The 112,822-nt window shown below is 65.4% G+C and carries 105 protein-coding genes and 1 tRNA gene; 50 read left to right on the top strand and 56 right to left on the bottom strand.

Annotated features, from left to right (window positions below; all coding sequences use genetic code 11):
• Positions 1-12: 12 nt before the first annotated feature.
• The 4 genes from QOL62_RS01880 to QOL62_RS01865 all read right to left on the bottom strand — a co-directional run bounded on the left by QOL62_RS01880 (position 13) and on the right by QOL62_RS01865 (position 6,106).
• Complete coding sequence (locus tag QOL62_RS01880; protein WP_283404968.1) at positions 13-2,505, bottom strand: PAS domain-containing protein; 2,493 nt, start codon at positions 2,503-2,505, stop codon at positions 13-15.
• Between the two features lie 174 nt (positions 2,506-2,679).
• Positions 2,680-3,936: a DUF3526 domain-containing protein gene (locus QOL62_RS01875; protein WP_283404967.1), complete on the bottom strand. Its 1,257-nt coding sequence runs from the start codon at positions 3,934-3,936 to the stop codon at positions 2,680-2,682.
• On the bottom strand, positions 3,933-5,372 hold the full coding sequence (locus QOL62_RS01870) for an ABC transporter permease (protein WP_283404966.1): 1,440 nt from the start codon (positions 5,370-5,372) through the stop codon (positions 3,933-3,935). The genes QOL62_RS01875 and QOL62_RS01870 overlap by 4 nt, the downstream gene beginning before the upstream one ends.
• The gene (locus QOL62_RS01865) at positions 5,369-6,106 is read right to left on the bottom strand and encodes an ABC transporter ATP-binding protein (protein WP_283404965.1); all 738 of its coding nucleotides are present in this window, start codon (positions 6,104-6,106) and stop codon (positions 5,369-5,371) included. Before QOL62_RS01865 ends, QOL62_RS01870 begins: the two co-directional genes overlap by 4 nt.
• Positions 6,107-6,278: 172 nt before the next feature.
• On the opposite strand from QOL62_RS01865, the gene QOL62_RS01860 reads away from it, so the two are divergent.
• Entirely contained in the window at positions 6,279-8,438 is a 2,160-nt protein-coding gene (locus QOL62_RS01860) for a TonB-dependent siderophore receptor (protein WP_283404964.1), read from the top strand.
• A gap of 18 nt (positions 8,439-8,456) precedes the next feature.
• Positions 8,457-10,250 (top strand): M14 family metallopeptidase, encoded by a 1,794-nt coding sequence (locus QOL62_RS01855; RefSeq protein WP_283404963.1) that lies wholly within the window; start codon positions 8,457-8,459, stop codon positions 10,248-10,250.
• 153 nt (positions 10,251-10,403) lie between these two features.
• On the opposite strand, the gene QOL62_RS01850 is transcribed toward QOL62_RS01855, so the two are convergent.
• The 3 genes from QOL62_RS01850 to QOL62_RS01840 form a co-directional block, all read right to left on the bottom strand.
• Complete coding sequence (locus QOL62_RS01850; protein WP_283404962.1) at positions 10,404-11,213, bottom strand: LysR family transcriptional regulator; 810 nt, start codon at positions 11,211-11,213, stop codon at positions 10,404-10,406.
• Between the two features lie 49 nt (positions 11,214-11,262).
• Complete coding sequence (gene apaG, locus QOL62_RS01845; RefSeq protein WP_283404961.1) at positions 11,263-11,661, bottom strand: Co2+/Mg2+ efflux protein ApaG; 399 nt, start codon at positions 11,659-11,661, stop codon at positions 11,263-11,265.
• 77 nt (positions 11,662-11,738) lie between these two features.
• The gene (locus tag QOL62_RS01840) at positions 11,739-12,947 is read right to left on the bottom strand and encodes a trans-sulfuration enzyme family protein (protein ID WP_283404960.1); all 1,209 of its coding nucleotides are present in this window, start codon (positions 12,945-12,947) and stop codon (positions 11,739-11,741) included.
• A gap of 84 nt (positions 12,948-13,031) precedes the next feature.
• Here QOL62_RS01840 and QOL62_RS01835 point away from each other — a divergent pair, with 84 nt between their 5' ends.
• Complete coding sequence (locus QOL62_RS01835; RefSeq protein ID WP_283404959.1) at positions 13,032-14,312, top strand: phospholipid carrier-dependent glycosyltransferase; 1,281 nt, start codon at positions 13,032-13,034, stop codon at positions 14,310-14,312.
• Positions 14,313-14,331: 19 nt separating this feature from the next.
• Here QOL62_RS01835 and QOL62_RS01830 read toward each other — a convergent pair whose 3' ends face one another.
• The 7 genes from QOL62_RS01830 to QOL62_RS01800 form a co-directional block, all read right to left on the bottom strand.
• Complete coding sequence (locus QOL62_RS01830) at positions 14,332-14,916, bottom strand: DUF2238 domain-containing protein (RefSeq protein WP_465263651.1); 585 nt, start codon at positions 14,914-14,916, stop codon at positions 14,332-14,334.
• Between the two features lie 23 nt (positions 14,917-14,939).
• The gene (locus QOL62_RS01825) at positions 14,940-16,136 is read right to left on the bottom strand and encodes a glycosyltransferase (RefSeq protein ID WP_103728485.1); all 1,197 of its coding nucleotides are present in this window, start codon (positions 16,134-16,136) and stop codon (positions 14,940-14,942) included.
• A 58-nt stretch (positions 16,137-16,194) separates the two neighbouring features.
• Positions 16,195-17,238, bottom strand: coding sequence for a 3-isopropylmalate dehydrogenase (leuB, locus tag QOL62_RS01820; RefSeq protein ID WP_283404958.1), 1,044 nt, complete (start codon positions 17,236-17,238; stop codon positions 16,195-16,197).
• 11 nt (positions 17,239-17,249) lie between these two features.
• A complete protein-coding gene (recO, locus tag QOL62_RS01815; protein ID WP_103728483.1) occupies positions 17,250-17,855 on the bottom strand; it encodes a DNA repair protein RecO in 606 nt (201 codons plus the stop codon).
• A gap of 94 nt (positions 17,856-17,949) precedes the next feature.
• Positions 17,950-18,204 carry an accessory factor UbiK family protein gene (locus QOL62_RS01810; RefSeq protein WP_103728482.1) on the bottom strand — a complete coding sequence of 85 codons (255 nt, stop codon included), beginning with the start codon at positions 18,202-18,204 and terminating at the stop codon, positions 17,950-17,952.
• A 54-nt stretch (positions 18,205-18,258) separates the two neighbouring features.
• Positions 18,259-18,813, bottom strand: a complete 555-nt coding sequence (locus tag QOL62_RS01805) for a TspO/MBR family protein (protein ID WP_283404957.1) — start codon at positions 18,811-18,813, stop codon at positions 18,259-18,261.
• A 102-nt stretch (positions 18,814-18,915) separates the two neighbouring features.
• Complete coding sequence (locus QOL62_RS01800) at positions 18,916-19,704, bottom strand: TlyA family RNA methyltransferase (RefSeq protein WP_283404956.1); 789 nt, start codon at positions 19,702-19,704, stop codon at positions 18,916-18,918.
• A gap of 49 nt (positions 19,705-19,753) precedes the next feature.
• On the opposite strand from QOL62_RS01800, the gene QOL62_RS01795 reads away from it, so the two are divergent.
• The 6 genes from QOL62_RS01795 to QOL62_RS01775 all read left to right on the top strand — a co-directional run bounded on the left by QOL62_RS01795 (position 19,754) and on the right by QOL62_RS01775 (position 24,910).
• Positions 19,754-20,335, top strand: a complete 582-nt coding sequence (locus QOL62_RS01795) for a hypothetical protein (protein WP_283404955.1) — start codon at positions 19,754-19,756, stop codon at positions 20,333-20,335.
• Between the two features lie 583 nt (positions 20,336-20,918).
• Complete coding sequence (locus QOL62_RS01790) at positions 20,919-22,019, top strand: branched-chain amino acid aminotransferase (RefSeq protein ID WP_283404954.1); 1,101 nt, start codon at positions 20,919-20,921, stop codon at positions 22,017-22,019.
• Between the two features lie 186 nt (positions 22,020-22,205).
• Entirely contained in the window at positions 22,206-23,051 is an 846-nt protein-coding gene (gene yghU / locus QOL62_RS01785; RefSeq protein ID WP_103728478.1) for a glutathione-dependent disulfide-bond oxidoreductase, read from the top strand.
• A 98-nt stretch (positions 23,052-23,149) separates the two neighbouring features.
• Positions 23,150-23,224, top strand: a tRNA-Gln gene (locus QOL62_RS01780).
• 166 nt (positions 23,225-23,390) lie between these two features.
• The gene (locus QOL62_RS19880; RefSeq protein WP_379511616.1) at positions 23,391-23,975 is read left to right on the top strand and encodes a DUF6932 family protein; all 585 of its coding nucleotides are present in this window, start codon (positions 23,391-23,393) and stop codon (positions 23,973-23,975) included.
• Complete coding sequence (locus QOL62_RS01775; RefSeq protein WP_283404953.1) at positions 23,969-24,910, top strand: hypothetical protein; 942 nt, start codon at positions 23,969-23,971, stop codon at positions 24,908-24,910. Before QOL62_RS19880 ends, QOL62_RS01775 begins: the two co-directional genes overlap by 7 nt.
• Before the next feature lie 29 nt (positions 24,911-24,939).
• On the opposite strand, the gene QOL62_RS01770 is transcribed toward QOL62_RS01775, so the two are convergent.
• Positions 24,940-25,518: a recombinase family protein gene (locus QOL62_RS01770; RefSeq protein ID WP_283404952.1), complete on the bottom strand. Its 579-nt coding sequence runs from the start codon at positions 25,516-25,518 to the stop codon at positions 24,940-24,942.
• Positions 25,519-25,788: 270 nt separating this feature from the next.
• Here QOL62_RS01770 and QOL62_RS01765 point away from each other — a divergent pair, with 270 nt between their 5' ends.
• On the top strand, positions 25,789-26,097 hold the full coding sequence (locus tag QOL62_RS01765; RefSeq protein ID WP_283404951.1) for a hypothetical protein: 309 nt from the start codon (positions 25,789-25,791) through the stop codon (positions 26,095-26,097).
• A gap of 56 nt (positions 26,098-26,153) precedes the next feature.
• Here the strand turns inward: QOL62_RS01765 and QOL62_RS01760 are convergent, their stop codons facing one another.
• From QOL62_RS01760 to QOL62_RS01725, 8 genes are all read right to left on the bottom strand, one after another.
• Positions 26,154-28,187 carry a M23 family metallopeptidase gene (locus tag QOL62_RS01760; protein ID WP_283404950.1) on the bottom strand — a complete coding sequence of 678 codons (2,034 nt, stop codon included), beginning with the start codon at positions 28,185-28,187 and terminating at the stop codon, positions 26,154-26,156.
• Positions 28,188-28,587: 400 nt separating this feature from the next.
• The gene (locus QOL62_RS01755) at positions 28,588-29,079 is read right to left on the bottom strand and encodes a virion core protein, T7 gp14 family (RefSeq protein ID WP_430438267.1); all 492 of its coding nucleotides are present in this window, start codon (positions 29,077-29,079) and stop codon (positions 28,588-28,590) included.
• A gap of 139 nt (positions 29,080-29,218) precedes the next feature.
• Complete coding sequence (locus tag QOL62_RS01750) at positions 29,219-29,731, bottom strand: hypothetical protein (RefSeq protein WP_283404948.1); 513 nt, start codon at positions 29,729-29,731, stop codon at positions 29,219-29,221.
• Between the two features lie 290 nt (positions 29,732-30,021).
• Positions 30,022-30,369, bottom strand: a complete 348-nt coding sequence (locus tag QOL62_RS01745; RefSeq protein WP_283404947.1) for a hypothetical protein — start codon at positions 30,367-30,369, stop codon at positions 30,022-30,024.
• Positions 30,370-30,558: 189 nt separating this feature from the next.
• Entirely contained in the window at positions 30,559-30,963 is a 405-nt protein-coding gene (locus tag QOL62_RS01740) for a helix-turn-helix domain-containing protein (RefSeq protein WP_283404946.1), read from the bottom strand.
• A 99-nt stretch (positions 30,964-31,062) separates the two neighbouring features.
• Positions 31,063-32,496 (bottom strand): tyrosine-type recombinase/integrase, encoded by a 1,434-nt coding sequence (locus QOL62_RS01735; RefSeq protein ID WP_283404945.1) that lies wholly within the window; start codon positions 32,494-32,496, stop codon positions 31,063-31,065.
• 221 nt (positions 32,497-32,717) lie between these two features.
• Entirely contained in the window at positions 32,718-33,737 is a 1,020-nt protein-coding gene (locus QOL62_RS01730) for a Gfo/Idh/MocA family protein (protein WP_283404944.1), read from the bottom strand.
• A gap of 13 nt (positions 33,738-33,750) precedes the next feature.
• Positions 33,751-34,710 carry an MDR/zinc-dependent alcohol dehydrogenase-like family protein gene (locus tag QOL62_RS01725; protein ID WP_283404943.1) on the bottom strand — a complete coding sequence of 320 codons (960 nt, stop codon included), beginning with the start codon at positions 34,708-34,710 and terminating at the stop codon, positions 33,751-33,753.
• 48 nt (positions 34,711-34,758) lie between these two features.
• Here QOL62_RS01725 and QOL62_RS01720 point away from each other — a divergent pair, with 48 nt between their 5' ends.
• Positions 34,759-35,286 (top strand): DUF1003 domain-containing protein, encoded by a 528-nt coding sequence (locus QOL62_RS01720; protein WP_283404942.1) that lies wholly within the window; start codon positions 34,759-34,761, stop codon positions 35,284-35,286.
• Positions 35,287-35,306: 20 nt separating this feature from the next.
• Here QOL62_RS01720 and QOL62_RS01715 read toward each other — a convergent pair whose 3' ends face one another.
• Genes QOL62_RS01715 through QOL62_RS01705 form a run of 3 tightly spaced genes read right to left on the bottom strand, consistent with a single transcriptional unit; the run spans position 35,307 to position 38,241 of the window.
• The gene (locus QOL62_RS01715; protein WP_103728475.1) at positions 35,307-36,419 is read right to left on the bottom strand and encodes an inositol-3-phosphate synthase; all 1,113 of its coding nucleotides are present in this window, start codon (positions 36,417-36,419) and stop codon (positions 35,307-35,309) included.
• Positions 36,419-37,429 carry a glycoside hydrolase 5 family protein gene (locus QOL62_RS01710; RefSeq protein WP_283404941.1) on the bottom strand — a complete coding sequence of 337 codons (1,011 nt, stop codon included), beginning with the start codon at positions 37,427-37,429 and terminating at the stop codon, positions 36,419-36,421. The genes QOL62_RS01715 and QOL62_RS01710 overlap by 1 nt, the downstream gene beginning before the upstream one ends.
• Positions 37,426-38,241, bottom strand: coding sequence for a TIGR04290 family methyltransferase (locus QOL62_RS01705; protein WP_283404940.1), 816 nt, complete (start codon positions 38,239-38,241; stop codon positions 37,426-37,428). Before QOL62_RS01705 ends, QOL62_RS01710 begins: the two co-directional genes overlap by 4 nt.
• 222 nt (positions 38,242-38,463) lie before the next feature.
• On the opposite strand from QOL62_RS01705, the gene QOL62_RS01700 reads away from it, so the two are divergent.
• Positions 38,464-39,360 (top strand): glycosyltransferase family protein, encoded by an 897-nt coding sequence (locus tag QOL62_RS01700; protein ID WP_283404939.1) that lies wholly within the window; start codon positions 38,464-38,466, stop codon positions 39,358-39,360.
• Positions 39,357-39,800 (top strand): DUF6165 family protein, encoded by a 444-nt coding sequence (locus QOL62_RS01695; RefSeq protein ID WP_283404938.1) that lies wholly within the window; start codon positions 39,357-39,359, stop codon positions 39,798-39,800. The genes QOL62_RS01700 and QOL62_RS01695 overlap by 4 nt, the downstream gene beginning before the upstream one ends.
• Here the strand turns inward: QOL62_RS01695 and QOL62_RS01690 are convergent.
• Positions 39,772-40,359, bottom strand: a complete 588-nt coding sequence (locus QOL62_RS01690) for a histidine phosphatase family protein (RefSeq protein WP_283404937.1) — start codon at positions 40,357-40,359, stop codon at positions 39,772-39,774. The two genes, QOL62_RS01695 and QOL62_RS01690, sit on opposite strands and share 29 nt — an antisense overlap.
• Before the next feature lie 184 nt (positions 40,360-40,543).
• Between QOL62_RS01690 and QOL62_RS01685 the strand changes: the two genes are divergently transcribed.
• From QOL62_RS01685 to QOL62_RS01650, 7 genes are all read left to right on the top strand, one after another.
• Complete coding sequence (locus QOL62_RS01685; protein ID WP_103728470.1) at positions 40,544-41,659, top strand: NAD-dependent epimerase/dehydratase family protein; 1,116 nt, start codon at positions 40,544-40,546, stop codon at positions 41,657-41,659.
• Complete coding sequence (locus QOL62_RS01680) at positions 41,656-42,744, top strand: NAD-dependent epimerase/dehydratase family protein (protein ID WP_283404936.1); 1,089 nt, start codon at positions 41,656-41,658, stop codon at positions 42,742-42,744. Before QOL62_RS01685 ends, QOL62_RS01680 begins: the two co-directional genes overlap by 4 nt.
• Entirely contained in the window at positions 42,741-43,859 is a 1,119-nt protein-coding gene (locus tag QOL62_RS01675) for a glycosyltransferase family 4 protein (protein WP_283404935.1), read from the top strand. Before QOL62_RS01680 ends, QOL62_RS01675 begins: the two co-directional genes overlap by 4 nt.
• Entirely contained in the window at positions 43,856-44,977 is a 1,122-nt protein-coding gene (locus QOL62_RS01670) for a CgeB family protein (protein ID WP_283404934.1), read from the top strand. The genes QOL62_RS01675 and QOL62_RS01670 overlap by 4 nt, the downstream gene beginning before the upstream one ends.
• A complete protein-coding gene (locus tag QOL62_RS01665) occupies positions 44,974-46,059 on the top strand; it encodes a CgeB family protein (protein WP_283404933.1) in 1,086 nt (361 codons plus the stop codon). Before QOL62_RS01670 ends, QOL62_RS01665 begins: the two co-directional genes overlap by 4 nt.
• Complete coding sequence (locus QOL62_RS19825) at positions 46,056-48,155, top strand: bifunctional glycosyltransferase/UDP-glucuronate decarboxylase (protein ID WP_346770649.1); 2,100 nt, start codon at positions 46,056-46,058, stop codon at positions 48,153-48,155. Before QOL62_RS01665 ends, QOL62_RS19825 begins: the two co-directional genes overlap by 4 nt.
• A 211-nt stretch (positions 48,156-48,366) precedes the next feature.
• The gene (locus QOL62_RS01650) at positions 48,367-49,161 is read left to right on the top strand and encodes an SDR family oxidoreductase (protein WP_103728465.1); all 795 of its coding nucleotides are present in this window, start codon (positions 48,367-48,369) and stop codon (positions 49,159-49,161) included.
• Between the two features lie 89 nt (positions 49,162-49,250).
• Here the strand turns inward: QOL62_RS01650 and egtD are convergent, their stop codons facing one another.
• The 4 genes from egtD to QOL62_RS01630 form a co-directional block, all read right to left on the bottom strand.
• Positions 49,251-50,237 (bottom strand): L-histidine N(alpha)-methyltransferase, encoded by a 987-nt coding sequence (egtD, locus tag QOL62_RS01645; protein WP_283404932.1) that lies wholly within the window; start codon positions 50,235-50,237, stop codon positions 49,251-49,253.
• A gap of 3 nt (positions 50,238-50,240) precedes the next feature.
• Positions 50,241-51,473, bottom strand: coding sequence for an ergothioneine biosynthesis protein EgtB (gene egtB, locus QOL62_RS01640; protein WP_283404931.1), 1,233 nt, complete (start codon positions 51,471-51,473; stop codon positions 50,241-50,243).
• 56 nt (positions 51,474-51,529) lie between these two features.
• Entirely contained in the window at positions 51,530-52,903 is a 1,374-nt protein-coding gene (locus QOL62_RS01635; RefSeq protein ID WP_283404930.1) for a class II 3-deoxy-7-phosphoheptulonate synthase, read from the bottom strand.
• Positions 52,904-53,081: 178 nt separating this feature from the next.
• Positions 53,082-56,021 carry a M16 family metallopeptidase gene (locus QOL62_RS01630; RefSeq protein ID WP_283404929.1) on the bottom strand — a complete coding sequence of 980 codons (2,940 nt, stop codon included), beginning with the start codon at positions 56,019-56,021 and terminating at the stop codon, positions 53,082-53,084.
• A 167-nt stretch (positions 56,022-56,188) separates the two neighbouring features.
• Here QOL62_RS01630 and QOL62_RS01625 point away from each other — a divergent pair, with 167 nt between their 5' ends.
• From QOL62_RS01625 to QOL62_RS01600, 6 genes are all read left to right on the top strand, one after another.
• Positions 56,189-56,764, top strand: coding sequence for a NifU family protein (locus QOL62_RS01625; RefSeq protein ID WP_103728460.1), 576 nt, complete (start codon positions 56,189-56,191; stop codon positions 56,762-56,764).
• Between the two features lie 36 nt (positions 56,765-56,800).
• Positions 56,801-57,466 (top strand): tRNA (adenosine(37)-N6)-threonylcarbamoyltransferase complex dimerization subunit type 1 TsaB, encoded by a 666-nt coding sequence (gene tsaB / locus QOL62_RS01620; RefSeq protein ID WP_283404928.1) that lies wholly within the window; start codon positions 56,801-56,803, stop codon positions 57,464-57,466.
• A complete protein-coding gene (locus tag QOL62_RS01615) occupies positions 57,463-57,921 on the top strand; it encodes a GNAT family N-acetyltransferase (protein ID WP_283404927.1) in 459 nt (152 codons plus the stop codon). Before tsaB ends, QOL62_RS01615 begins: the two co-directional genes overlap by 4 nt.
• A gap of 166 nt (positions 57,922-58,087) precedes the next feature.
• On the top strand, positions 58,088-58,534 hold the full coding sequence (locus QOL62_RS01610) for a Ros/MucR family transcriptional regulator (RefSeq protein ID WP_103728457.1): 447 nt from the start codon (positions 58,088-58,090) through the stop codon (positions 58,532-58,534).
• 196 nt (positions 58,535-58,730) lie between these two features.
• Positions 58,731-59,174 (top strand): Fur family transcriptional regulator, encoded by a 444-nt coding sequence (locus tag QOL62_RS01605; protein ID WP_103728456.1) that lies wholly within the window; start codon positions 58,731-58,733, stop codon positions 59,172-59,174.
• Positions 59,175-59,181: 7 nt separating this feature from the next.
• The gene (locus QOL62_RS01600; RefSeq protein WP_283404926.1) at positions 59,182-59,970 is read left to right on the top strand and encodes a lysophospholipid acyltransferase family protein; all 789 of its coding nucleotides are present in this window, start codon (positions 59,182-59,184) and stop codon (positions 59,968-59,970) included.
• Between the two features lie 56 nt (positions 59,971-60,026).
• Here QOL62_RS01600 and QOL62_RS01595 read toward each other — a convergent pair whose 3' ends face one another.
• Positions 60,027-60,704 carry a hypothetical protein gene (locus QOL62_RS01595; protein WP_103728454.1) on the bottom strand — a complete coding sequence of 226 codons (678 nt, stop codon included), beginning with the start codon at positions 60,702-60,704 and terminating at the stop codon, positions 60,027-60,029.
• 68 nt (positions 60,705-60,772) lie between these two features.
• Between QOL62_RS01595 and ispH the strand changes: the two genes are divergently transcribed.
• Genes ispH through QOL62_RS01575 form a run of 4 tightly spaced genes read left to right on the top strand, consistent with a single transcriptional unit; the run spans position 60,773 to position 64,352 of the window.
• Positions 60,773-61,747 (top strand): 4-hydroxy-3-methylbut-2-enyl diphosphate reductase, encoded by a 975-nt coding sequence (ispH, locus tag QOL62_RS01590; protein WP_283404925.1) that lies wholly within the window; start codon positions 60,773-60,775, stop codon positions 61,745-61,747.
• Positions 61,748-61,751: 4 nt separating this feature from the next.
• Entirely contained in the window at positions 61,752-62,753 is a 1,002-nt protein-coding gene (thrB, locus tag QOL62_RS01585; RefSeq protein WP_283404924.1) for a homoserine kinase, read from the top strand.
• Positions 62,750-63,184, top strand: coding sequence for a ribonuclease HI (rnhA, locus tag QOL62_RS01580; protein WP_103728451.1), 435 nt, complete (start codon positions 62,750-62,752; stop codon positions 63,182-63,184). The genes thrB and rnhA overlap by 4 nt, the downstream gene beginning before the upstream one ends.
• 49 nt (positions 63,185-63,233) lie before the next feature.
• Positions 63,234-64,352 carry an FUSC family protein gene (locus QOL62_RS01575; RefSeq protein ID WP_233203796.1) on the top strand — a complete coding sequence of 373 codons (1,119 nt, stop codon included), beginning with the start codon at positions 63,234-63,236 and terminating at the stop codon, positions 64,350-64,352.
• Positions 64,353-64,361: 9 nt separating this feature from the next.
• On the opposite strand, the gene QOL62_RS01570 is transcribed toward QOL62_RS01575, so the two are convergent.
• Together QOL62_RS01570 and QOL62_RS01565 are read right to left on the bottom strand one after the other, a co-directional pair.
• Positions 64,362-65,453: an NAD(P)/FAD-dependent oxidoreductase gene (locus QOL62_RS01570; protein WP_283404923.1), complete on the bottom strand. Its 1,092-nt coding sequence runs from the start codon at positions 65,451-65,453 to the stop codon at positions 64,362-64,364.
• A 5-nt stretch (positions 65,454-65,458) separates the two neighbouring features.
• Positions 65,459-66,436 carry an alpha/beta fold hydrolase gene (locus QOL62_RS01565; protein ID WP_283404922.1) on the bottom strand — a complete coding sequence of 326 codons (978 nt, stop codon included), beginning with the start codon at positions 66,434-66,436 and terminating at the stop codon, positions 65,459-65,461.
• Between the two features lie 79 nt (positions 66,437-66,515).
• On the opposite strand from QOL62_RS01565, the gene QOL62_RS01560 reads away from it, so the two are divergent.
• The 7 genes from QOL62_RS01560 to QOL62_RS01530 all read left to right on the top strand — a co-directional run bounded on the left by QOL62_RS01560 (position 66,516) and on the right by QOL62_RS01530 (position 73,965).
• Complete coding sequence (locus tag QOL62_RS01560; RefSeq protein ID WP_283404921.1) at positions 66,516-67,226, top strand: A24 family peptidase; 711 nt, start codon at positions 66,516-66,518, stop codon at positions 67,224-67,226.
• Positions 67,227-67,359: 133 nt separating this feature from the next.
• Entirely contained in the window at positions 67,360-68,388 is a 1,029-nt protein-coding gene (gene cpaB, locus QOL62_RS01555; protein WP_283404920.1) for a Flp pilus assembly protein CpaB, read from the top strand.
• A gap of 44 nt (positions 68,389-68,432) precedes the next feature.
• Entirely contained in the window at positions 68,433-70,013 is a 1,581-nt protein-coding gene (locus tag QOL62_RS01550; protein ID WP_103728630.1) for a type II and III secretion system protein family protein, read from the top strand.
• A gap of 18 nt (positions 70,014-70,031) precedes the next feature.
• Positions 70,032-70,682, top strand: coding sequence for a CpaD family pilus assembly protein (locus QOL62_RS01545; RefSeq protein ID WP_283404919.1), 651 nt, complete (start codon positions 70,032-70,034; stop codon positions 70,680-70,682).
• 4 nt (positions 70,683-70,686) lie between these two features.
• Positions 70,687-71,952, top strand: a complete 1,266-nt coding sequence (locus QOL62_RS01540) for a pilus assembly protein CpaE (protein WP_283404918.1) — start codon at positions 70,687-70,689, stop codon at positions 71,950-71,952.
• A 15-nt stretch (positions 71,953-71,967) separates the two neighbouring features.
• Positions 71,968-72,939, top strand: coding sequence for a type II secretion system F family protein (locus QOL62_RS01535; RefSeq protein WP_103728445.1), 972 nt, complete (start codon positions 71,968-71,970; stop codon positions 72,937-72,939).
• 9 nt (positions 72,940-72,948) lie between these two features.
• The gene (locus tag QOL62_RS01530) at positions 72,949-73,965 is read left to right on the top strand and encodes a type II secretion system F family protein (protein ID WP_283404917.1); all 1,017 of its coding nucleotides are present in this window, start codon (positions 72,949-72,951) and stop codon (positions 73,963-73,965) included.
• Positions 73,966-73,978: 13 nt separating this feature from the next.
• Here the strand turns inward: QOL62_RS01530 and QOL62_RS01525 are convergent, their stop codons facing one another.
• From QOL62_RS01525 to QOL62_RS01510, 4 genes are all read right to left on the bottom strand, one after another.
• Complete coding sequence (locus tag QOL62_RS01525) at positions 73,979-74,599, bottom strand: DJ-1/PfpI family protein (RefSeq protein ID WP_283404916.1); 621 nt, start codon at positions 74,597-74,599, stop codon at positions 73,979-73,981.
• Positions 74,600-74,699: 100 nt separating this feature from the next.
• Positions 74,700-74,963, bottom strand: a complete 264-nt coding sequence (locus QOL62_RS01520; protein ID WP_283404915.1) for a hypothetical protein — start codon at positions 74,961-74,963, stop codon at positions 74,700-74,702.
• Complete coding sequence (locus QOL62_RS01515) at positions 74,963-75,610, bottom strand: TetR family transcriptional regulator (RefSeq protein ID WP_103728442.1); 648 nt, start codon at positions 75,608-75,610, stop codon at positions 74,963-74,965. Before QOL62_RS01515 ends, QOL62_RS01520 begins: the two co-directional genes overlap by 1 nt.
• Positions 75,611-75,616: 6 nt before the next feature.
• Positions 75,617-76,402 (bottom strand): SDR family oxidoreductase, encoded by a 786-nt coding sequence (locus tag QOL62_RS01510; protein ID WP_103728627.1) that lies wholly within the window; start codon positions 76,400-76,402, stop codon positions 75,617-75,619.
• Positions 76,403-76,896: 494 nt separating this feature from the next.
• Here QOL62_RS01510 and QOL62_RS01505 point away from each other — a divergent pair, with 494 nt between their 5' ends.
• Both QOL62_RS01505 and QOL62_RS01500 read left to right on the top strand, forming a co-directional pair.
• A complete protein-coding gene (locus QOL62_RS01505; RefSeq protein ID WP_283404914.1) occupies positions 76,897-80,109 on the top strand; it encodes a TonB-dependent receptor domain-containing protein in 3,213 nt (1,070 codons plus the stop codon).
• An 87-nt stretch (positions 80,110-80,196) separates the two neighbouring features.
• Positions 80,197-81,174 carry a 2OG-Fe(II) oxygenase gene (locus QOL62_RS01500; protein WP_283404913.1) on the top strand — a complete coding sequence of 326 codons (978 nt, stop codon included), beginning with the start codon at positions 80,197-80,199 and terminating at the stop codon, positions 81,172-81,174.
• Positions 81,175-81,239: 65 nt separating this feature from the next.
• Here QOL62_RS01500 and clpB read toward each other — a convergent pair whose 3' ends face one another.
• Complete coding sequence (gene clpB / locus QOL62_RS01495; RefSeq protein WP_283404912.1) at positions 81,240-83,819, bottom strand: ATP-dependent chaperone ClpB; 2,580 nt, start codon at positions 83,817-83,819, stop codon at positions 81,240-81,242.
• A 268-nt stretch (positions 83,820-84,087) separates the two neighbouring features.
• Between clpB and QOL62_RS01490 the strand changes: the two genes are divergently transcribed.
• The 3 genes from QOL62_RS01490 (at position 84,088) to QOL62_RS01480 (ending at position 87,848) form a co-directional block, all read left to right on the top strand.
• A complete protein-coding gene (locus QOL62_RS01490; protein WP_283404911.1) occupies positions 84,088-84,543 on the top strand; it encodes a nuclear transport factor 2 family protein in 456 nt (151 codons plus the stop codon).
• 82 nt (positions 84,544-84,625) lie between these two features.
• Positions 84,626-87,532, top strand: coding sequence for a M16 family metallopeptidase (locus QOL62_RS01485; RefSeq protein ID WP_283404910.1), 2,907 nt, complete (start codon positions 84,626-84,628; stop codon positions 87,530-87,532).
• Between the two features lie 10 nt (positions 87,533-87,542).
• Entirely contained in the window at positions 87,543-87,848 is a 306-nt protein-coding gene (locus tag QOL62_RS01480; protein WP_283404909.1) for a hypothetical protein, read from the top strand.
• 308 nt (positions 87,849-88,156) lie between these two features.
• Here the strand turns inward: QOL62_RS01480 and gatB are convergent, their stop codons facing one another.
• The 6 genes from gatB to rpsU form a co-directional block, all read right to left on the bottom strand.
• Complete coding sequence (gene gatB / locus QOL62_RS01475) at positions 88,157-89,653, bottom strand: Asp-tRNA(Asn)/Glu-tRNA(Gln) amidotransferase subunit GatB (protein WP_283404908.1); 1,497 nt, start codon at positions 89,651-89,653, stop codon at positions 88,157-88,159.
• A 1-nt stretch (position 89,654) separates the two neighbouring features.
• Positions 89,655-91,139 carry an Asp-tRNA(Asn)/Glu-tRNA(Gln) amidotransferase subunit GatA gene (gatA, locus tag QOL62_RS01470; RefSeq protein WP_283404907.1) on the bottom strand — a complete coding sequence of 495 codons (1,485 nt, stop codon included), beginning with the start codon at positions 91,137-91,139 and terminating at the stop codon, positions 89,655-89,657.
• On the bottom strand, positions 91,139-91,441 hold the full coding sequence (gene gatC, locus QOL62_RS01465; protein ID WP_103728434.1) for an Asp-tRNA(Asn)/Glu-tRNA(Gln) amidotransferase subunit GatC: 303 nt from the start codon (positions 91,439-91,441) through the stop codon (positions 91,139-91,141). Before gatC ends, gatA begins: the two co-directional genes overlap by 1 nt.
• A 169-nt stretch (positions 91,442-91,610) precedes the next feature.
• The gene (locus tag QOL62_RS01460) at positions 91,611-92,078 is read right to left on the bottom strand and encodes an FKBP-type peptidyl-prolyl cis-trans isomerase (RefSeq protein ID WP_283405112.1); all 468 of its coding nucleotides are present in this window, start codon (positions 92,076-92,078) and stop codon (positions 91,611-91,613) included.
• Positions 92,079-92,089: 11 nt separating this feature from the next.
• The gene (locus QOL62_RS01455) at positions 92,090-92,626 is read right to left on the bottom strand and encodes an FKBP-type peptidyl-prolyl cis-trans isomerase (RefSeq protein WP_283404906.1); all 537 of its coding nucleotides are present in this window, start codon (positions 92,624-92,626) and stop codon (positions 92,090-92,092) included.
• 159 nt (positions 92,627-92,785) lie between these two features.
• Entirely contained in the window at positions 92,786-92,992 is a 207-nt protein-coding gene (rpsU, locus tag QOL62_RS01450; protein ID WP_008832565.1) for a 30S ribosomal protein S21, read from the bottom strand.
• 224 nt (positions 92,993-93,216) lie between these two features.
• Between rpsU and QOL62_RS01445 the strand changes: the two genes are divergently transcribed.
• Genes QOL62_RS01445 through QOL62_RS01425 form a run of 5 tightly spaced genes read left to right on the top strand, consistent with a single transcriptional unit; the run spans position 93,217 to position 96,446 of the window.
• Positions 93,217-93,624 carry a fluoride efflux transporter FluC gene (locus QOL62_RS01445; protein WP_283404905.1) on the top strand — a complete coding sequence of 136 codons (408 nt, stop codon included), beginning with the start codon at positions 93,217-93,219 and terminating at the stop codon, positions 93,622-93,624.
• Positions 93,621-94,895: an RluA family pseudouridine synthase gene (locus QOL62_RS01440; RefSeq protein WP_283404904.1), complete on the top strand. Its 1,275-nt coding sequence runs from the start codon at positions 93,621-93,623 to the stop codon at positions 94,893-94,895. The genes QOL62_RS01445 and QOL62_RS01440 overlap by 4 nt, the downstream gene beginning before the upstream one ends.
• Positions 94,892-95,542: an HAD-IA family hydrolase gene (locus tag QOL62_RS01435; RefSeq protein WP_283404903.1), complete on the top strand. Its 651-nt coding sequence runs from the start codon at positions 94,892-94,894 to the stop codon at positions 95,540-95,542. The genes QOL62_RS01440 and QOL62_RS01435 overlap by 4 nt, the downstream gene beginning before the upstream one ends.
• The gene (locus QOL62_RS01430) at positions 95,539-95,754 is read left to right on the top strand and encodes a hypothetical protein (protein WP_103728428.1); all 216 of its coding nucleotides are present in this window, start codon (positions 95,539-95,541) and stop codon (positions 95,752-95,754) included. Before QOL62_RS01435 ends, QOL62_RS01430 begins: the two co-directional genes overlap by 4 nt.
• On the top strand, positions 95,751-96,446 hold the full coding sequence (locus QOL62_RS01425; protein WP_283404902.1) for an ATP12 family chaperone protein: 696 nt from the start codon (positions 95,751-95,753) through the stop codon (positions 96,444-96,446). The genes QOL62_RS01430 and QOL62_RS01425 overlap by 4 nt, the downstream gene beginning before the upstream one ends.
• Before the next feature lie 42 nt (positions 96,447-96,488).
• Here QOL62_RS01425 and QOL62_RS01420 read toward each other — a convergent pair whose 3' ends face one another.
• The 5 genes from QOL62_RS01420 to QOL62_RS01400 form a co-directional block, all read right to left on the bottom strand.
• Positions 96,489-97,037 (bottom strand): outer membrane protein, encoded by a 549-nt coding sequence (locus tag QOL62_RS01420; protein WP_283404901.1) that lies wholly within the window; start codon positions 97,035-97,037, stop codon positions 96,489-96,491.
• A 276-nt stretch (positions 97,038-97,313) separates the two neighbouring features.
• Positions 97,314-97,934 (bottom strand): ABC-type transport auxiliary lipoprotein family protein, encoded by a 621-nt coding sequence (locus tag QOL62_RS01415; protein WP_283404900.1) that lies wholly within the window; start codon positions 97,932-97,934, stop codon positions 97,314-97,316.
• Positions 97,931-98,869 (bottom strand): MlaD family protein, encoded by a 939-nt coding sequence (locus QOL62_RS01410; protein ID WP_103728425.1) that lies wholly within the window; start codon positions 98,867-98,869, stop codon positions 97,931-97,933. Before QOL62_RS01410 ends, QOL62_RS01415 begins: the two co-directional genes overlap by 4 nt.
• 9 nt (positions 98,870-98,878) lie before the next feature.
• Complete coding sequence (locus QOL62_RS01405; protein ID WP_283405111.1) at positions 98,879-99,802, bottom strand: ABC transporter ATP-binding protein; 924 nt, start codon at positions 99,800-99,802, stop codon at positions 98,879-98,881.
• Between the two features lie 16 nt (positions 99,803-99,818).
• Positions 99,819-100,934 (bottom strand): ABC transporter permease, encoded by a 1,116-nt coding sequence (locus QOL62_RS01400; protein WP_283404899.1) that lies wholly within the window; start codon positions 100,932-100,934, stop codon positions 99,819-99,821.
• Between the two features lie 150 nt (positions 100,935-101,084).
• Here QOL62_RS01400 and QOL62_RS01395 point away from each other — a divergent pair, with 150 nt between their 5' ends.
• The 3 genes from QOL62_RS01395 to QOL62_RS01385 all read left to right on the top strand — a co-directional run bounded on the left by QOL62_RS01395 (position 101,085) and on the right by QOL62_RS01385 (position 106,165).
• Complete coding sequence (locus QOL62_RS01395) at positions 101,085-103,745, top strand: valine--tRNA ligase (protein WP_283404898.1); 2,661 nt, start codon at positions 101,085-101,087, stop codon at positions 103,743-103,745.
• Between the two features lie 237 nt (positions 103,746-103,982).
• Entirely contained in the window at positions 103,983-104,729 is a 747-nt protein-coding gene (locus tag QOL62_RS01390; RefSeq protein WP_283404897.1) for a 7-carboxy-7-deazaguanine synthase QueE, read from the top strand.
• Positions 104,726-106,165 carry an MATE family efflux transporter gene (locus tag QOL62_RS01385; protein WP_283404896.1) on the top strand — a complete coding sequence of 480 codons (1,440 nt, stop codon included), beginning with the start codon at positions 104,726-104,728 and terminating at the stop codon, positions 106,163-106,165. Before QOL62_RS01390 ends, QOL62_RS01385 begins: the two co-directional genes overlap by 4 nt.
• A gap of 1 nt (position 106,166) precedes the next feature.
• On the opposite strand, the gene QOL62_RS01380 is transcribed toward QOL62_RS01385, so the two are convergent.
• From QOL62_RS01380 to QOL62_RS01355, 6 genes are all read right to left on the bottom strand, one after another.
• Positions 106,167-107,825, bottom strand: a complete 1,659-nt coding sequence (locus tag QOL62_RS01380; RefSeq protein ID WP_283404895.1) for an ATP-binding protein — start codon at positions 107,823-107,825, stop codon at positions 106,167-106,169.
• Positions 107,826-107,901: 76 nt separating this feature from the next.
• Entirely contained in the window at positions 107,902-108,654 is a 753-nt protein-coding gene (locus tag QOL62_RS01375; protein WP_103728419.1) for a TIGR02186 family protein, read from the bottom strand.
• Entirely contained in the window at positions 108,651-109,565 is a 915-nt protein-coding gene (locus tag QOL62_RS01370) for a sulfite exporter TauE/SafE family protein (protein ID WP_103728418.1), read from the bottom strand. The genes QOL62_RS01375 and QOL62_RS01370 overlap by 4 nt, the downstream gene beginning before the upstream one ends.
• Positions 109,566-109,612: 47 nt before the next feature.
• Positions 109,613-110,665 (bottom strand): hypothetical protein, encoded by a 1,053-nt coding sequence (locus QOL62_RS01365; RefSeq protein WP_283404894.1) that lies wholly within the window; start codon positions 110,663-110,665, stop codon positions 109,613-109,615.
• A gap of 32 nt (positions 110,666-110,697) precedes the next feature.
• Complete coding sequence (locus QOL62_RS01360; protein WP_283404893.1) at positions 110,698-112,092, bottom strand: glycosyl transferase family protein; 1,395 nt, start codon at positions 112,090-112,092, stop codon at positions 110,698-110,700.
• A gap of 183 nt (positions 112,093-112,275) precedes the next feature.
• Complete coding sequence (locus QOL62_RS01355) at positions 112,276-112,707, bottom strand: VOC family protein (protein ID WP_283404892.1); 432 nt, start codon at positions 112,705-112,707, stop codon at positions 112,276-112,278.
• Between the last annotated feature and the right edge of the window lie 115 nt (positions 112,708-112,822).

Here is a 112,822-nt window from a genome sequence, read left to right as displayed (position 1 = left end):
GAACGCTTCTGGTCAGGTCTCCAGAACCGACCTGATCTTCGTGGCCAGCTGTTCGATGGTGAACGGCTTTCCGATCAGTTCCACCCCGGGATCAATCACGCCGTTATGCACGACGGCGTTGCGGGTATACCCCGAGGTGTAGAGTATCTTGAGGTCCGGCCGCCGGCGGAGCGCTTCCTCGGCGAGCTTGCGACCGTTCATGTCGGGCATGACGATATCGGTGAAGAGCAGCGTGATTTCGGGATGGGAATCGACCAGCCTGAGAGCCGCGACCGCGCCTTCGGCTTCCAGCACGTGATAGCCCAGCTCATTCAGCGCATCGACGCTGAACCGGCGCACGGCCGCCTCGTCCTCTACAACCAGGATCACCTCCTGTTCCTCCCCCATGGGGAGAAGGCGGGCCGTGATCCCCTCAGCCGCGACATCCTCACCGATGAAGCGCGGAAGATAGATCTTCACGGTCGTGCCCACTCCAGGTTCGGAGTAGATCTTGACGTGACCGCCGGACTGCTTGACGAATCCGTAGACCTGGCTCAGCCCAAGCCCCGTCCCCCTGCCGACCTCCTTGGTCGTGAAGAAGGGGTCGAAGGCCTTGGCAATCACGTCTGCCGGCATGCCGGACCCGGTGTCGGACACCGCTATCAGCACATACTGACCGGCCGGAACCCCGAAGTTGGCGGCCGAATACCGATCGTCGAAAAAGGCGTTCTGGCTCTCAATCGTCAGTCGCCCACCCTCCGGCATTGCGTCTCGCGCATTGACAGCCAGGTTGAGGACCACGTTCTCCAGCTGATTGCGGTCCGCATGCGTGCGCCACAGACCTGCGGCGAGCACGGTTTCGAGGCGAATATCCGTTCCCAGTGAGTGCGCCAGAAGCTCCGACATGCCGGGAACCAGCGTATTGATGTCGAGCACTTCGGGGTTGAGCGGCTGCTGGCGGGAAAAGGCGAGGAGCCGCTGGGTCAGCGAAGTGGCGCGGCTGGCGCCTTCGAGAGCGGCATCGACATACCGCCTCGCCCGCGCATCGTCTGCTCCCAGGCGTCGGTTCAGCAGATCCAGCGACCCGACGATGACGGCCAGCATGTTATTGAAGTCATGCGCGATGCCGCCTGTCAGCTGCCCCACGGCTTCCATCTTCTGCGATTGGCGCAAAACCTCCTCGACCTGCTCACGCTCCGCGATGGCCTGAGCCACCCGCCGCTCGAGATGATGGTTGAGCTCCAGCAACTGCGCTTCGGAGCGCTTGCGCTCCGTCACGTCGATGGCGGTTCCGATGACTCTGAGGCACTGGCCGTCCTCGCTGAAAATTCCCCTCCCCTTGGCGGCCACCCAGCGGACCACACCGTCTTCCTTGCCGACGGTACGGTATTCGACATCGTACACGGCTCGGCGTTCGGGGTCGGCTGCAGCCGCGTAGCCCTGCGAGGTGGCTTCTAGATCATCGGCATGGATGCCGCTGTAGTAGTCGGCCATGGTCACCGGCACCTCGGGCGATATCCCGAACATTGCCTTGACGATCGGCGGCCAGATCAGGGCATCGTGGATCACATCGACGTCCCAGAAGCCGATCTCGGCCGCTTCCGTCGCCAGGCGCAGCCTCTCCTCGTTCATCGTGAGTTCGGCACGCGCGCGCTGACGCTCGGTCAGGTCCAGCATGGCGCCGATCATGCGTATGGCGTTGCCGGTGGCGTCGCGAATTATATGACCGCGGTCGAGGATGGTCGCGTATTGGCCACTGGCCCGGGCAAAGCGATATTCATCCGACCAGCTGTCTGCACGACCGTCAATGGCCGCCTGGATGCTGTCGTGAACACGATCCCTGTCGGCGGGATGTATATGCTCGATCCACCATTCGCCCGTGGGCTCTACTCCGGAGAGCTTGTGGCCGTGCACGGTTTCAAGCGCTTCGTTCCAGGTCACATGATTGGTGGCGAAGTGCCAGTCCCAGATGGCGTCGTTGGTAGCCCGGCTGACCAGATGGTAACGCTCTTCGATCGCCGCCAGCGCGTTCTCCGCTTCCGTTCGCTGCTGGACCTCCTTGCGCAGGGTCGTCTGCGCCGTTGTTTCCGTCACGGTGTCGAGCATGCCGACCACCTCGCCGCCCTCATCCCGTATCGGGCTGTAGCAGAAGGTGAAGTAGGTTTGCTCCAGATAACCACGCCGGTCGATGATGAGCGGGAAATCCTCGATGTAGGTCGCCTTACCCGCGAAGGCGTCCTCCACGATGGGCGAGATAGAGGCCCATGCCTCGCTCCACACGTCGCTGAAGGAACGCCCTAGAGCCTCCGGCTTCTCACCGAGGATTTCCAAGAATGCGTCGTTGGGAATTGTAATGAGCGACGGCCCCCAGACGATGCATTGGGGAAAACGGGAGGCGAGGATCAGATTGGCAGCCGTTTTCAGCGCCGCCGGCCAGTTTTCAGGATCCCCGATGGGGTTTCCTGTCCAGTCGAACCGCCGAATTGCCTCGGCCTGTACCCCGCCACCTTCCAGAAAACTCATCATGGTGCCTTGATAGCGAGATTGTCGGCGCTGACCAGCCAGCCCTTCCCCGCTGTCACATCCCTAACACTGTTTTGCCGCCACGCCTGAGTCAAAAGCCACTCGGATGTGCCGAAACGGGATTTTCAGCGAGGCGTAGAGCCGGACGCCGCGCGGCCCCCGTGCCTGCCCGATCCGTTAGGGCGCCGCGTCGAAGCGTGGGGCCCGCTCGAAATCCGCCTTTCCAAACGGCCGATCGCGGAACAGGTATCCGTAGTAGAACTCCCGCAGGCGGCGATGGAAGTGGCGGATAGCGTCGCGATAGGCGAGTTGAGCGGTAAGGTCCGTCCGCGCCATGCGCGTCAACAGCGCCTGTACGCCGACCGAAGGCAGCACCCAGCCCAGGGTTCGAGCGGCCTCGTCCCGGGTTTCAAGACCGTGCCGATAGGCGCGCACCTGCTTGGCGACACTCTCGTCGCCCACCTGATGGAAGGCGAAGTACCACTTGTAATGGAAAGCCGTTTCGAGCGGCGGCGAATCGGCCCATTGCGGATGACCGGCATAGAACCGGCGCATGGTCTCCGCTCGCGGGATATCCCATGCGCGATTGACCGCCTCCCGCTGGGCAAGGGCGATCTCCGCTCCCTGGTTGACCGGGATGGCGCGGTTGATGGCCACGTGCCCAAGCGTCGGCAGCACGAGCACGAGCACGAGCCAAAGCCCTGCCAGGGTCGCCGCGTTGGCGACGCTGCTCCAGCGTAGCCGCCCGACGAGCGCGCAGAGGCCAACCCAGAACAGCAGGTATGCAAGGACCAGCAGCAGGACGATGAGGATCGCGCCCGGTGAAACGCCCGACATCGCCGCGGCTAGCGCGAATGGCAACACGATCGCGGCCGACAGCAAGCCGAGGCGCAGCATGGTGCGGCGTCTCCACAAGGCCGCGCCTCCATAGGGGAGTGCCGCCAGGGTTCGCCAGCGACCGGCCTCCCGTTCGCCCGAAACCAGATCGTGGCACAGGGCGATGACGAAGAGCGGGGCAAGGAACACCAGCACGAAGGCGAAATCGAACCGGCCGGGCAGAGCCAGCTCGGGGTTGAAGGTGTCGCCATCGTAGATCTGCGCTTCGAGCCCCAGCGCCCGGACGCGCAGGATGTACGGAGAGACGTCCCGCATGCCCAGGGCCGCGAAGGCAAGCGGCGACGGCGCGTTCCAGGTCGGGTGGAAGCTGTAGTAGGCGGCGCTGCCCGCGTCCTTCTCCCTGTCGACCCAGGCTGCGATGGCGCCGATGTCTTCGGCCTGCGCGGCCGGGATGGCGGCGATGGCAGCATGCTGGCGCGACACTTCGGCCATGCCTGCCCCCAGCGCCGCAACGGTCAGCACCGCCAGCAGGGCGAGCGCGATCATGGCGAGACGCTGGCGCAGCAGCAGCCGGGCTTCATGCATCCAGAGTGTCATTGGCGCTCTCCTAGGCGGCGGGTGGCGATGGCGAGAGAGGCCCCCGCGAAAACGAGCCAGCCGAGGATGACGGCAAGTCCCGGAAGCGAGCGGGCGGCGAGCGTCGCGCCGTCGGGTGCGCGATAAGCGAAGTCCGGCATTTCCTCCCAGTGACCGGCGGCGACACGCTTGCGGCGGTCAGCGCCTGCATCGCGGGCGGTATCGTCGGCATACGTGACGCCATCGGCCTGCAGGCGGTTGAGCCGCTGGACAAGATCATAGCGGTAGGCTTCTGCCTGTTCGAGGAAGCCGCGATGAGCCGCGAAATCCGTTCCCGCCGCCGCCATCGAGAGGGAGCGCAAGGCGATGGCCGGGCTGATCACTCCCACCGCACCGACGATCCCGTTCTGAGCCCCCTGCGCCGCGTAACTTTCGCCGCTGTAGCGGTCGAACAGCGCGGAGGTGACTTTCTCACCCTCCACGGCGAGCAGACCCTTGTAGTTGACCGGCAGGTCTTCCACCCGCGTGACGCCGTAGCGCTGCAACACCGAGCGCTTGAAGGCAGCGAAGTGCGGATCATCCGGATTGTGGGAATCGCCCATCTCTCGCAAGTCGCGTGCGATGGCTACTTCGGTCTGGAGCCGGTTCTGCAGGGGCACCGCAGCACTGGCGATATCGGTTGCGACGCGCGGCAGAAGGACGACGCTCACCGCCCAGATCGCCACAAGCGCGAGCAGCGCGTCGCGGCTGCGCCCGACCAGTGTGGAGACGAGCACGATGACGGTGACCCACAGCAGCAGCCATGCGCCATATCCGAGGACGATCGCCACTGTCGGCAGGATCGCCGCGCCCGAGGTGGCCGCCAGCGCGGCCAGTCCCAGGATCGCGGGCAGTGCCACCAGCAAGGCGACAGCGCCGAGTGCGCGCAGCTTGCCGCGCACGATCGCACCGCGCGTCGCGCCCTGCATCATCAGCACACGCAGGGTGCCCCGCTCCGTTTCCCGCGCGATAGCGCCATAGCCGAGAAAGATCAGCAGCAGCGGCGCCACGGCCTGCAGCACGAAGGCGGGGGTCAACTGCCCGAAGCGGACCAACAGCGAACTCTGGTTTACGTCGCCGAAATTGGCTGTGTTCTGCCGATGGCCTTCAAGGAACATCGAATTGCCGGTGAAAGCGTCGACACCGGGGTCGAACGCCGCGAGCGCGCTCAGAGGGCGGAAGATGAAGGTGCCGTAATGCACCACGCGGTGCGGATGCCGGTCTGGCTGCGCGTCGAAGGCCCGTTCGGCCTCGTGCTGCTGGCGCGCGCGCAGATCCTCGATCCCCTTCTGGTGCGCCCAGGAACTCGCCACCGCGACCAGGGTCAGCAGCACCAGCAGCAGGCAAGCGATCACGGCGACACGGTTGCGGCGCATCAGCCGCAACTCGTCGCGCGCTATGAGCGAGGTCGGATTCATGCCGCCAGCCTCTGCGTGGCGACCGCAAAGCGGGCGTGGAGCGCACGCACGTCAAAGCGATCGGGGCCATGCGCCACCACGTCCTCGACGATGCGCCCGCTCTCGAGGAAACAGATCCTATCGGCGATGTCGGCCGCGCTGAGCAGATCGTGCGTCACCATCAGAACCGCGGTGCCCCGTTCGCGCACGGAGAGGACAAGCGCGTTGAAATCGGCCGTGGCGCGCGGATCAAGGCCGGAGGTCGGCTCATCGAGCAGCAGCACCGGCACCTCGCGCAGCAGGGCCACGGCGATGGCGACCTTCTGGCGCATGCCCTTGGAAAAGGCACCCAGCCGCTGCCCCCAGGCGCGCTCCTGCAGGCCGGCGGCGGCGAAGGCCTCGACGATGGCCGCGCGATCCTGCTTTCCGCCGGAGAGGGCCAGCAGGTACTGTGCGTTCTCAACGGCCGTCAGATGTTCATAGAGCGCGACGTTTTCCGGCAGATAGGCGATCTGGCGGCGGGCCGCGTCGGGAGCTACGCCAGGATCGACGCCGCAGACCGAGACGGCGCCCGCATGGGCCTTCACGAACCCCAGCAACGTCGAGAGCGTAGTGGATTTCCCCGCCCCGTTGCCGCCCAGCAGAGCCGTAACGCTGCCCTCAGGCGCAGAAAGGGAAAGGCCATCCAGAATGCGGTGGTCGCCGTAAGTCACGGCAAGGTTCTCAATCAGGATCGGAGGCGCCGTTTCAACCATGATGTTTCCCGAATATTGCTGATATTTTCAGGGCTTCTGCAGATTGCACACCTCCTGCCGCATTAGTTGTGATGATGCAACATATCATTGACGGGCCGACGCTGTCCTGACAAAAGCCGCCTCGAACGAGGAGGCACAGCGCACCCCGTCATACATTCGTCGTGGGGATCTCATGCGTCGTTTTGCCAAGGACCGCCGGCTGCTGGCCGGAACTCTGCCGTTCGCCATTGTGCTGGCGCCTGTAGGTCAGGCGTTTGCAGAGGAGGCAGAACGTGATGGCGAGGAACGCAACGCCGCCATCACGGTCACCGGAGTGCGCCAGGCCTACCGCGGCAACTTCGCGGTTTCGGAGATCCCTCAGTCGATCGCCGAGATCGATGCCGAGACGCTCGAGCAGAACACCATCCAGCGGCTGACTGACGCGCTCGACCTCAACGCATCGGTGGTGCGGCAGAACACGCTCGGCGGGCTGTGGGACTCCTTCGCAATCCGGGGCTTTGCAGGAGACGAGAACATGCCGAGCGGCTATCTCGTCAATGGCTTTAACGGCGGACGCGGGTTTGGCGGGCAGCGCGACGTGGCCGGGATCGAGCGGGTCGAAGTGCTGAAGGGCCCAGCTGCCGCGCTGGTCGGACGGGGCGAACCGGGCGGCACGATCAACCTCATCACCAAGCAGGCCGAACTGGGTCGCACCTTCGGTACGGCTGCCGTACAGTACGGCAGCTGGGACCGGGTGCGCGGCGAGGCTGACGTCAACGTCGCGGTGACAGGCGAGCTCACCCTACGGTTGATCGGCTATGCCGAGGACGGCAACACCTTCCGCGATCACATCCAGCAGTCGCGCTGGGGCTTCCTGTCTTCGGTCGGGCTCGCGCTCGGGCCCGACACCCGCCTGACGTATGACTTCGAGAAGACGCGCGTGGCCGTGCCTTTCGATCGCGGCATCGTCGTGCTGAACGGCAATTTCGATACTGTGCCGCGCTCGCGCTTTCTTGGCGAGCCGGGCGATGGCGACACCGTAGCCCGCGCCGAAGGACACCAGCTGCGCCTGCAGCACGAGTTCAGCGATCGCTGGAGCCTGCTCGTCGGCGGCAGCATCCGCGACACGCTGCTCACCGGCTCCTCCTCCGATGCAGAGACGGTGCCCTCGCGCCAGGCGCTCTATACCGATGGCCGTTCGCTCTCCCGCCAGCGCCGGTCGCGTCGCTACGATGCGAACCACAAGGTCGTGCGCGCCGAGCTTGCCGGAGAGTTCGCAACCGGATCCCTGCGCCACCGCGTGCTGATCGGTGCCGATCACGACGAGTTCACGTACGACAACTACTTCACACGCTACCGCCCGCCGACGCTGATCTCGAACCCGACCGAACAGCAGGGCAATGTCATCGACATTCTCGATCCCGTCTACGGCCGCTTTCCCCTCCCGGCCACCTCCGTCACGACCGACCGCACTGACCGCCAGCGTGCGACCGGCGCCTACGTGCAGGACCAGATCGAGATCACCGACCGGCTGCAGGTCCGCATCGGAGGCCGCTACGACCGGGTCACGCTGGAGACCGACAACCGGCTGACCGGAGTGGACAGCCGCCGCACCCGGAGCCGCTTCAGCCCGCAGGCCGGTATCGTCTACAGGCTGAGCGATCCGCTGACCGTCTACGCCGCCTATGGGCAGGGCTTCCGCGCCAACGTGGGCACTGACGTGAACGGGGTGATCTTCGACCCTGAGACAAGCGAATCGATCGAGGCGGGGCTGAAGCTTACCCTGCTTGGCGGTGCGCTCAACGGAACGCTTTCGGTGTTCCAGCTTACCAAGGCGAACGTTCTGGCGACTGACGCCAACAACCCCGGCTACTCGCTCGCCATCGGCAAGGCGCGGAGCCGCGGCGTCGAATTCGATCTAAACGGCCGCCTTCCCGGCGGCCTGGACGTGCTGCTAAGCTACGCCTACGTCGATGCGGAAGCGCGTTCGAGCATGCTTGATCCGAACTATTCCTTCCAGATCAGCCCCGGCGATCCGCTGATCAACATCCCCCGGCACAACCTAAACATGCAGGTCGCCAAGACGTTCGCCGTCAGCGAGCGGGAGGCGCAGCTCGGCGCAGGCATGCACTACGTCGCGAAGCGGTCGGGCGAGACGGGCACCGATTTCATGCTGCCCTCGCACACACTGGTCCGCCTGTTCGGCAGGGTCGAGGTGATGGAGCATATCGACCTGTTCGCCTCCGTGACCAACCTCTTCGACGAACACTGGTACGCCAACAGCTACTCACCGCTGTGGGTGCAGCCCGGCACGCCGCGCACCGGCACCGTGGGCCTGCGCGCCCGGTTCTGACCGCAGGAGAACACATCGATGCTGAAGTTCGCCGCCATCGCCACCACTCTTGCCATGACCACACCGGCGGTCGCGGCGGAGCCGGTGCCACCGACCGTGCTGCCGCCGGCGCTGGCGTGGTCGGGTGCGAGTGAAAAGCTCGTTGCTCCTGCGGGCGATCCATGGATCACCCCCGCCGAAGCCGCCGGGTTCCGCACGACGCCGCGCTTTGACGAGATGCGCAGCTGGCTGGAGCACCTCGACAAGGCCTCGCCGCTGATCAGCGTAGCGAGCTTCGGCAAGACCGGCGAGGGTCGCGATCTGCTGATGGTGCGTGCCAGCAAGGGCAGTGCCGGCAAGCCTGTCGTCCTCGTGCAGGCGGGCATTCACTCGGGCGAGATCGACGGCAAGGACGCGGGCCTCATGCTGCTGCGCGACATCGCCATGCGCGGAAAGCAGGACCTGCTCGACAGGGTTGATCTTGTTTTCGTGCCGATCCTCAACATCGACGGGCACGAGCGGGCAAGCCCCTGGAACTTCCTCCACGTGCGCGGGCCAGACGCCAAAGGCACTGAGGGCAACGCGCGCGACATCAATCTCAACCGTGACTACTCGAAGCTCGACACGCCCGAAGTGCGCGCCATCGTCGCTCTGCTGCAGCGGCTGGATCCCGTGCTTTACATAGACTGCCACGTCAGCGGCGGCTTCGACATGCAGTACGACGTCACGTATACCTACGCTGGCTGGGGCAAGTACGCACGCCACCGTGCCACGGCGCTCTGGCTGGAGCAGCGCTTCGGCCCCACCGTGAAGGCGGCGTTGACCCGCGCCGGGCACGAGCCGATCATCTATCCCAGCCCGATCGACACCCGCGATCCGCAGAAGGGCATTCGCTACAGCCCGGAGGGGCCGCGCTATTCGACCGGCTATGGCGACTTCATCGGCGTGCCCACCGTGCTGGTCGAGAACCACATGCTGAAGCCTTACCGCCAACGCGTGCTCGGAACCTACGTGCTGCTGGAAGCGGCTCTCGAGCTGGCGGCGCAGGACGCCGATCGGATAGCGGAGGCAAAGGCGATCGACCGCGCCGAGCGGCCCGTGCAACTGCTCACGCGGTGGACGCCTGCGAAGCAGCCGATCGGTTGGGTCGACAGGTTCAAGGGCGTTGCCTTCGACACGTACAGGTCCCCTGCCACCGGACGGATGGAGCAGCGGTGGACCGGTAAGCGGATAACCTTCCGCATGCCGATCATCGGGCAGGATCCTGTCGAATCGGTTCGCCTGCCCGTGGCGTGGCTGGTTCCCGCCGCCCAGAGGGAAGTCATCGAGAAGTTGCGCCTTCACGGCATCGGTTTCGAAGCCCTGGCTAGCGACCGAACCCTGCCGGTGGACACGGTGCATCTCCAGGACGTGAAGCTGGCGAAAGCGCATGATGGGCGCATTCCCGTCGAAGCGCGCTTCACGCACGAACAGGCTGAAACGATGGTCCGGGCAGGCACTGTGCGGGTTCCGGCCGATCAGCCGCTGGGGCTGCTTGCGGCCGCTCTGCTGGAGCCTGAAAGCCAGGACAGCTTCCTCGCCTGGGGGCTTTTCCCCGAAGTGCTCTCACCCCCCGCCGGAACCGAGGACTTCGTCATGGCGCCGATCCTTGATGCACTGCTACAATCCAATCCGCAGGTTCGCCTTACCTTTGAGAGCAAGCTTGCAGCCGACGCCGCCTTCGCGAGCGATCCCGAAGCACGGATGGCGTGGCTGGCCGAGCGCCTGCCGCATCGCGACCCGTTCAGCCACGTCTACCCTGTCCTGCGGGAATTGCCGCAGGCTGGCGGATGAGTTCCTGCTGCGCCCGGGACGAGCGCCGTGCCACGTCCGGAATCCGCCCTGGCGGCGGAAATGAGCCCCGCCGCGGCGCGTTCAGCTGCAACGTGAGCCCCAGCTTCGCCAGGACTGAGCGGCCGACGACTGTGCCGCCGCAGTACCGTCGGCTCACTGCCCCCCGGCGGTGAGCGCCGCCACGAGTTCCTTGACTTTCTTCTGCCGCCACTGCGGCACAGGCGCCACCAGCCAGTATCCGCGCCGACAGGCGATGGGGCTCCCGATCATCTCCGCCCGGTCGTCGCCCGCAAGGCTTGCGGCGAGAAGTGCCGGAATGCGCGCGCGGCCCATGCCGGCAAGCGCCGCGGCAATCGCCTGCCCCGCATCCCCCACCATGACTTCGGCTTTTCCGTCGTCACCGCCCTGCTCCTCCTTGCCCGCCGGCTCCGGATCACCGGGCCAGCCGATCCAGTCGCCCCGGCCCACTTCGACCCACTCCGCAGCTCCCAGCGCGACCCCCTCCAGATCGCCAGGCCCATCGGTCCAGCGCACGGCAAGATCAAGGTTCGCTTCGGTGAAGTCCGTGCGTTCGCCATCGACGATGACGTAGCGCACCTGCGGGTTTTGAGCCCGGAAGACGGCGAGGCGGGGGGCCAGCCACGCCGCGAAGAACTCCCGCGGGCAGGCGATGGTATAGACGTGGCTGGACTGGCCCGCCTGCATCGCCTGCACCGCATCCTCGAAGTGAAGGAAGCCGGTACGCAGCGCCGCGAGCCCGGAACCGGCCTCCTCGGTGAGTTCAAGGCCCTTGCTGGTGCGGCGGAACAGCACGACGCCGAGCAGGTCTTCGAGGGCGCGGATCTGCTGTCCGACCGCAGCGGGCGTCACAGCCAGTTCGTCAGCAGCCCGGGTGAACGAGAGATGCCGCGCGGCAGCATCGAATACGCGCAGCGCGTTGAGGGGCAGATGAGTGCGCTTCATGACGCTTCCCTATGCGCCGGCCGTTGCACAGGCAAGCGTCAGGGCGCGGTCAGCCCGCCGTGGCAGGGGCCGCCAGCGGGAAGAATGGTATCTGTGCGATGAACTCGGACCCGTCGGCCCGGCGGAAGGTGTAGTAGCCTTCCATCGATCCCTGCGGGGTGGAGAGCGGACATCCTGAAACGTAGTCATGGCTGCGGCCGGGTTCGAGCACCGGCTGTTCACCGACCACCCCGTCTCCCTCGACCACATCGACCTTGCCGTTGGCGTCGGTGATACGCCAGTGCCGGGTCATGAGCTGAACCGTACCGTCCGTGTCGTTCTCGATGCGGATATGGTAGACCCAGAACCACTTCCCTGCTTCGATGCGCGATTGCTCGGGCAGGAAGCTGACGGCCACCCGTACAGTGAGGCTGTCAGTGATGGCGGTGTGCTGGAAAAGTTCCTTCATGACACGGGTAGCCTAACGACGGTTTCGTCAGGCTACAACCGTGCAGCAAGGGACAGGTTCCGGGTTCCGACCTTAACTCAGAGACCTGCCTTGCTCAAGGCCTGGTCCATGTCCTCCATGAGGTCGCCGATGTCCTCAAGGCCGACGTTGATGCGCAACATGCCTTCGCCGATACCCATCGCCTCGCGCGCCTCGGCTCCCATGTTGTGGTGGGTGGTGGAGGCCGGGTGGCACATCAGCGAACGCGAGTCCCCGATGTTGTTCGAGATATCGATGAGCTGCAGCGCGTCGAGCAGGGCGTAGGCCTGCTCCCGCCCGCCATCGAGAACGAAGGAGAAGATCGGCCCGCACGCGTCCATCTGCTTCATCGCCAATTCCTGCGCCGGGTGGCTGTCCAGCCAGGGATGCAGAATCTTCGGCACGCGCTTCTCGATGAACTTGCCCAGCGCCAGAGCGTTCTCGCTCTGCTTCTTCGCGCGCAGGTCGAGCGTCTCCAGCCCCTTGAGCACGACCCACGCGTTGAACGGCGAAAGGTTCGGTCCGGTGTTGCGCTGGAAGGGCAACAGCTTGTCGTTGACGAATTCCTCCGAGCCACAGACTGCGCCGGCAAGGACCCGGCCCTGCCCGTCCATCAGCTTTGTCGCTGAATAGGCGACGACATCGATGCCGAACTCCATCGGCCGCTGCAGCGCCGGGGAACAGAAGGCGTTGTCAACCACGGTCGTGATTCCGTGGGCCTTGGCAATCTCTGCGATAGCCGCAAGATCGGCCACGTCCATCGTCGGGTTCGCCGGGGTTTCGAAGAAGAACACCTTGGTGTTCGGGCGGATCGCCGCCTTCCACTGTGCGGTATCCGATGCATCGACCACCGTCACCTCCACGCCGAAACGGGGAAGCAGGTGATCGCCCAGCCAGCGGCACGAACCGAAAGCCGCGCGCGCGGTGACCATGTGGTCTCCCGCCGAGAGCTGGCACAGGAGTGCTGCGGTCATCGCCGCCATACCGGACGCCTGCGTGCGGCAGGCTTCGGCCCCTTCCAGAAGAGCGATGCGCTCCTCCAGCATGGCCACGGTCGGATTTTGCAGGCGCGAGTAGGTCATACCGTCCTGCTCACCCGCAAAACGGGCCGCGACGGTCGCCGCGTCATCATAGCTGTAGCCGGACGTCAGGAAGAGCGCCTCGCTGGTCTCACCCATTTCCGAGCGCCAAGTGCCTCCGCGGATCGCGCGGGTTGCGGGACGCCAGTTGCGGGTCTGGCTGCGGTCCTGTCCGGTCGTGCGTTTCATGGCCCATGCCTCTAGGAGCGCACGGTTGATAGCGCAAGCCGATGCGCTTGCCCTGCGGCTGCGAGCCGCTTATCCGCCGATCCGATGCCTCTCTTTCGTCAAGATCGCGATCCGCTCGGCTGGTGCCTGCTAGTCGTTGCGGCTTTCCAGGCGCTTGTTCTGTGGCGGCTCGGCACGCCGACGCGATACTACTTCGACGAGATCCACTACGTTCCCGCCGCGCTGAAGCTGCTGGAACTCATCCCGGCGAACCGGGAACATCCGCTGTTCGGCAAGGAGGTGATCGCCGCGCTCATTCACCTGCTCGGGGACCGGCCGCTGGCATGGAGGCTCGGCCCGGCGCTGTTCGGCGGACTGGGTCTGCTCGCCTTCTCCCGCCTCGTCTGGCTTGTGTCGCTGCGGCGCCGCGCGACGATCCTGGCAACGATCCTGCTTGCCACCAACTTCATGTGGTTCGTTCAGAGCCGCATCGCCATGCTCGACATGATCTCGGCCGGCCTTTGCATGGTCGGGCTGTGGCAGTTTGCCGCCGCCTGGCGCGCGCGACGCACGGGCATCGCCCGCCTGCATCTGTTCGGCAGCGGACTGGCGCTCGGCCTGTCCCTCGGCGCCAAATGGAGCGGCGCACCGGCGCTTGCGGTCCCCGGCCTCGCCTTCCTTGTCATGCGCGTCGCGGAGACCGGCCCTGCCTTCATCGGCAAGCGCGGCGCGGGCCCGATCAAGGGTGTCAGCTTCGTCGAGGCGGTGCTCTGGCTCGGTCTGCTCCCGCTCGCCGTCTACTGGGCCACGTATATCCCGGCGATGTTCTACCCTCATCATGCCATCGCGCCGCTCGGCGTCGTCGAACAGCATGAGCTCATGGTGCGCCTGCAGGACAGCGTGAAGAAGCCGCACCCCTACAAGACCTACTGGTATCAGTGGGTCCTCAATCTCCGCGGCATCTGGTATCTGTTCGAGAACGTGGACGGCGCGCACCGTGGCATCGTCATGATCGGAAATCCGCTGGCGATGCTGGCGGGGCTGGCAGCGTTCTTCTGGGGGCTCTGGGCCGCCGCTTTCCGGCGCCGGCGCGACGTCCTGTTCTTCGCTGTCCTCTATGCGCTCTGCGTCGCGATGTGGATCTTCAACGGCAAGCCGGTGCAGTTCTACTATCACTACCTGCTGCCGGGCGCTTTCCTGATGGCGATCCTTGCGCTGGCGCTCGACGCGCTGTGGGACCGCCGCGATCGCTGGCGGCTCGTGCCGCGGGGAGTCTTCGGGTTGTCTCTGGCGCTGTTCTTGCTGTTCTACCCGATCATCTCGGGATGGCCGCTGCCGTTCAAGGATGCCTACAACTTCTGGATGTGGCTGCCCACCTGGCGCTGATGGGCCGTCGGTCGTGGTCTCAACGGCGGCGGAGGCGCAGAACCAGCGCTGCGAGTAGCGCGCCCAGCGCTGCCAACGCCATGTCCTTCTGTGGATCCCACACGTCGCCCTGCTGTCCATTGTAAGCCAACGCATCCGGCCCCGCCATGAACACCGTCAGCAGCCACTCGAAAACTTCGTAGACTGCGCTGCCCGCCAAAACGAACTCAACCGCGATGTACGTCGCAAGGCCGCGTGAGAGCCCTCTGTGACGCGACAATCCTTCGGAGGCGGGATAAATCAGGCACGCGCCGAAGCTGAAATGGACCAGCCGGTCCCATGCGTTCCGCTCCAGCCCCAGCACCTCTGCGGGGGACGGCACGCTCAACGCACGGGCCCAGTCCTCGTAAGGGACAAAGGAGTAGATGTAGCGTCCGCCGATCGTGTGCAGCCACAGGAACACGCAGACGCAGAGCACCGCACCGGTCGGCATGGACCAGCGCCGCAGCGCGAGCCATAGCCCCGCGACCCCCGCCAGCGTCGGCAGGTTCTGCAGCGGGGCGAGGCGGGGATACGGCGCGTCGACCAGGCTCAGCAGCGCCGCTGCGGCCGTGAAGCCAAGCAGCGCCGCCTGAGCGCGCGGCAGGGTCAGTACTTGCCCCAGACGAACTTGGACGAGAGCGCGAAGTTGAAGACCGAGGCGAGCAACACGCCGGTCACGACGGCGAGCACGTCATGCACGCCGATGGTCTTCAGCACCGCGGCAGAGCCGATGTTCGTGAGCAGGCCCAGCGAGCAGGTCAGCGCGAACTGCGCCCAGCCACGCATCAGCGGCCCGAAGCCGCGCAGGCGTTTGTCGGAGTACGTCAGTTCGTTGTTCAGTACGAAGTTGAACGTCATCGCGACAAGTGCGGCGATGGTGTTCGAGATGTTGAAGGTCGTGCTTTCCGACCAGTTGCCGTAGACGAAGCGCTCTCCGAAGACGATGTGGAGCATGATCCACAGCACCGCCAATTGCACCACAACGCCCATGGCACCCACGGTGCCGAACAGCGCGAAGCGGGTCGGGATGATCCGGCCCAGCCACTTGTCGTAAAGACCCACGAGGAATTCGAACACGACGGTCTGGTCCAACTTGCTTTCGCCTTCCGCGCGGGCGGCGAAGTTGAGGGGGAATTCCTTGACGCGCAGCGGCGTTTCCACCGTCGCCAGGATATCGAGCAGAATCTTGAAGCCCACGCCTGAAAGACGGTGCGCGTCGGCTCGCAGGGTCCGCGCACGCAGCATGAAGAACCCGCTCATCGGGTCCGTCAGTTCAACGCCGGTCACCTTGTTGGCGATACGGTTGGCAAGACCGGAAGCCTTGACGCGGTCGGGGCGGCCCCAGGCGTCCGTGCTTGCGCCTTCGGCAAAGCGGGACGCGTAAGCCAGGTCGTATTCGCCCGAAGTGATGGCCTGCAGCATCTGCGGAAGCAATTCGGGATCGTGCTGGTGATCGGCGTCCATCACCGCGACAACCGGCGCGGCGGTCGCGCACATGCCCTCGATCGCCGCGCTGGCAAGGCCGCGGCGGCCGATCCGCTGAATGCAGCGTACGCGGGGGTCGACCAACGACAGGCGGCGGGCTTCGTCCGCCGTACCGTCCGGGCTGTTGTCGTCCACGTAGATGGCTTCCCACGCGACACCGGCCAGCGCCTTGTCGAGTCGCGCGACCATCGTCGCGATGTTCTTGCGCTCGTTGTATGTCGGCAGAACCACCGCCAGCTCGAGCGGCTTCGCAGGCGGCGAAACGGCTTCAGCGGCGGCTTCGGCAGCCTGCGCGAGATCGGAACTCGAAATGTTCATTAGCCCTGTTTTTATGTTTGAATCGTCAAGAAACGATTATTGCGTACCGGCGCAACCTTTACAGGCGCGCGAGGACCGCGTCACCGATTTCCTTCGTGCCCGCTGATCCGCCAAGATCGCCGCCCTTGATGCCATCGGCGAGAGTCGCGGCGACAGCCGCTTCGATCCGCGCCGCCTGCTCTTCGAGGCCGAAGGAGTGGCGCAGCAGCATCGCCGCCGAAAGGATGGTGGCCATGGGGTTGGCGAGCCCCTTGCCGGCGATGTCCGGCGCCGAACCGTGGATCGGCTCATAGAGGCCGAACTTGCCTTCCGCCAGGCTTGCGGAAGCGAGCAGGCCGATGGAGCCCACGCACATGCTCGCCTGATCGCTGAGGATGTCACCGAAGAGATTGCCGGTGACGATCACGTCGAAGGCGCCGGGATTCTTCACCAGCTGCATCGCCGCGTTGTCGACGTACATGTGAGTCAGTTCGACGTCGGGGTATTCCTTCGATACCTCGATCATCACGTCGCGCCACAGCTGCGAGGTTTCGAGCACGTTGGCCTTATCGACGGAGCACAGGCGACCGGAACGGCCCTGCGCCGCCTTGAAACCGGCATGTGCGATGCGGCGCACTTCGTCCTCGGCGTAGGACATCATGTCCCAGCCCTGGCGGCGGCCGTCTTCCAGCGTGCGCGTGCCCTTTTCGCCGAAGTACACGTCGCCGTTAAGCTCGCGCACGATGAGCAGGTCGATCTTGCCCGACACTTCCGGGCGCAAGGTCGACAGGTCCTCAAGGCCTTTGAACACCGTGGCGGGCCGCAGGTTTGCGAAGAGGCCGAGCTCCTTGCGCAGGCCGAGAACCGCCTGCTCCGGGCGCAGCGCGCGCTCCAGATGGTCGAGCGAGAAATCCCCCACCGCGCCGAACAGGATCGCATCCGCCGAGCGCGCGATATCCAGCGTCGCTTCCGGCAGCGGGTGGCCGTGCCTGCGGTACGCGGCCCCGCCGACGTCGCCTTCGACGAGCTCCATCCCTTCGATTTCAAGCGCCTGGAGAACGCGCACAGCCTGTTCCGTGACCTCGGGACCGATTCCGTCTCCGGCAAAAACAGCAATGCGCATAGTCGTACCCCTCAGCTTCCGATCCGGCCCAGCCGCTCGCGCAGCAGGACGCGCGCCGCCATAACGTCTCTTCTGCGATCGGCAAGCGCGTAGCGCGCCAATTCGCGCCCGACGCGATCGAACGCCTCGAGAAGAGCGCCCCAGTCTCCGTCAGGCGGACGGGCGACGCGGGCGCCGTAGCCGAGTTCGCGCAGCACGAGCACTTCGTACCGCAGCAGGCCCATCGCCCAGCCGCGCGCGGAAGGGGCGACGCAGACGGCCTGGAGCAGGCCTGACAGAGCCTCGAACAGGGCCGGAAAGGCCTGTCGCTCCGGCAGTACCGACGCGGCAAGCGCCGTGCTCCAGCTGATGGCCGCTGCCGGAAGAGGCTCGGCAAGCCAGGGCGCACGGCTCTGCAGAAGCTCTACGCGCGCGAAGGGAAGCTGCGTGTCCGACCTGGAGCGCAGCTCGGCATCAACGGTATTGCCCGGGATCAGGACAGGACGAAGCAGGCGTCCCCTGCCCCCCGCGACATAGGCGCCCACCAGCCCGTGCTCCGCCGTGAGAAGCCGGGCGACGACGGCAGCCTCTCCATGCGGCAGGGCGGCACAGACAATGGCGGGAGCGCGAAAGTGCATGGCGCCTGGTGTTAAGGCTCAGCGCCATGGAGCAAACGCGGGGAAAACATTCGCTCCTCAAGACGACGCGAGATCAGCGCCGGTCCAGAGCCGCTCAGAGCGGCGGGGTCAGCTTGGCTTCGAGCGCTTCGATACGAGCCCTCAGCGCTTCCGATTCGGCCCGCGCCGTCGCCGCCATTTCCTTGACGGCTTCGAACTCCTCGCGGCTGACGAAGTCCATATCGCCCATGAACTCCTTCACCCGCTCCCGCGCGCCTTCACGCGCTTCGCGGCCCATTCCGGCCAGTGTGCCGGCGGCGCTGTTCATCATCTTGACGAAGTCGGCGACAAAGGGGTTTTCGCTTTGCATGGACGCTAGATGGAGCGCCCGCGCCCGCTGTGCAAGAGGGTTGTGCACGCCGCCTCAGATCGTGAAACGCTCCACCGCGCCGGAACGCTGCACGCCGTCGAGGTCCGGATTTGCCTGAAGGAACCCGAAGTTGAGGTATGCGGCGAAGGCAAGCCACAGCACGTACGGCACCAGCAGGGCCCCGGCGAGGGGCCGCACACGGGAAAACAGCAGCGCCGTCAGGATCGCCAGCAGCAGCAGCACAGCGATCACGACAAGCGCGGCGCTCATCTGGTGCGCGCCGAAAAAGACGGGCGACCAGGCAAGGTTCAACGCGAACTGCATGGCGAAGACCGTCACGGCGGGACCACGGCCGCGCGCCCCGCGTGCGGAAAGGATCATCGCCAGCGCCACTCCGAGCACGGCGTAGAGCACGCTCCACACGGTGCCGAACAGGGCCGGCGGCGGGAAGGCCGCAGGCTTCACCAGTTCATCGAACCACGGGTTGCCGGGGCCGCTTTGCGAAACGGCGCCGGACAGGAAGCCCAGGAGCATGACCGCCGGTACGCAGACGAGCGCCCAGCGCATGAAGCTGGCGCGCAACTGCCCCGGGGAGGCAAGAAGGTTCATGTCAGCAGGGTCATCTGCACTGGCGGCTCCCGAATCGCGGTAATCCAATTCCGGCGCGGGTTGTGAAGCCGTGCGGCCCCCGGTGCAATCGTCGCGCAGAGGTCATTGTCCGCGCTGTGCCGAAACGAGAAATTCGATGTTGCCCTCGGGCCCCTTGATCGGGCTCTCGACGATCCCCTGTATCGTCCAGCCTTCGCCCTCGAGCCATGCGCGCACCTCTTCGCAGACGCGGGCATGGAGCGCCGGGTCCCGCACCACGCCGCCCTTCCCGACCTCGCTGCGCCCCACCTCGAACTGGGGCTTGATGAGAGCCACGAGACGGCAGCGCGGCGCCGCCAGCCGGAGCGGCACCTCCAGCACCTTCGCCAGCCCGATGAAGCTGGCATCGCACACCACCCAGTCACAGGCTGCGTCGATCTGCTGAGGTGTCAGGATGCGGGCGCTGGTCTGTTCCAGAACAGTGACGCGCGGATCGGTGCGGAGCTTCCATGCGAGCTGGTTGGTCCCGGAATCGACCGCAAAAACCCGCGCCGCCCCGTGCTTCAGCAGGACATCGGTGAACCCGCCCGTGGAGCTGCCGATGTCCATCGCCACCGCTCCATTTGGATCAAGCCCGAAATGCTCGATGGCGTGCGCAAGCTTGATCCCGCCGCGCGACACCCACGGGTGGTCCCGGCCGCGCACCTCGATCGGAGCGTCCGCCTTCACAGACTGGCCGGACTTGGCGATCTTCGTCTCCCCTGAGAAAACCAGTCCGGCCAGCACAAGCGCCTGTGCCCGGGTACGGCTTTCCGCCAGCCCCCGGTCTACGAGCAACTGATCGACGCGCAGTTTCGCCGCCTTGGGCGACGGCGTGTTTACGACGGAACGGGGCTTTGTTGGGTCGGTCATGGAAAGGTACGCACTTGAGATGAGGCGCGCCTCATTCCATACCATGCCCATGAAGGCAAATCCGCGCAGCCGCGCCAATTCGTTCGCAAAGGGCTTTCTCCCCCGCATCCTTGCCGCCAGCGCCGCATCGACGGGGCTTCTTGCCGGATGTGTCCCCCCACCGCCCTCCATGCCGACGCCCCCTCCGGCACAGGAACCGGCCGCGCCTGCGCCAGCGCAGCGCCCCGCGCCCTCCCGGCCGCAACCGGCGCCCAATACGGACTGGCGTGATGCTGCCCAGACGGCGGGACAATGGACTTATGCGGGCAATGGCACGGCATCGGGAGCCACCTTCGGCAGCGGGCAATTCGTCGTCCAATGCGATCCGGGACGCAGCACGATGACGCTTCTGCGGGCCGGCCCATCCGGCGCCGGTTCGGCAACACTCACCATCATGACCTCGACAGGCACAAGCACCCTCTCCGGCACTCGCTCTGGCCGCGGCATCGGCGCGACCGTCTCCCCGCGGGACCCCGTGCTCGACGCCATGGCGTTCAGCCGTGGCCGATTTGCCGTTGCCGCGCCCGGAGAGCCGACGCTTTACCTGCCGAGCTGGACGGAAATCTCGCGCGTGATCGAGGACTGCCGCTGAAATCGAGGCGCCATTCAGAGGCGCTTCGGCGGTGGAGGAAGGCATGCAGGCGCCGGCCCGATACACCTGAGGCAGGCAGTTGGACAGCAGCCTCCAAGTTGTCGCAAGGCTGGGGATAACAGGCCGAAGCAGGGATCATGACGCCAAATATTTTCATTGCAAGTCTTGTTGTGCAACGCGAAATCACCCAAATATAGCAGCAAGACGACGGCCCCGGGATACGCGCCCGGGTCTTTCCGAAGTCCCAGTCGCTACATGCGGCGCACTATGGCTCAACAGCGCGAAAGGAGGTGATCCGATGTCTCATGGTTCAGCAGAGAGGTCGGCAATTTCCGTCGCGGAGCATTATTGTCGTTAAACGGACGATAAAGGCTTCGCTGGCGGCACTTCCCGGCCGCTGACCATGCGAAGGGCCGTACCGGACCGCCGGTGCGGCCCTTCTCATTTGGCGATGCTCCGATTTTGCCTCCCTCAGGCTTCGTGCTAAGACTGACACCTGAAGAAGCATAATTGCTTTTGGGTTGTGTTCCGTGAAATTTTAGTTCACCGGCGCAATCCTGTTGCAGACAGAGGAACACGTTCGATGGCGATTCTCGCCGATGCCGGCCTGACTTTCACGACTCTTGCCAATTCCGCCCTGACCAGCGACGAAGCGCGCGCCGCAGTGCTCGCCAATCCGGGTTTCGGCACGCATTTCACCGATCACATGGTGACCATCGATTGGACGGACGGCAAAGGCTGGCATGACGCTGTGATCGGCCCTCGTCAGCCGATCGCGCTCGATCCGGCGGCGGCGGTGCTTCACTACGCGCAGGAAATCTTCGAAGGCCTCAAGGCCTACAAGCAGGCTGACGGCGCCATCGCGCTGTTCCGCCCGGAAGCCAATGCCGCGCGCTTCAACCAGTCGGCCCGTCGTCTGGCGATGCCGGACCTGCCGGAAGCCGTGTTCGTGGAAGCCATCGAAAAGCTGGTCCAGCTTGATCGCGCCTGGATTCCCGAGGGCGAAGGCGCGTCGCTGTACCTGCGCCCGTTCATGATCGCAACGGAAGCCTTCCTGGGCGTTCGCCCGGCACGGCAGTACAAGTTCATCGTCATCGCCAGCCCGGCCGGCAACTATTTCAAGTCCGGCGCGCCCGCCGTTTCGATCTGGGTTTCCGACTATACGCGTGCGGCTCCGGGCGGCACCGGCGCCGCGAAGTGCGGCGGCAACTACGCCGCCAGCCTCGTGCCCCAGGCAGAGGCGATCGCGGCCGGCCATGACCAGGTCGTCTTTCTCGACGCCGCCGAGCACAAGTGGATCGAGGAACTCGGCGGCATGAACCTGTACTTCGTGTTCAACGACGGCACCCTTCTCACGCCCGAACTGACCGGCACCATCCTGCCGGGCATCACCCGCGACAGCCTGCTGCAGCTCGCCCGGGAAGAGGGACTGACCGTCAGGGAAGGCCGCTACAGCCTGGACGAATGGCGCGCGGATGCCGCCTCGGGCAAGCTGGTGGAAACCTTCGCCTGCGGTACGGCCGCGGTCGTCACTCCCGTTGGCAAGGTCAGCGGCTGCGATGGTGAGTTCACCATCGGAAGCGGCGGCCCGGGCCAGCTCACTGGCAAGCTCAAGAACCGGCTCGTGTCCATCCAGCGCGGAGATGCGCCGGACACCCACGGCTGGATCCGCAAGATCGCCTGAGCTCGCATGACAGGAACCGCCCTGCCCGGCCACGCTGCCGGGCGGGGTAGCCTGTCCTGCGCCTCCGCGCGCAGCTTGGTCAAACGCGCGGGATGAGCGCCCTTGTGCACGCAGGCGATCTTGTCGTGCCCGTGAGGCAGGCTTACCTGTGGGGGCGTATTTTCACCTCCCAAGGAGTTCCCCCACATGGCCGATCTCACTTACACTCCTCCCAAGGTCTGGACCTGGGACCAGCCGAACGGCGGCGAATTCGCGAGCATCAACCGCCCGACCGCCGGAGCCCGCTTCGAGCGTGAGCTCCCGCGTGGAGAGCATCCTTTGCAGCTCTACTCCCTGGGCACTCCCAACGGCCAGAAAGTCACGATCCTGCTGGAGGAGTTGCTCGCCGCAGGGCACCCGGCCGAATACGACGCCTGGCTGATCTCGATCGCGGACAGCGACCAGTTCTCCTCAGGCTTCGTGGCGGTAAACCCCAATTCCAAGATCCCCGCCCTGCTCGACCTGTCAGGACCCGAGCCTGTCCGCGTGTTCGAATCCGGCTCGATCCTGTTCCACCTTGCCGAGAAGTTCGGCGCCTTCCTCCCCGGTTCCGGCCCGGCGCGGACCGAGTGCATGAACTGGCTGATGTGGCAGATGGGCACCGCGCCGCTTCTGGGCGGCGGCTTCGGACACTTCTACGCCTACGCACCCGAGAAGTACCAATACCCCATCGACCGCTACGCGATGGAAGCCAAGCGCATCTTCGATGTCGCCGACAAGCGGCTTGCCGAGACGCGCTACCTTGCCGGTGACGAATACACGATCGCCGACATCGCCGCGTACGGCTGGTTCGGCGGCTTCGTCCGCGGCGACGCCTATGGCGATGCGCAGACCTTCCTCGACGTACCGAGCTACACGAACCTGATGCGCTGGGGCCAGGAACTGGGCGACCGCGAAGCCGTCCGCCGCGGCCGGATCGTCAACCGGAAGGGCGAAGGCCTTTTGGCTGAACGCCACAGCGCTGCGGATATCGACGCAGTATTGGCTGGTTGAAAGATGAGCCGGAGCTGACGAAACCCCTTTTCAGCGCCGGAACAAACCGCTAAGCGCGCCTCTCTCACGAGAGGCCGCTTCAGCCGCGGCCGATCCGCTGGGGCGTCGCCAAGTGGTAAGGCACCGGTTTTTGGTACCGGCATTCGCAGGTTCGAATCCTGCCGCCCCAGCCAATCTGCATTTATCCATAATTATCAATGGCTTGATGCCGCATCAGAATAGCTTGTGGGCCAAATATGTGGGCCGTATTTGCGGGCCAGGAAGAATCAACCGGTTGCTTTTCCTTAATATTATCACGATACGCCCGTCGCATTGACGTAAGCAGTAGGGGACTGCGTTGTGATACCGGCCTTCGGCCTTGGTGAAGTGCTACCTCCGTTTGTAGGTACAGACGTCACTGGAGGGCAACTTCTCCCACGATCCCCCTACCCTGCAACAGTCCGGGGGTTGGTCGATAGATTTTGCACCAGCCTTGAGCGAGCAGTCATACTCCGGGGGCTCTTCCAATTTCGGGCTGCTCTTCGTGCAGAGGGCTTTGAGCAGGGCTTTCAGTGGATCGACGGCAGCTTTGTGGAGAACTGTGAGGCGTTCCGCGGACGTCCGCCTGGTGACGTCGATATCGTTTCTCTCCTTCGCCGCCCTCCTCCTGTCGCACAAGACGCAGCATGGGTCGACTTTGCAACGGCGCGCATAGGGACGATTTTCAACCCGGACTGGACGAAACAGACTTTCCACTGCGACAGCTATTTTATCGACCTGGATATAGACCCTATCTCAGTAGCCGAGCAGGCAGCATATTGGATCGGGCTATTCTCACACCAGCGTGATACGTTTCGTTGGAAAGGGATGGTCAGGATCGAGTTTAGCGACGGCGATGACGCGGAGGCGTTGGCGCTTATTGGAGAGAGGGAAGCAGCATGGTGACGAAGGTACACCTAGACGCCCTCAAGAGCGAAGCGGCTTCCGTCGAGGCTCTCATCGCGCGGGCGAGCGACCGCGATATCCTAAGCCGGATTTCACTTAATCACCGCCTCGCTTCTCTTCGCCAAGAAATAGCAGAGCAAGAAGCGGATCGCGGAACGATAGCGGGCGTAGCTCTAATCTTTGACGGTGATCCAGTTACCGGTTCATCGGCAATCGACGCATCGTTCGCTGGTAAAACCCTGCAGAACTATCAAGAGTTGATATCCAAACAGGTAGCATTCTCTGCGGGTATGCTAAGCGCGCGCGGGCCTGTGCCTGAGGAGGCGCAAGAAGCTGCGCGCATGAACATCAAATCTCTCGTTCATGGCTCATTTGGCTTCGTACTGGAAGAGTCTGAGGCCGACGAACCTCCTATGTTCGACTCTCCCGTCAAAGTCGCAGTCGAGCAAATCTCGGACCTGATGCTTGATGTAACCTCACAGAACCTTGTAGCGTTCGAGAAACGTCTAGAAGATATTGATTTCCGCGTCTTCAATACTCTAAAAAAGTTTGTTTCAGTCATTTATAAGGCTGGGGCCACAATGAGAGTAGCCGAGAGACACCGCGAAGTGCGGTTCGATTTAGTCAGCTTAGGCCGCGCTTACGAAAGGCTGAAGGAGACCGACGTATCTCAGACTGAGGAAGTAGTCGTTGGAGAATTGCTTGGCCTTATTCCAATCCAACGCCGCTTCGAGTTTCGCCGCGAAGATAAAGCGGAGGTACTAAAGGGACGGGTTTCGCAGATGCTTAGCGCCGACTACATTGAGCGGCTGGAGAAGGAAGGGATCATGGCCGGTCGAAAATGGCGGGCGACTATAAGCACTAAGTCTGTTGAGCACCCTGACGGCAGACATGCAAGCACTACGCACACCCTGATCGACTTAGTCCAAATCTGAAAAAAGCAGGGCAGAGGACAAGCGCCCGTTTACGCTGCTCGCTTCTCTGCCCTCTGGATTGCTGCGCGACTGACGCCATATTCCTTTGCTAGAATCCCCAGCGAGACCCCAGCCGCCCGCCGCATCCTCACCTCGTCCTGCTGCTGCTGCGTAAGGGCCGGAGGACGCCCGAGGGACTTCCCTTCGGCCTTCGCGCGGCTCAATCCTGCCTGCGTCCGCTCGATAAGTAGGTCTCGCTCGAACTCTGCCACGGCAGACAGAACGCCCATTGTCATCTTTCCGGCGGCGCTCGTCAGATCGACACCGCCAAGGGCGAGGCAATGCACCCGCACCCCTTCTGCCGCCAGCCGCTCAACGGTCGCCCGAACGTCCATAGCGTTCCGGCCTAGGCGGTCTAGCTTCGTGACAATGAGCACATCCCCGTCCTCAAGGCGATCGACCAGCCGAGCGAACCCCGCCCGCTCCATAGCAGCCACAGAACCCGAGACTGTCTCCTCCACCACGCGCTTACGCTCAACGCTGAAGCCCGCAGCAACTATCTCCCGGACTTGGTTGTCGGTGGTCTGGTCGGCAGTGCTGACGCGGCAGTAGGCGAAGGTGCGGGTCATCGGTCGAGCCTTTGTATCGAAAACGTAGCTCGATATATGCAATGTATCGGAAAAGCGGTCAAGCTAGTTTCCGATACACCCGCCGCCCTTGTATCGTTATCGGTCGTTTTCGAGCCCCATTCCTCGCCACTCCTCAGGGCCGCAAAATCGGCTCGCCGCGAGTATGACTCCGTTGGGCCTGAAGCATTCAGGCTTGTGGAACCATCACCTTACGGCGGCAAAGCGTTCCGCTACGGCGGTGAAGCGCATAGGGCGCAGGGGGATACGACCATGATGATCTACGCCAGCACTCAAACCCGCGAAACCGCGGAACAGGCCGCGCGCCGGGATTTCAACCGACGCTCTATCGGCTTGGACAGCAATGAATGCCACGGCCACAAGGCCCGCCGCCGCATAAACCTCATGCTTTTCGGCATCGACACCGCCGGCGCCATTTCCTGCCCCTACCCCGCAGCCGAACTCTCACATGAGGAAGCGATGAACCGCGTCCGCGAAATGAACCGCGAAGACCAAGCCGCCGCCAAGCGCGAAGCCGCCCGCCGCCGCGCCGCAGGTCTCCCTCAGTTTACCCGCAACTAGGGCTGAAGAAGAAGATGGGAGGCTCCCCCGGATCAACCGAAGGAGCCTCCGCCCACTCACCTCTTAGCCACCGGGCGGGGCGGGAACGTATGGGAGAACCACATATCCAGCCGCCGTTCTGCGCTTTCCATATAGCCCCTGACCTTTTCAGGCGAGACATTGCCCCGGCCTAGGTCGGTGCGCACCTCATCCATCTTCGACCGGATCAACGCTCGGGCAGACTGCGTGTCCATGCCTCGGGGCAGGCGGACCTTCCCAAGCTGCCCCGCGTAGGTATCTTCCCAGCCGTCGAGGTCGTCGCCTGCGCCCTGATACTCAGGTCCCTTCTGGCGAAGCGTCTGCAACTGGCTAAGCTCCCCGTGAACGCTCTGCATCAAGGCTTGGCGCAACTCGGGGTCGGCCTCCCGAGAGACCGCCGCCGTCAGCTTCCCCACGGTCTCAGTGATAGTCGCACGACCTGCATAGACAGGGCCAAGCAGCGAACCGACGCGGCTCCGTAGGTAAGCCTCTTTCCCCTCGCGCCGATCCTCCCGAGCCCACGCCGCAGCCTGACGAGCATCCGACCTCGCTTGTCGGGTGTCCCCATCTATGATGTTGAGGAGTTGCATCCCCTGCTGCGGGGACACGGCCCCGGCCCGTACTTTGGCTTGAACCTCGGCTTTGGTCGGATAGTTGCCCTCCGCCCCTGTGAGCCGAGCTATCAGCGACGACAAGTTGCCCGCCTGCTGCTCCGAGCGCTGCCGCTCCGCCTCAGCCCCAGCCCTTTGACTGTATGTACGGCGGAACTCTTGGAGGTGGAGGACTTGCCCCGGAGACAGGGCCAGCGGCCCCTCAAGAGGCGTGATGGTCGAGACCTTCCCACCCGCGGCTTCCCCCTCCCCCGCAGCCCCGAAGGCGCTGCTAAACGCTTCGGATGTCGGGAGAGCGGGGGCTCCCGCTGGCTGCTCCGAGAAGTAGCTGGAGGGCGAGACCTTCTTGCCATCGACTTCCATGGTCATGTGAACATGGGGGCCGGTAGACTTGCCGGTATTGCCCGAAAGGCCGAGCTGCGCACCAGCGTCGACTCGCTGCCCGACCTGCACCTCTCTTGAGGACAGGTGAGCGAAGCCGACGATTGCCCGGTTGTCGAGGCGGACGCGGACCTGGTTACCACCACGGGCGTTGCGCATGGAGGAAACCACCTCGCCACCGAGCGGGGCCACGATGGGCGTACCGATCGGCACCGGGAAGTCCTCACCATTGTGTGCGCTTCCGCCGCTCCGCGCATCGCCCATCTTCCCGGTACGCTTGCCCGCAAGGAACCCTTGGAAGGGCGTCAAGAGGCCGGCGGTCGGAGCGGCTGTCGGCTGCGCGACTGAGGCATTCTGCCGCGTCCTATCCCAGCCAAGCAGCTTGTCGATAAGCTGCAAACCGCGCGCGGGGTCAGTCTGTTGCAACTCCCCAGCCGCCGCCTCCACGGCTTGGATGTATGTCTCCATGGCGTCACGCCGATCAACGTATGGCAGGACGCGGGCGAAGGCTGTTTCAGGGTCGAGAAAGTCGCCCGCTTTAGCCAATCCCATCACTGTCGTCCCCATGTCTTCCAAGCTCTGTTCGCCCATCCGCTTGCGGATCATGACGTCAGCCTGTGGCAGCATGGCGCTACGCACTCCCGCCATCTGTTCCGCGAAGTGCCGGTTGGCCGCCGCAGAACCGAACTTACGAAGCTGCCCGTCTTCCCCTACCGCGAAGTCGTGGTTCTGCTGTTCCAGGAAAGTGACGACTTCCGCGCGCCGCTTGATGGGATCGGGGTCAGTTTGGTTCTGTATGAGTTGGCCCATGCCGTCAGCCATTGTGCTCCGCCGCGTGGCCCAATCTGCTTCTCCACGCTGCCACTCCACGCCTGCCCGGTATGCCTTGGACTCGGCCAATTTCGTGGGATCGACCACCCCCGCGGCAAACGCCTCCATTCCTTCGGCTTCGTCGGCCTCGGCTTCCTGGTCCGCCTTCGCTTCCTGATACTGCTGGAAGTCGGCGGCAGCGTTGCGAACCATGCCGAGGGCTCGGAGGAGCTCGCTGGCCCCGCCTTCGCCACGAGAGGCGTTACGCATGTCCTGCATGAACCTGCGCGTGGGGGCGTCAGTGTTCTGCCGGGAGAACATTCGGTCTCGTCCGCTAGACACGCGGGCTTGGCGGGTGGTGCGGTTTTGAAGTTGGGAGAGGTCGGATGCCATGTGAGTGGTCCTTTGGTTTTGCGGAGGGAGTGGCGGCGGGTGATGCGGGTCATCAGACGTGCCCTAGGAAGGCCGCGGAGGGCCCCCGACTATCCCGCCCTTAACTTTGGTCGGGCGCGGGTGGCCCAGCCTAGGCGCGTCGCTTCCGGGCAATTTCGACGGGTAAGCTTTGCGGGCACCCCCGGCGGGGGGAAGGCGGCCCTGTCGGTCGCGCACGTATGCCGCTTCAGAATTTTGCGTCGAAAGTAACGGCTTTACGCTAGGTCAATGCGAAGCTTTACCGCTTGGTATTAGCTGCGTCGGCCTTGATCTTGGCGTTCTGGATGCCCGACCAACCCGATGCGGCGGCAGAGCCAATCTGTAGGCCGGCGGTGAGCACCGTTGGCTTGGCGATGCGGGAAGCCATACTGGCGGCCTCCGCTTCGTTCGCCCTGTGGCGGCTCTCTGCGTTAGCAAGGATACGCTGCTCCCGCAGTTCACTTTGCATGGCACTGTCTAGCAGCATCGCTTCTACAGAGCCGGAGGTGAGGGACAGACCGGCTTCACCGGCTTGCGCTCTGACGACGCCCTGCTCCCTGCGTTCCTGCCTCATGCTGTCGAAGATTTCGGCGGAGGCTTCACGGCGGGTTTCGTCCCGGGCAGCGGATTGCTGTTCTCGGAGGGCAGTGGTCTGCGCTTTGGCGGTCTTAGCTTGCGCCATTACAGAGGCGCTAGCAGAAGCAACGGCGGCTACGCCTGCGGCCACGGCAGCGGCAACGGGTCCACACATAAGTCGACTTTCAGTAGAGAGGGCGGCAGCCAATGAAGCGGCTGGACTGAAGGTGGCGACCCGGCGGAGAATTACCGGGCCGCCTTTGGTCTCCGCCACCGCTGGCGAAACCGGACCTGAGGGTTTCCTCAGGTGTTCCTCAGAGAACGAACACCGCTTCGATAGCTATGCGCAGGCGGCTGTTGAGTGCGTTTTCGTCGTTTGGGTCGATGGCGATCCTGAAAACGCGCGCAAGCACTTCACGACCAAGCGGGGTCAACCGAAGTGGCTTCCGCCGCCCGTCTAAAGGGTCCTCGTCTTGCCACAGCCAGCCAAGCCCTATTCGGGTGGAGACGTAGTCTGTGCGCCTTAGGGGCCGGTTCATGAATAGCCGGTAGGTCACAGCAAACTTGCGGTTCACTCCGGGCATTAGCTCGGCGCGAATGTCGCCGTGTGTCCTCGGCTGCCCGAGAAGGTCGCCTTTCGCTGCCGCCAAGAAGAACGCTAGCTGAGACGGCGTAGACTTGGGGGGAAGTTCTTCGGAAAGCCGCACGAGACAGGTCAGCCAGCTACCGCCGTGAGGCGCGTATTCAGTTGGCTGCGCGTTGTCGGTGGCCGCTTCGGAAATCGGCAGTCTTCCATTCCCAATACATTCGGCTAGGCTGCTGGTCATTAGGTCTCTCTCTTGCGGTGGCCGGAGAGGGAGAAGACCTGCTGCCTAAGTGCTGCACGAATGCTCCCTTCCTCAAGGGTGAGGGGAAATCAGGAGAGAAGAATGGAGGGGTATCGATCTACGTACCATCCTAAGGACCACTTCAGGATAACCTAAGGTCACTTCCTTCCCTGTATCCTTCCCCCAAGGGTGAGTGGTAATTGCCCGGGGCTTGCCGCGCTGTTCGGTGTTATTCCCCACGGCGGGGGAATAATCGGCTTCGATCATGTGCTCTCCGCGTGGACAGGGGCCTAGCCGCTTCCGGTCGAAGCACCCGCCCGTGCCCAGCTTTCAGCGCGACATTGCACCGCCGCTTTTCGCAGGACCCCCAGCACATGTATTTTCGCCGGCCAATGGTCGGTGTTCTCGAAGAGGTTGCTTACGGACACGGCTCGGCAATGGGGCAACGCCTCGCCGGCCTCCTTCAGCGCCGCTGTTATCGCACTCCCCGCAGCTGCACGGTGCTCGGAATTGAAGGGGTCGTAATCCGGCTCGGAAGTTCGGGAGACGATCCTTTCAAACTCCGCCGCAAGCGCGCCACACAGGAAATACAACTCTTGGCGGAATTGGATCAGGCGGTTGGGCGTCACTGTCGGCATGGGCTTCTCCTCGGTCGAGCCCGCGCACATAGCGGGGCGTTCACCAGACCAATGGTGAGGCCCAATCGAATGGCGCTAGAACGCTCCTGGAAGCCCGCAGGGCACGTCCGCACCCTCAGGCAGTGATCCGCCCATCTGGCAGTGCAAACGCCTAAGGCGGCCTCTCAGGCCATTTTAGAAAGTGCAGCTCTAGGCGAACGCTTCGCAGAAAACGTGCCGCCCCTGCTCCGTCAGCCGCAGCAACTTCCGCCGCCCGTCCTTCGGATCGGCTTCGGCGGTCAGCCAGCCAAGCCCCCGCGTCGTGCACTCATAGTCGGAGCGCTTGCGTGGCCCGTCGAGGAAAACCTTATAGGTGGTGTGCAGGCTCCGGCTCACATGAGGACCGACCTCTTCCCTAAGCTCGGTCAGCGTGGTTGGGCTGTCGTTCAGGTCGTGCATCGCCGCCGTCAGGAAGAACATGAGTTGCGCCGTAGTACACCGCTCCGGCAGCGTTTCCGCGATCTTCTGTAAGGAGGACAGCAGGATGGCGTTGAGCGCTATAGCATTGCCGCCCCTGCCGAGGGCTGGCCCCCTGCTGACTGCGCTGCCGTTCAATCCAATACCTCCTACAGGGCCGCAAGGCTGTTGCGCGGCTGGCACCTGCTAGCACCGGGCTACCTAGAGTTACAAGAACCGTCGCTCGACATGTGGTCTTCAGTCGGGGAAGGGAAAGCTCAACCCCGGATAGTCGATAAGCTGAACAATTTCCTTTTTGCGGGCTAAAGTAATTCCGTGCGGGGAATAGCGGCTGTACGTAAAACCACGCTCGTGACCCAAAATCTGCGCCGCTTCGTTCTCAGGTATGCCCGCTCGTTCGAAGATTTGCGTCACGTTTTTACGAAACGAATGAAACGTAAGACGCCTATCTTTAAAGCCCTTAGCGGCTTTGAACCTACTGAATTCGCGCCCCGCGTCGGCCCCTGCTTTTTTACCCGGCCCTTCAGGATTGAAGCCCAACCACACCCGCGCGGAAGCAGGGCCCTCCCGCTCCGACAGCCATGATAGGTTGGCGTGTATGGGAACCTGCCGCCGCCCCGCAGGCGTCTTGGCGTCCGCCACTTGGATGAAAGGCACCCCTTCGGCTTTCTTGATCTGGCCGTAGGTGAGAGAGGCGATTTCGTCCAAGCGCAGCCCCGTAAACAGACCGACTAGCATAATTTCCATTACGTCTTGCCGGGTGGGTGGTGGAGCAAACAGCTTGGCGAGGTCTTCGCTTTCCCACGGCAGATAGCCCTGCACGTTGACGCCAGGTTTCAGCCGCCTCCGGTGTCCGGCAAAGGGGTTGATACCCTCACACCTTCCGCGCTCCTCCGCCCACCGCCAAGCCTCCTGCAGCGTCGTCATATGCCGGTTCATCGTGGCATCCGATAGACCTGCGTCCCTGCCCCCGAACCGCCGTACCAGCTCTAGCCACTGCAAGTTCCGCGCAGAGGACGATCGAGCCCATGTCGGGTCTAACCGCCGGAGGTCGTCCGCAAAGGTTGCCGCATCTTGCCGCCGCACGTCGCGTATAGGACGTTCACCAAAGAAGCCTGCGAAGAGGGAAAATGTCGCCTTCTTCTGCTGCTCCGTGTTGCTTTTGCGGAGCCCGGGCTTCACCTTCCACGCTGTCAGGTAGTCGGCGGCGGTCTCTGCGAAGGTCGGCTCTAGCTCCGGCCTCACCGCTATGGGCTTTCGCTGCAGCAGAGCAGCTGCATCCTGCAGAGCGGCGACCCGTGTCTCTTCCAACGGGCTCAGGTCTCTACCTTCTGCGGCATCCTCCAGCTTACCAAGTTCGTGGTCGATCCCAGCTAGCTCGGGAGCAATGTCTCCGGTCGCGTGAAGCTGGTATGCGCCACTAGCCGCTTCCCCGCGAAGTTGCTCATACAGAGAACGTAGGGCCGCTTTGGGGGCCGTAGCGCGGCCTGACCTCTCCGCCCATTCTGCCTTCAGGACTATCTCCCACAGGTCGGCCTCGATCTTGGCCGATCGTCGATCAGTAGCAGCCAGGGTCCTGTAAACGTGTTCTGGCTCACCCGGCCCGCGAATAGCAGCAGGCACCCGGACCTTCGCCCGCCACTTATGCCCTCGCTGCTGTAACGTCGCCATGGAAATTATACCCCGTGGGCCAAGTCTGTGGGCCAGCTTTGTGGGCCGACCATCCTGAGAAATCTAGGGTTTCTAGGGCAATCAGCACCTTAGATGCGCCCCTGCTCCGCCTCCTGCCGCCCCAGCCAGTTTCTTCTTTAAGCTTCGAAAGCACGCGGACCTGATGGCTCCGCCCTCGCCTGCGAGATCCCGGGTTCGGGAACGCGCAGTTGCGGCACAGTCTATCGGCCGTAGATGCGGTCCAGAACCTCTGCGCTGCGGAGGAAATGCACGGCCTCTTCGTCAAAACGGGGGGAGCGGGCCAGTTGCTTGGCCCAGACGGCGGCGGAGCGGGCGCCCCATTCGTCCGGCGGGTCGGACAGGCGCGTGGCCGAGGTGCCGTCAAAGCGATCGGCGGTGAAGTCGTAGAAGGAGCCCTCCACGTTGCGCAGGGCCGCGCCGCCCTTCGTGCCGTAGAAGGCCGCCTCGATCACGGCGTCACGCCCGGCATTCAGACGCCAGGAACAGGCCAGCCGCACCTGCGCGCTGCCGGCCTTGAACTGCGCGGTGGCGTAATCCTCCACGGCTCCGGGCTCCAACGGGCGTCCGCCGCTGGTGAGCCGGGCATCCACTGCGGACACTTCCGGGAAGCCCATCGTCCAGAGCGCAAGGTCGACCAGATGGACGCCGAGGTCCACCACGCATCCCCCGCCGGACTGGGCCGGATCGTAGAACCACGGCTTGTCCGGCCCGTAGGCGTTGTGGAAGGTCAGGTCGATCCCGAAGATATCGCCCAGTTCGCCTGTGCGGACGAGGTCGGCAATGTGTCGCATGGCTTCGGTATGGCGGTAGGAGAGGTCTACTCCCAAAAGGCGGTCGGCGGCCTTTGCCGCAGCGATCACCGCCTCCACTTCCGACGCCGTTCGGCCGAGCGGCTTTTGGCAGAACACCGCCTTCCCAGCTTCAAGCGCTCGAATCGCCTGCTCCGCATGAAGTGCGCTTGGCGTAGCGATGACGATCGCATCGACATCGCTGTCGAGCATAGCCTCCAGCGTCGCGACCTGCTGCGCCGCAGGTGCGACGGAGGAAGCCTCACGGGCACAGTCAGCGCTCGGGTCGCAGATCGCGGCGGCTTCGACGGCCCCGGTCGCCAGCATGGCTTCCATGCGATGACGCCCGATCCAGCCGGTGCCCAGGAACCCGATGCGCGGCTTCACGGCTTGCTCCAGAACCTCCGGCAGGTTCTCATCCAGATCGATCATCCTCGTTCCCCTCTCAGCCGAACGTCACCAGCGCCTTGACGAAGTTGCCCGGCTTGTCGCGCGTGGCGTCCAGCGCCTCGCTCAGACGCTCGAGCGGGTAGCGGTGCGTATAAAGCGCGGTCGGATCGAGACGACCACCGGCCACGGCGTCCACCGCCTCACGCAGCCCTTGCATCTGCACGCGTGGGTCACGCTCATGCGCGTTGATGACATCGATGCCCTTCCAGTTCCACATCTGCATGGAGACCTGCCGCGGGCCGTCCTGATGGTATCCGGCGACCACAAGGCGGCCGCCGAAACCCGTCAGTTCCCCCGCGAGGTCGAGGGGCCATTGCTTGCCCACGCATTCGATTACGCGTTCGCACATGGCTTCGCCGGTCAGCGCCTTCACGTCTTCGATGATCCTCCAGTGATCATCCATCACGATGACCTCGGCGGCGCCGTAGCCTTTGGCAAGCTCGAGCGATTCGCGACGCCGCGAGATCGCGATGACGCGCGCGCCGGCGTCCGTCGCCAGCTTGGTCAGCACCGCGCCAAGGAAGCCGATCCCGATGATCGCCACGGTTTGACCGGGCTGGATGTCACTGCGCCGGAAGATGTTGAAGGCGCAGCCCAGCGGTTCCCCGGGGAATGGCTGGCTGTCCAGAGCTGCGGGTAGCCGGATCGCCATCCCCGCGGAAGCGATGTCGTATTCCGCAAAGGCGCGGTACGACAGCGCGGCCACGCGATCACCGGGCGAAAAAGCGTCGACACCCTCGCCCACCGCATCCACCATGCCCCAGGCTTCGTGGCCCAGGCCGCCGGCTTCGCCCGGGTAGCTCATCCACTCCTGCCCTGCCCAAGGCTCGAGGTTCGAGGCGCAGACGCCGCACCCCTCTACCCGGATGCGGATCTCGCCGGGCGCCGGTTCGGGCTTTTCCACTTGCGTTATCGCGATGCGGCCCGGGGCTTCCAGCACGGCTGCGCGCATCATGCGTTGACTTCCTGCAACTGTTCACACTCCAACTGTGTTTTCGGAAGCATGAAGGCTCCCGATCGCGAAATGGCCGCAGCCCTGCGTGAGAATATTGCCAACCTCACCGCGCGCCAGCAGGCCGAGGCGGAGAAGGCGCCGCTGAGTGACCGCATCGCCGACCGCATTACCGCTTTCACCGGCTCCATGGTCTTCGTCGCGCTGCATCTGGTGATCTTCGGCAGCTGGATAGTGATCAATCTGGGCTGGTTGCCGATCGTCCGGCCGTTTGACCCCAGCTTCGTGGTGCTGGCGATGGTCGCCTCTGTGGAAGCGATCTTCCTGTCCACGTTCGTGCTGATCAGCCAGAACCGCATGGCGGCCATGGCGGATCGCCGGGCGGACCTCGACCTGCACGTCAACCTGCTGACCGAGCACGAGCTTACCAAGCTGGCCAGCATCGTCAGCCGCATCGCGGAGCGGCTCGGCGTCGATGTGACTGACCCCCAGTTCGAGGAGATCCACAAGGACGTCGAGCCGACGCAGGTGCTCGACGCGCTGGACGAGCGCCGGCGCGAGCAGACTCTGAAGCGCTGAAGCGCGCCGCTCGTGAGGCGTCATGCGGCAGGCTGTGCGATGAAGGCTTCGAAAGCTGCATGCGCTTCGTCGTCCGGCATCTGGACCGGCGGATGCTTGCAGAACCAGGCGGCGGCGGGCAGTACCGGCCCGGCCAGGCCGCGCTGCCGGGCCAGCTTGGCGCAGCGGATCATGTCGATCGCGACGCCGGCGCTGTTCGGGCTGTCCTCTACCGACAGCCGCAGTTCCAGGTTCATCGGTACGCCGCCGAAGAGCTGCCCCTCCATGCGCAGGAAGCAGACCTTGTTGTCGTTCTGCCAGGCAACGTAATCGCTGGGACCGACGTGAATGTTCTCATCCTCCAGACGGACCTGCGCGACCGACTGGACGGCTTCTGTCTTCGATTCCTTCTTGGAGGCAAGCCGGGTTCGGTTCAGCATGTTGAGGAAGTCTGTGTTGCCGCCCGTGTTCAGCTGGTACGTGCGGTCCAGCTTCACGCCGCGCTTGCGGAAGAGGTCCGTCAGAACCCGGTGGACGATGGTGGCACCGAGCTGGGCCTTGATGTCGTCCCCGATGATCGGCACCCCGGCCGCCTCGAAGCGCCGCGCCCACTCCGGATTGCTGGCGATGAATACGGGGATGTTGTTGACGAACGCAACGCCCGCCTCAAGCGCACATTCCGCGTAGAACTCGCTGGCCTGCTGCGAGCCGACCGGGAGGTAATTCATGAGAACGTCGACCTGTGCCTCGCGCAGGACGGCGATGACGTCCTCCTTGCTCGGCTCCTCCTCACGCGCGACCCTGAAGGTACGCTCCTCGGGATAGTCGGCCATGTGGTCGGCCACGCCGTCCAGCACGCGGCCCATGCGCACGACGGCGCCGGTGTCCTCGATGGTCGGGCAGAATACCGCCGTGCAGTTCGGCTTGGCGAACACCGCGCGCGCCACATCCTGGCCGACCTTGCGCTCGTCAACGTCCCAGGCCGCGACGACGTGGATATCGCTCGGGCTGTAGCCGCCGAGGTCGTAGTGCGAAAGCCCGACGAGGTCGTTGGCTCCGGACCGATAATGCTCGATGCCCTGGACGAGGGAACTCGCGCAATTGCCGATGCCGACAATAGCGACGTTAATGCCGTGGCGGTCAGGCGAAAGCATCAGGCAATGCTCCGTTCGGCGCTGAGACGTTCGTCCCGGTCAAAGTTGAGAGGTGACAGCTCCGGCGCGGAAAGGTCGAGCCCATGGGGCACCGGCGGGGCGGCGATCTCCAGGCTCTTTCCAGCCGGAGCGTAGCGGTCGATCATCCAGGCGCAGAAATCCGCGAACGCCTGCGGATCGCGCGCGGGACTGGTATGGTGCGGCGCAAGCCCCAGGTGCTGCGGGGTGAAGCAGAAGGTCACGGTGACGTCGAAGTCCGCAAGCGCTTCCATCTGGCGGTCGAACCAGTCGACCGCGTTGGGGCGGAAGCTGTCAGCCCACGAAAGGCCGGTGCGGATCCGCTTCGTGCCGAGCCGCTTCATCCAGCTGACGGCTTCGTCGAGGCGAGGGTCCTCGAAATGGAACCATTGCATCAGCCCGACTTCGGCGGCGTGCTGGGCGTAAGTCTCAAGGGCGGGCTTCGGCGTACCATCCTCCCGGATCAGGCCAAGGTAGAAGTGGCGGTAGTAAGACGAGCCCTCTGCCTCCCGGTGCCGCGTTTCCGCGCCCCAGCTCATCGGCAGGTCGAACAGCGAATACCAGAAGACGCGGGGTGCAACCCCCTTCAGCAGCTGAGCGGTACGGTCCAGCCCGAAAACCTGCACTTCCTCGGCGCCGAAGGAGCTGACGCCCACTTCTGTCACCCAGACCGGCTTATCCGTGACGGCCTTGATCTCGGCGATCTTGGCCGGCCAGTCAGCGAGCGGCCACAGATTCCAGTCCAGCGGGAAACCATGCACCGCCACGACATCGACCGCGTCGAGCGCTCCATGCCGCTCAACCAGCCGCAGCCAGTGCGGATCGATGGGGGACATGCCGCCAAGAACACGCGTCACGGAAGGATTCACCTCGCGGATCGCCTGCCCCGCCGCGACGACGTGTTCCGAGAACAGTTTCCAATCGGGGTCCAGCCCCGGATCCCAGTGAGACTTGTTGTTCGGCTCGTTCCAGATCATTGCCGCTTCGATCAACGGTCTTCTCCTCGGGATGGGTAAACTGCGGCTGGACCGTAGCCGGCGAAAGGCACTTGCGCAGTGCGGCAAAGGTAGACGTCGGGCTGGGGATGGGCGACGATGCTGAAGCCTGCCGCGCGAAGCATCGCCTGACTGCAGGCGGCATTGGGCGCCCACCAGTTCGTCCAGTCATGGGCGAACTCGTGCTCGATGAAGTGCATCTTGGGATAGCCGGGATCATCGAAGTACGCGGGAGGCTGGGTCGTGCCGGGCATGAAGAACGGATGATCGCGCGGAACTTCCAGCACCTCGTCCGAGCCCTGCTGCAACGTCTGGAACAGCATCATGTCACCCGCCACGTGCTCACGGATGAGATCGAGGGCCAGCAGCGGGTGGCGCAGGTGGTACAGGACGCCCATGAAGATCACGAGGTCGAACCGTTCGCCCAGGGTGGCCACGTCGTAGACCGACAGGTTGCGGAACTCGATTCCCTTGAAACCCAGCGCCTCGCTGGCAAGGCGGGCCTGCGCCAGGTACCGGTCATCGCTGTCGATACCCACCACCCGCGCGGCGCCCCGGCGCTTCATCTCGACCGAGTAGAACCCGGCGTTGCACCCGATGTCGAGCACCGTCTTGCCGGTGAGGTCCTCTGGCAGGACGTGCGCGAACGTCTCGAACTTGAAGCTGGGATAGTCACCGAGGAAATGCTCCGGCGCCGTCGTCGTCCCTCCGCCGAGATCGATGTTGTGAAACCATGGGCCCAGTTCCGCGATGCGGGAACGCAGCTCCGTCGAGTCGTGCGGTCGAAGAGATGCGGCGGCTGGGCGCAATGGAAACCCTCCAGATGGACGTGCATGAAACAGGGATTTCACGCGCGAAGAAAGATGCTGTCAACTCGCCAGCCAACGATGATCGTACCAACCTGTTCCCCTGCATCTACAAAGATTGGAAAATACTAACCCTTGTTAAATGCAGGTACTAACCTGCGTTTGATCTTCATCGTAGTTGGTGGCTCAAGGGATACACTTTGCTGTTCGTGCATTTGCCCCCTCATGCCCGACCTCATGCCCGATTGGACCCAAGCCATGCGTGCAGAGCGTTACGACGCCGCCTGGGCCATCGCCGATGCCGTGCTCAGATCGCGCGATCCGCAGACCCGCGACGATCCGACGCGCCCCTACCACGAGAGGTGGGTCTGGGACGGCGAGCCTGTCGACGGGCGCGACGTGCTCGTCCGCTGCTATCACGGGCTTGGCGATACACTTCAGTTCGCACGTTTCCTGACGCCTCTGGCGCAGCGCGCCGCGTCCGTGACGCTGGAGACGCAAGGGCGGCTGGTTCCGCTGCTGCGGCAGATCCCCGGCTTGTCGCGCATCGTGAGCATGGATCCTGCCTCGCCCCTGCCCCGGCGCGACTGCGATATAGAGATCACCGAGCTCGACCTCGCCTTGCGCCTGCCGCCCTCAGCCGCTTCTGCACCCTATCTCACGACAACGCGGGCTATCCTGCCTGAAGGAACAGTCGCACTCTGCCACGGCGCGGGAGAGTGGGATTTATCGCGCAGCATTCCGCCCGAGCTTCTCGCGCCGCTCTGCGGGGCCGCGCCGTGCATCACCCTCATGCCGGAAGAAACGACGCTGGACGTGCTGAACCCGCGGGGCTGCCCGCTGGACATCATGACCACGGCCTCCCTGATCGCGGGATCGTCCCTCATCGTGACGGTCGACACGATGGTTGCACATCTGGCGGGCGCGCTCGGCGTGCCGACATGGCTCATGCTGAAGACAGAGCCGGACTGGCGCTGGGCGCCGGACCGCAAGACCAGCGCGTGGTATCCGAACACCCGCCTCTACGTGCAGTCCCGGCCGGGGGACTGGCCGTCCGTAGCGGAGCAAATCCTTCGCGATCTTGACGCCCGAAACCGTCGCAATGGAAAGGTGACGCAGTGATACATGCACCTTCTGTCCCCGTGTCCTGGGGCGAATTGCTGGACAAGCTGTCCATCCTCGAGATCAAGCGCTCGAAGCTTCCGCCCGGCAGCGGCCTGGCGAACGTGGAACGGGAATACGCGCTCCTGAAGGATGCCGCCGCTCCCGTTCTGGAGAATGGCCGTGTGGCCACGCTTCTGGATCGGCTGCGCCGGGTAAACCAGATGCTGTGGGAGGTGGAGGATGCCATCCGCCAGCAGGAGGCCGATGCCCGTTTCGGCCCGCGCTTCGTGGCCCTCGCCCGCTCGGTCTACCAGACCAACGACACGCGCGCGGCCATCAAGCGGCAGATCAACCTCCTCCTCGATTCGGAGCTGGTGGAGGAAAAGAGCTACGCCGCCACGCTGGCGCCGCTGTCGGTCGAACCGATCCTTACGGCCCGGCCCGCTGGTTTAGCGTGACCAGCCGCACGGCGCCTCCCTCGATTGAAAGCGTGGTGAGCGATGCGGGGTCGCAGTCGATCATGAAGATGCGATCAGCTGCGAGGCCGAGTACGTGCGCCACGACCGCGCGGATCACGTCGCAATGCGTGACGCAGAGCGCCGGCTCGTCCCGGGCCGCCAGGGAGAAGATGAAGCGGCAGGCGCGCTCCGTCACGTCCTTCATCGTTTCGCCGCCGGGACAGCGAAAGGTCGCGCGTTCGGCATTCCAGCGCCCCCACGCCACATCGTTCTCAAGTTCGCCGAAGGTGCGGCCGGTGAAGGCGCCGAAGTCGATCTCGTCGAGTTCAGGCGCGGGGAGAATAGCCAGCTCCTTACGCATAGCGACAGCTTCGGCCGTCTGCATGGTGCGCCTTCGCGGGCTGCTGTGGATGGAAGCCAGCTGCGTACCCGCCAGTAGGCCGGCGAGTTCCTGCGCTTCGCGGGTTCCCGCCACGCTCAGCGCAATGTCGGAACGGCCGCTCAGAACGCGTCCGACTTCATCATGGTGTCCGTGGCGAGCCAAGTGAATCAAGGGCATGTTGAGCAGACCTAAACATGGATCAATAGGCCATCAAGGATGGTTTCCGCATCGCAACTACAAGCAAAGTAATGATCCAGGTTAAGATGGAAATATTTCGGAACAAGATGAAGAAGAAGATGTTGACCCCCGCGACGGCCTGATCGGCCAATACATTTTCCTGACGACAAGCGGGGGTCAAGGCATGGCGGAAAACGTACTCATCACCGGCGGCGCGGGCTTTATCGGGCGGTTCGTCACCGAAGAACTGCTGCGCCGCGGCAACACGGTGCGGATCCTGGACTGCCTGCTGGACCAGGTTCATGGCGGCAAGGGTCGCCCTGAAGCGCTTTCCCCGGACGCCGAACTGATAGTCGCGGATATCCGCGATGGCGATGCGGTCGCGCAGGCCCTCAAGGGGGTGGACAGCGTCATTCATCTTGCCGCCGAAGTGGGCGTCGGGCAGTCCATGTACGAAGTGGAACGCTACACCTCCACCAACGATGTCGGCACCGCCGTTCTGTTCGAGCGGCTGATAGACAATCCGGTGCGCCGCGTCGTCACCGCCTCCTCCATGAGCATCTATGGCGAAGGCCTCTACCACGACGAGGACGGAAATCTGGTGCAGGACGCGGAGCGCGGGCTGCTGCGCGACGGGCAGAAGATCTGGGATCCGACCGATGGCCAAGGCCGTCCGCTGACCCCCGTCGCCACGCCCGAGTGGAAACGGCCGAGCCTTGCTTCGATCTATGCGCTCAACAAGTACGTGCAGGAGCGCACCACGCACATCATGGGCGCACCCTACGGCATCGAGAGCGTCTGCCTTCGCCTGTTCAACGTCTACGGGCCGGGCCAGGCGCTCTCCAATCCCTACACCGGCGTCCTCGCGATCTTCGCGTCGCGTCTGCTGAACGGCCAGCAGCCGATGATATTCGAGGATGGCGAGCAGCGCCGCGACTTCGTCCACGTCAGCGATGTCGCCCGCGCCTTCGCGGACGCCCTGGTGCTGCCGCAGGCCACCGGCCAGACCTTCAACATCGGCTCCGGCAGGGACCGCTCCGTGACCGAAGTGGCGCAGGCGCTCGCGCGGGCCATGGGCAAGAACGACATCGAACCCGAGATCGTCGGCAAGGCGCGGACCGGCGACATCCGCCACTGCTTCTGCGACACCAGCCTTGCGGCGGACAAGCTTGGCTTCGCCGCAAGGCAGGATTTCGAGGAAGGCCTCGCCGAGCTCGCCGAATGGGTCCACCAGCAGACCGCCGAAGACCGCGTGCAGCAGGCCCGCGCGGAGCTCGAGGCGCGGGGGCTCGTCGCATGACGACGACGACGGACCGTCCGATCCTCGTCACCGGCGGCGCGGGCTTCATCGGCTGCAACCTTGCGGACAAACTGGCTCGCGAAGGGCACCGCGTCATCATCTATGATGCGCTTGCCCGTGCCGGGGTGGAGCGCAATCTGGCATGGCTACGCGACCGCCATGGCGACCGGATCGAACCAATGATTGCCGACATCCGCGACGCGGCGCGCCTTGCCGAGGCCGCGGACGGTACGCAGGCGATCTTCCACATGGCGGCGCAGGTCGCCGTCACGACCAGCCTGACCGACCCTCGCGAAGACTTCGACATCAACCTGGGGGGGACCTTCAACGTCCTCGAGGCCGCGCGCCGCCAGACCATTCCGGTGGTGTTCGCATCGACGAACAAGGTTTACGGCGACCTCGCCGACCTTGCGTTCGCCGCGACCGAGCAGGGCCACCTTCCCGCCGACGAAGGCGTCCGCAACCACGGCATCGGGGAGGACCGTCCGCTCGACTTTCACACGCCTTACGGCTGTTCCAAGGGCGGCGCAGACCAGTACGTGCTCGACTATGCGCGCAGCTACGGCGTTCCCTCCGCAGTCCTGCGCATGAGCTGCATCTACGGCGAGCGCCAGATGGGCACCGAAGATCAGGGCTGGGTGGCGCACTTCCTCATCCGCGCCCTGGAAGGGGAGCCGATCACACTCTACGGTGACGGTCATCAGGTGCGCGACATTCTCCACGTGGACGACGCCGTTGCCGCTTATCTCGCCGCCTGGCAGCGCATCGATACGGTCGCCGGGCGCGCCTTCAATCTCGGCGGCGGCACGGCCAACGCAGTCAGCCTTCGCACGCTGCTGGCGCACATCGGCGCGCTGCTCGGCAGCGAGGTGCCGCTCCGGTTCGAGGACTGGCGCGCCGGCGACCAGCGCTACTTCGTGGCAGACCGTCGCGCCGTCGACGCTGCGTTGGATCTTTCCACTCCACTGCCCTGGCGCGAAGGGGTCGAGCGGCTGGCGCGCTGGCTGGCGGCAGAGCGGGGGCTGAACAGCACTCTCCCCGAAGAGCGGCTCGCGGCGGCACCGAACCAGGTGGCAGCGCTGTGAGCGGGGCCGGCCTGCGCGCCCTCATCACGGTCGATGCGGTCGGGGGAGTGTGGCAATACGGGCTGGACCTGGCGAGCGGCCTTGCGGCGCGTGGCGTGGAACCCGTGCTTGCCGTGATGGGCCCGAAGCCCGACGCCGCCCAACGCGAAGAAGCCCACAGGATCGATGGTGTCACCATCGTCGAGACAGGTCTTCCACTCGATTGGCTGAGCGACAGCGCCGATCCGATCCTCGCCGCCGGTCGCATGCTCGCGGAGTTCGCCGGTGACATCGCGGCGGACATCGTCCAGCTCAACATGCCCACGCTTGCGGCCGCCCCGCCCCCTCCGGTTCCGGTCGTCGCCGTCACCCACGGCTGCGTCGCGACCTGGTGGGAAGCGGCAAAACCCGGCGAGGCGTTGGGCACGGACTACCACTGGCACCGCGATCTCATGGCGCAGGGCCTGAGAGCGGCCGATCGCGTGGTTGCCCCTTCCGCCAGCTACGCCCGCACCATCGCCCGCTACTACGCACTCGATCAGGCGCCGGTCGTGGTCCACAACGGACGCACGCCCATCGCCGCGCCGACAGAAGGTCCCTTCCCGGACCGTGCGCTCACCGTCGGGCGGTTGTGGGACAGCGTCAAGTGCGCCGGGATGCTGGATCGGGTGGCGGCCCGCATCCACGTCCCCTTCAGCGCAGCCGGCAACCCGGTGGGGCCGCACGGCGAACGGGTCGAGCTTCACCACCTCAACCTGCTCGGCCAGCTCGACGCGGTGCAGCTTGGCCGTGAACTGGCCGCGCGGCCCATCTTCGTCTCGGCAGCGTCGTTCGAGCCCTTCGGCCTCGCCGTGCTGGAAGCGGCGCAGGCGGGATGCCCGCTCGTCTTGTCCGACATCGACACATTCCGCGAGCTCTGGGACGGGGCTGCCTGCTTCGTCCCGGCAGGGGACGAAATCGCCCTGGAGCGCGCCATCACCGGGCTGGTGGAGGACGAGGCCCTGCGGCTCCGTCTGAGCGAGGCGGCCCGCAAGCGCGCAGCGCAGTACGCGCCCCGGAAGATGGCGGACTCCATGCTCGCGATCTATCGCGAAGCACTGGCGTCCAGTCCCGCCGCCGGGAGGGTCGCGGCATGAAGATCGTCTATTTCACGCACTCCCTCGCCTCCTGCTGGAATCACGGGAATGCGCATTTCCTGCGAGGTGTGCTCAGCGAACTTCTCGCCCGCGGGCACGAGGTCGAGGTCCGCGAACCGGCGAACTCCTGGAGCCTCGCGAACCTTCTTGCCGATCACGGCGAAGAGGGCCTTGAACCCTATCGTACCGCCTATCCGGAACTCTCCTCCCGCGCCTACGATGCCGCCGATCCGGTGGAGCCGATGCTGGAGGGTGCGGACCTCGTCATCGTGCACGAGTGGAACGATCACGATCTGGTCGCCCGCATAGGGCGCATCCGGGCGGGCGGCGCCAGCTTCTCCCTCCTGTTCCATGACACCCATCACCGGGCTGTGAGCGAACCGGAAGCGATGCGGGCCTATGATCTGTCCGGCTACGACGGTGTCCTTGCGTTCGGCGAGGCGCTGAGCGAAGTCTACCGTGGCTGGGGATGGCAGGGTCGCGTCTGGACCTGGCACGAAGCGGCCGATACGCGCCGCTTTCACCCGCCGATGCAACCCGCCGAAGGCCGCGAAGGCCTTGTCTGGATAGGCAACTGGGGCGACGGCGAACGAACGGAGGAACTGGAGCGGTTCCTGTTCCGCCCCGCGCAGGAGGCGCGGCTTGCTCTCGACATATACGGCGTGCGTTATCCCGAGGAGGCCCGGGCGACACTGGCCCGTTACGGGGTAAACTATCATGGGTGGGCCGCCAACGCGCGGGCACCGTCCATCTTCGCCAATCACATGGCAACGGTGCATGTCCCGCGCCGCTACTACGCCACCATCCTGCCCGGCATACCGACGATCCGCGTCTTCGAAGCACTCGCCTGCGGCATACCGCTGGTCTCGGCGCCCTGGGACGATGCCGAAGGCCTCTTCCGCCCCGGCAGGGACTATCTTGTCGCGCGCAACGGCCAGGAGATGACGCACCATCTCACCGCCCTTCGCAATGATGCGGACCTTCGCGAGGCGCTTGTGCAGAGCGGGATGGAGACGATCCTTGCCCGCCACACCTGTGCGCACCGCGTTGACGAACTGCTCTCGATCGTGAGCCACCTGCGGGCACCGCAAACCACCTCTGTCAGGGATTTCGCATGAAAATCGCCTTCTATGGATCGAGCCTGCTGTCCTCCTACTGGAACGGCGCGGCGACGTACTATCGCGGCATTCTCAAGGCACTGGCCGGGCACGGATACGACATCACCTTCTATGAGCCCGACGCTTTCGATCGCCAGCAGCACCGCGACATAGAACCGCCTGAATGGGCCCGCTCGGTAGTCTATCCGGCCACCGAGGAAGGCCTGCGCTCCGTCCTCGCGGAGGCCGGCGGCGCGGACATCGTGGTCAAGGCCAACGGCGTGGGCGTGTTCGACCGCGAGCTGCTCGAAGGCATCGTCGCGCAAAGCCGCCCGGAAGCGCTACGCATCTTCTGGGACGTGGATGCCGCCGCCACCCTCGACGAGATGCGGAGCGATCCCTCGCACCCGGTGCTTAAGGCGCTGCCCTCGCTCGACATGGTGCTGACCTATGGCGGCGGCCCGCCGGTGGTCGACGCCTACACAGCGTTCGGAGCCCAGCGTTGCGAGCCCGTCTACAATGCGCTTGATCCGGACACGCACCACCCCGCCCCTCGCGATCCACGCTTCGAGGCTGACCTCGGCCTGCTGGCCAACCGCCTGCCGGACCGTGAGAGTCGCATTGAGGAGTTCTTCCTGCGTCCGGCCGCCGCGCTGCCAGACCGGCAGTTCCTGCTGGGCGGCAACGGCTGGCATGACAAGGGCGTGACGCCCAACGTACGCGCCATCGGCCATGTCGGGACGGGCGATCACAACGCCTTCAACTGCACCCCGCGCGCGGTGCTCAACGTCGCGCGCGACTCCATGGCAAATGTCGGCTTCTCCCCGGCAACCCGCGTGTTCGAAGCGGCGGGCGCCGCTGCCTGCCTGATCACAGACGCGTGGGAGGGGATCGAGATGTTCCTGCGACCGAACGAGGAAATCCTCGTCGCCCGCGACGGCAAGGACGTGGCCGAGATCCTGGCCGCTCTCTCGCCCGAGCGCGCAAAAGCCATCGGAGAGGCGGCGCTTGACCGCGTGCTGGCCGAGCACACCTACGCCCTGCGTGCCGAGCAGGTCCACGGTATCTTCCAGCAGCACCAGCGCACCCCGGAGGCCGCATGAAACTCGTCGTTCTCGGCCTCAGCCTGGGTTCCTCCTGGGGTAACGGCCACGCCACCACCTTCCGGGCCCTTCTGGCTGCCTTCGCGGCGCGCGGGCATGAGGTCCTTTTCCTCGAGCGGGAGGTTCCCTGGTATTCCGGCGACAACCGCGATCTTGTCGATCCCGACTTCTGCCGCCTCGAGTACTATCGCGATCTGGACGACCTGCGCCACTATGGCAGCGAGATCGCGGCAGCCGACGCGGTCGTCGTGGGCTCGTATGTCCCCGAGGGCGTGGAGGTCTCCCGCTACGTCCAGGCTATGGCGAAGGGCGTCAGGGCCTTCTACGACATCGACACACCGGTGACGCTCGCCAAGCTGCTTAAGGGTGACTTCGAATACCTGTCCCCCGAAGTGATCCCCGGGTTCGATGTCTACCTCTCGTTTACCGGGGGGCCGACTCTTCGCCGGATCGAACAGGACTATGGCTCGCCCGCAGCACGGGCGCTCTACTGCTCCGTCGATCCCGCCGCCTATCGTCCGCTCGTCACGCCGCCGCTTTGGGATCTCACCTACCTCGGCACGTACAGCCCTGATCGCCAGCCTACGCTTGACCGCCTGCTGCTGGAGCCCGCCCGCCGCCGACCCGATCTGCGTTTCGCCGTGGCGGGTCCGCAGTACCCGGACGATATCGACTGGCCCGCGAACGTGGAACGGATCGAGCACCTGCCTCCTGCCGAACACGCCGCCTTCTACAATGCCTCGCGCATGACGCTCAACGTCACCCGCGCGGATATGATTGCTGCCGGCTGGTCCCCGTCGGTCCGGCTCTTCGAGGCGGCAGCCTGCGGCACGCCGATCCTGTCGGACCGCTGGGATGGTATCGAAAGCCTGTTCGTGCCCGGCAGCGAGATCGTTCTTGCCGATACGACGGAAGATGCCCTTGCCGCTTTGGACGCAGACCAGCGCCGCGTCGGCACGGCGGCACGGCAGCGCGTGCTGGAAGCGCACACCGCGGCCCATCGCGCAGCCGAACTCGAGGCGCATCTGCAGGAAGCCAGCCAGAAGAAAAAAGGTCGAGCCAAGGAGACGATGACCATGAAGACTGCCGATCATCAGCCGCTCACGCTCGTCGCCGGGGGAGCCGGCTTCATCGGCTCACACCTGTGCGCCGAACTCCTGGCGCGAGGTCACCGCGTCCTGTGCCTCGACAACCTTCAGACGGCTCGACCCTCGAACCTCCGGCTGCTGGAAGGCCACCCCAACTTCGCGTTCATCGAAGGCGACATCGTCAACCCGCTGCCGGCCGCAGTGATCGAGCGTACGAACGAGATCGGGCGGATCTACAATCTCGCCTGCGCCGCTTCGCCGCCGCAGTACCAAGCCGATCCGGAGCACACGATGCTGACCTGCGTGGTCGGCACGGACCACCTCCTCCGCCTGGCCGAAGCCTCGGGTGCGCGCTTCCTGCTGACCTCAACGAGCGAGGTCTACGGCGACCCCGAAGTCCATCCCCAGCGCGAGGACTATCGCGGATGGGTAAACTGCACCGGCCCGCGCGCCTGCTACGACGAAGGAAAGCGCGCCGCCGAAGCCATGGCTTTCGACTTCGCGCGCATGGGCCGCGCCCAGGTTCGCGTCGCGCGGATCTTCAACACTTTCGGCCCGCACATGCATCCCGACGATGGCCGCGTGGTATCGAACCTCATCTGCCAGGCGCTGTCGGGCCGGGATGTCACGATTTACGGCGACGGCACACAGACGCGCAGCTTCTGCTATGTCTCTGACATGGTCGAAGGGCTGATCGCGCTGATGGAGTGCGACATCGACGGCCTGGAGCCGATCAACCTCGGCAACCCGGAAGAACGTACCGTCTCCGAACTGCTGGAGGCGATCGTCGATCTGGTCGATCGGCCGGTCACGGTCACGCATCTGCCCCTGCCGGTCGATGACCCCCGCCGCCGCCGCCCGGACATCTCCCGCGCCAAAGCACAGCTGGGCTGGACGCCGCGGACGCCCCTTCACGAAGGCCTCGCCCTCACCTGCGCCTGGTTCGCCGAGGAGATCGGCGCTACGCCTTCGGAAGACCAGCCGACCATCTCGGTCGCCGCCGAGTAAGCGGCACCTGCCGCCTTCACCTGGCGGCGGAGATAAGCGGGATATTCAACGCCCTGCCACCCCGGTGTGCGGGGCGTTCCTGCGCAAGGATCAGCCATTCGCGCCGCGTCCGCTGGGGCGATACTTGCAGCAGGTTAGCATCGGTGCCGCGACATGGCTCCGCGCGCTGCGCTAGCCAGACCCCGTACTTGATTCGGGGAGAAGAGCACCAATGAAGATCGACAACAGCCTGGCCGCAGTCGTCACCGGCGGCGCATCGGGCCTCGGCCGCGCGAGCGCGCAGGCGCTGGCCGCCGCAGGCGTCAAGGTCGCCATCTTCGACATCAGCGAAGAAGCCGGTGAGGCCTTCGCCAAGGAAATCGGCGGTGTCTTCTGCAATGTCGACATCACGAACGAGGAAAGTGTCGAGGCCGGCTTCGCCAAGGCCCGGGAAGCTCACGGTCAGGAGCGCATCGTCGTGCATTGCGCCATCGTGGCGGGCGGTGGCAAGACTGTCTCTTTCGACAAGAAGACCGGCGGCTACAAGCGCACTCCGACCGAGCAGATCGCCAAGTCTGCGGAAGGCATCTTCACCGCGTCCTACCGCATCGCTTCCATCGCGGCACTGGGCATGGCCACCGCCGACCCTCTGAACGAAGACGGCGAACGCGGCACGATCATCCTGACGTCGTCCGCTGCGGCCGAGGACGGCCAGATCGGCCAGGTGGCCTACGGTGGTGGCAAGGGCGCCGTGAACGCCATGGTCCTGCCCATGGCCCGCGACCTCATGGATCTCGGCATCCGCGTGAACGCCATCATGCCCGGCACCTTCGCGACCCCGCCGATGCTGCGCGTCAAGGAACACGCCCCCGAAGTGTACGAAAACCTCGGCAAGGCAGTCCCCTTCCCGCGTCGTCTGGGCAACCCGGAGGAGTTCGGTTCTCTGGTGCTGGAGCTGGTGCGCAACATCTACTTCAACGGCCAGTGCATCCGCCTCGACGGCGCGATCCGCATGCCGCCCAAGTAAGCGCGCTTCACCACACCGCCTGAAGTATCAGGGCCGCGCAAGATAAAGTGCGTGGCCCTTCTTTTCGGGTCGTCTCCGCGTCGGCGCGGTCAGGCCGTCAGCTCCTCGCCGATCGCACGGGCCAGGATGACCATGAACTTCTCCGACCCGTCGCAGAAGCGCTGCAACGGCTCCCACCCTCCGGCGAGAAGCAGCGTATCGGCGCTTCGCGGATCGTACTTGTGGCTGTTTTCCGTGTGGATCGTTTCGCCCGCCCGCATCGTGAAACGGCGGCCACAGACGTCGAACGCGATGTCGCGGGTGGTCTCGATATGCATCTCGATCCGGGCCCGGGCATCGTTCCAGATGGCACGGTGAACCAGCGCGTCCAGCGGTATGGTGCCGCCCAGTTCCTGATTGATCCGCGCCGCCAGGTTCAGGTTGAACGCGGCAGTCACTCCTTGCGCATCGTCATAGGCGGCGACGAGTTCCCGCTCGTCCTTGATGCGATCGAAGCCGATGAGCAGCAGGCTGTCCGAACCCAGAGTCCGGCGCATTGAACGCAGGAGGTCCGTTGCCGCCATCGGCTCCATGTTGCCGATGGTGGAACCGGGGAAGAAGCCGAGGCGGGGATGCGCTCCGACTTGCGGTGGCAGTGTGGCGCCTTCCATGAAGTCCGCCTCGACCGGATAGATAGGCAGGTCCGGGTAGCGCTGCGCCAGGGTCTCGCAGGACTCGCTCAGGAACTCGCCCGAGATGTCGATGGGCACGTAAGCCGCTGTCCAGATCGCATCCAGCAACAGCGGCGTCTTGGTCGCGCTGCCCGCGCCGAACTCCACCACCACGTGATGCCTCGCGCCGATGAGCCTGCCCAGCCGCGTGGCGTGCGCCATGAGAATGCTCGTCTCGGTGCGTGTCGGATAGTATTCGGGAAGTCGGGTGATCTCCTCGAACAGTTCGCTGCCCCGATGATCGTAGAACCAGCGCGCCGGGATCGCCTTCCTCGGCTGGGAAAGGCCGGTCAGGACGTCGCGGCGGAACTGCGCACGCAGCGCGTCGCGATCCGTATCGACAAGGTCGTGGATTGCCGTTGCCATGCTCTAGAGATCCTTTGCAAGCCGCACGCCGGTAAACTGCCAACGCTTCTCGGGAGGAAAGAAGTTCCGGTACGTTGCCCGGGCATGGCCGCGCGGGGTCGCGCAGCTGGCTCCCTTGAGAACGCACTGGCCCGACATGAACTTGCCGTTGTATTCACCCACTGCGCCCGCCGCCGGCCGAAACCGCGGGTAGGGAAGATAGGCCGAACGGGTCCACTGCCAACCGTCGCCGAACAGGCTCTGCGAGCCGGATGGATGTACGGCCGCCGCTTCGTCCAGCTGGACGCCACCGGCCGGATCGTGCCCACGCGCGGCGGTTTCCCACTCGAATTCGGTTGGCAGGCGATGGCCGGCCCAGGTGGCGAAAGCGTCCGCCTCGTAGAAGGAGACGTGCGTGACCGGGGCGTCCGGCTCCCGGTGCTGCATCCCGGCCAGCGTGAAAGCCTCGTCCTCCCGCCAGTACAGCGGCGCATCTATGGCGCTTGCCTGAACCCAGGCCCAGCCGTCCGACAGCCACAGGGAGGGATCGCGATAGCCGCCGTCGGCGATGAAATCGGCCCACTCCTGATTGGTGACCAATCCGGACGCCAGCGCGAACGGCTCCACCACGACCTCGTGGCTTGGCCCTTCGTTGTCGAAAGCAAATCCCTCTCCCGCATGACCGACCCGCATGACGCCGCCTTCGCACGTGTGCCAGCCGCTCGATCCTCGCGCCGTCGGACGCCGGACGGGTGCGCTGTAGGCGGGCTTCAGCGGATTGAGGGAGAGCGCGTGCTTCAGGTCCGTCAGCAACAGTTCCTGATGCTGCTGCTCATGGTTCAGGCCAAGCTCGATCAGGGTTGCCAGGTCGGCCCGGCCCAGCACCCGCTCGACATAGCTGTCCACATGCCGGCGGTAGGCCAGCACGTCCTTGAGCGAGGGACGCGAAAGCATGCCCCGCATCGGCCGAGCGTGGCGCGGGCCTTCCGCTTCGTAGTACGAATTGAAAAGGAACGGCCAGCTCTCGTTGAAGAGGCGGTAGCCGGGGCAATTATCACGCAGGACGAAGGTTTCGAAGAACCAGGTCGTATGCGCCAGATGCCACTTCGCCGGGGAGGCATCTGGCATGGACTGGAGCGTGGCGTCGGCATCGGAAAGAGGAGCGACGAGCTGTTCCGACAGTTCCCGAATAGAGCGGTATCGCTCCTCCGTCAGCGTGACGGGCCGCGCGGGTGGACGGTCGCTCGTGGTGGCCATGCCGTCCTAACGAGCCGAAGCCCGTCAGGATGCATGGTCCCGTCAAATATAATCGCTCACGCCGCCTGCTTGTGCCGCTCGGTGGCTTCGAGGTTGAGGAGGTCGGCCATTTCAAACGCCAGCTCGATTGACTGCGCCCCGTTGAGACGCGGGTCGCAGTGAGTGTGATAGCGATCGGCCAGCGCCTCATCGGTGATGGCAATCGCGCCGCCGGTGCACTCCGTCACGTCCTGGCCGGTCATTTCGATATGGATGCCGCCCGCGTGAGTCCCTTCGGCCCTGTGGACTGCGAAGAAGCCTCGCACTTCGGCAAGGATGCGGTCGAACGGGCGGGTCTTGAAGCCGCTTTCCGACTTGATGACGTTGCCGTGCATCGGGTCGCACGACCAGACCACGGGATGACCTTCGCGCTTGACCGCCCGCACCAGCTTGGGCAGCCCTGCTTCCACCTTGTCGTGGCCGTAGCGGCTGATGAGCGTCATGCGGCCCGGTTCGCGACCCGGGTTCAGCGTGTCGAGCATGCGCAGCAGCGCATCCGGCTCCAGGCTGGGGCCGCACTTCATGCCGATCGGGTTGCCGACGCCGCGCAGGTATTCGACGTGCGCCGAACCTTCGAAGCGCGTACGGTCCCCGATCCAGAGCATGTGGGCCGAACAGTCGTACCAGTCGCCCGTCAGGGAATCGCGGCGGGTCAGCGCCTGCTCGTAAGGAAGCAGCAGCGCTTCATGGCTGGTGTAGAAGTCCGTGCCCTGCAGCTGCGGAACGCTGGTAGGGTCGACGCCGCAGGCGGCCATGAAGTCCAGCGCCTCACCGATGCGGTCCGCCATCTGCGCGAACCTCTCGCCCCAGGGGCTGCGGCCGATGTGGTCCAGCGTCCACTGGTGGACCTGCCGCAGGTTCGCGTAACCGCCATGCGCGAAGGCGCGCAGCAGGTTCAGCGTGGCGGAAGACTGCGTATAGGCGCGCAGCATCCGCTCCGGGTCGTTCCGACGGGCAGCGGCGTCGCCTTCGATCCCGTTGATGATGTCGCCGAAGTAACTCGGCATTTCGACGCCGCCGACAACTTCGGTCGGAGCGGAACGGGGCTTGGCGAACTGCCCGGCCATGCGGCCCACCTTCACCACCGGCTGCTTGCTGGCGAACGTCAGGACGACCGCCATCTGCAGCAGGACACGGAACGTGTCGCGGATGTTGTCGGCGCTGAATTCGGCGAAGCTTTCCGCGCAGTCGCCACCCTGCAGCAGGAAACCCCGCCCGGCCGCCACTTCGGCAAGGTCGGCTTTCAGCCCGCGAGCTTCACCGGCAAAGACGAGCGGCGGAAACTTCGCAAGCGTGGCCTCGACCTCACCCAGCTTCGCCTGATCGCCATATACCGGGAGATGGCGCGCCTCATGCGTCTTCCAGCTCTCCGGTGTCCAGTTGCTCGCCACGTCATGTACTCCTATCGCCGCACCCCGCGTGCGGACTTTCCATGCGCCGCAAGTCCTCCAGGCGGCGCAAGCAAGAGGCGGCCCATAGCCGCTTCAAGCAACTTTTGCAAAAGCAGGTTTAGCGTTCAGTGTAATCGGTTGCGCCGGACACGTCCGGCGCCTGCCGGAAATTGCCCGCTTAACGAGTTCCGGGCTTCTCCTTGGCTTCCGGCATGACCTCAAGCCGCCACGAGTGATCGCGGCCGAGATATCGCGCCGCCAGCGCCTGCATCGCCTGCGGCGTGGTGACGGTGTAATCGGTGAGAACCGAACGCACCGTCCCGATGCGTGAAGGATCCGTCGTGGCGCCCTCAAGCTGGCTCATGAAAAAGGCCGTGCTGGACGCTGCGCGCGTCACCTGCTGGCGCAGCGGCTCCGTCACCAGTGCCAGTTCGTCCATCGAAGGCGGATTGGCGATAAGGTCCTGGGCTATGTCGTCCGCCGTCTGGAAGAATATAGGCACTGACTTGGGGTCGAGCTGCGCCATCGCCGTGATCGAGCCCCCGGCGGCCAGGTCGACCGGCCAGGTGGAATAGACGTAGGGTGCATACGACACACCCAGCTTCTCACGCACGGCGTTCATCAGACGGTTGGTGAAAAGCTGCGTCAGTATTTCCAGCTGACGCGACTCGGGTATACCCATAGTGCCGCCGCCGGTTGGCCAGGACACCACCGCAGCGGCCTGATCGGCATCGCCATGGTGTATCAGATGGATCGGCTGGTCCGAGGGGGGCAGCGTGTTGATCCGCGCTGCTGCGGCAGTAACCGGCGCAGGCTGGCGCGACTTCAGCGCGCCAAAGGTCCTTTCCAGTGCCGCGATCGCGCTTGCCTTGTCGAAGTCGCCGAAGATCTGAACCTCGACCGGCCCTTCTTTCAGGGCCTTGCCCCAGACGCGCTTGAAGCCTTCAGGCGTCGTCGCCTCCAGCTGGTCCGGCGTCGGGGTGGCGAAACGCGGATCCTTACCGCGTTGATAGTATTGCAGATCCCGGCTCAACACGCCCTGGGGCGATGTGGAGAACGTCGCGTACTGGATCGCGGCTGCCGCCTTGGCGCGCGCGATCGGCTGCGGATCCCATCGTGGAAGATCGAGCTTCGCTGCGAAGAGATAGAGCTGGTCCGCCAGATCCTGCGGCCGCGTCTCCGCCGAGAACTCGAAGGAGGCATCCTGGACTTCGAAGTTGAAGCCCATCTTCCGGCCGGTCGATATGCGATCGAGATCGTCCTGACCCAATGTCGCCAGACCCGACCCGACAAGCGCGTAGTTGCCCAGCGTGATGTAAGCGGCGTCCTTCGGATCGATCGAGCGATAGCCGCCGCCGAAGCGCGCCTTCACCATGACGCGGCCCGGCTCCTCGGCCACCGGCCAGAGCATGGCCTTGACGCCGTTGGCGAAGGTGAGCTGCTCGATTTCCAGCAGCCCGGTAGAGGCGGTCTCCACCGGCTTCTGCGGCGCGCCAATGGCTGGCAGCTTCTCGAACGACACGGGCGCAGGCACCTGACGCACGCTGGCATCAGCCTCGACCGGCTCGGCAAGCGCCCGCCGGAGAGCCTCGTCGGTAGCCACCCCCGGCTTCTGCACGGTGAACAGGGCACGGGTGACGGTGCCGGTGAACAGCTTGCGCGTATGTTCGAGCACCGCTTCGGGCGTGAACAGCGGCTTCGATTCCTGGAAGATCCTCAAGACATCCTGTGGTGCCGCCACCGTCTCGCGGATGTCGAGGGCGTTGACGAGATCGTCGGCGATCTTGCTGCCGGGCAGGATCCGCTGCTGCTCGACCGGCACCTGGAAGGCGACCTCCATCTCGGCGATTTCGCGGTCGATTTCCGCCTGGCTGGGCGCGCGCGTCAGGGCATCCGCGATGACGGCCCGCACATCGCGAAGGGCCGCCTGCCAGTCATCGCCGAGCGGCGTCACGGAAACGAAGGTCGCATCGGCCGACCGGGCCACGTCGTCCTGGTTCACCGATGCCGACAGAAAGCTTCCCCCTGCCCGCGCCTTCGATTCAAGCCGACGGTTGATGATCGCCTGGCCCAGAGCGTCGGTCATAAGCCCCTGGTTGTAGGCGATGTTGTCTGTAACCTGCTGCCACGGGCGCAGGACGGCGTACATGAGCGAGGGGGGCAGGTCCGGTTCGACCAGCACCCGGGTCTGCCCGACGGGGTTCTTCAAATCCGCATCCGGCGGCGCCACCGGATCGCCGAAGTCGGGAGCGGCCGGCTTCTGCCCCTTGGCCGACCAGTCGGAGAACCACTTCTTCACATAGCCTTCGAGCATCGCCGGATCGGCGTCTCCCGCAACGATCACGGCGACGTTATCCGGCCGGTACCAGCGCGAATAGAAGGCCCGGACGCTTTGCGGCGTGGCCGCCGTCAGGGATTCCTGTGTGCCGATCGGCTCACGGTCGGCCAGCAGCAAGCCGGAATAGAGCGTTTGCTGCATTGCGTCCTGCACCCGCTTGGCGGCGCCCCCCCGCTCCCGCATCTCGGCCAGGACGATCGGCAGGTCGGCCTTGAGGTTCGAGGCGGAAAGCGTCGGCGCGGTCACCATGCCGCTCATCAGCTTGAACGTCTCGTCCAGTGTGGCGGCGGTGGCGTTCGGCAGATCGAGCTTGAACACGGTCTGCGTGGTCGACGTGACGGCATTCGTGTCACTGCCGAACGTTGCCCCAAGGCGCTGGAAGGCCGCGATGGCCGTGCCTTCGGGCAGGTACTTCGACTGGCGGAACAACATGTGCTCCAGAAGGTGCGCATATCCCCGCTCCTTGTCAGTCTCGTAGAGAGAGCCGGCATCCACGCGGATGCGAATGGACACCTGCCCGGGCGGCACGCCATTCTTGCGCACGGCATACTTCAGACCGTTCGCAAGTTCGCCGAAGTGCCACTCCGGATCACGCGGAATGTCGCTGCCACGGTACAGCCACGGGTCCGCCTGACCTATGGTCGGCGCGACGATGGGGGAGCCCGCAGGCGCGGGGGCGGCTTGAACCCTGGCCTCCTGCGCAAGCAGGGGCGGGATCGGTGCCTGGGCAAGAAGGAGCAGGCAGGCGAGCGAGCGGGCGGCGCGCGTGGGGGTCGTCATTACGCAAGATATAGGGAGGCGAAGGATGAAGGGCTAGTGAATAGCAGCAAACACATGTCCAGAAATGAACGCACGGAGGATGCACGGCAATTTCATGCTCCCTTGCGCAGGCAAGGTGGTCTTCGCAGGCTTGACCCTCCCGAGACTTCACCTACATCGCGACCATCATGTTCATCGAAACCGAAACGACGCCCAATCCCGCGACGCTCAAGTTCCTGCCCGGCCGGCAGGTCATGCCGTCCGGCACGCGCGAATTCACCTCGCCGGAAGATGCAGCGGCATCGCCCCTGGCCGAAGCTCTCTTCGATCTCGGCGACGTGACCGGTGTGTTCTTCGGCACCGGGTTCATCTCGGTTACCGCAGCGCCAGGGGTAGAGTGGGCGTCGCTTCGGCCACAGGTCGTCTCGATCCTGCTCGATCACTTCGTTTCGGAAGCGCCGCTGTTCAAGGGCGGCGACGCCAGTGGGATTTCCGTCCCGCCGGAGGAAGACAACTTCGGGGACGACCCGGCCGACGCCGATATCGTCGACCAGATCAAGGATCTGATCGAAAGCCGCGTGCGGCCGGCTGTCGCCAACGATGGCGGCGATATCATCTACCGTGGCTTCCGTGACGGTGTCGTGTACCTCTCCATGCAGGGCGCCTGCTCGGGCTGCCCTTCGTCCTCGGCAACCCTGAAGCACGGCATCGAAAGCCTTCTGAAGCACTACGTTCCCGAAGTGACCGAAGTGCGCGCGGCCTGAGCTACGCCATGATCATGCGAAGCGGGTGCTCCCGTGATGGCTGACGCCGGTTCGGATCGCGGCGCCGCCTCCCCGGTCGAGACTACGACCCTCGTAATCGATAGCGCCACCGATGCCTGTTCGGTGGCGCTCTTCGCAGGTGACGCGTGCGTTGCCGGGGACTACCGGATGCTCGGCCGAGGCCACGCCGAAGCGCTTGTGCCGATGATCGCGGCGCTGCCGGACAAGGGCCGCGCCGACCGGATCGCCGTCGCGCTTGGGCCGGGCAGCTTCACTGGCGTCCGGGTCGGCCTCGCGGCGGCACGCGCGCTTGCCCTTGCCTGGGGGGCGACGCTGGTCGGCTACCCCACCCTCGCGCTGATCGCCGCCATGGCGCGCGAGAGCGAGGGGCCGAAAGGACTCGGCGTCGCGACGACAGGCGGCCACGGCGAGTGGTTCGTCGAGAGCTTCGACGCGGATGGCACGACCTGCTCCGCCCTGGCGTCGCTGCGCCCGGATGCGGCAGCGGCCGCCGTCACTTGCGAACTCGTGGCCGGCAACCAGGCGCAGGCTCTGGTGGCGGCGCGTGGCCACGGGCGCGCCCTGCCCCTGTGGCCGGACGCACGCGCCTTCGGGCTGCTTTCTTCCAGCATCTTGATGCCCGAGGCCCTGCCACTCTATGGCCGTGGTCCTGACGCGAAGTTGCCTGCGGGAGCCGCATGAACGACGATATCGACCGGATCATGGCCGTCATGACCGCAGCGTTCGACCCGATCTACGGAGAGGCGTGGAACCGCCGGCAAGTCGAAGATGCGCTCGGCTTCGGAAACTGCCACTACTGCGTGCTGTCATCACAAGGCCAACTTCCGGCGGACAGCGAACAGGGCGCCGGGTTCTTCCTTTCGCGCACCGGTTACGAGGAAGAGGAACTCCTGCTTCTCGCAGTCTGCCCGGAATACCGAGGAAAGGGCCTCGGCCGCATGTTGCTCGACCGGCTCCGGCTCGGCGCTTCCAGTCGCGGAGCGCGCCGACTTCTTCTGGAAATGAGAAGAGGAAATCCGGCAGAAGCACTCTATACCAACTTCGGCTTCTACCCCATTGGCGAGCGGCGCGAGTATTACCGCACCCCAAGCGGACGCCGGCTCGACGCGGTTACTTTTGCCTGTGACATAGCTTAAAGCGTAATCGTTATTTTTCCGATTACTGCAATTGGAAGTGCTTTTTGATCACAACGCCCCAATCAACTTGCACTTGTGACCGAAATCGTCCAATGGACCGACCAGAAGGCCTACAGGCCTCCCGGCTTTCAAAAAAACTGGTCGCACCTAAGGACAAGACAGAACAATGGAAAATATCCAGACCGACATGAACGAGACGCTGATTACGCTGACCTCCGACATTGTCGCCGCTCACGTCAGCAACAACAACGTCACGGTCGAGGATCTGCCTTCGCTCATCACCAATGTCTATGGCGCACTTGCCGGCCTTGGCGGAGCTCCGGTTGTCGAAGAAGAAAAGCCCGAGCCGGCCGTGTCGGTCCGCGCTTCGGTGAAGCCCGACTACATTGTCTGCCTTGAGGACGGCAAGAAGCTCAAGATGCTGAAGCGCCACCTCATGACGCACTACAACATGACTCCGGAAGAGTACCGCGCGCGCTGGAACCTGCCGGCCGACTACCCGATGGTCGCACCGAACTACGCCGAGAAGCGTCGTGAACTGGCCAAGAAGATCGGCCTGGGTCGCAAAGCGGACACCCGCCGTGGCCGCAAGCCCAAGGTGGCCGCCGCCTGATTGGCGCGGCACTTTCGAAGACATGATCCGGGCCGGCGATGACGCCGGACGGTAATAGCGGGCAAGCCGTTTTTCCGGGGACAAGTCACGCGCTTGCCTGCCGTGCCCCCCGGACGGATCCCCATCGCTGTTGTGATCGCAGGCGCGCCACCTTATCTAGGCGGCGCGCCTTTCTCTTTCTACTTACAGGTCCATCGTGAGCCAACCAATCGACATCGAAGCCCTTTGCGCCGAGCGCGGACTGCGGATCACCGAACAGCGCCGCACCATCGCGAAGGTGCTTTCGGAGAGCACGGACCATCCGGACGTCGAAAAGCTGCACGAGCGCGCGACGGCCATCGACCCCGGCATTTCCATCGCGACGGTCTACCGCACCGTGCGCCTGTTCGAGGAAGCGGGCATCCTCGACCGGCATGACTTCGGTGACGGCCGCGCCCGCTACGAGGCGGCTCCCGAAGCGCATCATGACCACATGATCGACGTGGAAAGCGGCCAGGTCATCGAATTCGTCGATCCCGAACTGGAAGCCCTTCAGCGGCAGATCGCGGAACGCCTCGGCTTCCGTCTCGTCGACCACCGCATGGAACTGTTCGGCGTGAAGCTCGAACGCGAAGATGGCGAGCCCGTCACCCGTCGCTGAGGCGCCGGTGGCAGCAGAAGCCTTGCGAACCGACCAGCGGATCAGCCCATGGGGCTGGCCGCTGATCGCGGTCCGGCTCACCGTGCTGCTAACGTGGCTGATCGGCTGTCTGCTGCTCCATCATCTTGTCGCCCTCTTTTCTACCCCCAACCCAATCCCGCGCCTGTTTCTACGCGGGGCGGGCATGATTGCGGGGCTGCGGGTGCGGACACATGGCAAGCGCACCGATGAACGCACGTTCCTGCTTTCCAATCACGTGAGCTGGCTGGACATTCCCGCACTTGCGGGCAGCACCGGCACAGCGTTCGTCGCGCATGAGGGCCTTGCCCGCGTCACCCTTCTCCGCTGGCTGTGCAAACTGAACGATACGGTGTTCGTAGCGCGCGAGCGGCGCACCAGCGTTGCCGAACAGGTCAGGCAAGTGCGCGATGCCCTGACCGAGAGCGGGGCGCTCACGATCTTTCCGGAGGGCACGACGTCCGACGGCACGGGCACCCTGCCGTTCAAGTCCTCACTGCTTTCAGCCCTCGAAGGCGACGCTGGCGTCGCTGTCCAGCCCGTCTGGCTTGATTACGGGACCGAGACGCCCGCCATTGCCTGGATCGGTGAGGAGAGCGGCCTTCATAACGCGCTGCGCCTTCTCGCCCGCGTCAGGCCAATCCATCTTGATGTCCATCTGCTGACGCCGCTTTCGCCTGACGAACGGGCGGACCGCAAGCGCATGGCCAGGGCCGCGCATTCCGCAATCGCACGCGCTCGCGCCGGGCAGCACCGGACGCCACCCGTCACCGAGTGACGCAAGGCGGGGATCCTCCGTCCGCCCGCTTCTGAAGGGCGAGACGGAGGTCCGCATCAACGCGTGGCGTTGTAAGCCAGCTGGCCGTCGTCGAGCTGGAAGCCGACCAGCACCTCGAACGAGGCTCGTGCAAGGGCCGCCTTCACTTCAGGATCGGCCAGCGGGTCCAGGGCGGCGTCGGTGTCGCCGGCCTTGCGCTTGCGGGTGATACGGTCGCGAATCTCCTGCGGCAGCGTTGCCGCGCCGCGATCGATGAAGGCGTTGCCCGTGACGGTCGCCTGCGCGCGCGGCTCTCCATCCGCGAAATTGAGAGTCACCGTGCCGACGCGCTTGCTCACCACCGAATTGCCGCCCTGCAGCACGCTCACGAAGTAAGGCAGCGTAACCTGCCGCGCGCCCGAGGTGTCGCTCCGGCGACCGAGAACCTGGAATGTCACGGTCGAAGTCACCTTGTCGCCGGCAGCCGCGGCAATGTCCGCCTCGTTGCACTGAGCGCGCACACCGGTGAGAGCGGCCACGACATCGATGTTGTCCGCCGTTTTCGCCCCGGCGTTGCGGAAGGTCGTCACGTCGCCGGTGTATTCGGGGATGCCGACGGCCGGGCACGTCGAGCGCACCGCCGTGATGCCGACTCCCTGGTCAACCACGATCTCGCCCTTGGTCTTGCACCCGCTGAGCGCAGCGAGCGCAGCGGCGGAGCACAGGACAGTTGCGGTCAGGCGGCGTGCATTCATCGTGAACTTCCTCGAATGGCGTGCGCTTGCCCTAGCGATGCGCGCGGCAAAGCGCTAGAGGGCCGTTCATGAACGCGCCCTTTCAGTCCACACCGCCGATCAGCCCGGACCAGCCGATCCGCCTCCTGATTGCCGCTCCCCGAGGCTTCTGCGCCGGCGTCGACCGCGCGATCGAGATCGTCGAGCGGGCGATCGAAATCTACGGCGCGCCGGTCTACGTGCGGCATGAGATCGTTCACAACAAGTTCGTGGTGGACAATCTCAAGGCCAAGGGCGCGATCTTCGTCGAGGAGCTGGACGAAGTGCCTGACGGTGTGCCCGTGATCTTCAGCGCGCACGGCGTTCCGAAGTCCGTTCCGGCTGCCGCCACGGCACGCGGGCTCGACTGGCTCGACGCCACCTGCCCGCTTGTCAGCAAGGTTCACCGGCAGGCCGAACGCCAGATCGAGGCGGGCCGCCACATCATCTTTATCGGCCACGCCGGTCATCCCGAGGTGATCGGCACTTTCGGCCAGGTGCCGGAAGGGAACATGACCCTGGTGGAGACGGTCGACGACGTCGCGCAGCTGGACTTCGCGCCGGGGACCCAACTGTCCTACCTGTCGCAGACCACGCTTTCGGTCGACGACACGCACGCCATCATCAAGGCCCTCGAAGCCCGCTTCCCGGAAGTCGCCGCCCCCAAGGCCGAGGACATCTGTTACGCGACATCGAACCGGCAGGCGGCGGTCAAGCAGATCGCGTCCGAATGCGATGTCGTGCTCGTCATCGGATCGCCCAAGAGCTCGAACTCGCTGCGGCTGGTGGAGGTCGCGCAACGGGCGGGTGTCGCCGCTCACATGATCCAGCGCGCGAACGAAATCGATCCCGAATGGCTGGAGGGCGCGCGGACGGTGGGTCTGACCGCCGGTGCTTCGGCGCCTGAAGAACTCGTCAACGAAGTCGTCGCTCACATCCGGACGATCCGCGAGGTGGCGATGGAAGAGATCGTGACGACCGAGGAGCGCATGACGTTCAAACTGCCGCGCCAACTGGTGCGCTGAGCCCATGGCGGTCTACACACGCCTCGGCGCCGAAGAGATGGCCGGCATCATCGCCGCATTCGATGTAGGCACGCTCATTTCGGCCAAGGGCATCGCGGAAGGGGTTTCGAACAGCAACTGGCTCATCGAGACGGAGCAGGACGGCACCGGACGCCGCTTCATCCTCACGATCTACGAAAGCCGGACCGAAGTGGCGGAACTGCCCTTCTTCCTCGACCTGCTGGACCATCTGGCGGCACGCGGCGCACCTGTTCCGCGCACCATGCACGACACCACGGGCGCCAGCCACCGCCTGCACCGAACTGCGGAAGGCGACAAGGCGCTGGCGCTGATCGAATTCCTGCCCGGCGTCTCGGTTTCCGAACCTACCCCAGGCCAAGCCGAGGCCGTGGGCGGCGCACTGGCGCAGATCCATCTGGCCGCGGCGGATTTCCCCGGCACCCGCGCCAACACGATGGCGCTGCCCGCCTGGCAGCAGCTCCTGAAGGATTGCGGGCGCGAAGGCCTGGAATCGCTGCACCCCGACCTTGGCACGCTTGTCGAACGGGAACTGGCGCAGCTTGCACAGTCTTGGCCGACGGATCTGCCCCGCGGCGTGATCCACGCCGACCTCTTTCCCGACAATGTCCTGATGCTGGGCGAGAAGGTCACCGGCCTCATCGACTTCTACTTCGCCTGCACGGATCTGTTCGCGTACGACGTGGCGGTCACGCACGCCGCGTGGTGCTTCGGCGCCGACGGCTCCCGGTTCGACCCTGCCCTCTCCGAAGCGTTGCTGCGCGGCTATATGGCGGTCCGCCCGATGAGCGAAAGCGAACGCCGTGCGCTTCCCCTCCTCGCCCGCGGCGCGGCGCTGCGCTTTCTGGCGACGCGCGCGTACGACTGGCTCAACACCCCGGCGGATGCGCTCGTCACGCCCAAGGACCCCATGGCCTTCGCACGCCGGCTCCAGTTCTATGCGGACCCCGCGAATGCCGACCTGTTCGCACAGAAGATGCCGGTATGAAGCAGGTGGAAATCTTCACGGACGGCGCCTGCAAGGGCAATCCCGGCCCCGGCGGCTGGGGCGTCCTGCTGCGCATGGGCCCGCACGAGAAGGAAATGGCCGGCAGCGAAGCCGACACGACCAACAACCGCATGGAGATGACGGCCGCGATCAAGGGTCTGAACGCGCTGATCGAGCCTTGCGAGGTCACCCTTTTCACAGACAGCAAGTACGTGATCGACGGGATCACCAAGTGGGTCCACGGCTGGAAGAAGAAGGGCTGGGTCAACTCCAGCCGGCAACCTGTGCGCAACGCCGATCTCTGGCACGAACTGATCGAAGCCGCAGGGCGCCACAAGGTCACCTGGCAATGGGTTCGGGGACACAACGGTCACGTCGAGAACGAACGCGTGGACAAGCTGGCCAGCGACGCCGCGAAGGCCGCCGCCTGAGGGTGCCTCTCCGTTCCCCGGCCGCGAGCCTCGTTGGAGGCCCGCGCCAGTGACGGTCTCCCGATCGCCCGGTGCCGCGCGAACGCTGCGCGGGGAACTGCGCGCCCTCGTCACGCCAGGGCCGCGCATGGCGGACGAATGGGCCTGTGTCGCTTCGGTGCTCCTCGCGATCCTGCTGGCGCACATGCTCGGCGCCACGATGGTGGCATGGGCGGCCTTCACCGCATTCGTCCTGCTGAAAAGCGACGTCGGCGAAACGCTGCTGCGCGGCGTCATGCGCATGACCGGCACGCTGATAGGATCGCTGCTGGCGCTGGCGGTGGTGCCTTATGCATCGGGTTCCGTGGCCGTGTCGATGACGGCGGCCGCGCTGGTTGGCGCGGTCGGTCTCTATGGGATGATCACAGCCCGGCGCGCCTACGCCTGGCTGCTGTTCGGCCTGACGTTCGAGATGATCCTGCTGGACAAGATCGCCCGGCCCGACCTCGACACCCTTGATTTTGCGCGCACGCGGCTGCTGGAGGTGGCGGCGGGAACGATCGCCTGCACCCTGGTCAGCCTTGCGGTCGGCGCCATGGCCGGGAAGCGCTGGTGGATGGATCGCAAGCCGCCGCCCGACAGGATGCGCTGGCATCCACAAGCCGCCCGCCACGCGGCCCAGGCCGGGCTCGCCATCGCGACGCTGCCCCTCCTGCACGCGCTGTTCCGCATTCCCGAGCTGCCGCAGGCCGCGGTGACGATCATGGCGGTGATGATCGTGCCTGTAGCGGGGATCGGCAAGAGCGGCTTCGTTCCGGTCACACGCCGCCTTCTGCACCGGGCGGTCGGCTGCCTGGCGGGGGGCGCACTTGCTCTGGCGGTCCTGCTGCTTGCCCAGGGCAGCGTCCCGGTCCTCGTCGCCGGAACTTGCCTCGGCATCGTCATCGGCCGCCACATCGAGAACGGCTTGCCCGAGGTGACGTACCTGGGGCTCCAGTTCACCCTGACGGTGCTCGTCGTCCTCGTGCCCGACAGCTACGCCGATGCGCAGATCTGGCCCGCCATCCAGCGCCTGATCAGCGGTCTCGTTGGCATGGCGGTGCTGGAGCCCGTCCTCCTCGCCTGGCATCTGCTCGTGCCAAGGCACAAGACCGACGCCCGTGCGGCGGATGCACCGAACAACGAGTGAGACGGCGTCTCAGGCGCCGCTGAACCGTCCAGGCGCGTAAGGCGTGGGATCCACCGCCCCCGGTCCCTCGCCCAGCAGCAGCCGTGCGGCAAGGTCCGCCGCAGCCGGCGCCGTCTGGATGCCGAAGCCGCCCTGCCCCGCGAACCAGAAGAACGAAGGATCTCCCTGCGCGAAGCCATAGACCGGCAAGCGGTCGGGCGCGAAGGAGCGCAGGCCGGCCCAGCGATGCTCCACGCGTTCGACCTTCGTGTCCAGCACCTGCTCAAGCCGGTCGATGGCGAGAGCCACATCGAACTCTTCGGGCGCGGCGTCGCAGGGGGCGCTTGGCGTCTCGTCATGGGGGCTCAGCCAGAGGCGGCCGTTCTCGGGCTTGAAGTAGAACTGCCCGGCAATGTCGAGCACCAGCGGCAGATCATCCGGAACGTCGCTACCAATGGCGACCTGCGCGATGGTGCGGCGATAGGGCGCTATCCCCAGAGGGGAATGGCCCGCGAGCCGCGCAACTCCGTCAGCCCAGGCGCCTGCGGCGTTGACGAGGACGGCCGCGGCCACGTGCCGCCCGTCCGCCAGCTCCAGCCGCCATGCCCCGTCGTGGCGCCGCGCGGCGGCAAGACCCGCCCGGCACCGGATCTCCGCGCCCGCCCGCCGCGCCTCTTTCAGATAATGCTGGTGCAGCCGCGCCACGTCGATGTCACAGGTGCTGGGCTCGAAGGCGCCGCAGGTCCACATTTCACGGAGGCCGGGCACACGCTCCACCAGCGCCTCACGGCCGAGAAGGTGCATCTCCACGCCGATGGCACGAAATTGCTCCGCGAAGTGCGCTATTTCCTGTTCCTGACCGGCGCGCCCCAGCGTCAGGGCTCCGCGGGCTTTCAGGACACCCAGATCCTTCAGCCGTTGTCCCGATGCCGTGGTCAGCGGCTGCACGCCCGGCCCGCCGTAGCTTTCCGTCCAGAACGCGGCCGACCGCCCCGTTGCGTGATAACCGGGCCTTTCTTCCGCCTCCAGCACGAGAACCCGCGCGCGCCCGGCGATCGTGGCGGCAAGCGAGGCTCCGGCCATGCCGGCACCGGCGATGACGATATCGTACGCTGCTTCCATCCTGCTCACGCCCTAGCGGCGGCGTGACGATCGAGGAAGTCCCTGATGGCCGCCAAGGCCCGATTGCGCACGGGATCGGCCTCGCGAAGGATCTCGTGCCGGCATTCCGCACCGAAGGAGAGGAGCTCGCCCAAGGGCAACCGTTCGGCTGCGCGGCGGATCGCCGGCCAGGAGACGAGCCCGTCGATGCTCGTGCCCAGCAGGAGGCACGGCGTCGTGATGGCCTCCAGCGTTCCGGGCTGCTCGAGTCGGCAGATCGAGGCCAGAGCGCGCTCGACCCAGCCCCAGCTGGCAGGGCCCATCCCGAGGGCCGGCCGCTTCTGCCGCCACCACTGCTCATCCTCGTAGCGGCTGTCGTCGTGCGTCAGCAGCAGGCTGCGCGCCTGCGGAGCGAGCGATCCCGGCAGGCTCGGCCTCTCGCTCGCCTTCCATGCGGGACGGCGCGGATCGCCCAACCGGACGATACCACGCGCCACGCGGTGCAGCAGGCGGGAAGGAAGCCAGGTCGGATGAAGGCCGAGCATGGGCGCGGACAGCACGATCGCGTCCGGAACAACCAACCCTTCAGCCACCGCGCGCAGCACGATCTGTCCGCCCATCGAATGAGCGATGGCGACGTGCGGCCCGGGGGTGGATGCGGCCCATGACGCATAGAGGGCGGCGTAGTCCTCCACCCAGAGACCGAAGTCAGGCACATGCCCGGTGGTGGCATCACGCCCCATCCGCCCCGAACCGGCTTGTCCGCGCCAGTCCGCCGACACAACTCCCCAGCCTTCTTCATGCCACCCGTCCAGCGTCTCCAGCCATTTCTCGTAAGCGTCGCCCCGGCCCGGCATGAAGAGGATCGAGCCCCGCCCGCGCCCCGACCAGTCGATGCGGCGGAGCAGATGCCCGTCGGGCAGTGCCCAGCGCGTTTCCGCTGCCGTAGGCGGTATCGCCCGACGCGCGGGAGATCGACGCAGGGTTTCAAGGGAAGAGGTCATCGCCGGGAGAGCCTCGGATGGTGGTTACTGTTTGGTAGCGGTTGGCAGGCTAGACCGCTTCAATCGGATGGGACGAAGCATGACGGGCGCTGTATTTTCCTACGCACTGCTGGCCGCATTGGCAACGGCGCTGCTGATCGCGGCGCTGACCGATCTTCGCGCCCGCCATATCGGCAACCGCCTCACCGCGGCGGTCGCGCTCGCGGCCCCGCTGTGGTGGCTGGCTTCGGGGCTCACGCCGCAGGACATGGCGCTGCAGGTTGCCCTCGCCGGCGCAACTCTGGGCGTCGCCAGCCTCCTGTTCGCCATCGGCCAGATGGGCGGCGGAGACGTGAAGCTGCTGTCGGCGCTGGCCCTCTGGTTTTCTCCCGCACCCTTCCTGCAGATGATCATCCTGATGGCGGTTCTGGGCGGCGGCGCATCCGTAGCGATGGCGGCGCTCAACATGACCACCGGACGCAGCGAACGGTTTCGCGACATTCTCGCCGCGCTCGCCGCGTTCGCCTGGATCTGGTGCGCTGGCGCCGTGCTCTTCGCCCTCGCCTTCGACCGGCCGATCGTCTCGCCCTCGGGCGCACAGGCTCTCGTCACCATGGTGCCCGCCTTCTGGATCATCCCGGTCGCGGGGTTGGCGGCGCTCATCGTAGTCTTCATCGGCCTTCGCCACATGATGGGCCGGCAGAAGTCGAGGATCGAGGTGCCCTACGGCATCGCAATCACGACAGCATCGCTCTGGGTCCTGGGCTCAGTCGTTCTGCCAACCGTTCGATTCGCGCCTCTCGCCACGTGAAGCACGCGCCGAAACCTCGTCTGCGCCCATTGAGAGGGTGCCAAAATGCCCCGAAATCCGGCTTGAACCCGATGTTAACCATTTCGGCTCACAACGCTGAACAACAGGGATTTTCAGAGGGCCTTCAATAGCCATGGACAGGAAGAAAGTGGTGCTGCTCGCGGTCGCACTGCTCGTCGCGGCCTTCACCGCGTTCGTTGCAAGGACGATGCTGGCGGGAGGTTCTGCACCGCAGGCCGGGGCGGTTCCGGCTGCCAATCCCACCGGCCCCAAGGTGCTTGTCGCTCAACGCGCCCTCCCCGTCGGCACGATCATCACCGCCGATTCGGTCGCCTTCCAGAGCTGGCCGGACAATCTCGTGCAGGACGCCTACTACATCGACGGCCAGGCAGACATGTCCAAGCTGCTGGGCACGGTCGTACGCTTCCCGATCACGGCCGGGCAGCCGCTGACGCAGGGTGCGCTGGTGGCGCCGGGAGACCGGGGCTTCCTTGCGGCCGCGCTCGGCGCGGGCATGCGCGCTGTCACCATCTCCGTCTCGGCTGACGCCGGGGTCGGCGGCTTCGTCTTCCCGGGCGACCGCGTGGACCTGGTCCTCACGCAGGATGTGAAGGGCGGCGGCGACCCGCTGCGCACGGCCGAGACGATCCTGCGCAACCTGCGCGTGCTCGCCACCGACCAGGCCACCACGAGCCAGGTCGAGGACGGCAAGACCGTTGTCCAGGGCTTCCGCACCGTCACTCTCGAAGTTACCCCGCGCATCGCCGAGAAGGTCGCCGTCGCTCAGCAGATCGGCCAGATCAGCCTCTCACTGCGCTCCATCGCCGACAACCAGGGCGAGTTCGATCGCGTCCTCGCCAGCGGTGACGTGAAGCTTCCCGAGGGCGCGACCCGCGAACAGGAAGAGAAGTTCATGAGCCAGGCCATGAACCAGCCGCTCGACGGGGCCACGACGTACGTGACCGGGGCCGACGTCTCGCGCTTCCAGCGTGCGACTCGCCCGCCGCAGAACACCGGCGGCTCGATGCCTTCGGCCGCTCCGATGGCTGCGCCGCAGCCGCAGACGGCGGGCGGAGCACCGGCCGCGCCGGTCTTCCGCGGCCCCGTAGTCCGCGTCACCCGCGGCAACGAAACCACCATCGAACCTGCGGGCAAGCACTGATGCGCGCGTCCGCCGCACGTCCTTCACTCTTCGGGGGCACCACGATGAAGTTCAGCCTTCTCAAATCCATGCTGATCGGAGCGACCGCGCTTGCGCCGCTGGCAGCCCTGAGCACCTCGGCCGATGCGCAGACGGGCAGCTCGGTGTCGCGGCCGGCGCAGGAACTGGTCCTGTCGATCGGCAATGGCCAGCTTGTCACCGTTCCCGGCAACATGGCCGACGTCTTCATCTCGAACGACGCGGTGGCGGACGTCCAGGTGAAGTCCCCCAAGCAGTTCTACGTGTTCGGCAAGGCCGGCGGCACCACGACGGTCTATGCCAGCAACGCGGCCGGGACGATCCTCTGGTCGGGTACCGTGCGGGTGGGCTCCAACCTCGACAGTGTCGACGCGATGCTGCGCCTCGCGATGCCTGAGGCGAGCATCGGCGTGTCAACGATGGGGGCGAATACCTTCCTCCTGACCGGCACGATCAAGAATCCCGAGGATGCCGCGGAAGCCGAGCGTCTCGTGCAGGCCTACGCCGGAGCCGAGGCGAACGTCATCAGCCGCCTGCGGATCGCTACCCCGCTTCAGGTGAACCTGCAGGTCCGCATTGCGGAAGTCAGCCGCACGCTCGTCAAGTCGCTGAACTCCCGCCTGTCCACGCTCGACAACACCGGGGGCTTCAAGTTCGGCATCGGTCAGCGCCCAACCACCGGCGCCTTCGTACCGGGGCGCGTCCTTGGCGTGGGAACAGGGGCCACCACTCAGATCGGCATTGACCCTGTCACGGGCGAAATCGCCGAGCTTGGCGGGTCGAACATCGCTGCCACGGCCACCGGCACCACGCTCGGCTTCGCGGGGCGCCTGCTTGGCCTCGACATCCTCGGCGCTCTGGATGCCGGTGAGACGGTCGGCCTCGTCAGCACGCTGGCCCAGCCGAACCTCACGGCGCTTTCGGGCGAAACCGCGGACTTCCTGGCGGGCGGCGAATACCCGATCCCGATCAGCGAAGGTCTCGGCACCACGTCGATCGAGTACAAGCGCTACGGCGTGAGCCTCAGCTACACGCCCACGGTGCTGACCAGCGGCCGCATTTCCATGCGCGTACGCCCCGAGGTTTCGGAACTTTCGAGCGAAGGCGCCGTAACCCTCAACGGGTACGAGATCCCGGCCCTCACCGTGCGCCGCACGGAGACGACCATCGAACTCGGCTCCGGCCAGAGCTTCATGATCGCGGGCCTTCTCAGCACGAACGCGCAAAACACGATCCAGAAGATGCCGGGCGCGGGCGATCTGCCGATCCTGGGCTCGCTGTTCCGGTCCACCGGCTACCGGCGGGGCGAAACGGAGCTCGTGATTATCGTGACACCGTACATCGTGCAGCCCATGAACTCGTCGTCGAAGGTCGTCCTGCCCACCGATGGCTTCAATGCGCCTAACGAACTCCAGCGCCTGCTTGGCAACATGTCGAACGACGGCGTGAGCGGGGAGAAGCGGCCCGGTCCGACCACCTCGAACCCGGCGCCCGCACCTGCCCCGCTACCCGGGCCGGGGCTCGGCGCGGGCGAAGCGCCGGCCAAGGGCAAGAAGTCGAAGCGCGCCGCCTCCGACGAATCCGCCAAGCCCGGCTTCAGCCTCTAAGTGTTCAAGGTGATTTCCATGCGCAATCTGCCTTTCGCCACCGCTGCTCTTGCTGCAACGCTCGGCGCTGTCCTTTCGGGTTGCGCCGGCGTGCCGACCAACCGCTCGATGTACTCGGTTCATCAGCCGGTAGTCGAGAAGACCAGCTATTCCCTGGACCTGACCACGGCCGGCGGTGGCCTCGCCTATGGCGAACAGGCCCGTCTCGCCGGCTGGTTCGAGACGCTCGGCCTCAAGTACGGTGACCGCATCCTCGTGGACGATCCGGACATGGACCCGACCACCCGCAACGCCGTGGCCATGGCCGCACAGCGGTTCGGACTGGTCATCGACGATGCCTCCGCGCCGACCGGCACCGTGCCCTCGGGCGTCGCCCGCATCACCGTCTCGCGCGCGGTTGCGACGGTGCCGGGATGCCCGGACTGGTCCGTCAAGAGCGATGGCAATCCCAACAATGGCCTGTCGTCGAACTATGGCTGCGCGACGAATTCGAACCTCGCGGCGATGGTCGCGGACCCCGAGGATCTGGTGCGCGGCCAGAACGACACGGGCTCGACCGCGGCGATGACGTCGAACCGCGCGATCAGCGCGTACCGCACCGCTCCGGCCACGGGCCAGGGCAACACGGTCTCACAGACCTCCACTTCCAGCACCGGCGGAGGGAACTGACGCCATGAATGCCCCCTGGAAATCCGGTGGTTCCGCCGGTCGCGACCAGTTCGCCTCCTTCATGTGCGACGAAGCCTCGCTCGAGGTTCTGCGTCCCATCGTCGAGGAGATGGGCTGGCAGCCGGAGAAGTGCTTCAAGGGCGGCCTGCGCAACGCCGTGCAGACGCTGTCGGTGACCGCGAGCCCCAATATTCTGCTCGTCGACCTTTCCGAAAGCGGCGACCCGCTGAGCGACATCAACGCTCTGGCCGAAGTCTGCGAGCCGGGCACGGTTGTGGTCGCTGTGGGCCAGGTCAACGACGTGCGCCTCTACCGCGACCTCATTGCCAGCGGCATCCACGACTACCTGCTGAAGCCGCTGCAGCCCGCGACCGTTCGCGATGCGCTGGCACAGGCGCAGGCCGTGTTCGCAGCACCGCGCACGGTGGACCCCTCCGCGGCCAAGAACCACGTGGCCGCCGCCATCATCGGAACGCGCGGCGGCGTCGGCGCTTCGACCCTCGCCACCTCGCTGGCCTGGCTGTTCAGCACCGATAACAAGCTGGCGACCTCGCTGCTCGACCTCGACATTCATTTCGGCACCGGCGCCCTCACCATGGATCTCGAGCCCGGGCGCGGCCTGACGGACGCAATCGAGAACCCCAGCCGTATCGACGGCCTGTTCCTCGAGCGCGCGACGGTCAGGGTGAACGACCATCTGGCCATCCTCTCTGCCGAGGCGCCGATCAGTTCGCCGCTCCTCACGGACGGCTCCGCCTTCGTCCAGCTGGAGACCGAGTTCCGCCAGGCGTTCGAAGTGACAGTGCTCGACCTGCCGCGCAACATGCTGATCAACTTCCCGCAGCTTGCGCCCAGCCTGAGCGTGGCCGTGCTGGTGACGGAGCTGACGCTGGCCTCAGCGCGGGACACCATCCGCCTGCTGTCGTGGTTCAAGTCCCAAGCCCCGCAGGCCCGGTTGATCATCGTCGCGAACAAGGTGCAGCCCAACTTCACCGAAATCAGCAAGGCCGACTTCGAGGCGTCGATCGAAACGCCGATCGACTTCACGATCCCTTACGATCTCAAGGCCGCATCCATGGCCGCGAAGCTGGGACAGACCTTTGCCGAGGCGAACACGGCCACCAAGGGCGCCAGCGTCATTCGCGAGATCGCCCGCGAGATCATCGACGTCGGTGTTGACGTGGTTCCGCCCAAGCCATCGCTTCTGGGCAAGTTCGATCTGAAGGCGATGATGCCAAGAGCGAAGAAGAAGGCCCAGGCGCCTTCGTAAGGTCGGGTAAGGACTATGAACTACCTGCAGGTCATCATAGTCGCGGCCGGTCTCTCCGGTGTCGCGCTGCTCCTTTGGGCGCTCTTCTCCGGACCTTCGCCGAGGAAGGAGGCCACCCGGCGCCTCAAATCGGTGCGCTATCGCCACGCCTCCAGCGCCACCGATCGGCTGGAAGCCCAGATGCGGCGCGCCGTCGCCGCGCGCAAGCCCCGCATCCATCAGATCGCCGGCTCGGCCTCCCGCGCGGAAGCCCTTGCCGTCCGGCTGGACCGCTCAGGCCTGAAATGGACGATCCCGCAGTACGTCTACGGTTCGCTGGGTCTCGGCGCATTCGTGACCCTGCTGGTTTTCCTGCAGACCGGAGCCTTGCTCCTTGCGCTGGCCTTCGGCATCTTCGTCGGCGCGGGATTGCCGCACTTCGTGGTGAACACCTTCATCAAGCGCCGCAACAACGCCTTCACCGCCAAGTTCGCCGATGCCATCGACCTTCTGGTGCGCGGCCTGCGCTCGGGGCTTCCGGTGTCGGAGACGCTCGCCCTCGTCTCCCAGGAGGTGCCGGGCCCCGTTGGTGAGGAGTTCAAGCTTGTCACGGATCGCATGAAAGTGGGCAAGACCATGGAAGACGCGCTCCAGGCCACGGCGGACCGGCTGGCGATGCCCGAGTTCAACTTCTTCGTCATCACGCTTGCCATCCAGCGCGAGACCGGCGGCAATCTGGCCGAGACTCTCGCCAACCTGTCGGACGTGCTGCGCAAGCGCGCGCAGATGAAGCTCAAGATCCGCGCCATGAGCTCGGAATCCAAGGCATCCGCCTATATCGTCGGCTCCCTGCCGTTCATCGTCTTTGCCATGATCTACTGGATCAATCCCGAGTATATCGGGGAGTTCTTCATCGACGAGCGCCTGATGGTGGCCGGGGTCGGAGGTGCCATCTGGATGGGCATCGGCGCTTTCATCATGGCCAAGATGGTCAGCTTCGAGATCTGAGGACCGCACATGCTCAACCAACCCGCCGGTCCCACCCTCCTCGGTTTCGACGTCACAACCGTCGGAACGCTGCTCTCCGTCATTGCCGCTCTGGCGGTTTTCGTCGCGATCTACTCGGCCGTCACGATCCGCGACCCCATGCAGAAGCGGGTCAAGGCACTCAACGATCGCCGTGAGCAGCTCAAGGCCGGCATCATCAACGCGCCTCGCAAGCGCCAGAGCGTCGTGCGTCGCAACGATGCAACCGACAAGATGGGTGCATTCCTCGGCCGTGCGCGGATGCTGCAGGACAGCCAGATCACGGAGATCCAGCAGAAGCTGGCGCAGGCCGGCATCCGCAACAAGGAATGGGCCGTCGCAGTAGTCCTCGCGCGGCTCGTGACGCCGATCGTGCTCGGCGGCATCGCAGGGCTGGTCATCTACGGCATCGACTATTTCCCGGACTGGTCCGCGCTCAAGAAATTCATGGCCTTCGCCGTCGCCGTGCTGGTCGGCTACAAAGGACCCGACATCTATATCCAGAACCTGGTTACCAAGCGCACGGACGCCATCCGCAAGGGGCTACCCGATGCGCTGGATCTTCTGGTCATCTGCGCGGAAGCAGGTCTGACAGTCGACGCGGCGTTCGATCGGGTCGCGCGCGAACTGGGACGGGCCTATCCCGAACTGGGGGACGAGTTCTCGCTGACCGCGATCGAACTCTCGTTCCTCACCGAGCGCCGACACGCCTTTGAAAATCTCGCCTATCGCGTGAACCTCGATGCCGTGCGCGGCGTCGTCACCACGATGATCCAGACCGAACGCTACGGTACGCCCCTCGCCTCCTCGCTGCGCGTCCTTTCGGCCGAGTTCCGCAACGAGCGCATGATGCGCGCCGAGGAGAAGGCCGCGCGCCTTCCCGCGATCATGACCGTGCCGCTGATCCTCTTCATCCTGCCGACGCTGTTCGTCGTCATCCTTGGACCGGCCGCCTGTTCCATCGCCGACGCCTTTTCGGGCGGAGATCCGCAGCCGCCGAACGGCTGACGGGCAGTCCCGCTCAGGCCGGAAGGCATCCCGCCGGTTCGAGGAAGGGCATGACGACCGCTTTCGCCCGCTCCACATAAAGCGCCTTTTCGCCTACTGGCGCGACGTAGTGCATCGCCTCGAGCGCGTCAGGCAGCGAAGCGCCTCGTGCGATCATCCAGGTCGCCAGGTACTGCGAGGCAAGGCAGCCCCCCGCCGTCGCCAGGTTGCCGTGGGCGACGAACGGCGCATCGATGACGTTCACGCCCGCCTCGATCACCCAGGGCTTAGTGGTGAGGTCGGTACAGGCCGGAAGATCGCCGATCAGCCCCAGCCGGGCAAGCAGGAGCGTTCCCGAGCATTGGGCCCCGATCAACTGGCGCGAAGCATCCAGACGGATGCGCGTCAGCAGATCGCCGTCCCCTGCGATCTCGCGCGTTCTGATGCCGCTCCCGATCAGCACCGCATCAGCCTCTGCCGCGAATTCAAGCGGACGTTGTCGCTGAACGGTCACGCCGTTCATCGAAGTCACCTGTTCGGTGGGAGACGTGATGAAGGCCGCCCATCCCCTCGTCTTCATGCGATTGAGGATCGCCGCCGCGACGAACGAATCCAGCTCATTGAAGCCGTCAAACGTCAGAACCGCGATGTGCATGAATGCCTCCAAGGCCAAGTGGTATGCGGCCATAGCGCAAGTGCGCGGCTTTGGCAGCAGTCATGCACGCGATTTGCGCTACGGCCTGACGCCGCGCGACTCAGGCCTCGCTCTCGACCAGTTCCACAACTTCGAAGGCGTAGTTCTTCCATCCGCGCATCCGCGCCGCTTCTGCAAGCGCGGTGCGCTTCTTCTTCGCTTCGGCGAGCGAGCGCGTGTGCCCCCAGAAAACCTCGGTCCTGCCGTTTTCCAGGTCTGCCACCACGCGCCAGTAATGCGTAAAGGGATCGGCTGTGGGGCCGATCGTCTTCACGTAGCCGTCCGCCATGGTGGCGGTAAGGTAACGCTTCCTTCGCCGGGCCATCAGCGTGCGAGGATGCCCGCCATGATGATGTCGATCGTATGCTCGCGATAGCGGTCGCGAAGTTCTTCGGTCAGCGTGTCCTGATTGAAGCAGTGTTTGAGCACGAGCCTGGCCGAGAAGAAGCGATCCACCGCTCCGGTCACGGTGAAGTAGAACAGCTGGGGGTCCACCTCACGGAAGACACCCGCGCGCACGCCATCGCCGATCAGCTGTTCGTACGCGCGGTAAATCGGCGAAAGGTAGCAGTCGGCGATGCGCCGCGCGCCGGCATCGTCACTTTCCCTGACCATGCGCATGGTGAGGCGGTTGAGGTACGGCACCTCGTAGAAGGTGTCGACCACCTTCCACAAGTGCCGCCGCAACTTGGCCTCCGGCTCCCACCCGTCCTTCGCGACGAGGGCGTCCACGCTCGCCACGATGGCCTGCCAGTCGCGGTCGAGCAGTGCCTTCAGCAGACCGGCCTTGTTGCCGAAGTAGTATTTCACCAGCGCCGAATTGAGCCCTGAGCGCAGGCTGAGCTCCGAGAGGGAGATGTCGATGACGTCTCCATCCCGCATGATCGCGCTTGCGGTGCTGAGGAGGAGTTCGCGCGCGCCTGCATGAGTACCGTCCACGGCAGCGGGCGCAGAGGCGGCGGTGTTCTTCATGCGGGCTTACTTCGGTCCCATGCGGATGGCGCCGTCGAGGCGGATCGATTCCCCGTTGAGGTAATCGTGCTCGATCATGAACAAGGCAAGCTTGGCGTATTCCTCCGCCTTGCCCAGACGCTTGGGGAACGGCACCATCGCGGCCAGCGCATCCTGCACCGTCTGCGGCATTCCGGCCATCATCGGCGTCTCGAAGATGCCCGGCAGGATGGTGTTCACGCGGATCCCGTCGCCCATCAGATCGCGTGCCACCGGCAGCGTCATCGCCATGACACCGCCCTTCGACGCGCCGTAGGCGGCCTGCCCTATCTGGCCATCCTGCGCGGCCACGCTGGCGGTGTTGACGATCACGCCACGCGAACCGGCAGCGTCCACCGGGTCCAGCGCCGCCATACCGGCCGCCGCCTTGGAAAGACAGCGGAAGCTGCCGACCAGATTGATCGCGATCGCTTTCTCGAACAAGGCCATGTCGTGCGCGCGGGTCTCACCCGTTTCCCGGTTCCGGCCCACCGTTTTGGCGGCCGGCGCGATGCCCGCGCAATTCACCAGCACCCGCTCCTGTCCGTGCGCTGCGCGCGCCTTCTCGAAGCCAGCCACGACGCTCTCCTCGTTCGTGACATCCACGGCGCAGAACACACCCCCGATTTCACCCGCCAGCGCCTCTCCGGCCTCGGCATTGAGATCGAAGATGGCCACCTTCACACCCTTGGCCGAAAGCGCCCGAACCGTAGCCGCCCCGAGACCCGAAGCCCCGCCGGTCACGACTGCTGCCACGGTATTGTCCAGTATCACGTGTTCTACCTCCCCCAGAAGAAGTTCCGGCAATCGGAACCGTCGCCGCCCTGCCGACCGGACGTTAACTGCACGGTTAAATGAGCGCTCCGGGGGCGTCAATCCGCCGAGGCGGTGATTACACCCGGAAGCTGTTGCCCGCCCGGCGTGACGCGACATACCCGTCGAAACGAACCGCCCTCGCACGATGGTCTGCGCCCCGCGCCACGCTTTTCCCGGTCCGTCAGCCCTCGGCTCGCGAGCGGCGAACGGTTTCAGGCAACGCGCTCAACATACAGAATGCTGCGTCCAGTATAACTGATCGGAATGATCAGGACGCCGCATGTTGCCTGATGTTGTTGCACCGTTGCCACGGCATCGTCAAAAATTGCGCAGCGTGGCCATTTTTAGTTGCGGATCGGGGCAGCATGGGCACGATGCCATTCTTCTCGATGCATTTTCAGTCGAGAGCGGCGGGTCTTTCCGGGTCTGCCATCAATCAAGGGGACACAAAAATGAAGTCTGGAAGAAGCGGGCTGCTTCTGAGCTCCGCATTCATTCCTGCCGCCGCATTGCGCGGCGCTGCCGGCCTTTCGGCCCTGGCACTGATGTGCGGCACGGCTTACGCTCAGGACGCCGCTCCTGAGACCGCCCCGGCAGACGCGGGCGAAGCGATTGTCGTTACCGGCTCGCGCATCGCCGTGCCGAACCTGCAGTCTGCCAATCCGGTCGCTATCCTGACGGGTGAGCAGGTATTCAGCAGCGGCAACCTCTCGGTGGGCGACCAGCTGAACGAACTGCCGCAATTGCGCAGCAACTACAGCCAGGCGAACTCGACCCGCTTCCTCGGCACGCGCGGCCTGAACCTGCTCGACCTTCGTGGTCTTGGCACCTCGCGTACCCTGGTTCTCGTCAACGGCCGCCGCCATGTCGGCAGCGACGTTCTCGTCAACGCCGTTTCGGTCGACGTGAACACCATCCCGGCCGACCTGATCGAGCGCGTGGACATCGTGACCGGCGGCGCTTCGGCGGTATACGGTTCGGACGCCATCTCCGGCGTCGTGAACTTCATCCTCAAGGATGACTTCGACGGCGTCAGCGTTCGTGGCCAGAACGGCATTTCGAACTACGGCGACGCTGGCAAGCAGTTCGTTTCGGTCGTCGCCGGCAAGAACTTTTCGGAAGGTCGCGGCAACATCACCCTGGCCGCCGAGTACTCGCACTCGGACGACTTCTACGCTTCGGGTCGTCCCGGTCTGCGCAACAACCGCGGCTGGGTCACCACGGACACCGACCCCGGCGGCACCCCGAACGGTTCGGACGGCGTGTTCGACCGCACCTTCTACAATGACATCCGCTCCGCGACGATCTCGCTCGGCGGCATGGTCGCTGCCTACGGCAACCCCAACAGCGCACTGTGCGGCCGCGGCAGCAACGGTTCTGCCTTCACCTGCAACTATCAGTTCCAGCCGGACGGCAGCCTTGTCCCGCAGACGGGGGAGCGCATCGGCCTTGGCCCCAACGGCAGCTTCCTTGGCGGCAACGGCGCCAGCAACCGCGAAGGCCGCCTGACGGCGCTCTCGCCTGACCTGAAGCGCTACACCGTCAATCTGACCGGCCACTACGAGATCACCCCGGCTCTCGTGCCGTTCTTCGAAGCGAAGTACAGCCGCACCGACGCACGTGGTTCGCAGAGCGGTCCGTTCTTCTCGCAGGGAACCACCTTGGGAGGCGACACCCGTGAGCGTGTCCGTCTCGACAACCCGTACCTCAACGCCAACGCACGTCAACTGCTGACCGACACGTTCCTGGCTTCGACCGTGAACGTAAACACCGGTGCGGCATTCCGTGACGTGACGGATGCGAACGGGGTCGTAACCACGGCCGCGCAGCAGCTTGCAGCACAGCAGGCCGCGATTGCCAACGGCACGTTCGGCTTCAATCTGCGACGCAACTGGCTCGACTTCGGAGTTCGCGACGAAGAGATCAAGCGCGAGACCTTCCGCATCGTGGGTGGCCTGCGCGGCGACTTCAACGACGACTGGAAGTATGAGTTCACCGTCAACTACGGTGAGCACAAGGAACGCAACCTGATCCGCGGCAACGTCAATGTTCAGCGTTACCTGCTGGCACTTGACTCGACGACAGACGCCAATGGCAACATCGTCTGCCGTTCGCAGATCGATCCTACGGCTGCCCGTCCGGTCAGCGGTATCGGCGATCCGCTGAATCTGCTCGCCGGCGATATCTCGTCGTGCGTTCCGCTCAATCCGTTCGGCCAGGGCTCGGTTTCCCAGGCGGCTCGTGACTACATCCTCACGAGCAGCCTCGCGACCGGTCGCATGCGTCAGTTCGACATCATGGGCTATGTCTCGGGCGACACGAGCGAGTTCTTCAACCTGCCGGGTGGTCCGGTGGCTTTCTCGGTCGGTGGTGAATACCGCCGTGAGACCGTCCGCTACGACCTCGATGACGTGACGCAGGCCGGATACGCGTTCTACAACGCCATCCCGACCTTCTCGGCACCGGCGTTCGAAGTGAAGGAAGCCTACGGCGAAATCCTGCTTCCGATCCTGAAGGACAGGCCGTTCTTCGAAACCCTCAGCCTGCGCGGCAACGTTCGCGTTTCGGACTACAAGGGTTCGGCAGGTACGGTCTGGGCCTACGGCGGCGAGGCGATCTGGACCCCGGTTCAGGACCTCACCTTCCGTGGCACCTACTCGCGCTCGGTTCGCGCACCGAACCTCGTCGAGCTGTACTCGGCAGCGGGCCAGAACTTCGCTCCGAGCTTCACGGATCCTTGCTCTGAGCGCAACATTGCGGCTGGTTCGGCCAACCGCGAAGCGAACTGCCGCGCAGCCGGCGTGCCGGTGGGCTACGACTACAACTACTCGTCGTCGCTTGAGATCATCAGCGGTGGCAACCCGGATCTTCGCTCGGAGACGTCCGACTCGTTCACAGTGGGCGCTCTCATCCAGCCGCGCTGGGTGCCAGGTCTCTCGGTTTCGGTCGACTTCTGGGACATCACCGTCAATGACGTGATCGCCTCGGTTGACGCTCAGGACATCGCGAACCTCTGCTACGACTCGGCCAGCCTCGACAACTCGTTCTGCCCGTTGTTCCAGCGCGCAGGCGCGACCGGTGGTCCGCGCGGTGAGCAGCCGTACCAGATCCTGGAAGGCTCGCTGCTGCAGAGCTCGCTTAACTACGCGAAGCTGAAGTGGCGCGGTATCGACACGCAGATCAACTATGATCACGCGTTCGACTTCGGCCGCCTCTCGCTGTCGGCCTACTGGACTCACTACCTGAAGATGGACCAGTTCACCGATCCCAGCGATCCGACTTTCAAGGATCGTCTGATGAACGAGCTGAGCTACCCGTCGGATTCGGTGACCCTGAACGCCACCTTCCAGACTGGTCCCGTCAAGCTCGGCTATCAGCTGCGCTGGCTCGACAAGATGTACCTCAACACCTACGAGGACTACAATCCGCTGAATGGCGTACCGCCGCAGAACGCGGACTACGCACCGATCAAGAAGTACCCGGATGTGTTCTATCACGACATCCGCGCTGCTTTCGAAATCAGCAAGGACTACTCGTTCTACATGGGCGTGGACAACGTCTTCAACAAAATGCCTCCGTATGGTCTGACCGGTATCGGCGAAGGTTCGGGCGTGTACCCGAACATGGGCCGCTACTTCTACGCGGGCGTCACGGCCAACTTCTGATCGTTTCGATCACAGTGGCTTTCGAGGGGCGGCGGGTTATCCCGCCGCCCCTTTTCTTTGCAGCTTCCAGAGGTCAGAACGAACGTCATGACTCAAGCTCGTGATCGCGCCCAAGCCGCGCTGGACAACGGTCGGCACCAGGATGCTGTCGCCATTGCAGAGGAGGCCGCCGCGCGTGGCGATGGCGAATGTCTCAGCCTGCTTGCGCGGTGGCGGCTGATCGGCAGGCCATTGCCGCGCGACCTTCCCGAAGCGCGCCGCCTGCTGCGCCAGGCGACTCTCTCCGGCAACGCTGATGCGGCACTGACGGAGGCCGCCCTGACGGCGAACGGAACGGGCGCCCGGCCCGACTGGCAAGGCGCGGTGAAGATCCTGAAGGAGGCGGCCGACCTTCACGGAGGCGTGGCCGCCCAGGATCTTGCCCTCCTCTCGCGCATGGACCTCGACGAAGCCGGCTACCCGCGGCAGATGCCGGAACCGGAGCGCATGGGTGAAGGATATCAGGTAAAGCGGTGGCGCCAGTTCCTCACGCCCGAAGAGTGCGCCCATCTGGCGATGTCGGTGCACGACCTTCTTGCGCCTTCTACGGTGGCCGATCCCCGCACAGGGCGCTTGAGACCCCATCCGGTCCGCACATCATCGGCGGCTGTGGTGGGGCCAACACGGGAGACACTTCCCCTGCAGGCCCTTATGCGCCGGATTGCTCAGGCGACGGAAACAGGGGTTGAACAGGGCGAACCGCTCAACGTGCTCCACTACGCACCGGGACAACAGTATCTGCCGCATATGGACACTCTGCCCCACGTCTCCAACCAGCGGATCGTCACCGCGCTGGCTTACCTGAACACCGGATACATCGGTGGCGAGACCTGCTTTCCCGAACAGAACCTTTCTATCGCGGGAGGCGGCGGAGACCTGGTGGCTTTCGCCAACACGTTGCCTGACGGCTCACCCGACACGCGCAGCCGCCATGCCAGCGCACCTGTTCGCCAAGGTGCCAAATGGGCAGCCACGCGCTGGATCAGGGCAAAGCCGTTCGACGTTTGGACTCAATCCTCCGCCTAGAATACGACGACGGGGCCGCGACCAGCGCGGCCCCGTGACTGCATTGCTGCTGCCGAGCGCGTTACTCACTCCACCGTCATCACCAGGGCGCCGTCGCCGTCTTCGATCCGGACGTGCGAGCCATCGGGGATTTCGCCGGCGAGGAGCTTTTCCGCCAGCGGGTCCTGAAGGTAGCGCTGCACCGCGCGCTTCAGCGGGCGGGCGCCGTAGACGGGGTCGTATCCAACGCGCCCGAGCCAGCGCTTTGCTGACTCCGACAGGTCGAGGACGATTTTGCGGTCCTTCAGCAGTTTCTGGACACGGTCGACCTGGATGTCGACGATCGGCGCCATGTGCTCCTGGCCGAGCCGGTGGAACAGGACGATCTCGTCCAGGCGGTTGAGGAACTCAGGCCGGAAATGCCCGCGCACGACCTCCATCACCTGCGGCTCGACCGTGGCCACGTCCACGCCCTCGTCCAGGCCTGCCAGGTACTGGCTGCCCAGGTTGCTGGTCAGGATGATCAGCGTGTTGGTGAAATCCACCACCCGCCCCTGCCCGTCCGTCAGCCGTCCGTCATCAAGCACCTGCAGCAGCACGTTGAAGACGTCGGAGTGCGCCTTCTCCACCTCGTCGAAGAGGACGACCTGATAGGGCCGCCGGCGCACCGCTTCGGTCAGCACGCCCCCTTCCTCGTAGCCGACGTAGCCCGGCGGCGCGCCGATCAGGCGGGCGACCGCGTGCTTTTCCATGAACTCCGACATGTCGATGCGCACGATCGCGGTGTCGTCGTCGAACAGAAAGCCCGCCAGCGCCTTGGTCAGCTCGGTCTTGCCCACACCCGTCGGGCCCAGGAACAGGAACGAGCCGAGCGGACGGTTCGGATCCTGCAGGCCGGCACGCGCGCGCCGCACCGCCTTGGAGACGGCCGCCACCGCGTCCTTCTGCCCGATCACGCGCGCGCCGAGCACTTCCTCCATCTTGAGGAGCTTTTCGCGCTCGCCTTCCAGCATCTTGTCCACAGGCACGCCGGTCCAGCGGCTGACGACGCCGGCGATGTCGTCCTCGGTCACTTCCTCGCGCAGCAGAGCGTTGCCGGCAGAGGCCTGCGCCTCGGCCAGCTTGGCCTCCAGCTGCGGGATCGTGCTGTAGGACAGTTCGCCAGCGCGGGCATAGTCACCACCGCGCTGGGCCTGTTCCAGTTCGTTGCGTGCAGCGTCCAGCTGTTCCTTCAGCTTGCCCTCGGCGGCGATCTTGTCGCGCTCGTTCTGCCAGCGGGTGGTCAGCTCGCTCGACTGCTGTTCAAGATTCGCCAGTTCCTCCCGCAGGGTGGCCAGGCGGTCCTTCGATGCTTCGTCGGTCTCTTTGCTGAGCGCCATTTCCTCGATCTTGAGCTGGATGATGCGGCGATCCAGCTTTTCGATCTCTTCGGGCTTGGACTCCACTTCCATGCGGATACGGCTGGCGGCCTCGTCCATGAGGTCGATCGCCTTGTCGGGCAGGAAGCGGTTGGTGATGTAGCGGTTGGACAGCGTCGCCGCCGCCACGATCGCGCCATCGGTGATGCGCACGCCGTGATGCAGCTCGTACTTCTCCTTGAGCCCGCGCAGGATCGAGATCGTGTCCTCGACCGTCGGCTCGCCCACGAAAACCGGCTGGAAGCGGCGCTGCAGGGCGGCGTCCTTCTCGACGTACTTCTGGTATTCGTCGAGCGTGGTCGCGCCGATGCAGTGCAGCTCACCGCGCGCGAGGGCGGGCTTGAGCAGGTTGCCTGCGTCCATGGAGCCCTCGGAGGCGCCGGCCCCGATCAGCGTGTGCATCTCGTCGATGAACAGGATGATCTGGCCTTCGGCACCCTTTACCTCGTCAAGCACGGCCTTCAGGCGTTCCTCGAACTCCCCGCGGTACTTGGCGCCAGCGATCAGGGCACCCATGTCGAGCGCCATCAGCTGGCGGTCCTTGAGGCTGTCAGGCACGTCGCCGTTGGCGATGCGCAGCGCGAGGCCCTCGGCAATGGCGGTCTTGCCGACGCCCGGATCGCCGATCAGCACGGGGTTGTTCTTGGTGCGCCGCGCGAGGATCTGCACGGTGCGGCGAATTTCCTCGTCCCGGCCGATCACCGGGTCAAGCTTGCCGTCGCGCGCGGCCTGCGTGAGGTCGCGGGCGTACTTCTTCATGGCGTCGTAGGCGTTCTCCGCACCGGCGCTGTCGGCGGTACGGCCGCCGCGCAGTTCGGTGATCGCCGCTTCCAGCGCCTGGGGCGTGACGTTCGCCGCCTTGAGCGCCTGGCCGGCTGCCGTGGTGCTCGCAAGAGCAAGACCCAGAAGCAGCCGCTCCACGGTGACGAAGCTGTCGCCGGACTTGGTCGCTGCCTGCTCCGCCGCATCGAGAACGCGCACGGCGTCATTGTCGAGGCCGGGGGCACCTGCAGCACCGCCGCCGGAGACGGCCGGAATTTTCGCGAGCGCCCTGTCGAGTTCCTGCGTAGCATAGGTGGCATTGCCCCCGGCGCGCTTGATGAGCCCTGCCGCCATGCCTTCGGAATCGTCGAGCAGGGCCTTGAGGATGTGCTCGGGTGCGATGCGCTGGTGGTTCAGGCGAATGGCAACGGTCTGCGCGGCCTGAAGGAAACCTTTTGCACGGTCTGTGAACTTTTCGAGATTCATAGGATAACTCGCCTCCTGAACTCGTAATATAGTGTTGCAGATTTGCAACACAAGTGACCACAGCGCAGTTTTCGCAGTGTCGCCCGATCGGATCGTATCCCGCTCAAGAGAAGCTGCCGGAACCGGCCTGTGGCAGAAGATGGGAGCACCACGAAGAAATGCCAGAGGCTTCGCGGGGGCGGTAATGATCGGCGGCCGGTTATCAGGGCGTGGCGCAGGTGGATTGGGTGGCCTAGCCTTGGGGCAACAGAACCAAGGGACGAGGCGCATGGCGAAATTCACACCTCAACAGGCTGCGGACGTGCTGGCTATCAAGCAGGCCATTTACGAATGGGGCGATGAGCTCGACATCAACAACGGCCTGCATATGGGCGCGGCGAACTGCCTGGCGGAAGATGTCCGCTACAACGTAGGTGGCCAATGGCGCGAAGGGTTGAAGGACGTCGAAGCTTTCTACCAGGGACGCGCCGAAACCATGAAGGCCGGAGCGGGCCTGATGACGATGCGCCACATCATCACCTCCCTGCGGGTCAGCTTCGATGACGCCGACCACGCCCGGGTGGGCTACCTTCTCGTCTTCTTCGCGGCGCTCGGCGACGGCCCGTTCGACAGCTACTGCGATCCGCTCGCCGTGGCCGACGTGAAGATGGAGTGCCGCCGCGATGAGGACGGCGAATGGCGCATCACGCTGTTCGATTCCGGCCAGATCTTCAAGCGCGGCTGACGGGGAAGTGCCCCGGTTCGTTACCGGGGCCACCACGAGACTTCCTGCTGGTCACGAAAGAACAAGCTGCTAACCTCGGCTCATGCGATCCGTCACACAGTCGAGCGTCACCGCTCTTGCCGCCGCCCTTCTTCTTTCCGCCTGCACCACTTCTCCGCACGGCCGACCGGCGGCCTCGGCAGAAGCGCCCCCCGCCCCCGGCCTTGCGCCCGCCGCCTCGCCGCAGGAGCTGGTCGCGAAAGTCGACATCCCGTATGAAAAGTTCGTTCTCGCCAACGGCCTGACGACCATCGTCCACACGGACCGCAAGGCCCCGATCGTAGGCGTGACGCTGTACTACAAGGTCGGCTCCAAGAACGAACCGCGCGGCAAGACCGGGTTCGCCCACCTCTACGAACACCTTTTCTTCGGCGGTTCGGCCAACGTCCCCAATTTCGACATCCCGCTGGAAGGTGCCGGTTCGACCTCGACCAACGGATCGACCTGGTACGACCGCACGAACTACGTCGAAACCGTCCCGACGGGTGCGCTCGATCTCGCACTGTTCATGGAAAGCGACCGCATGGGCGCGCTGCTGCCGGCCGTCACCCAGGACAAGCTCGACAAGCAGAGGGGCGTCGTTCAGAACGAAAAACGGCAGGGCGACAACCAGCCCTATGGCCTTGCGGAGTACCTGACCGCCGAAGGCCTCTTTCCGGTGGGCCACCCTTACCGCCACTCGACGATCGGCTCGATGGCCGATCTCGACGCCGCCACGCTGGCGGACGTGCAGAAATGGTTCACTGACCATTACGGTCCAAACAACGTAGTGCTGGTCCTTTCCGGGGACATCGACGCGACAACTGCGCGACCAATGGTGGAAAAGTGGTTCGGCGCCATCCCGCGGGGGCCGGAGGTGGCGCCCGTCGCAGCCGGACCGGTAACGCTCTCCGCCCCTGTCTCGCGCGAGATGACCGATCAGGTTCCGGTGCTGCGCATCAGCCGCGACTGGAGCGGCCCGGGCCTCAACGACGCGGACGCCGTCGCCCTGCGCATCGGCATGCACATCCTGGGCGGGCTTTCCAGTTCCCGGCTCGACAATGCACTGGTGCGCGGCAACCAGATGGCGGTTTCGGTGCGCGCGTCCGCCATGGTGTTCGAGCAATCGAGCTTCCTGAACGCGACCATGGACGTGAAGCCCGGCGTCGACCGGGTGGCGGCAGAAGCCGAGCTGGACCGGGTGATGGCGGAATACATCGCCAAGGGACCGACCGAGGACGAAGTGCGGCGCGCCGTCACCAGCGTCCTCTCCGGCGAGATCGGCGGCCTTGAACAGGTCGGCGGGTTCTCCGGCAAGGGCGCAACCCTTGCGGAAGGCGAAGTCTATTCGGGCGACCCGGCCAAGTACAAGGCGGACCTCCAGGCCATCGCGGCACTCAGCCCCGCCACCGTGCACGCGGCGCTGCGCAAATGGCTCGGCCGCCCCGTCTACAAGCTCGCCGTCGTCCCGGGTGTCCGCACCGAAGACGGCGCGACGATGGGCGGGTGGGGGGATGAGGATACCACCCCCCGAAAGGCGGTCGCCAAATCCGCGAAGGCGGCGAAAATCGGCCCTGCTCCGAGGCGCACGGCTCCGCCCGTCGCGCCCGTAGGCGCACTGGCGTTTCCCTCGATCGAGCGGACGACCTTGTCCAACGGCATCCCCGTTGCGCTCGCCCGCAGGACCGGCGTGCCCAAGCTCGTCATGGCCATCGACTTCGACGCCGGCTTCGCGGCCGATGCCCTCGATACGCCGGGCACGCAGGGCCTCATGCTCGACATGCTCGACGAGGGCACGAAGACGCGCAACGCCACTCAGATCGCGGAGGAGCAGGAACGGCTCGGCGCGTCCATCCGGACCGATGCCAGCCTCGACAGCAGCAGCCTTGTCGTGAGCGCTCTCTCCGCCAACCTCGCGCCGTCGCTTGCGCTCGCGTCCGACATGCTCCTCCACCCGGCCTTCGCCCCCGCCGACTTCGAGCGGGCGCGCGGGCAGGCCATGGCCGAGTTGGCGCAGGCCCAGTCGACCCCCAGCGCACTTGCCGGGCGCACCCTGAATGCGGAACTCTTCGGCGATCATCCCTACGCGCAGCCAGGTGACGGCTTGGGAACGGAAACCTCGCTTGCCGCCCTCACACCGCAAGCGCTGAGCGCAGCCCATGCCAAGTGGGTGCGGCCGGACCTCGCCCGCATCACCGTGGTGGGGGACGTGACGATGGAGCAACTCAAGCCGCTGCTGGAGCAGTCCTTCGGCGCATGGAAGGCGCCCGCCGCACCCCGGCCGAACAAGCCTCTGGACGCTGCCGTGCCTGCGCCAAGCGCGCGCGTCGTCCTCATCGACCGACCAAATTCGCCGCAGTCGGTGATTCTCGCCGGCCGTGTCCTGCCGCTGACGGGGCGCACACCGGGTGAGGAGCCGCTGATGCTGGCCAACGACGTGGTGGGCAACGGCTTCCTCTCGCGCTTGAACGCCGACATTCGCGAGGACAAAGGCTGGAGTTACGGCGTGCGCTCCGGCGTGACTCAGAACAGCGGGCCACGGGTGATAGAAGTCATGGCGCCCGTACAGGCGGACCGGACAGGCGATTCCGTGCGGGCCGTCATCCAGAACATGAGCGCCTTTCCCGCCCGCAGCCCAATCACGACCGAGGAATTCCAGCGCGTGACCGAGGGTGCCATCCGCGCCCTGCCCACTCAGTTCGAAACCAACGCCGCTGTCCTCTCGGCCATCATCCGGAATGACCGCCTCGGCCGGCCTGAAGATTATTACGTCCGCCTCGCGCAGACCTATCGCGGGATCGATGCCGAGCGGATCGGCGGCGCCGCCCGGCAGTACCTTCAGCCGAACGATCTCACCTGGATCATTGTAGGTGATCGCAAGATCGTGGAACCTCAGCTAAAGGGCCTCGGTTTGCCCGTAGAAGTTCGCCCCGCCCCCACGGGCGGCGACGACGCCACGGACGGCGAATAAGGAGATCAGAATGTCTGTTGCAGGTACTTACGATTGCGTCACCAACACCCCGCTCGGGCGCAAGAAGGGTGTTCTCACCGTCACGCCGAGTGGTGACGGCCAGTTCACCGGCAACATCACCGGCGATCTCGGCACGATGGACATCAAGGACGGCCGCGTGGACGGCCAGGCGCTCAAGTGGTCCATGCGCATGACCTCGCCCATGCCGATGAACCTCGACTGCAAGGCCACGGTTACCGGGGACGCGCTGACGGGAACGATCAAGGCGGGCATGTTCGGGTCAATGGAACTGATCGGCACCCGGCAGACGGCCTGAATACCGGACGGAAAAAGCCCGGCACCGCGCGCAGCAAGGCGCAGTGCCGGGCCCTCTCACCCCCCCAGGTGAGCCCTTGACGCGGCGCCTGCAGCGCCAGCCGTCGTTGCACGAGAGGCAGCGCTTTCGCCCGGCCTCTTTTCAAGACGCCCCTGTTCCCCGCAACTAAGGGATAACACGGGTCGGAATGATGGCAAGACGATTATCGTTAATCACACTTTAAGCCTGCCTCAACATGGGGCTGCCAAAGAAAAACCCCGCGGAGGCTTTCGCTTCCACGGGGTTTTTTCTTGTCAGGAGGCGAGCCGTCAGCCCAGTTTCGCCTTGAGGATCTCGTTGACGACCTGCGGGTTCGCCTTGCCCTGCATCGCCTTCATCGTCTGGCCGACGAAGAAGCCGAACAGCGCAACCTTGCCGTCCTTGTACTGCGAGACCTTGTCCGCGTTGGCGGCAAGGATCTCGTCCACCTTCGCCTCGATGGCGCCGGTGTCGCTTTCCTGCTTGAGCCCTTCGCGCTCCACGATGGCGCCGGCGCTGTCGCCGGTTTCCAGCATGATCTCCAGCACCTGCTTGGCGATCGAGCCGGAAATGGTGCCCTTGCCCACCAGCGCCAGCAGCTCAGCCGCCTGTTCGTGGCTGACCGGAGAATCGTCCAGGCTGCGGCCGAGCTTGTTAAGGGCGCCGAAGAACTCGGAAATCAGCCAGTTGGCCGCCTGCTTGGCCACCTCCGCCGGCGCCTTCCCCTGTGCCGAGGCCGCTTCGGAGAGGAGCGCCTCGAACCAGCGCGCGGTGTCGACATCGGCGGTCAGCACCGCCGCGTTGTAGGCCGAGAGGCCAAGATCGCCGACATAGCGCGCGCGCTTCGCGTCCGGAAGTTCCGGCAAGGAGGCGCGGCACTCCTCCAGGAACGCATCGTCCAGCACCAGCGGCAGCAGGTCCGGGTCCGGGAAGTAGCGGTAGTCGTGCGCGTCCTCCTTGGAGCGCATCGAGCGAGTGGTGCCTGTATTCGGGTCGAACAGGCGCGTTTCCTGCACGATCTTGCCACCGCCTTCGAGCACGTCGACCTGACGGTTCGCCTCATGCTCGATCGTCTGCATGACGAAACGCACCGAGTTGACGTTCTTCGTCTCGGTGCGGGTGCCGAATTCCTCGCCGGGCTTGCGCACCGATACGTTGACGTCGCAGCGCATCGAACCCTGGTCCATGTTGCCGTCGCACGAGCCGACATAGCGCAGGATCGTGCGCAGCTTCGACACGTAGGCACCGGCCTCGGCGGGCGAGCGCATGTCGGGGCGACTGACGATCTCCATCAGTGCCACGCCCGAACGGTTGAGGTCGACGTAGGACATGGTGGGATGCTGGTCATGCATCAGCTTGCCCGCGTCCTGCTCGACGTGGATGCGCTCGATGCCGATGACCTTGTCCTCGGGAATGCCGGCCTTCTCGTCCGCCTCGATCGTGATCGAACCTTCACCAACGAGCGGGTGGTAGAGCTGGCTGATCTGGTAGCCCTGCGGAAGGTCGGCGTAGAAGTAGTTCTTGCGGTCGAATCGTGACCACTTGTTGATCTGCGCGTCGATCGCCATGCCGGTGCGCACCGCCTGGCGGATGCACTCCCGGTTAGGGACCGGCAGCATGCCCGGCATTGCCGCGTCGATCAGCGAAACCTGCGTGTTCGGCTCGGCGCCGAATGCCGTTGCCGAGCTGGAGAACAGCTTGGAATTGGACGTGACCTGCGCATGGATTTCGAGGCCGATGACGACCTCCCAGTCCCCGGTGGCGCCCTGGATGCGATACGTGCTCATATTACCACCACTTCCCCGGCTTGGCCGTGAATCCTGCGCGGCTCTCAATCGCGAGGCCGGCGTTCAGAACGCCCTGCTCGTCCAGCGGGCGGCCGATGATCTGCAGCCCGAGCGGCAGGCCCTGCGCGTCCAGCCCTGCAGGCACCGACATCGCAGGCAGGCCCGCGAGCGAGGCCGGGACCGTGAACACGTCGTTGAGGTACATCGCAAGCGGATCGTCGACGTTCTCGCCCAGAGCGAAGGCGGCGCTCGGCGCAGTGGGAGTCAGGAGGACATCGACCTGCTCGAAGGCCCTGGCGAAGTCCTGCGAGATCAGCGTGCGCACCTTCTGGGCCTGCGTGTAGTAGGCGTCGTAGAAGCCGGCGGACAGCACATAGGTGCCGATCAGGATGCGGCGCTTCACTTCGGGGCCGAAGCCGGCGGCACGGGTGGCGGCGTACATGTCCTGCAGACCCGCGCCATCCGGCAGATCGCGCAGGCCGTAGCGCACGCCATCATACCGCGCGAGATTGGACGACGCTTCGGCGGGCGCGATGATGTAGTACGTCGGCAGCGCGTACTTGGTGTGCGGCAGCGACACCTCGACGACTTCGGCGCCGGCGTCCTTCAGCCATGCGATGCCCTGTTCCCAGACGGCCTCGATCTCGGCCGGCATGCCATCGGCGCGGTATTCGCGCGGGATGCCGACCTTCTTGCCCTTCATGTCCGCCGAAAGCGACGCGGTCCAGGCCGGCACGGGAAGATCGAGGCTGGTCGAATCCTTGGGGTCGAAACCCGCCATGGCTTCGAGCATGATCGCGCAGTCGGTAACGTCGCGGCCCATGGAGCCGGGCTGGTCGAGCGAGCTGGCAAAGGCGACCACGCCCCAGCGCGAGCAGCGCCCATAGGTCGGCTTGATGCCGGTCGTGCCGGTGAAGGCCGCCGGCTGACGGATCGATCCGCCCGTATCGGTGCCGGTGGCCGCAGGCGCAAGGCGCGCCGCGATCGCGGCCGATGAGCCGCCCGAGGAACCTCCGGGCGTCAGCTGGGCCTTGCCGTCGGGACGGCGCCAGGGCGAGATGACGTTGCCGAAATGGCTGGTCTCGTTGGAGGAACCCATGGCGAACTGGTCGAGGTTGAGCTTGCCCAGCATGCCCGCGCCCGCGTCCCACAGCTTCTGCGACACGGTGGATTCGTACTGCGGCACGAAGCCTTCGAGCATGTGGCTGGCCGCGGTCGTCTGTACGCCAAAGGTCGCGAACAGGTCCTTCATGCCGATCGGCACGCCGGCCATCGCACCGAGCGCCTCACCGGCAGCGCGCTTCGCATCCACCGCCCTTGCGGCTTCGACAGCCTTTTCGGGCGTCACGACGATAAAGGCGTTCAGCGCGTCCTGCGCCGCCGCGACATTGGCGTTGAACGCTTCGGCCACCTCGACCGCAGAGAACTGGCCGGCGGCCACGCCGTCGCGAAGGGCGGCTACGCCCAGGTCGGTAATGTCACTCATTATTCGATCACCTTGGGCACGCCGAAGAAGCCGTGTTCGGCGGCGGGGGCATTGGCAAGAACGGCGTCGCGCTTGTCTCCGCCGGTCAGCGGATCGGCATCGATCACGTCGTCGCGCAGGCGCAGGGTGTTGGGGATGACGGCGGTCATCGGCTCCACGCCGCTGACGTCCACTTCGCCCAGTTGCTCCACCCAGGCGAGAATGCCGTTGAGTTCGGGCACCATGGCCTCGAGCTCCGGCTCGCTCACCTTGATGCGCGCGAGGCTGGCGATCTTCGCCACGGTTGCGGTATCGACCGACATGGCTTTCCTTCACGGTTGAGCCCGCCAATGGTAGGCGCGGCGGGCGGAAATTCGAAGCCGCCCCAGCTAGCAGCGAGGCGGCCCGGCTTCAAGCACGGCGCAATGCGGCAACGCCCGTCCCCGAACCGCCGGGAGGGCGATCCGGGACGGGAGGGCGGCCGCCGCCGAGCTACTTCGCTTGTTGCGGCTCTGCCGGAGGGTTCGCGGCTTGCGCGCGCATCTGCGCCATCATCGCCTGAAGCTCCGCAGCGGTCTTGAAGTCAATCAGGTCGACTTCGAAGATCAGCGTCGAGTTGGCCGGGATCGGACCCGATGCCTCTGCGCCGTAGCCAAGCTCGGGGGGGATGGTCAGGCGGTAGCGGCCGCCGCGCTCCATCTGGACGATACCCTGCGCAAAGCCCGGCACCACTTCATCCAGTGCCATGGGCACACGGTCTGCCTGATCGAAGACGGTGCCGTCCGTCAACATGCCCTTGTAGTTGATGAGCACGAACGAGTGCTCCGGCGGCCTTCCGCCCACCCCGGCGGACAGGGTCTCCACCTTCACCTGCGCAGCTGCGGGGGCAGCGGCAGGCGCGGCCTGCGCGAAAGCTGCCGTGGGCAGCGTCAGCGCCAGCAGCGCCGCAAGTCGAAGCATGGTCACGCCGGTCAGGGCTGCGCCGGTGCCGGAGCGCCCGGGACTGCTCCCGGAGCGCCACCCTGCTGCATCTGCTGAAGCTGCTGCAGGATCTGCTGCTGCTGGCGGATTTCAGCAAGGCTCTTGTAGTCGATCAGTTCGACTTCGAACTTGAGATCGGCGTTGGCGGGAATCGGCGAACCTTCCGGCGGCGTGGCGCCATACGCGAGTTCGGACGGAATAATGACTTCGTACTTGCCGCCGCGCTGCATCTTCTGGAGCGCCTTGGAGAAGCCCAGCACGAACTGGGCGACCGGATTGGGGTAATTCTTGTTCTGATCGAACACCGTACCGTCGCTCAGCATGCCCTTGTAGTTGATGAGCACCACGTCATCCATCGTCGGCGATTCGCCCGTTCCGGCGGTCAGCGTCTTGACGGTGGGGGTCGGCGGCAGCGCCGCATAAGCGACACCGGCGGAAGCCAGGGCGATCGCCGCGATTCCGATCCAGAGCTTGGAGACAGCGCCCTTGGCAATCGGCTGAAGCGGGACGCGGGTGATCTCTGTCATCGTCTGTGGCCTCGTACTCGGAAAATGGAACGCCCGAACGGCAGATGCACAAAGGGCGCGGAATGGTGATTCCGCGCCCTCATGGCTCAACCCGGCGCGGCATTCAAGCCGCTCACCGAGATTTAGAGGCGCCCTGCGCAGATGCGCAGGAAAGCGCGCTTACTTGGAGCCGTCACGCTCGGCGCGCTTGCGCTCAAGCTTGCGAGCGCGGCGAACGGCGGCAGCCTTTTCGCGAGCGCGCTTTTCCGAGGGCTTCTCGAAGTGACGGCGCAGCTTCATTTCACGATACACGCCCTCACGCTGCAGCTTCTTCTTGAGAGCCCGAAGAGCCTGATCGACGTTGTTATCGCGGACGAGAATCTGCATAAACCGAAACACCTCACAAAAATAGACGGGCCGCCACGCATCCGGTCTGGCGTGGCGAGCCGCGAATCCTGAGCCAAAAAAGGGCCGCCGCCGGACTCGGGGGCAGCTGATTGACGGGCCCGTTAGCAAAAGGAGGCAGGCAAGACAAGGCCCAAGCCCTCTTTCGCGCCGTTCCGTGTGCGCAGCCGTTGGAAATTGGCGCATTCGCGGCTAAGGCGAGCGCCATGCCCCAACCTTCCTTTTTCACGGCCTCGCTTTACGTGGCCCTCGGCGGCGCGTTCGGCTCCTGGCTGCGCTTTCTCGTCGGGCGCGGCTGGACCGCGGTGCTTGGTCCCATGCGCGCAGGCGCTTTTCCTTATGCCACACTCAGCGTCAATGTCGCGGGCAGCCTGCTGATGGGCCTCCTTGCAGGCTGGCTCGCGCGGTTCGGCAACAATGCCGAAGGAACGCGCCTTCTCCTCGGCATCGGCGTGCTGGGCGGTTTCACGACTTTCTCTTCCATGAGCCTCGACTTTGCGGTTTTGATCGAGCGTGGCGAGATCGCCACCGCCGCTCTCTATACGGGCCTTTCTCTTATCGCCGGATTCGGCGGCCTCTTCCTTGGCCTACTCATGATGCGGAGCCCGGCATGAACGATATCGTCCGTCAATTCACGGTCGGCCACGACGACGATGGCGTGCGCCTCGACCGCTGGTTCAAGCGCCACCTGCCGCAAGTCGGCTTTGCCATGGTGTCCCGCTGGGCGCGCACCGGCCAGGTCCGCGTCGACGGCAAGCGCGCCGATGTCGATACACGCCTCGAAGCGGGCCAGGTATTGCGCGTACCACCCGGCGGCGAGGCGAAGGCGGGCGGAACCGCCCCGCGTCCGCGCCGCGAACTCACCCCGGCCGAGATCGAGCTGGCCGATTCGATGGTCCTGACGCAGGACCGCGCCGCCATCGTCCTCAACAAGCCGCCGGGCCTCGCCACGCAGGGCGGTTCGGGCATGAAGGAGCACGTCGACGGCCTGCTCGACGCCTTCGCCGACAAGGGCCCGCGCCCGCGCCTTGTCCATCGCCTCGACAAGGACACCTCGGGCGTCCTGCTGATCGCCCGCACGCCGGGCAGCGCGGCGTTCTTCTCCAAGCGCTTCTCCGGCCGCTCCGCCAAGAAGATTTACTGGGCACTCGTCGTCGGCGTACCGAGCATCGAGGACGGGATGATCGAACTGCCGCTCGCCAAGCAGCCGGGAACCGGCGGCGAAAAGATGCACGTCGATGAGAAGGAAGGTCAGAGCGCCCGCACCCGCTATCGCGTGATCGATCGCGCCGGAAACCGTGCCGCGTGGGTCGAACTGCACCCGCTGACCGGCCGCACCCATCAATTGCGCGTCCACATGGCCGCCATCGGGCATCCGATCGTGGGTGACGGCAAGTACGGTGGGCAGGAGGCGTTTCTTACCGGCTCTATCAGCCGCAAAATGCACCTCCACGCACGCCGCCTGCTGATCGAGCATCCGGACGGCGCGCCGCTCGACGTCACCGCTCCGCTGCCCGAGCACTTCGCCAACTCGCTCGAATCGCTCGGCTTCGTGGAGTCTGAGGGCGACGTCGAGATCGAGGCGCCGGTCGAGTTCACCAAGGAAGACCAGAAGCGCGCCGCAAGGCAGCACGCCAAGGAATACCGCAAGGAACGCCGTGGCGAGCGCCGCAAGCGCAGCGATGGTCCGCCTTCGGGCCAGACCCGGCCGAACAAGCCATCCGGCAAACCCAGCGGCAAGCCAGGCGCGCGGGCGGGGACGAAGCCGGGCGCCAAGCCCTTCGGCAAACCGGCGCGTCCGGGCAGCGGCAGGCCCTCCGGCCCGCGCGGCGGCGCCCGCCCCGGCCCGAAGCCCGGCGGCGCCCCGCGAGGGCGTAGCCGGTGAAGCTGGCCGTCTTCGACTGCGACGGTACTCTGGTCGATGGTCAGGCGCCGATCTGCGAGGCGATGGAGGTGACGTTCGAGGCTTTCGCGCTCACCCCGCCCTCACGCGGAGCGATCCGCCGCGCGGTCGGCCTGTCGCTGCCGCAGGCGATACGCCAGCTCCTGCCCGCCTCGGACGCGGAGCAGCAGCAGGCGATGGCCGAGGTGTACAAGCAGTCGTTCCGCACCGCACGCGAACAGGGCCGCGTGGCGCAGCCTCTGTTCCCCGGCGTCGGGGACACTCTGCGCGCGCTTCAAGCGCAGGGCTGGACGCTTGGCGTGGCCACCGGAATGTCGGACCGCGGCTTGAGCTTCTGCCTTGCGGCCAACGGCATCACCGACCTGTTCGTGACGCTCCAGACGGCGGATCGCCACCCGTCCAAGCCGAACCCGGCCATGCTGCAGCACGCCCTCTTCGAAGCGGGCGCCGACGCGACGCAGGCCGTGATGATCGGTGACACCGCCTACGACATGCAGATGGCCGCAAGCGCCCATGTCCGGGGCATCGGGGTGGACTGGGGTTACCACCACCCGCGCGAGCTTATCGCCGCAGGAGCGGAGGTCGTGGTCGAAAGCCCGGCGCAACTGCTGGAGCACCTGCTGCGATGAGCGAACGGGATCCCGCAGCCGCACGGTTCGCGATCATCAACCTCGTGCGCCTTGCCGGCGTTGGCTTCGTCGTGCTCGGCATTCTTGTGGCGAATGGCCGCATTCTTCCCGACGCACCCGACTGGGTGGCTTATCTGCTCGTCGCCAACGGGCTGGTGGACGCCTTCGTCATTCCCGCTGTTCTCGTCAGAAAGTGGCGCACTCCGAAATGAAGCGTTTCTACAAGCAGGCCGCCGCCGAACGCTGTGACGGCGGGTGGCGCGCAACCCTCGACGGGCGGCCGATCCGCACCGCCGGCGGGAGACCGCAGGTCGTGCCCAGCCAGGCCCTCGCCGAAGCTCTCGCCGCCGAATGGCAGGCGCAGCGCGAGGAGATCGACCCGGCTTCCTTCCCTTACCGCGACTTGGTGGACTTCACGATCGATGCCGTCGCACCTGCGCCGGATGCGGTGATCACAGAACTGCTGCCTTACGCAGAGACGGATACGCTTTGCTATCGCGGCGATCCGGATGAGGCGCTGTACAAGCGGCAGCTGGAGGTGTGGGAGCCGCTTCTTGCGGCGGCGGAAACGCGGCTGGGCGTCAGCTTCTCGCGCATCTCGGGCATCATGCACAAACCGCAGCCGCCCGAAACCCTTGCCCGCCTTCGTACCGAGCTTGAACAGTGCAGCGCGTTCGAACTGGCGGCGCTCAAGATGCTGGCCAGCCTTGCCGCCTCGCTGGTGATCGCGCTCGAGGCGATCCGGCCAAGCGCCGATGCGGATACCTTGTGGGAGGCGGCCGAGCTCGAGGCCGACTGGCAGGTCGAACTCTGGGGCGAGGACTGGGAAGCGGCCGAGCGCCGCACGGCCCGCTTCGACGCGTTCAAGCTGGCCATGCGGCTGGCGCAGCTCTCGCGCGGATAGCAGGAGGCGGGTCCGAAGAACGGACCCGCCCTCACGCCTGCATCAGAACTTCGCGCCCAGCGCCACGACGGCGTTGTGCCGGCTGAAGTCGGCCTCGTAGTTCGAGTAGCGGTACTCGACCTTGGCGAAGAGGTTGCCGCTGAGGTCGTACTGCGCACCCGCGCCAAGACGGAACCCGTCGGCGTTCTCGCCCACATCGGCGCTGTTGACGCCGTCCGTGTAGGTCAGGCGCAGGCGGGCATTGGTGTAACCGCCGAGCACGTAGAGCTGGCTGCGGTCGCCCATCTGCGTACCGAGGCGAACGACGGCAGCGAGGTCACGGCCAGTGCGCAAGCAGAGACGCTCCGCTCCCGCGGCGGCGCAGCTTTTGGTGCTGCTGTCGGCGACGGTGCCCTGAATGCCCACGAACATCCCGCCTGAAAGCGGCATATCGTAGCCGGCGCTCACGCCGTAGTATACGCCTTCCTCGGAATCGCCAGCCGCCGAAAGGGAATCGAGGCCGGTTTCCGCCTGCACGAAGGCCTGTGCCTGTGCGAGGGCCGGAACGGCGAAAAGCCCGGCGACGAGACCGAGTGCTGCAAATGTCCTCATGAAATGCTCCTCCAAAGTTTTATCCCCCAGCTTCCTTGGACGGCAGCAGGGACGCGCCCTGTAGCTTTGGAGATTATGAGGAGAAACCAATAAGATGCCTGTCCGAAACAAACAGGACACAGTGTGGTACATTAGTCACTGCGCGCTTGGAGGCCCGGCACCGCCAGCGCCGATCTTGCGCCGCTTTCCCGTTCCCGTCCTATCGGGGATGGAGCCGCCCAAAGTATTTTGGGCAGCTCAGCCCAGGTATCGGCCTTGCGATCGGCCGCTGCCGTCCTAACCCTTGATCCAGTCCGCCACCTGTCGCGCCACGTCGTTGGTGGCGCGATTGAGCGCGGCCCCGACTGGCTTCGCCTTGGCCTCGACACCGTTGACCACGGACTCGAAGCGGCGCGTCTGAAGCGGCCCGGTGCCGCGTTCCGAACGCACCGCGTCAAACCGCACCACGACGGCGCTGCGCTGGGCGTCGTAACCCATCTGCAGCAGGCGCCCACCGATGAGCGTCTTGCCCGTGACCTCGAAGTCACCGCCTTCTACCACGAGCTGACCCGTCCGCGCGCGCAGCGTCTCGGCGAGCAGCGCCCGGAACTGGCGCGTCGGCTTCTCCACCCAAAGCGCGTCCTTGAGGTAGGCGACCCTTGAGGCATCGACGGTCACAGGCACGCGAAGAACGTCGAGCCCGCGATCCGCTTCGGGATCAAGGACCACGATCGCCTCGCTCAGCTGCGCGGTGGCTGTGCTGCCGGCGGGTGCGCTTTCCTCGGCCGTGAGCTTGAGCAGCTCGTCCGGCGGCTTGGTTCCGAGGCTGACGCAGCCGGCAAGACCGGTGGTTAGCGCCAGTGCTGTGGCCGCAGCAAGCAGGCCATGGCCGACACGGTTCATTGCGATACCCCTCATGGCTCGTAGTCGGGCAGCTTCTGCCCCTTGAGCAGGGCACCCGCGCCCTGTTCGTCGATACGTTCGGTCAGGCTGCGCAGAGCCTTGCTCGTGGCGCGCAGGTCGCGGATGGCGCTTTCGGCCGCGGGCAGCGTCTGTTCCGTCACCTGGCTAAGGCCGGGTTGTGCGCTCTGCAGCGTACGGTCGAACTGCTCCATCGACTTCTGCGCGGACGCCAGCGTCCGTCGCAGTTGGTCGGCAAGCGAGCTGCCTTCATCCCCGAGCAGGTCATCGGCCTTGTGCGCCACGCCCTCGAACGCGGCGAGCGTCTGCGTCGCCTGGCGAAGGCTGCCCTGAAGCTCGGTCATTGTGGCGCGCAGTTGCGGCGTCGCGTCCGAAATATCCCTGGTCATCTTGTTGGTGTTGGCCAGGATTCCGGTGATCGACTTGCGATTTTCCGCACTGAGCAGCTGGTTGAGGTTCTCGGTCAGAGTGGCCAGCCGCTCCAGCAGCAACGGCGCGTTCGAGAGGATCTCGCCGAAACCGCCACGCTTTGTCGGGATGACAGGCACGCCCTCCGGCCCTGGCTCGGTAAGCAGCGGCGCGCCTTTCACGGCGCCCTCCAGCTGGATGTCGGAGACACCGGTAAAGCTTGCCTGGATCGTCGCCGTCGTGCCTACGGTGATCGGCACCTTCTCGTCGACCTTGACGCGCACCCGCACGAAGCTGGGATCCTGTGGCCACAACTCGATCTGCGTGACCTGCCCGGAAGGAACGCCCGCGTAGCCGACTTCCGAACCCCTCGCCAGGCCATCGACCGACTGCTTGAAGAAGATGTCGTACTCGTTCTGGGCACCCTCACCCAACCGCGCAATCCACATGACGAAAGCCGCGAGGAGCGCCAGCAGTATCAGCGTGACGGCTCCGACCCAGACGTGATTGGCCCGTGTTTCCATCGCCGTGCCCTATGCCCCCGTCCTGTCGCTGTCCATGCTCCGGCCTGCAGGCGGCGGAGCGGAAGATGAATCAACGGCTTGCGCCGTGTCGTGTTCCGGCGTCACCGCCGGGTCGTCCTTCGCGGCGAGCGCCGCACGGCCGCGTGGGCCGTTGAAGTATTCCTGAATCCACGGGTGATCGAGCGCAAGCAGCTCCGGGATGGTGCCGACCGCGATGACTTTCCTGTCCGCCAGCACCGCCACACGGTCACAGATGGCGTAGAGCGTGTCGAGGTCATGCGTGATGAGAAAGACCGTGAGGCCCAGCGTCTCCTTCAGTTCGCGCGTCAGCGTGTCGAAGGCGGCTGCGCCGATAGGGTCAAGCCCGGCGGTGGGTTCGTCGAGGAACAGCAGCTCCGGATCGAGCGCCAGCGCGCGCGCCAGGCCGGCGCGTTTCTTCATGCCGCCCGAAAGCTCGCTCGGGTACTTGAACGCCGCGTCCTCCGGCAGGCCCGAGAGGCGCACCTTGAAGCGCGCGATCTCCGCCCGGAGTTCGTCCGATATCTCGGGGAAGAACTGCTTGAGCGGAACTTCGACGTTCTCTCCGACGGTGAGCGTGGAGAACAGGGCACCGCCCTGGAACAGAACGCCCCAGCGGGAGCGCAGATCGACCGAATCCTCTTCGGTCGCATCGCCCATGCGGTGGCCGAGGACGGTGATATCCCCTCCCGTCGGCTGCTGCAGCCCGATGATCGAGCGCATCAGGACGGACTTGCCCGTGCCCGATCCTCCGACCACGCCGATGATCTCGCCCCGGCGCACCTTGAGGTCGAGGCCGTCGTGGATGACGTATTCCCCGAAGGCGTTGTGCAGACCCTTCACGACGATGGGGTAATCCTCCGCGTCGCTGCGGGTCTGCAGGTCCGTGGCAGGTGTGGTCGACGTGTCGTTCATCGTCATGCGAGACCCATCACTTCCAGCCGATCTTCGTGAAGAAGATCGCGAAGAAGGCGTCCAGGACGATGACGGTGAAGATCGCGGTGACCACGGCCTGCGTGGTACGCGCGCCGACCTCCTCCGCGTTGGCGGTCACCTGCATGCCCTGGTAGCACCCCGCGAGCGCCACGATCAGCGCGAACACGGGGGCTTTGATGAGCCCGATCCACAGGTCGGTCATCGGCACGACTTCCTGCGTGCGCTGGAGGAAAGTCCAGAACGGTATGTCAAGCGCAAACCCGGCGATGGTGGCACCACCGATGATCGCCAGCACCGAGGAATAGAAGCCCAGGAGCGGCATCATCAGCATAGAGGCCAGGACGCGGGGCACGACCAGCGTTTCCATGGGAGACACGCCGATGGTGCGCATGGCGTCCACCTCCTCGGTCAGTTTCATGGTGCCGATCTGCGCGGCGAAAGCCGAGCCGGACCGGCCCGCCACCATGATCGAGGTCATGAGAATGCCCAGCTCTCGCATGGAGAGGCGGCCGGTCAGGTTGATCGTGTAGATCTCCGCCCCGAACTGGGCGAGCTGCACCGCACCCTGCTGCGCGATGACGATGCCGATGAGAAAGCTCATCAGGCCGATGATCCAGAGCGAGTTGATGCCCACATACTGCATGTGGAACACCAGCGCCGTCCCCCGCAACCGCGACGGGTGCCGGATCATCACGCCGAACGCGAGGATGAGTTCGCCAAGGAACCCGAGCATCTTTCGAAGGCCGACGCCCCAGCTGGCGACCAGATCGCCCAGTTCGCCGACCGTGCGGATCAGCAGCGAAGGACGCCGTTCGGGCTCGGCCTCATGTTCGGAAAGATCGCCGATGGCTGCGATGAGGCGGCGGGCCTGTTCGCTTTCGCCGGTGATCTCCAGCCCCCGTTCCCGGGCATGGCGGGCCACCAGCCAGGCACCGGTCGTGTCGATGTCCGTGACGCCGGACATGTCGATCCGGGTGTAGTCGCCATCGAGCCCGGCCAGCTTTGCGTCAAGGTTCCCGAGCGAATGCACGCGCAGCGGTCCCTTGAGCGCCAGCACGTGATCGCTTCCTTGGTCGTTTTCCGACAGGGTGAATTCAGCCCATTCCCGCATGTTTTCTCGCAATGGTGCAAAAAGCACGTACCGGCAAGATGTTCCGCTCGGGCGACGAAAGGCCCGGATCGCTGGATCGCACGCGCTTGCGGCAAAAGCGAGGCAATGGCTTCTTGCGCGCGAACCCGCCCGCTGGCATGGCGCGGCGCCATGACCGAACAGAATGCCGGCGCGCCGACCGAACCCGCTCTCGACAAGACCTTCGACCCTGCCGGGATCGAGGCGAAGTGGTATGCCCACTGGGAAGACAAGGGCCTTTTCCGGCCCGAACGCCCGGACGCGCAGCCCTTCACCATCGTCAACCCGCCGCCGAACGTGACGGGCAGCCTGCACATCGGGCACGCGCTCGACAACACGCTGCAGGACGTCGTGATCCGCTACGAACGGCTGCGTGGCAAGGATGCGCTGTGGGTCGTCGGCACCGACCACGCCGGCATCGCGACGCAGATGGTGGTGGAGCGCCAGCTCGAAGCGAAGCAGGACAAGCGCACCAATTACACGCGCGAAGCGTTCATCGACAAGGTCTGGGAATGGAAGGCCGAGAGCGGCGGCACCATCACCGGGCAGCTGCGCCGTCTCGGCTGTTCGATGGACTGGAGCCGCGAACAGTTCACGATGGACCCGCACTTCACGCGCGCCGTGGTCAAGGTCTTCGTCGACCTGCACAAGCAGGGCCTCATCTACCGCGACAAGCGGCTGGTGAACTGGGATCCCAAGCTCAAGACCGCGATCAGCGACCTCGAGGTGGAGACGCGCGAGGTTCAGGGCCATTTCTGGCACCTGAAGTACCCGCTCTCCGACGGTTCGGGCCACATCCACGTCGCGACCACACGCCCGGAAACGATGCTGGCCGACATGGCCGTGGCGGTGAATCCCGAGGACGAGCGCTATAAGCCGCTGCTCGAGCGTGGCGCCACCGTCACCCTGCCGATCACCGGGCGCGAGATCCCCATCGTCGCGGACGAGCACGCGGACCCGGAACTGGGCTCGGGCGCGGTGAAGATCACGCCAGGCCATGATTTCAACGACTTCGAAGTGGGCAAGCGCGCAGGCATCAAGGCCGCCGACATGCTCAACATGCTCGATGCGGAGGCGAAGGTCTGCCAGACGGCGGATGGCCTGATCCCGCACGAGTTCCTCGGAATGGATCGCTTCGATGCCCGCAAGCGCGTGATCGAACTGCTCGACGAGGACGGCCTGCTGGAGAAGGTCGAGGACCGCGTGATCCAGACGCCTTACGGCGACCGCGGCGGCGTGGTGATCGAACCCTGGCTGACCGATCAGTGGTATGTGGACGCCGCCACCCTCGCCATCCCGCCGATGGAAGCGGTGCGCAGCGGCGCCATAGAAATCGTCCCGAAATCGTGGGAAAAAACCTTCTTCAACTGGATGGAGAACATCCAGCCCTGGTGCGTCAGTCGCCAGCTCTGGTGGGGCCACCGCATCCCGGCATGGTACGCCGAGGACGGCGAAGTCTTCGTGGCGGAGACGGAGGAGGAGGCGCAGGCCCTTGCCGGGAACAAGGCGCTGACCCGCGACAACGATGTGCTCGACACCTGGTTCTCCTCGGCGCTGTGGCCCTTCGCCACGCTCGGCTGGCCGGACGAGGACGCGCCGCTGCTCAAGAAGCACTACCCGAACGACCTGCTCGTCTCCGGGTTCGACATCCTGTTCTTCTGGGATGCGCGCATGGCGATGCAGGGCATCCACTTCATGAAGGAAGTGCCGTGGAAGCGGCTTTACCTGCATGGCCTCGTGCGCGCGGCGGACGGGCAGAAGATGTCCAAGTCCAAGGGCAACGTCGTCGATCCGCTGGGTCTCATCGACACGTACGGGGCCGACGCGCTGCGCTTCTTCATGACCGCCATGGAAAGCCAGGGCCGCGACGTGAAGATGGATGAGAAGCGCGTCGAGGGGTATCGCAACTTCGCGACGAAGCTGTGGAACGCCGCGCGCTTCTGCCAGTCCAATGGCATCGTCGGCAGCACTTCGGTCGCCGCACCCAAGGCCACTTCGGCGGTCAACCGCTGGATCATCGGCGAAGTGGTCGAAACCGTCGCCGCACTCGACAAGGCGATGGCCGATCTGCGCTTCGACGCCGCCGCCAACGCGATCTACCACTTCGTCTGGAACCAGTTCTGCGACTGGTACATCGAATTGATCAAGGGTCAGTTCGATGACGAGACCAGGGCCGTCGCCGGCTGGGTGCTCGACCAGATTCTCGTCATGCTTCACCCCTTCATGCCCTTCGTCACCGAAGAGCTGTGGAGCAAGACCGGCAGCCGAGCCCACGAACTGATCGTGGCGCAGTGGCCCGCGCCGGACGCTTCGGTGGACGCCGAAGCCAAGTCGGAGGTCGAATGGCTCATCGCCCTTGTCGGTAACCTGCGCGGCGCCAAGGCGGAACTCGGCATCGCGCCGGGGGCGCGCCTGACGGCCTATCTCGCCGAGCCTTCCGCGGCGACGCGCGCGGTGATCGAGCGCAACCCGGCCGTGGTCGACCGCCTTGCCCGTTTGGACGCGATCCGCTTCGAAGCGGCACCAGCCGGCGCCGCGATGCAGGTAGGCGCGGGCGATGCGATGCTGGCGATCCCGCTCGAAGGCGTGATCGACATCGCGGCGGAGAAAGCGCGCCTTGAAAAGGCCCATGCCGCCGCCATCAAGGAGCGGGACTCGCTGGGCAAGCGCCTCGAGAACCCGGCTTTCGTCGGGAAAGCGAAACCGGAAGCGGTCGAAAAGGCGAAAGCCGACCATGCGGCGCATTCGGCGGAGGCCGAAAGGCTGGCCGCTGCGCTTGCACGGCTTGGCTGATGAGATGTGGCCCCGGGTCGCTCCGGGGCCATGCCTGGTCCCGGCGCTTTCCTACTTGCCGGACCTCTGACACTGTCGCGTGATGATCACGCGTGTAATCCCGGTTGACTGTATGCCCGCGCGCGCCACTTCTGCGACGCTGCAAGGCGCATCGTCTCCTTCGCCGGCGACACCCTGGACCCGGGGCACCGCTTCGTTCTCTGTACCGTGTAAACCGTGTAAACCATCCCTCTTCCTATGCCCCTGACCCTAGCCACCACCACGCCCGGCGAGCCGGAAATCTTCGCCTCCCTGCAGGGCGAAGGCCCTTCGATGGGGCAGCCGAGCACGTTCGTGCGCCTCTCGCGCTGCAATCTCGCCTGCCAATGGTGCGACACCGCCTACACCTGGCGCTTCACCGGCGACAATCGCCCGCACCGCGACGCCCTGGCCTTCGAGCGGAGCGAGAACCAGGTGGCGATGGAGGAAGCCGCGCTGGCGGAGCGGATCGCGGCACTTGTCCCGGACCGTCTCGTCATCACGGGTGGCGAACCGCTGCTTCAGGGCGCGGCGCTTGCGCGCATGCTTGCCGTTCTCGACGATCTGCGCCCCGGCATGCACGTGGAGATGGAGACGAACTCGACCGTTGCCCCCCATCCGGCGCTGGATGCACGCGTGAACCAGTACAACGTCAGCCCGAAGCTGGCGCACAGCGGTAACCCGGCCGACCTCGCGCTCCTGCCGGAACGCCTTGCCGCATGGGCGGCCGAGCCTCGCGCCTACTTCAAGTTCGTGATCGCGACACCCGACGATCTCGACGAGGTCCGCGCCCTCCGGGAAACCTATGCGATCCCGGGCGCCCGGCTGTTCCTGATGCCGGAAGGCCGCTCCAGCGATGTCATACGGGAACGGTCGGGATGGCTGGCGGATTTCTGCGCGGCGAACGGACTGCGCTTCACCGACCGCTTGCACATCCATCTCTGGGGAGACACGAGAGGGACATGAACGAAGCATCGCCCATTCCTGCCGGAGAAGAGCTCGCCGCTGCAGATTCGCCTCAGGAGCAAGCAGCGGCGCGTCCGGCCATGCGGGGCGACCTGACCAAGGGGCCGATCCTGAAGACGCTGCTGTTCTTCTCGATCCCCATGCTGGCGTCCAACGTGCTGCAGGCGCTGAACGGCTCGGTGAACGCGATCTGGGTGGGCCGTCTGCTAGGCGAAGCGGCGCTGGCGGCGACGGCGAACGCCAACATCGTCATGTTCCTGATCTTCGCCGCCGTCTTCGGCTTCGGCATGGCGACGACGGTGCGCGTCGGCCAGCACTTCGGTGCGCGCCAGATCGACGCCGCCCGCCAGACCTTCGGCACCGGGGTCGGCTTCTGCCTTATCATCTCCATCGCCACGGGCGTTGTCGGATGGTTCGGAGCCGATGCCCTGCTGGACGTCCTTGGCACGCCGGCCGCCAGCAAGGCGAACGCGCTGGCGTACCTGCGGGTCGTCTTCGTGACGATTCCCCTCGCGACCGTGAACATGATGGTGTCGATGGGCATGCGCGGCGCGGGCGATTCCAAGACTCCCCTTTACGCGATGATCCTGGCGGTCGTCGTCGACATCGCGCTCAACCCGATACTCATCATCGGCGTGGGGCCGCTTCCCGCTCTTGGCGTGGCGGGTTCCGCCATAGCCACCGCACTTGCCAACACGGCCGGAATGCTGCTGCAGATCTGGGTGATCTATCGCAACGATCTGCCGCTGCGCCTGCGCGGGCCGGAGCTTGGCTACCTGCGCCCCCGCGGCGATGACTTGCGCTACGTCCTCAGCAAAGGCCTGCCGATGGGCGCGCAGATGCTGATCGTGTCGGCCGCAGGACTGATCATGGTCGGCCTCGTCAATCGCGAAGGCCTGAATGCCGCGGCGGCCTATGGCGCGTCCCTGCAGCTGTGGAACTACCTGCAGATGCCCGCCTTCGCCATCGGCTCGGCCGTCAGCGCCATGGTGGCCCAGTCCCTCGGCGCAGGGGACCACAGCCGCGTCGACCGCGTGACCGTCATCGGCGTTGGCACCGCGCTTGTCCTCTCGATCGTGCTGGCAGCCCTGATCGTCGGCTTCGACGCCCCGCTGCTGGCACTGTTCCTCGGCGCGGATAGCCCCGCCATGCCGATCGCCGAACATATCCAGCTCGTCTGCACCGCCTCGTTTGTCATCGTCTCCATCACGATGATCCTGACCGGCACCATGCGCGCCTACGGCGCCGTCGTCGCGCCGCTGGTGATCCTGTTCCTGGGACTCTACCCCGGACGCCTCGGCTTCTACGCGATAGCCGAGCCGCTCATCGGCAGCGAGGCGGTGTGGTGGTCATACCCGGTCGGCTCCGGGCTGACGGTTCTCATCACGGTGCTCTATCACCGCTTCGGCAAGTGGCGGGACGCCTTCTCGATGTAGGTCACCGCCCCTGCGCGCGCCATTTTCGGACGGTACGCAGGACCATCTCCTCCTCGCCACCGGTCCGCTTCCACAACTGCGCGAAGGAAGGATCGGCGGAGGCCGGCCGGCGGCTCTCCTCGAGATCGTCGAAGGCCACGCGCATCGGGATCGCAACGCCCTCGCCGCTGATGACGCACTCCCGGTTGCGCAGCGCCGGGATCGAATCGAGGAATCCGCGCGCGCCCTCCGGCATCGCCGCGCGCACCACGGCCTGGTCCCGCTCGTTGTTGAGGCGCATCGCAATGATGGTGCCGCACTGCGACAGGACACCCTCGGCAAGATCGGACGGTCGTTGGGTTATGAGCCCGAGCGAGATGCCGTACTTGCGGCCTTCCTTGGCGATGCGCGACAGGATGCGACCGACCGAGGATCCATCGGCGTTCCTCTCGTTGGGGACGTAGCGGTGCGCCTCCTCGCATACGAGGAGGATGGGGCGTGTCTCCTCCCCGCGCGCCCAGACCGCGAAGTCGAACACCATGCGGCTGAGCACGGCGACGACGGTGGAGGTGATCTCGGTGGGAACTCCGGACACATCGATGATCGAGATCGGCCGCCCGCGCGATGGCAGGCGGAACAGCGTGCCGATGAACTCCGCCATGATGTCGCCCACGAGCATGCCGGAGAACATGAACTGGTAGCGCGGGTCGCCGCGAAGCTCGTCCAGCTTGTTGCGGATGCGCAAGTAAGGCGCGCTGTTGTGCCCCTTGTCGAGCTTTCCCATCGCGTTGTTGAGGATCGCCCCCAGGTCCGACAGCAGATAGGGTATCGGCGAGTCCACCGTGATCTTGCCCACCTGCTCGGCAAGCCGGTTCTTCGAACGCGCCTCCAGCAGCGCCTTGCCGAGGATCTCGGCGTCAAGCTGCCGGTCGTCGCCGCGCGAGGTGAGGAGGATTTCGCAATGCTCCTCGAAGTTCATCAGCCAGTACGGCATCTGCAGGTTGGTCACGTCCAGGATCACGCCGGTGTCCCGGAACGCCGCCGCGTACTCCCCATGCGGGTCGACCATGATGATGTGGCCCTCAGGCGCACGCTCGCAGATGCGGTGAAGGATCAGCGCCGCGCTGGTCGACTTGCCCGTGCCGGTCGAACCCAGAAGCGCGAAGTGCTTTCCAAGCAGCGCATCCACGCTCAGCCCGGCGCGGATATCCTGCGTGGGATAGACCGCGCCGATCTCCACCGCCTCGCGATCGTCGCTGGCGTAGATCTGCCGCAGGTCGTCGCTCGTGGCGGGGAAGACGGGCGCGCCCGGGACCGGGAACTGCGTGACGCCCCTGCGAAACCCGTGGATGCGGCCTGTTGACGGATCCTCCCGCCCTTCGCCGAGGAAATCCACTTCCGAGACGATGGCGCCGGTGTCGTCCAGACTCTGGTTCCGCACGCTTGCCAAGAGCCAGCCGCTGCTGACGCGGATCTTGACCTGGCTGTTGACCTGACCCGAAAGCGCCACCGAGGGATCGCTGTCCAACCGCGTTTGGCGGAAACGCTCCACCGGAAAGGCGACGCATCCTCCTCCGCCGTCGATCTTCAGGACAGAGCCGATCGGCTCGAGACCGCGCGCCGCACGACCCTCTATCTGCAAGGGGACGAAACGCGATTCAGGGTGGCCCTCGGAGTGCATCAGCCCGTCAACCCTTCATGAATTCAGCAGCAAGGCATTTAGCCTAGGGCCAGAGGGTTAACCGGAAGCTAAGAGGTCAGATCAGGGCAAACAGGCGACCCGCCAGCCACCCCATCGCCACCGAGACGAACACTGCCAGCAGGCCATAGGCAAAGCCGTAGTTCTCCGCGAAATCGGCAATGGCGCGCTCCACGCCCAGCTTGCGTACCTCGACCTCGCTGCTGGCCGAGGCGACAACGCGCCCCTTCGAAATCGCGAAGGTCTCGGCGGTGTAGATGCCGGTCGGCACCCGCGAAGGCAGTTCTATTCGCGCCTGATAGAGCACCTGCTCCTTCACGGTGACGCCGCCCTCCTCCTCGCGATAGAGACCCATGCGCTTGTTGAGGTCGACGAGACCGGCCGAGAAACGCGCCTGTTCCTCAGGGTCAATCGCTCCGATCGGGGAGAGTTGCAGCCACTTGAGGCCAAGTTCGTAGATCGCGGCGGTCTTCTCGTCCACGATCCGGGCAATCGGGCGGCTCGATGCGATGGCATAGTAGCTGGGCGCGCTGCGCAGTTCGGTGCTGGCGGCATTGATCCACACGCCGGCGACCTTCTCCTTCTCCCGCAGCACGATGGACTGGGTCGGGCCCTTGAGTACGACCACGATGTCGTAATCCTGCGCCGCGCGTGATCCTTCCGGCGTCAGGACGGCGCCAAAGAGCAAAAGTTCCGTCCCCGTGAACCCCTGCTGCAGGTCCACTTTGTGCTGGGAAACCTCGGGCACGAGGATCGGATCACGGGCCCCGGTCAGCGCAAGAAGAGCCAGCAGGGCGATGAAGACCCTCACAGCGGTGCGACCGTATAGATCTCGTCCGGACGGTAGCCGAGCCCAAGCGCCATGCGCCCCGCCACGAGCAGGACGATGAGGGCGAGCACAAGGCGCAGTTTCACGGGACTGGCCTTCTGCGCGAACTGAGCGCCGATCTGAGCACCGGAAACCGATCCAAGCAGCAACAGTGAGGCGAGAACGATGTCCACCGCACGAGTGGTCAGGGCGTGCATCATGGTCGTGGCCATAGTGACGAAGAGGATCTGGAACAGGGACGTTCCGACGACCACGTTCGCGCTCATGCCCAGGATGTAAAGCATGGCCGGTACGAGCACGAAACCCCCGCCGATGCCCATAAGCATCGTCAGAATGCCGGTCGCGACGCCCAGCAGCAAGGGCGCCAGGGGCGAGATGTAGAGGCCGGAGCGATAGAACCGCCACCGCATCGGCAGGCTTGCCACCATCGGATGGTGACGGCGCTTGCGCGCGGCGACCGGCACGCCGCTCTTTTCGGCGCGAATTCCCTGAATGCTCTCGCGCGCCATCAGCGTGCCGATGGAACCCAGCAGGAGAACGTAAAGGATGTTGATCACCGTATCGATCTGGCCAAGCCGCTCAAGCAGGTTGAACAGCGCCGCGCCAAGGCCCGTGCCGATGATCCCGCCCGCCACCATTACACCGCCCATGTGGTAATCCACGCCGCCGCGCCGCGTATGTGCGAAAACGCCGGAGACGCTCGCACCGGTCACCTGGCTGGCGGCGGAAGCGGCGGCGACCGTCGGCGGGATGCCGTAGAAGATCATCAGCGGCGTGGTGAGAAAGCCCCCACCCACACCGAACATGCCCGAGAGCACGCCCGTAAGCGCCCCCAACGCGATGATGACGAGGCCGTTGACCGACAGATTGGCGATGGGAAGATAGACATCCATGGCGAGACACTCGCTACCGCAGCATCGCCCCGGGGAAAAGCCGCGTTTCAGAATCCTGCGGATAGCGTCACGGCGGGGCCGGAACCGGGCTCCGCGGCTCCGGCCAGCCGGAAGCGCCAGTCGACTGCGACGCGCCCGTTCAGCCCGCGCCCGAGAGGCATCGCGAGCGACGCGCTGGGGCCTGCATCAAGCCGGGCTGCCCCTTTCTGAGCGCCGCCCCACACACCCGCCCCCACTCGGGCCGAAAGCGATCGCGTGCTGAAGAGAGGGGTGTCGGCGCGGATTTGCCCGTCCGCGAACGGGGTGGAGTAATCGCCCGCGACGTAACCCGCCTGTCCATACGCTTCGCCGCGAAAGCCTGCGGGAAGCGTAAACGTGGGCAGTTCCGTCACGACCATCGCAGCGGCTTGCATGCGACGCTGGCCCGCCTGGTCGATCATTCGGCCTTCGACGGCGGCCACGATCGGGATGCTGCCTCTGGGCCTGCCTGAAAATCCCAGTGCAAGGCCGGTCTCGCGGACCTGCCCTGCCGAGGACGTGCTGCGGAGATAAAGGCTTGGACGCTGCGGGCTGCTCATCGACAACCGATACCGCAGGATGGCGCCCGCCTGGCTTGCCCCGTACGTGGCCGGCAGCGCGCCGGCCGAAGCGGCCGACAAAGCTCCGTCCCGGCGCAGCAAGGCCCACGCATCCATGGACCAGCGCCGGGCATGCGGCGGCAAGGCCGGAAGACCCGGCGGCAGCGGCAGTTCCGCACCCGGTATTTCCGGAGCAAAGAAACGGGGCTGCGCCGTCAACGATGCGAAGTCCCGGCCCAGGTGCGTCAGAGCCGCGCCGTGCTCTGCCGCCCGGCTCCAATGACCGTACACCGGAAGGGCCGCAGGCGGAGCGGGCGCGGTAAGCGACAGAGGTGAGGAAAAGGGTGGATTCGCTCCGAAAGCGATTAGAGGCGCAACTGGTTGAATGTCCGGAAGCGACTGGGGTCCCGGGACCAGGGACATATCGGCGGCCTCCACCGCCGCACTCGCGCGGGCGACCGGCGCTTCCCATGTGGCCGCCCTGCCCGCCACCCAACCGCCGAGCAGCGCGAGCAAAGCCACGAGCGGATGACCACGCGCAATCTTCCCCCGGCTCAAAGCACTGCCTCCGAGCGGAACGCAAGCGCGGCCGGATGCGCGTCATGCCGCGTCTTGTCCCAGCGGACCGCTCCGCCGAACAGGGTGCGCACGTAGGCCGAGACAGCGCGCCAGCCGGCCAGGATGGAAATGAGGTTCGCCACCGGTATTCGCATGATCGCCCCCAGCCCCTCGACAATGCCGTATTCGCGGGACGTAAAGGCGATGCGGAAGGCGCAGCGCCAGAAGAAGCTGACCAGGCAGATGACAACCAGCGCTTCGAGGAGAGGCGACATGACAGGGCCGCCGGAAAGCCCGCCAGATGCGGCAAGCTGAAGCAGCCCCTCGGCCAGCAAGAGGGCGTACCCGCAGGCAAGCACGACCGCTGTCAACGGCCCCCGCCGGTCCCGCAGCGCCATCCACATGTCCACCCAGCCGCTGCTCCAGCCAAGCCGGTCCCAGCCTTGGAAGGCGATGCCGTGGATCCAGCGAGATTTCTGGCGCACGGCATCCTCGAGCCGTGCGGGGAAGTAGGCACGCGTCGCAACAAGCGCCCCTTGCTCGTCGCGAACGCGCAGGAAACGCGAACGGCCGCCTTCGCGCGTGACCAGAAGGCCGAGTTCGTAGTCCTCCGTCAGGCACTCCGCCGCGAACGGGCCCCGTCCCCCGCCGCGCTGCGCCGCGATGCGGGCGATCATCTCCCGCGCGAACCCGCAGCCTACGCCGGCGGCCGGTATCGCGGCGCCGAGGGCGTCACGCACGACCATCGATTTGCCATGCGTTTCGGCGAACTCGTCCGCGTAGTGCGCCGCGATCCATGGCGACGATTCCAGAAGTTCCGCGCGCACCGGGAGCTGGACGAAATCGGCGTGGTCGAGCGCCCTGTCGATCACCGCCAGTTCGGCGGGATGAACCATATCCTCGGCATCGTGCAGCACGACGCAGCGGAACCGCCTGCCATGGCGCGCCTCATCGTCGCACAAGGCCGCGTAGATGCGGTTCAGGCAGTCCGCCTTGGTAGTCGGCCCCGGGTTCTGCGTGATCACGATCCTGGCGCGCGGATCGTCGCTGCTGGCCTCCATCACCGCCGCGATCGTCGCCGCGTCGTTGCAATAGCACCCGATATAGAGCGTGAAGTCGCGTTGCCGCCATGCGGAAAGGGCGTGCCTCACGGTATGGCCAATGACATCGGCCTCCTGCCACGCGGCAATGATCACCGCCGCACCGCCGCTCAGAGGTGCGCCAGCCTCGGCTTCGGAGATCCGGCTGGAGCGCCCCCGCCCGAGAAGGCGCAAGCTCAGCCAGCACAGATCGAGGCCGAGTTCATCAAGGGCGCCGATCACGATCCAGAACGCCGCGAAGAGCAGAAGTTCATGCTCCAGCGTCTCCAGATAGAGGACGACGTCAGTCAACGCTTGCGGTACTGGCACTTTGCTCCCCCGGGGCCGAAGCCCGCGCCGGACCGTGTAGCTACGATCCGGCGCAGGCTCCGGGTATTCCGGGCCATGCGTGCTGGGCAAATGAGCTTTTGTTCAATGTCAGAATGTTAATGGCCGAAGCAAAGGCGGCCGTTCTCGGCCGGTCTGGTCAATGGCTTACCAGCTGCCCACGTTGGGCATGCTCGCCCAGGGTTCCGCCGGTTCGAGATGGCCTTCCTGAAGCAGCTCGATCGAGATGCCGTCCGGCGTACGCACGAACGCCATGTGCCCGTCGCGCGGGGGGCGGTTGATCGTGACGCCCGCATCGGCGAGCCGCTGACACGTCTCGTAGATGTTCTCGACCCGGAAGGCCAGATGGCCGAAGTTGCGGCCGCCGGTGTACGTTTCGGCGGAACCGTCCTCAGCGGGCCAGTTGTACGTCAGCTCGACCTCGGCGTCTTCCTGCCCGGGCGCGGCGAGGAAGATCAGGGTGAACCGCCCCTTCTCGTTGGAAAAGCGGCGCGTCTCGCGCAGACCGATGAGTTCAAAGAAGCGGACGGTCTCCTCCGCATCGGTTACGCGGATCATCGTGTGAAGGTATCGTGTCATGGAAGGGCCTTGTGAATGGTCTTTTCGAGGAGCGTAGATAGACCCCGTCGACAGGCTGGCAAGGGCAGTGCCCAGGAGTTTTCGACGGCATCTGCCCCACCAGGATCCGTCGCCG

This window comes from Novosphingobium panipatense, assembly GCF_900182875.1.
Lineage (GTDB): Bacteria > Pseudomonadota > Alphaproteobacteria > Sphingomonadales > Sphingomonadaceae > Novosphingobium > Novosphingobium panipatense.
Note: the sequence above shows the minus strand (reverse complement) of the source record. Positions and strands in the feature narration are given on the sequence as shown.

Coding starts and splice junctions, on each gene's coding strand:
- QOL62_RS01880 (WP_283404968.1), bottom strand. CDS start 2,505: ATGATGAGTTTTCTGGAAGGTGGCGGGGTACAGGCCGAGGCAATTCGG.
- QOL62_RS01875 (WP_283404967.1), bottom strand. CDS start 3,936: ATGACACTCTGGATGCATGAAGCCCGGCTGCTGCTGCGCCAGCGTCTC.
- QOL62_RS01870 (WP_283404966.1), bottom strand. CDS start 5,372: ATGAATCCGACCTCGCTCATAGCGCGCGACGAGTTGCGGCTGATGCGC.
- QOL62_RS01865 (WP_283404965.1), bottom strand. CDS start 6,106: ATGGTTGAAACGGCGCCTCCGATCCTGATTGAGAACCTTGCCGTGACT.
- QOL62_RS01860 (WP_283404964.1), top strand. CDS start 6,279: ATGCGTCGTTTTGCCAAGGACCGCCGGCTGCTGGCCGGAACTCTGCCG.
- QOL62_RS01855 (WP_283404963.1), top strand. CDS start 8,457: ATGCTGAAGTTCGCCGCCATCGCCACCACTCTTGCCATGACCACACCG.
- QOL62_RS01850 (WP_283404962.1), bottom strand. CDS start 11,213: ATGAAGCGCACTCATCTGCCCCTCAACGCGCTGCGCGTATTCGATGCT.
- apaG (WP_283404961.1), bottom strand. CDS start 11,661: ATGAAGGAACTTTTCCAGCACACCGCCATCACTGACAGCCTCACTGTA.
- QOL62_RS01840 (WP_283404960.1), bottom strand. CDS start 12,947: ATGAAACGCACGACCGGACAGGACCGCAGCCAGACCCGCAACTGGCGT.
- QOL62_RS01835 (WP_283404959.1), top strand. CDS start 13,032: ATGCCTCTCTTTCGTCAAGATCGCGATCCGCTCGGCTGGTGCCTGCTA.
- QOL62_RS01825 (WP_103728485.1), bottom strand. CDS start 16,136: ATGAACATTTCGAGTTCCGATCTCGCGCAGGCTGCCGAAGCCGCCGCT.
- leuB (WP_283404958.1), bottom strand. CDS start 17,238: ATGCGCATTGCTGTTTTTGCCGGAGACGGAATCGGTCCCGAGGTCACG.
- recO (WP_103728483.1), bottom strand. CDS start 17,855: ATGCACTTTCGCGCTCCCGCCATTGTCTGTGCCGCCCTGCCGCATGGA.
- QOL62_RS01810 (WP_103728482.1), bottom strand. CDS start 18,204: ATGCAAAGCGAAAACCCCTTTGTCGCCGACTTCGTCAAGATGATGAAC.
- QOL62_RS01805 (WP_283404957.1), bottom strand. CDS start 18,813: ATGAACCTTCTTGCCTCCCCGGGGCAGTTGCGCGCCAGCTTCATGCGC.
- QOL62_RS01800 (WP_283404956.1), bottom strand. CDS start 19,704: ATGACCGACCCAACAAAGCCCCGTTCCGTCGTAAACACGCCGTCGCCC.
- QOL62_RS01795 (WP_283404955.1), top strand. CDS start 19,754: ATGAAGGCAAATCCGCGCAGCCGCGCCAATTCGTTCGCAAAGGGCTTT.
- QOL62_RS01790 (WP_283404954.1), top strand. CDS start 20,919: ATGGCGATTCTCGCCGATGCCGGCCTGACTTTCACGACTCTTGCCAAT.
- yghU (WP_103728478.1), top strand. CDS start 22,206: ATGGCCGATCTCACTTACACTCCTCCCAAGGTCTGGACCTGGGACCAG.
- QOL62_RS01775 (WP_283404953.1), top strand. CDS start 23,969: ATGGTGACGAAGGTACACCTAGACGCCCTCAAGAGCGAAGCGGCTTCC.
- QOL62_RS01770 (WP_283404952.1), bottom strand. CDS start 25,518: ATGACCCGCACCTTCGCCTACTGCCGCGTCAGCACTGCCGACCAGACC.
- QOL62_RS01765 (WP_283404951.1), top strand. CDS start 25,789: ATGATGATCTACGCCAGCACTCAAACCCGCGAAACCGCGGAACAGGCC.
- QOL62_RS01760 (WP_283404950.1), bottom strand. CDS start 28,187: ATGCGTAACGCCTCTCGTGGCGAAGGCGGGGCCAGCGAGCTCCTCCGA.
- QOL62_RS01755 (WP_430438267.1), bottom strand. CDS start 29,079: ATGTGTGGACCCGTTGCCGCTGCCGTGGCCGCAGGCGTAGCCGCCGTT.
- QOL62_RS01750 (WP_283404948.1), bottom strand. CDS start 29,731: ATGACCAGCAGCCTAGCCGAATGTATTGGGAATGGAAGACTGCCGATT.
- QOL62_RS01745 (WP_283404947.1), bottom strand. CDS start 30,369: ATGCCGACAGTGACGCCCAACCGCCTGATCCAATTCCGCCAAGAGTTG.
- QOL62_RS01735 (WP_283404945.1), bottom strand. CDS start 32,496: ATGGCGACGTTACAGCAGCGAGGGCATAAGTGGCGGGCGAAGGTCCGG.
- QOL62_RS01730 (WP_283404944.1), bottom strand. CDS start 33,737: ATGATCGATCTGGATGAGAACCTGCCGGAGGTTCTGGAGCAAGCCGTG.
- QOL62_RS01725 (WP_283404943.1), bottom strand. CDS start 34,710: ATGATGCGCGCAGCCGTGCTGGAAGCCCCGGGCCGCATCGCGATAACG.
- QOL62_RS01720 (WP_283404942.1), top strand. CDS start 34,759: ATGAAGGCTCCCGATCGCGAAATGGCCGCAGCCCTGCGTGAGAATATT.
- QOL62_RS01715 (WP_103728475.1), bottom strand. CDS start 36,419: ATGCTTTCGCCTGACCGCCACGGCATTAACGTCGCTATTGTCGGCATC.
- QOL62_RS01700 (WP_283404939.1), top strand. CDS start 38,464: ATGCCCGACCTCATGCCCGATTGGACCCAAGCCATGCGTGCAGAGCGT.
- QOL62_RS01690 (WP_283404937.1), bottom strand. CDS start 40,359: ATGCCCTTGATTCACTTGGCTCGCCACGGACACCATGATGAAGTCGGA.
- QOL62_RS01685 (WP_103728470.1), top strand. CDS start 40,544: ATGGCGGAAAACGTACTCATCACCGGCGGCGCGGGCTTTATCGGGCGG.
- QOL62_RS01680 (WP_283404936.1), top strand. CDS start 41,656: ATGACGACGACGACGGACCGTCCGATCCTCGTCACCGGCGGCGCGGGC.
- QOL62_RS01670 (WP_283404934.1), top strand. CDS start 43,856: ATGAAGATCGTCTATTTCACGCACTCCCTCGCCTCCTGCTGGAATCAC.
- QOL62_RS01665 (WP_283404933.1), top strand. CDS start 44,974: ATGAAAATCGCCTTCTATGGATCGAGCCTGCTGTCCTCCTACTGGAAC.
- QOL62_RS19825 (WP_346770649.1), top strand. CDS start 46,056: ATGAAACTCGTCGTTCTCGGCCTCAGCCTGGGTTCCTCCTGGGGTAAC.
- QOL62_RS01650 (WP_103728465.1), top strand. CDS start 48,367: ATGAAGATCGACAACAGCCTGGCCGCAGTCGTCACCGGCGGCGCATCG.
- egtD (WP_283404932.1), bottom strand. CDS start 50,237: ATGGCAACGGCAATCCACGACCTTGTCGATACGGATCGCGACGCGCTG.
- egtB (WP_283404931.1), bottom strand. CDS start 51,473: ATGGCCACCACGAGCGACCGTCCACCCGCGCGGCCCGTCACGCTGACG.
- QOL62_RS01630 (WP_283404929.1), bottom strand. CDS start 56,021: ATGACGACCCCCACGCGCGCCGCCCGCTCGCTCGCCTGCCTGCTCCTT.
- QOL62_RS01625 (WP_103728460.1), top strand. CDS start 56,189: ATGTTCATCGAAACCGAAACGACGCCCAATCCCGCGACGCTCAAGTTC.
- tsaB (WP_283404928.1), top strand. CDS start 56,801: ATGGCTGACGCCGGTTCGGATCGCGGCGCCGCCTCCCCGGTCGAGACT.
- QOL62_RS01615 (WP_283404927.1), top strand. CDS start 57,463: ATGAACGACGATATCGACCGGATCATGGCCGTCATGACCGCAGCGTTC.
- QOL62_RS01610 (WP_103728457.1), top strand. CDS start 58,088: ATGGAAAATATCCAGACCGACATGAACGAGACGCTGATTACGCTGACC.
- QOL62_RS01595 (WP_103728454.1), bottom strand. CDS start 60,704: ATGAATGCACGCCGCCTGACCGCAACTGTCCTGTGCTCCGCCGCTGCG.
- ispH (WP_283404925.1), top strand. CDS start 60,773: ATGAACGCGCCCTTTCAGTCCACACCGCCGATCAGCCCGGACCAGCCG.
- thrB (WP_283404924.1), top strand. CDS start 61,752: ATGGCGGTCTACACACGCCTCGGCGCCGAAGAGATGGCCGGCATCATC.
- rnhA (WP_103728451.1), top strand. CDS start 62,750: ATGAAGCAGGTGGAAATCTTCACGGACGGCGCCTGCAAGGGCAATCCC.
- QOL62_RS01570 (WP_283404923.1), bottom strand. CDS start 65,453: ATGGAAGCAGCGTACGATATCGTCATCGCCGGTGCCGGCATGGCCGGA.
- QOL62_RS01565 (WP_283404922.1), bottom strand. CDS start 66,436: ATGACCTCTTCCCTTGAAACCCTGCGTCGATCTCCCGCGCGTCGGGCG.
- QOL62_RS01560 (WP_283404921.1), top strand. CDS start 66,516: ATGACGGGCGCTGTATTTTCCTACGCACTGCTGGCCGCATTGGCAACG.
- cpaB (WP_283404920.1), top strand. CDS start 67,360: ATGGACAGGAAGAAAGTGGTGCTGCTCGCGGTCGCACTGCTCGTCGCG.
- QOL62_RS01550 (WP_103728630.1), top strand. CDS start 68,433: ATGAAGTTCAGCCTTCTCAAATCCATGCTGATCGGAGCGACCGCGCTT.
- QOL62_RS01545 (WP_283404919.1), top strand. CDS start 70,032: ATGCGCAATCTGCCTTTCGCCACCGCTGCTCTTGCTGCAACGCTCGGC.
- QOL62_RS01540 (WP_283404918.1), top strand. CDS start 70,687: ATGAATGCCCCCTGGAAATCCGGTGGTTCCGCCGGTCGCGACCAGTTC.
- QOL62_RS01535 (WP_103728445.1), top strand. CDS start 71,968: ATGAACTACCTGCAGGTCATCATAGTCGCGGCCGGTCTCTCCGGTGTC.
- QOL62_RS01530 (WP_283404917.1), top strand. CDS start 72,949: ATGCTCAACCAACCCGCCGGTCCCACCCTCCTCGGTTTCGACGTCACA.
- QOL62_RS01525 (WP_283404916.1), bottom strand. CDS start 74,599: ATGCACATCGCGGTTCTGACGTTTGACGGCTTCAATGAGCTGGATTCG.
- QOL62_RS01520 (WP_283404915.1), bottom strand. CDS start 74,963: ATGGCCCGGCGAAGGAAGCGTTACCTTACCGCCACCATGGCGGACGGC.
- QOL62_RS01515 (WP_103728442.1), bottom strand. CDS start 75,610: ATGAAGAACACCGCCGCCTCTGCGCCCGCTGCCGTGGACGGTACTCAT.
- QOL62_RS01505 (WP_283404914.1), top strand. CDS start 76,897: ATGAAGTCTGGAAGAAGCGGGCTGCTTCTGAGCTCCGCATTCATTCCT.
- QOL62_RS01500 (WP_283404913.1), top strand. CDS start 80,197: ATGACTCAAGCTCGTGATCGCGCCCAAGCCGCGCTGGACAACGGTCGG.
- clpB (WP_283404912.1), bottom strand. CDS start 83,819: ATGAATCTCGAAAAGTTCACAGACCGTGCAAAAGGTTTCCTTCAGGCC.
- QOL62_RS01490 (WP_283404911.1), top strand. CDS start 84,088: ATGGCGAAATTCACACCTCAACAGGCTGCGGACGTGCTGGCTATCAAG.
- QOL62_RS01485 (WP_283404910.1), top strand. CDS start 84,626: ATGCGATCCGTCACACAGTCGAGCGTCACCGCTCTTGCCGCCGCCCTT.
- QOL62_RS01480 (WP_283404909.1), top strand. CDS start 87,543: ATGTCTGTTGCAGGTACTTACGATTGCGTCACCAACACCCCGCTCGGG.
- gatB (WP_283404908.1), bottom strand. CDS start 89,653: ATGAGCACGTATCGCATCCAGGGCGCCACCGGGGACTGGGAGGTCGTC.
- gatA (WP_283404907.1), bottom strand. CDS start 91,139: ATGAGTGACATTACCGACCTGGGCGTAGCCGCCCTTCGCGACGGCGTG.
- gatC (WP_103728434.1), bottom strand. CDS start 91,441: ATGTCGGTCGATACCGCAACCGTGGCGAAGATCGCCAGCCTCGCGCGC.
- QOL62_RS01460 (WP_283405112.1), bottom strand. CDS start 92,078: ATGCTTCGACTTGCGGCGCTGCTGGCGCTGACGCTGCCCACGGCAGCT.
- QOL62_RS01455 (WP_283404906.1), bottom strand. CDS start 92,626: ATGACAGAGATCACCCGCGTCCCGCTTCAGCCGATTGCCAAGGGCGCT.
- rpsU (WP_008832565.1), bottom strand. CDS start 92,992: ATGCAGATTCTCGTCCGCGATAACAACGTCGATCAGGCTCTTCGGGCT.
- QOL62_RS01445 (WP_283404905.1), top strand. CDS start 93,217: ATGCCCCAACCTTCCTTTTTCACGGCCTCGCTTTACGTGGCCCTCGGC.
- QOL62_RS01440 (WP_283404904.1), top strand. CDS start 93,621: ATGAACGATATCGTCCGTCAATTCACGGTCGGCCACGACGACGATGGC.
- QOL62_RS01430 (WP_103728428.1), top strand. CDS start 95,539: ATGAGCGAACGGGATCCCGCAGCCGCACGGTTCGCGATCATCAACCTC.
- QOL62_RS01425 (WP_283404902.1), top strand. CDS start 95,751: ATGAAGCGTTTCTACAAGCAGGCCGCCGCCGAACGCTGTGACGGCGGG.
- QOL62_RS01420 (WP_283404901.1), bottom strand. CDS start 97,037: ATGAGGACATTTGCAGCACTCGGTCTCGTCGCCGGGCTTTTCGCCGTT.
- QOL62_RS01415 (WP_283404900.1), bottom strand. CDS start 97,934: ATGAGGGGTATCGCAATGAACCGTGTCGGCCATGGCCTGCTTGCTGCG.
- QOL62_RS01410 (WP_103728425.1), bottom strand. CDS start 98,869: ATGGAAACACGGGCCAATCACGTCTGGGTCGGAGCCGTCACGCTGATA.
- QOL62_RS01405 (WP_283405111.1), bottom strand. CDS start 99,802: ATGAACGACACGTCGACCACACCTGCCACGGACCTGCAGACCCGCAGC.
- QOL62_RS01400 (WP_283404899.1), bottom strand. CDS start 100,934: ATGCGGGAATGGGCTGAATTCACCCTGTCGGAAAACGACCAAGGAAGC.
- QOL62_RS01395 (WP_283404898.1), top strand. CDS start 101,085: ATGACCGAACAGAATGCCGGCGCGCCGACCGAACCCGCTCTCGACAAG.
- QOL62_RS01390 (WP_283404897.1), top strand. CDS start 103,983: ATGCCCCTGACCCTAGCCACCACCACGCCCGGCGAGCCGGAAATCTTC.
- QOL62_RS01385 (WP_283404896.1), top strand. CDS start 104,726: ATGAACGAAGCATCGCCCATTCCTGCCGGAGAAGAGCTCGCCGCTGCA.
- QOL62_RS01380 (WP_283404895.1), bottom strand. CDS start 107,825: ATGCACTCCGAGGGCCACCCTGAATCGCGTTTCGTCCCCTTGCAGATA.
- QOL62_RS01370 (WP_103728418.1), bottom strand. CDS start 109,565: ATGGATGTCTATCTTCCCATCGCCAATCTGTCGGTCAACGGCCTCGTC.
- QOL62_RS01355 (WP_283404892.1), bottom strand. CDS start 112,707: ATGACACGATACCTTCACACGATGATCCGCGTAACCGATGCGGAGGAG.